The 80,863-nt window shown below is 42.6% G+C and carries 89 protein-coding genes, 2 pseudogenes and 1 riboswitch; of the genes and pseudogenes, 76 read left to right on the forward strand and 15 right to left on the reverse strand.

Annotated features, from left to right (window positions below; all coding sequences use genetic code 11):
* Positions 1-25: 25 nt before the first annotated feature.
* The 4 genes from ACKA06_RS09760 (at position 26) to ACKA06_RS09775 (ending at position 2,896) form a co-directional block, all read left to right on the forward strand.
* Positions 26-277, forward strand: coding sequence for a DUF2535 family protein (locus ACKA06_RS09760; protein WP_032088001.1), 252 nt, complete (start codon positions 26-28; stop codon positions 275-277).
* Between the two features lie 148 nt (positions 278-425).
* Positions 426-1,268: a DegV family protein gene (locus tag ACKA06_RS09765; protein WP_032088002.1), complete on the forward strand. Its 843-nt coding sequence runs from the start codon at positions 426-428 to the stop codon at positions 1,266-1,268.
* A gap of 215 nt (positions 1,269-1,483) precedes the next feature.
* On the forward strand, positions 1,484-2,278 hold the full coding sequence (locus tag ACKA06_RS09770; RefSeq protein ID WP_411159497.1) for an SGNH/GDSL hydrolase family protein: 795 nt from the start codon (positions 1,484-1,486) through the stop codon (positions 2,276-2,278).
* A 30-nt stretch (positions 2,279-2,308) separates the two neighbouring features.
* On the forward strand, positions 2,309-2,896 hold the full coding sequence (locus ACKA06_RS09775; RefSeq protein WP_032088004.1) for a YpmS family protein: 588 nt from the start codon (positions 2,309-2,311) through the stop codon (positions 2,894-2,896).
* 30 nt (positions 2,897-2,926) lie between these two features.
* Here the strand turns inward: ACKA06_RS09775 and ACKA06_RS09780 are convergent, their stop codons facing one another.
* Positions 2,927-3,670: a DUF4397 domain-containing protein gene (locus ACKA06_RS09780; RefSeq protein WP_032088005.1), complete on the reverse strand. Its 744-nt coding sequence runs from the start codon at positions 3,668-3,670 to the stop codon at positions 2,927-2,929.
* Between the two features lie 336 nt (positions 3,671-4,006).
* Here ACKA06_RS09780 and rsgA point away from each other — a divergent pair, with 336 nt between their 5' ends.
* The 6 genes and pseudogenes from rsgA to ACKA06_RS09810 all read left to right on the forward strand — a co-directional run bounded on the left by rsgA (position 4,007) and on the right by ACKA06_RS09810 (position 7,636).
* Positions 4,007-5,047, forward strand: coding sequence for a ribosome small subunit-dependent GTPase A (gene rsgA / locus ACKA06_RS09785; protein WP_058297589.1), 1,041 nt, complete (start codon positions 4,007-4,009; stop codon positions 5,045-5,047).
* A 171-nt stretch (positions 5,048-5,218) separates the two neighbouring features.
* Positions 5,219-5,704, forward strand: coding sequence for a peptide-methionine (S)-S-oxide reductase MsrA (msrA, locus tag ACKA06_RS09790; RefSeq protein WP_231938005.1), 486 nt, complete (start codon positions 5,219-5,221; stop codon positions 5,702-5,704).
* A complete protein-coding gene (gene msrB / locus ACKA06_RS09795) occupies positions 5,701-6,126 on the forward strand; it encodes a peptide-methionine (R)-S-oxide reductase MsrB (protein WP_197495112.1) in 426 nt (141 codons plus the stop codon). Before msrA ends, msrB begins: the two co-directional genes overlap by 4 nt.
* A 108-nt stretch (positions 6,127-6,234) precedes the next feature.
* Positions 6,235-6,735 carry a PTS sugar transporter subunit IIA gene (locus ACKA06_RS09800; RefSeq protein ID WP_032088008.1) on the forward strand — a complete coding sequence of 167 codons (501 nt, stop codon included), beginning with the start codon at positions 6,235-6,237 and terminating at the stop codon, positions 6,733-6,735.
* Between the two features lie 116 nt (positions 6,736-6,851).
* Positions 6,852-7,043, forward strand: a pseudogene (locus ACKA06_RS09805) (transposase); the annotation flags it as partial.
* A gap of 440 nt (positions 7,044-7,483) precedes the next feature.
* Positions 7,484-7,636 carry a YjcZ family sporulation protein gene (locus tag ACKA06_RS09810; protein ID WP_064563943.1) on the forward strand — a complete coding sequence of 51 codons (153 nt, stop codon included), beginning with the start codon at positions 7,484-7,486 and terminating at the stop codon, positions 7,634-7,636.
* Positions 7,637-7,697: 61 nt separating this feature from the next.
* On the opposite strand, the gene ACKA06_RS09815 is transcribed toward ACKA06_RS09810, so the two are convergent.
* The gene (locus ACKA06_RS09815; protein ID WP_318293545.1) at positions 7,698-9,497 is read right to left on the reverse strand and encodes a methyl-accepting chemotaxis protein; all 1,800 of its coding nucleotides are present in this window, start codon (positions 9,495-9,497) and stop codon (positions 7,698-7,700) included.
* 298 nt (positions 9,498-9,795) lie between these two features.
* Between ACKA06_RS09815 and ACKA06_RS09820 the strand changes: the two genes are divergently transcribed.
* The 13 genes from ACKA06_RS09820 (at position 9,796) to ACKA06_RS09880 (ending at position 20,412) form a co-directional block, all read left to right on the forward strand.
* Positions 9,796-11,118 (forward strand): aspartate aminotransferase family protein, encoded by a 1,323-nt coding sequence (locus ACKA06_RS09820; RefSeq protein WP_411159498.1) that lies wholly within the window; start codon positions 9,796-9,798, stop codon positions 11,116-11,118.
* A complete protein-coding gene (locus ACKA06_RS09825; RefSeq protein ID WP_032088010.1) occupies positions 11,118-11,810 on the forward strand; it encodes a 3-oxoacid CoA-transferase subunit A in 693 nt (230 codons plus the stop codon). Before ACKA06_RS09820 ends, ACKA06_RS09825 begins: the two co-directional genes overlap by 1 nt.
* Positions 11,789-12,451 (forward strand): 3-oxoacid CoA-transferase subunit B, encoded by a 663-nt coding sequence (locus ACKA06_RS09830; protein ID WP_058297587.1) that lies wholly within the window; start codon positions 11,789-11,791, stop codon positions 12,449-12,451. The genes ACKA06_RS09825 and ACKA06_RS09830 overlap by 22 nt, the downstream gene beginning before the upstream one ends.
* Positions 12,452-12,474: 23 nt before the next feature.
* The gene (locus tag ACKA06_RS09835) at positions 12,475-13,743 is read left to right on the forward strand and encodes a peptidase (protein ID WP_232353997.1); all 1,269 of its coding nucleotides are present in this window, start codon (positions 12,475-12,477) and stop codon (positions 13,741-13,743) included.
* Positions 13,744-13,881: 138 nt separating this feature from the next.
* Positions 13,882-14,718, forward strand: a complete 837-nt coding sequence (gene ablB, locus ACKA06_RS09840; protein ID WP_411159499.1) for a putative beta-lysine N-acetyltransferase — start codon at positions 13,882-13,884, stop codon at positions 14,716-14,718.
* 101 nt (positions 14,719-14,819) lie between these two features.
* Positions 14,820-16,241 (forward strand): lysine 2,3-aminomutase, encoded by a 1,422-nt coding sequence (gene kamA, locus ACKA06_RS09845; protein WP_411159500.1) that lies wholly within the window; start codon positions 14,820-14,822, stop codon positions 16,239-16,241.
* Position 16,242: 1 nt separating this feature from the next.
* Complete coding sequence (locus ACKA06_RS09850; RefSeq protein ID WP_052011589.1) at positions 16,243-16,515, forward strand: YokU family protein; 273 nt, start codon at positions 16,243-16,245, stop codon at positions 16,513-16,515.
* A gap of 73 nt (positions 16,516-16,588) precedes the next feature.
* Positions 16,589-16,813, forward strand: coding sequence for a YozE family protein (locus ACKA06_RS09855; RefSeq protein ID WP_032088016.1), 225 nt, complete (start codon positions 16,589-16,591; stop codon positions 16,811-16,813).
* 180 nt (positions 16,814-16,993) lie between these two features.
* A complete protein-coding gene (locus ACKA06_RS09860; protein WP_032088017.1) occupies positions 16,994-17,650 on the forward strand; it encodes a hypothetical protein in 657 nt (218 codons plus the stop codon).
* Between the two features lie 278 nt (positions 17,651-17,928).
* On the forward strand, positions 17,929-18,105 hold the full coding sequence (locus ACKA06_RS09865) for a YozD family protein (RefSeq protein ID WP_064563934.1): 177 nt from the start codon (positions 17,929-17,931) through the stop codon (positions 18,103-18,105).
* A gap of 307 nt (positions 18,106-18,412) precedes the next feature.
* Positions 18,413-19,216, forward strand: a complete 804-nt coding sequence (locus ACKA06_RS09870; protein ID WP_411159501.1) for a serine/threonine protein kinase — start codon at positions 18,413-18,415, stop codon at positions 19,214-19,216.
* 13 nt (positions 19,217-19,229) lie between these two features.
* Positions 19,230-20,000 (forward strand): sporulation protein, encoded by a 771-nt coding sequence (locus ACKA06_RS09875; protein WP_058297581.1) that lies wholly within the window; start codon positions 19,230-19,232, stop codon positions 19,998-20,000.
* A 91-nt stretch (positions 20,001-20,091) separates the two neighbouring features.
* Positions 20,092-20,412 (forward strand): YodL domain-containing protein, encoded by a 321-nt coding sequence (locus ACKA06_RS09880; RefSeq protein ID WP_198259398.1) that lies wholly within the window; start codon positions 20,092-20,094, stop codon positions 20,410-20,412.
* A gap of 52 nt (positions 20,413-20,464) precedes the next feature.
* On the opposite strand, the gene ACKA06_RS09885 is transcribed toward ACKA06_RS09880, so the two are convergent.
* Positions 20,465-20,608, reverse strand: coding sequence for a hypothetical protein (locus ACKA06_RS09885; RefSeq protein ID WP_169792800.1), 144 nt, complete (start codon positions 20,606-20,608; stop codon positions 20,465-20,467).
* Between the two features lie 18 nt (positions 20,609-20,626).
* Positions 20,627-20,749 carry a hypothetical protein gene (locus tag ACKA06_RS09890; protein ID WP_268876310.1) on the reverse strand — a complete coding sequence of 41 codons (123 nt, stop codon included), beginning with the start codon at positions 20,747-20,749 and terminating at the stop codon, positions 20,627-20,629.
* Positions 20,750-20,882: 133 nt separating this feature from the next.
* Here ACKA06_RS09890 and deoD point away from each other — a divergent pair, with 133 nt between their 5' ends.
* The 7 genes from deoD (at position 20,883) to ACKA06_RS09925 (ending at position 28,570) form a co-directional block, all read left to right on the forward strand.
* Entirely contained in the window at positions 20,883-21,587 is a 705-nt protein-coding gene (gene deoD / locus ACKA06_RS09895; protein ID WP_032088021.1) for a purine-nucleoside phosphorylase, read from the forward strand.
* A gap of 153 nt (positions 21,588-21,740) precedes the next feature.
* A complete protein-coding gene (locus ACKA06_RS09900) occupies positions 21,741-22,601 on the forward strand; it encodes a M15 family metallopeptidase (RefSeq protein ID WP_032088022.1) in 861 nt (286 codons plus the stop codon).
* Positions 22,602-22,777: 176 nt separating this feature from the next.
* Positions 22,778-23,365, forward strand: a complete 588-nt coding sequence (locus tag ACKA06_RS09905; protein ID WP_032088023.1) for a YitT family protein — start codon at positions 22,778-22,780, stop codon at positions 23,363-23,365.
* Positions 23,366-23,445: 80 nt separating this feature from the next.
* Entirely contained in the window at positions 23,446-24,930 is a 1,485-nt protein-coding gene (locus ACKA06_RS09910; RefSeq protein WP_411159502.1) for a lmo1851 family serine protease, read from the forward strand.
* Between the two features lie 300 nt (positions 24,931-25,230).
* Positions 25,231-26,190 carry a helix-turn-helix transcriptional regulator gene (locus ACKA06_RS09915; RefSeq protein WP_411159503.1) on the forward strand — a complete coding sequence of 320 codons (960 nt, stop codon included), beginning with the start codon at positions 25,231-25,233 and terminating at the stop codon, positions 26,188-26,190.
* Positions 26,191-26,264: 74 nt separating this feature from the next.
* Positions 26,265-26,897, forward strand: a complete 633-nt coding sequence (locus ACKA06_RS09920) for a type 1 glutamine amidotransferase family protein (RefSeq protein ID WP_411159504.1) — start codon at positions 26,265-26,267, stop codon at positions 26,895-26,897.
* A 731-nt stretch (positions 26,898-27,628) separates the two neighbouring features.
* Complete coding sequence (locus tag ACKA06_RS09925; RefSeq protein ID WP_411159505.1) at positions 27,629-28,570, forward strand: LCP family protein; 942 nt, start codon at positions 27,629-27,631, stop codon at positions 28,568-28,570.
* A gap of 12 nt (positions 28,571-28,582) precedes the next feature.
* Here ACKA06_RS09925 and ACKA06_RS09930 read toward each other — a convergent pair whose 3' ends face one another.
* On the reverse strand, positions 28,583-29,308 hold the full coding sequence (locus ACKA06_RS09930) for an AlbA family DNA-binding domain-containing protein (RefSeq protein ID WP_058297574.1): 726 nt from the start codon (positions 29,306-29,308) through the stop codon (positions 28,583-28,585).
* A gap of 170 nt (positions 29,309-29,478) precedes the next feature.
* Here ACKA06_RS09930 and ACKA06_RS09935 point away from each other — a divergent pair, with 170 nt between their 5' ends.
* On the forward strand, positions 29,479-30,399 hold the full coding sequence (locus ACKA06_RS09935) for a CobW family GTP-binding protein (RefSeq protein ID WP_411159506.1): 921 nt from the start codon (positions 29,479-29,481) through the stop codon (positions 30,397-30,399).
* A gap of 43 nt (positions 30,400-30,442) precedes the next feature.
* Here the strand turns inward: ACKA06_RS09935 and ACKA06_RS09940 are convergent, their stop codons facing one another.
* On the reverse strand, positions 30,443-30,688 hold the full coding sequence (locus ACKA06_RS09940) for a hypothetical protein (RefSeq protein WP_032088027.1): 246 nt from the start codon (positions 30,686-30,688) through the stop codon (positions 30,443-30,445).
* Between the two features lie 70 nt (positions 30,689-30,758).
* On the opposite strand from ACKA06_RS09940, the gene ACKA06_RS09945 reads away from it, so the two are divergent.
* From ACKA06_RS09945 to ACKA06_RS09960, 4 genes are all read left to right on the forward strand, one after another.
* On the forward strand, positions 30,759-31,034 hold the full coding sequence (locus ACKA06_RS09945) for a hypothetical protein (protein WP_032088028.1): 276 nt from the start codon (positions 30,759-30,761) through the stop codon (positions 31,032-31,034).
* Between the two features lie 113 nt (positions 31,035-31,147).
* Positions 31,148-31,510 carry a rhodanese-like domain-containing protein gene (locus tag ACKA06_RS09950; protein WP_082921344.1) on the forward strand — a complete coding sequence of 121 codons (363 nt, stop codon included), beginning with the start codon at positions 31,148-31,150 and terminating at the stop codon, positions 31,508-31,510.
* Between the two features lie 308 nt (positions 31,511-31,818).
* On the forward strand, positions 31,819-32,637 hold the full coding sequence (locus ACKA06_RS09955) for a CAP domain-containing protein (protein ID WP_058298083.1): 819 nt from the start codon (positions 31,819-31,821) through the stop codon (positions 32,635-32,637).
* A gap of 457 nt (positions 32,638-33,094) precedes the next feature.
* Positions 33,095-33,871: an SDR family oxidoreductase gene (locus ACKA06_RS09960; RefSeq protein ID WP_411159507.1), complete on the forward strand. Its 777-nt coding sequence runs from the start codon at positions 33,095-33,097 to the stop codon at positions 33,869-33,871.
* A 35-nt stretch (positions 33,872-33,906) separates the two neighbouring features.
* On the opposite strand, the gene ACKA06_RS09965 is transcribed toward ACKA06_RS09960, so the two are convergent.
* Complete coding sequence (locus ACKA06_RS09965; RefSeq protein ID WP_411159508.1) at positions 33,907-35,274, reverse strand: MATE family efflux transporter; 1,368 nt, start codon at positions 35,272-35,274, stop codon at positions 33,907-33,909.
* A 250-nt stretch (positions 35,275-35,524) separates the two neighbouring features.
* On the opposite strand from ACKA06_RS09965, the gene ACKA06_RS09970 reads away from it, so the two are divergent.
* The 3 genes from ACKA06_RS09970 (at position 35,525) to ACKA06_RS09980 (ending at position 37,627) form a co-directional block, all read left to right on the forward strand.
* Positions 35,525-36,595 carry an undecaprenyldiphospho-muramoylpentapeptide beta-N-acetylglucosaminyltransferase gene (locus ACKA06_RS09970; RefSeq protein ID WP_411159509.1) on the forward strand — a complete coding sequence of 357 codons (1,071 nt, stop codon included), beginning with the start codon at positions 35,525-35,527 and terminating at the stop codon, positions 36,593-36,595.
* 60 nt (positions 36,596-36,655) lie between these two features.
* Positions 36,656-36,805: a DUF2639 domain-containing protein gene (locus ACKA06_RS09975; RefSeq protein ID WP_071618739.1), complete on the forward strand. Its 150-nt coding sequence runs from the start codon at positions 36,656-36,658 to the stop codon at positions 36,803-36,805.
* 240 nt (positions 36,806-37,045) lie between these two features.
* Positions 37,046-37,627, forward strand: a complete 582-nt coding sequence (locus tag ACKA06_RS09980) for a hypothetical protein (protein WP_411159510.1) — start codon at positions 37,046-37,048, stop codon at positions 37,625-37,627.
* A 69-nt stretch (positions 37,628-37,696) separates the two neighbouring features.
* On the opposite strand, the gene ACKA06_RS09985 is transcribed toward ACKA06_RS09980, so the two are convergent.
* The 4 genes from ACKA06_RS09985 to ACKA06_RS10000 all read right to left on the reverse strand — a co-directional run bounded on the left by ACKA06_RS09985 (position 37,697) and on the right by ACKA06_RS10000 (position 41,125).
* Positions 37,697-38,254 carry a GNAT family N-acetyltransferase gene (locus ACKA06_RS09985; RefSeq protein WP_032088033.1) on the reverse strand — a complete coding sequence of 186 codons (558 nt, stop codon included), beginning with the start codon at positions 38,252-38,254 and terminating at the stop codon, positions 37,697-37,699.
* Between the two features lie 282 nt (positions 38,255-38,536).
* The gene (locus ACKA06_RS09990) at positions 38,537-39,667 is read right to left on the reverse strand and encodes an amidohydrolase (protein WP_411159511.1); all 1,131 of its coding nucleotides are present in this window, start codon (positions 39,665-39,667) and stop codon (positions 38,537-38,539) included.
* A gap of 68 nt (positions 39,668-39,735) precedes the next feature.
* Positions 39,736-40,335, reverse strand: coding sequence for a DedA family protein (locus tag ACKA06_RS09995; protein WP_032088034.1), 600 nt, complete (start codon positions 40,333-40,335; stop codon positions 39,736-39,738).
* Between the two features lie 10 nt (positions 40,336-40,345).
* Entirely contained in the window at positions 40,346-41,125 is a 780-nt protein-coding gene (locus ACKA06_RS10000) for an undecaprenyl-diphosphate phosphatase (protein WP_064563920.1), read from the reverse strand.
* A 167-nt stretch (positions 41,126-41,292) separates the two neighbouring features.
* Here ACKA06_RS10000 and ACKA06_RS10005 point away from each other — a divergent pair, with 167 nt between their 5' ends.
* The 14 genes from ACKA06_RS10005 to ACKA06_RS10070 all read left to right on the forward strand — a co-directional run bounded on the left by ACKA06_RS10005 (position 41,293) and on the right by ACKA06_RS10070 (position 53,124).
* Complete coding sequence (locus ACKA06_RS10005) at positions 41,293-41,616, forward strand: DUF4870 domain-containing protein (protein ID WP_032088036.1); 324 nt, start codon at positions 41,293-41,295, stop codon at positions 41,614-41,616.
* Between the two features lie 405 nt (positions 41,617-42,021).
* Positions 42,022-43,014 carry a helix-turn-helix transcriptional regulator gene (locus ACKA06_RS10010; protein ID WP_197671207.1) on the forward strand — a complete coding sequence of 331 codons (993 nt, stop codon included), beginning with the start codon at positions 42,022-42,024 and terminating at the stop codon, positions 43,012-43,014.
* A 392-nt stretch (positions 43,015-43,406) separates the two neighbouring features.
* Positions 43,407-43,622, forward strand: coding sequence for a PLD nuclease N-terminal domain-containing protein (locus ACKA06_RS10015; protein WP_411159512.1), 216 nt, complete (start codon positions 43,407-43,409; stop codon positions 43,620-43,622).
* Positions 43,619-44,518, forward strand: a complete 900-nt coding sequence (locus ACKA06_RS10020) for an ABC transporter ATP-binding protein (RefSeq protein WP_411159513.1) — start codon at positions 43,619-43,621, stop codon at positions 44,516-44,518. Before ACKA06_RS10015 ends, ACKA06_RS10020 begins: the two co-directional genes overlap by 4 nt.
* Complete coding sequence (locus ACKA06_RS10025; protein ID WP_411159514.1) at positions 44,519-45,295, forward strand: ABC transporter permease; 777 nt, start codon at positions 44,519-44,521, stop codon at positions 45,293-45,295.
* A gap of 23 nt (positions 45,296-45,318) precedes the next feature.
* On the forward strand, positions 45,319-45,702 hold the full coding sequence (locus ACKA06_RS10030; protein WP_032088041.1) for an NUDIX domain-containing protein: 384 nt from the start codon (positions 45,319-45,321) through the stop codon (positions 45,700-45,702).
* Positions 45,703-45,721: 19 nt separating this feature from the next.
* Positions 45,722-46,600, forward strand: coding sequence for a patatin-like phospholipase family protein (locus tag ACKA06_RS10035; RefSeq protein WP_411159538.1), 879 nt, complete (start codon positions 45,722-45,724; stop codon positions 46,598-46,600).
* A 737-nt stretch (positions 46,601-47,337) separates the two neighbouring features.
* Positions 47,338-48,036: a hypothetical protein gene (locus ACKA06_RS10040; protein ID WP_411159516.1), complete on the forward strand. Its 699-nt coding sequence runs from the start codon at positions 47,338-47,340 to the stop codon at positions 48,034-48,036.
* A 51-nt stretch (positions 48,037-48,087) separates the two neighbouring features.
* Entirely contained in the window at positions 48,088-48,405 is a 318-nt protein-coding gene (locus ACKA06_RS10045) for a four-helix bundle copper-binding protein (protein ID WP_032088043.1), read from the forward strand.
* Between the two features lie 136 nt (positions 48,406-48,541).
* A riboswitch (FMN riboswitch) is annotated at positions 48,542-48,686 on the forward strand.
* Positions 48,687-48,830: 144 nt separating this feature from the next.
* Complete coding sequence (ribD, locus tag ACKA06_RS10050; protein WP_411159518.1) at positions 48,831-49,937, forward strand: bifunctional diaminohydroxyphosphoribosylaminopyrimidine deaminase/5-amino-6-(5-phosphoribosylamino)uracil reductase RibD; 1,107 nt, start codon at positions 48,831-48,833, stop codon at positions 49,935-49,937.
* Positions 49,938-49,941: 4 nt separating this feature from the next.
* Positions 49,942-50,598, forward strand: a complete 657-nt coding sequence (gene ribE, locus ACKA06_RS10055; RefSeq protein ID WP_411159519.1) for a riboflavin synthase — start codon at positions 49,942-49,944, stop codon at positions 50,596-50,598.
* Between the two features lie 17 nt (positions 50,599-50,615).
* Entirely contained in the window at positions 50,616-51,809 is a 1,194-nt protein-coding gene (locus ACKA06_RS10060; protein ID WP_032088046.1) for a bifunctional 3,4-dihydroxy-2-butanone-4-phosphate synthase/GTP cyclohydrolase II, read from the forward strand.
* Between the two features lie 30 nt (positions 51,810-51,839).
* On the forward strand, positions 51,840-52,310 hold the full coding sequence (ribH, locus tag ACKA06_RS10065) for a 6,7-dimethyl-8-ribityllumazine synthase (RefSeq protein WP_058297565.1): 471 nt from the start codon (positions 51,840-51,842) through the stop codon (positions 52,308-52,310).
* Between the two features lie 190 nt (positions 52,311-52,500).
* The gene (locus ACKA06_RS10070) at positions 52,501-53,124 is read left to right on the forward strand and encodes a Crp/Fnr family transcriptional regulator (RefSeq protein ID WP_411159539.1); all 624 of its coding nucleotides are present in this window, start codon (positions 52,501-52,503) and stop codon (positions 53,122-53,124) included.
* Here ACKA06_RS10070 and ACKA06_RS10075 read toward each other — a convergent pair.
* Positions 53,121-53,747, reverse strand: coding sequence for a Crp/Fnr family transcriptional regulator (locus ACKA06_RS10075; protein WP_058297563.1), 627 nt, complete (start codon positions 53,745-53,747; stop codon positions 53,121-53,123). The genes ACKA06_RS10070 and ACKA06_RS10075 overlap by 4 nt on opposite strands.
* A 200-nt stretch (positions 53,748-53,947) precedes the next feature.
* On the opposite strand from ACKA06_RS10075, the gene ACKA06_RS10080 reads away from it, so the two are divergent.
* The 17 genes from ACKA06_RS10080 to ACKA06_RS10160 all read left to right on the forward strand — a co-directional run bounded on the left by ACKA06_RS10080 (position 53,948) and on the right by ACKA06_RS10160 (position 70,069).
* Positions 53,948-55,429: a 4-hydroxyphenylacetate 3-hydroxylase family protein gene (locus ACKA06_RS10080; protein WP_411159520.1), complete on the forward strand. Its 1,482-nt coding sequence runs from the start codon at positions 53,948-53,950 to the stop codon at positions 55,427-55,429.
* Positions 55,430-55,458: 29 nt separating this feature from the next.
* Complete coding sequence (locus tag ACKA06_RS10085; RefSeq protein WP_411159521.1) at positions 55,459-56,037, forward strand: FAD synthetase; 579 nt, start codon at positions 55,459-55,461, stop codon at positions 56,035-56,037.
* A 12-nt stretch (positions 56,038-56,049) separates the two neighbouring features.
* The gene (locus tag ACKA06_RS10090) at positions 56,050-56,607 is read left to right on the forward strand and encodes an NADPH-dependent FMN reductase (protein ID WP_411159522.1); all 558 of its coding nucleotides are present in this window, start codon (positions 56,050-56,052) and stop codon (positions 56,605-56,607) included.
* An 83-nt stretch (positions 56,608-56,690) separates the two neighbouring features.
* Complete coding sequence (locus tag ACKA06_RS10095) at positions 56,691-57,230, forward strand: 3-hydroxyanthranilate 3,4-dioxygenase (protein ID WP_058297559.1); 540 nt, start codon at positions 56,691-56,693, stop codon at positions 57,228-57,230.
* Positions 57,215-58,225, forward strand: coding sequence for an amidohydrolase family protein (locus ACKA06_RS10100; RefSeq protein WP_176716077.1), 1,011 nt, complete (start codon positions 57,215-57,217; stop codon positions 58,223-58,225). Before ACKA06_RS10095 ends, ACKA06_RS10100 begins: the two co-directional genes overlap by 16 nt.
* 4 nt (positions 58,226-58,229) lie before the next feature.
* Positions 58,230-58,709, forward strand: coding sequence for a RidA family protein (locus tag ACKA06_RS10105; RefSeq protein ID WP_411159523.1), 480 nt, complete (start codon positions 58,230-58,232; stop codon positions 58,707-58,709).
* Complete coding sequence (locus ACKA06_RS10110; protein ID WP_058297557.1) at positions 58,706-60,166, forward strand: aldehyde dehydrogenase; 1,461 nt, start codon at positions 58,706-58,708, stop codon at positions 60,164-60,166. Before ACKA06_RS10105 ends, ACKA06_RS10110 begins: the two co-directional genes overlap by 4 nt.
* Before the next feature lie 62 nt (positions 60,167-60,228).
* The gene (locus tag ACKA06_RS10115; RefSeq protein ID WP_411159524.1) at positions 60,229-61,017 is read left to right on the forward strand and encodes a 2-keto-4-pentenoate hydratase; all 789 of its coding nucleotides are present in this window, start codon (positions 60,229-60,231) and stop codon (positions 61,015-61,017) included.
* A gap of 3 nt (positions 61,018-61,020) precedes the next feature.
* Positions 61,021-61,911 (forward strand): acetaldehyde dehydrogenase (acetylating), encoded by an 891-nt coding sequence (locus ACKA06_RS10120; RefSeq protein WP_411159525.1) that lies wholly within the window; start codon positions 61,021-61,023, stop codon positions 61,909-61,911.
* A gap of 9 nt (positions 61,912-61,920) precedes the next feature.
* Positions 61,921-62,949, forward strand: a complete 1,029-nt coding sequence (dmpG, locus tag ACKA06_RS10125; protein WP_058297554.1) for a 4-hydroxy-2-oxovalerate aldolase — start codon at positions 61,921-61,923, stop codon at positions 62,947-62,949.
* Between the two features lie 3 nt (positions 62,950-62,952).
* Complete coding sequence (locus tag ACKA06_RS10130; protein ID WP_411159526.1) at positions 62,953-63,750, forward strand: 2-keto-4-pentenoate hydratase; 798 nt, start codon at positions 62,953-62,955, stop codon at positions 63,748-63,750.
* A gap of 183 nt (positions 63,751-63,933) precedes the next feature.
* Positions 63,934-64,947 carry a TRAP transporter substrate-binding protein gene (locus ACKA06_RS10135; protein WP_411159527.1) on the forward strand — a complete coding sequence of 338 codons (1,014 nt, stop codon included), beginning with the start codon at positions 63,934-63,936 and terminating at the stop codon, positions 64,945-64,947.
* An 18-nt stretch (positions 64,948-64,965) separates the two neighbouring features.
* The gene (locus ACKA06_RS10140) at positions 64,966-65,496 is read left to right on the forward strand and encodes a TRAP transporter small permease (protein ID WP_082641619.1); all 531 of its coding nucleotides are present in this window, start codon (positions 64,966-64,968) and stop codon (positions 65,494-65,496) included.
* Positions 65,493-66,773, forward strand: coding sequence for a TRAP transporter large permease (locus ACKA06_RS10145; protein ID WP_064563893.1), 1,281 nt, complete (start codon positions 65,493-65,495; stop codon positions 66,771-66,773). Before ACKA06_RS10140 ends, ACKA06_RS10145 begins: the two co-directional genes overlap by 4 nt.
* 59 nt (positions 66,774-66,832) lie before the next feature.
* Complete coding sequence (locus ACKA06_RS10150) at positions 66,833-67,015, forward strand: tautomerase family protein (protein ID WP_064563891.1); 183 nt, start codon at positions 66,833-66,835, stop codon at positions 67,013-67,015.
* 302 nt (positions 67,016-67,317) lie between these two features.
* Positions 67,318-68,607, forward strand: coding sequence for an NCS2 family permease (locus ACKA06_RS10155; RefSeq protein WP_197671194.1), 1,290 nt, complete (start codon positions 67,318-67,320; stop codon positions 68,605-68,607).
* A gap of 220 nt (positions 68,608-68,827) precedes the next feature.
* Positions 68,828-70,069 carry an EAL and HDOD domain-containing protein gene (locus ACKA06_RS10160; protein WP_411159528.1) on the forward strand — a complete coding sequence of 414 codons (1,242 nt, stop codon included), beginning with the start codon at positions 68,828-68,830 and terminating at the stop codon, positions 70,067-70,069.
* A 4-nt stretch (positions 70,070-70,073) separates the two neighbouring features.
* Here the strand turns inward: ACKA06_RS10160 and ACKA06_RS10165 are convergent, their stop codons facing one another.
* Positions 70,074-70,367, reverse strand: a complete 294-nt coding sequence (locus ACKA06_RS10165) for a hypothetical protein (RefSeq protein WP_411159529.1) — start codon at positions 70,365-70,367, stop codon at positions 70,074-70,076.
* Positions 70,368-70,601: 234 nt separating this feature from the next.
* Between ACKA06_RS10165 and dapF the strand changes: the two genes are divergently transcribed.
* On the forward strand, positions 70,602-71,597 hold the full coding sequence (dapF, locus tag ACKA06_RS10170) for a diaminopimelate epimerase (protein ID WP_411159530.1): 996 nt from the start codon (positions 70,602-70,604) through the stop codon (positions 71,595-71,597).
* A gap of 30 nt (positions 71,598-71,627) precedes the next feature.
* Here dapF and ACKA06_RS10175 read toward each other — a convergent pair whose 3' ends face one another.
* On the reverse strand, positions 71,628-73,466 hold the full coding sequence (locus ACKA06_RS10175) for a DNA ligase D (protein WP_411159531.1): 1,839 nt from the start codon (positions 73,464-73,466) through the stop codon (positions 71,628-71,630).
* A 140-nt stretch (positions 73,467-73,606) separates the two neighbouring features.
* Here ACKA06_RS10175 and ku point away from each other — a divergent pair.
* Positions 73,607-74,469, forward strand: a pseudogene (ku, locus tag ACKA06_RS10180) (non-homologous end joining protein Ku).
* Between the two features lie 28 nt (positions 74,470-74,497).
* Positions 74,498-75,181, forward strand: a complete 684-nt coding sequence (locus ACKA06_RS10185; protein WP_052011546.1) for a phosphatase PAP2 family protein — start codon at positions 74,498-74,500, stop codon at positions 75,179-75,181.
* A 48-nt stretch (positions 75,182-75,229) separates the two neighbouring features.
* On the opposite strand, the gene ACKA06_RS10190 is transcribed toward ACKA06_RS10185, so the two are convergent.
* On the reverse strand, positions 75,230-76,780 hold the full coding sequence (locus ACKA06_RS10190; protein ID WP_411159532.1) for a hypothetical protein: 1,551 nt from the start codon (positions 76,778-76,780) through the stop codon (positions 75,230-75,232).
* 149 nt (positions 76,781-76,929) lie between these two features.
* Between ACKA06_RS10190 and ACKA06_RS10195 the strand changes: the two genes are divergently transcribed.
* From ACKA06_RS10195 to ACKA06_RS10210, 4 genes are all read left to right on the forward strand, one after another.
* Positions 76,930-77,676, forward strand: a complete 747-nt coding sequence (locus ACKA06_RS10195) for a YwaF family protein (RefSeq protein ID WP_411159533.1) — start codon at positions 76,930-76,932, stop codon at positions 77,674-77,676.
* A gap of 258 nt (positions 77,677-77,934) precedes the next feature.
* Positions 77,935-78,213, forward strand: a complete 279-nt coding sequence (locus tag ACKA06_RS10200; RefSeq protein ID WP_058297541.1) for a YhdT family protein — start codon at positions 77,935-77,937, stop codon at positions 78,211-78,213.
* Positions 78,206-79,636 carry a sodium/pantothenate symporter gene (panF, locus tag ACKA06_RS10205; RefSeq protein WP_058297540.1) on the forward strand — a complete coding sequence of 477 codons (1,431 nt, stop codon included), beginning with the start codon at positions 78,206-78,208 and terminating at the stop codon, positions 79,634-79,636. The genes ACKA06_RS10200 and panF overlap by 8 nt, the downstream gene beginning before the upstream one ends.
* Positions 79,637-79,765: 129 nt before the next feature.
* On the forward strand, positions 79,766-80,626 hold the full coding sequence (locus tag ACKA06_RS10210; protein ID WP_411159534.1) for a GNAT family N-acetyltransferase: 861 nt from the start codon (positions 79,766-79,768) through the stop codon (positions 80,624-80,626).
* The last annotated feature ends 237 nt before the right edge of the window (positions 80,627-80,863 follow it).

Below are 80,863 nucleotides of genomic sequence, written 5' to 3' on the forward strand. Positions count from 1 at the left end.
ACGGGTATAAAAGAGGATTGATACTTTGCTGACAAAAACCATTGAGTTCAAATCAAAGTATGGAAGGAAAGTCAAAATCTTAGAAGTCCCTGTATTAAAGGAAGACAGCCCGCTCTCCTTCAGAGTAAATCTGAAATTAAATGCTTTCATAATGAAAATCTCCAAAGACGAAACGAACAGGTCGGCATTCAGTTTCAGGGAATATCTGAAGAAAACAATGAAATGGTCCGATTATGAACAAATTTACCACAATTCAGAACTGAAAAATAATGCATGACCACCTGCGCTGCATCCAGGAGAGTTTCCACTCTGGATCCAGCCTTTTTCTTTTCTGGAACGTTAACTTCATCAATTGATAAAATCTATTTAATTCCTGACTCGTAAACGTTATAATACAAGGGATATGGTAGAAGGATGTGGCTAAGTTGAACAAAATAAAAATCGTTACAGATTCAACAGGAGATTTAACAGAGAAAGAAATAAATGATTTGGACATTCATGTTGTTCCTCTATCCATCACCATCGATGGGGAAACATATTTAGATAGGGTTGAATTGACTCCTTCGAGCTTTTTGGAAAAGATGAGGAATTCAAAGGAACTCCCTAAAAGCTCGCAGCCCCCTGCCGGAGCTTTCCTTGAAAAATACGACGAATTAGGAAAAGATGGATCGATCATACTCTCGATTCATATGACCGGCAATATGAGTGGAACTGTAAGATCGGCAGAATCTGCTGCAGAAATGTCTTCTTCACAGGTGAAGGTAGTAGATTCACGATTCATTTCAAGGGGCCTTGCTTTTCAAGTAATCGAAGCTGCCAAGCTTGCAAAAGCGGGAAAATCGCTTGAAGAAATCCTGCGTTCGATCGAAGAAATCCGAAATAAAACCGATCTGTTTGTTGTCGTCGATACATTAGAAAACCTTGTAAAGGGCGGCAGGATCGGAAAGGGCCGGGCAATGATCGGCTCTTTGCTTAATATCAAACCGATCGCATCACTGGCAGGCGGGGAGTATACCCCGGTGGCAAAGGTCCGAAGTCATTCTCAGGTTGTAAAATACTTAACTTCCCAATTCGTTGATGACGTCAAGGGGAAAACAATCCGCGGTGTCGGCCTGGTCCATGCGGATGGAATGAAACTGGCTCAGAATATAAAAAATAAGATCAAAGAAAAGACCGGGTTTGATGAATTTGAGATAGGTGAAACGACTCCCGTCATCAGTACCCATACTGGAATCGGGGCTATTGGATTTATGTACTATACAGATTAAATCGCAAAACGGCGGAGGGTCCTTCGCCGTTTTTGACGTTACGGGAAAAATCCCGAATACCTTTGTGATTCAAATATACATTTAATAACATATACTAATTATATGAACATTCATCTTAGAAAGCAGTTTACAATTCGTTTATGTATTCTTAACAAAGGTTTTACTGATATACTGTCGTGATATAATAATATTAAAGTGTAGGCGAGGTGAAGCAGATGAAAAGGATAGCATTCTTCATGCTTGCTTTTGTTCTTCTATTATCGGGATGTTCCATGGAAGATGCAGCAGAACATGTAACAAGGGAAGTTTCGTTATGGGATAAAGAGACCCCAAACGAAGACTTCATACCGAAAAATTTAAAAATCGTCTCAATCGGGGATTCCCTCACTCAGGGAGTAGGCGACAGCACGAAAAGTGGAGGGTATGTACCTTATCTTGAGGATCACCTTGAGTCTATGGAAGGTATAAATAATGCACAGTTCCATAATTACGGGGTAAGGGGAAACCGCACGGATCAGCTGCTGAAACGGTTGAAAGAAGACAAAGTGAAAAAGTCGATCGAAGAATCTGATGTCGTCATGATCACCATTGGAGGAAACGATGTCATGAAGATTTTCAGGGAAAATCTTTCTCATTTGAGTCTGGAAGTTTTTCAAGAAGAAAAACGCTTGTATCAGGTAAGGCTTTCTGAAATCATGAAGACGATCAAAAGCTATAACCCGGATGCAGGGGTCGTGCTTGTCGGACTATATAATCCATTTAATACTTGGTTCTCTGAAATAGATGAAGTAAATCAAATCATTTCCAATTGGAACAGTGCAAGCGAACAGGTATTGAGCAGCTATGATAAAACGCTCTTTATAAAAATTGACGATTTGTTTATCGACAGCGGGGATACACTGCTCTATGAAGATTACTTCCATCCAAATGATGAAGGATATAAACTGATTGCGGACCGGATGTTTGAGACTCTTTCACAAGGGGAAACAATTGCAAGACTGACTGATTAACGATATATAGCCAGAAGAGGAGAAGCCGTTATGAAGAACAAATGGAAGGCAGGTTTTTTTGCCTTATTGGGAGCGTTGATTGCAGGAATCGTCATACTGTTAATCATGATTTTTGCTCCAGCCGAAAACGATGAATTACCCTTAAACAAAAATAATACTGACAAAGAAGTAGGGTTTGATGTCAGATCGAACAAGCACGACCTGAATCTCATCATCGAACACTATATTGAAGAAGAGGGCCTGAAAGGTCCGGTCGACTACGATGTGAAATTAAAAGATGATGTAGAATTGCACGGATCTGTGCCTGTTTTTACGTCAGACCTGGATTTCAAGCTTACCTTTGAACCCAAGGCACTGGAGAACGGGGATATCCTCCTTAAACAGAAATCAATTTCAGTTGGAGCCCTGAACTTGCCTGTATCGTATGTTTTGAAGGTCATCAGGGACTCATATAATTTTCCTGAATGGGTTAAGATCCAGCCGAGTGATGAGTTAATTTACGTGTCACTTCAGGATATGAAACTCAAAAGTGATATTAAAGTGCGTGCAAAGGAATTTGACCTGGAAAAAGACAACATCATGTTCAGATTGTTAGTGCCTGTAGATCAGGCTCAATAAAAAAAGGATGACCAAAACGGTCATCTTTTTTTATCCTTTTAATAATAGAGTTTCGAGTCCGGGTTCACCCTCTGCGAATCCTACGGCGACAATGGTATATGGCTGATTGGCTTTTAAACTTACGCCAGGTATATCCAGCACTGTATTTTTTGTACCAGCGATTCTTGCTTCAAGGTTAACCGTCATTGGAGTCAGATTTAAATATTCAGTTGCCTGTTTGAAAGAAATGTCCGGAAATACTGTGTCTCCCCCTTTTACACCTATATCGACCGCAGGGGCATCAGGTGAGAGATGAATGAATTTGATCTTGGTTTCCCCGTTCGGGACTGACGGATCGTCTATATACGGAAGAAGCTGCAGTTTTTTGGAAGTGCCGACAGCAGCAAGTGTATATACCTTGCCCGGCTCAATTTTAACTTTTTTGCTGATCAGCGTGTTGACGCCGGTGCCGGCTGGATAGATATCTATGTGGTATTTGCCTGCAGGCAGCGTAAGATAATCACTGATATCCTTGAATGCCACATCCCTTAAGACACGGTTGGCATTGATATATATATCTACACTTGGTGCATCGGGGACGGCGTGAAGTACTCTGACATAAGCTGGCTGGCTGGAAAGATTCATTTCTCTCTGCTGGGCTTGGAGGGCAAGATTCATATATTTTATATGCTTTTGATAATAATGGATATGCATGGAAGGATTACTGTATTTATAATATCCCGCCAGTAAATCGTATAAAGAAGCCTTATTTAGATAATCTTGTTGATTTCTCATCGCTTTCTCCCCTTTAATCTTTCTCAACACCTTAGAATATGCATATGAAGTAAAATGGTGAAAGTACCCATTTTTATATATTCTTCAGAAAAAATAAAAATTTCTCTTGAATCCTCAGAATCTTTAAGCGATAATATACTTAACTTACAGAAAGCGGGTGATGAGATATGAGCAGACAAATGATCAATCAAAAAGCATATCAGCATAAATATGTCTCTGCATGTCAGCATACCGCTTTAACCGGTGATTTAAATTAGTGGTCTTCTTATACCCTGATGAATGAATCCGTTGGCGTGCAGAGCGCTAATGGATTTTTTTATTTTGGGAGGACTATGGATGAAAACGATCAGAACACAATTATTCGAGAACAAACTGGAGTCGTTGGGGGAAGGACAGTTAAGCCTAACCAGGCTTGGAAGGGTAGTGACCGAACAAAAAGGCGCATACAGGGTCATGACTCAATCCGATGACTTGCTTTGTAAAATATCCGGGAAATTCCGTTTTGAAGCGGTCAGCAGGGAAGGCCTGCCTGCAGTCGGGGACTGGGTTTCACTTAATGAAGAAGGTAATATCATAGAAAGAGTATTTCCGAGAAACAGCAAATTCTCAAGGAAGAAAGCAGGGTTGGAAGCGGAGGAACAAATCATCGCTGCCAACATTGATACAATTTTCATCCTTTCTTCCCTAAATGATGATTTGAATATCGGAAGAATCGAACGTTATTTATTGCTCTGCTGGGAAAGCGGGGCGAATCCAGTGGTTGTATTGACGAAGGCTGATGCGTGTACAAATGCTGCCGAAAAGAGAAAAGCGGTGGAAGACAAATTATTTGGGGTGAAGGTCCTTACCATCAGCTCGATCACCAAAGAAGGAATCGAACAGTTGAACCCCTATTTAGAAATGGGTAAAACAGTGGCGTTAGTCGGTTCTTCAGGTGTAGGAAAGTCGACTTTGACAAATCTTCTCATTGAAGCAGATGTTCAGAAAACGAAAGAGGTCAGGGGCGGTGATGATAAGGGACGGCATACGACGACACATAGGGAATTATTCCTATTGGGAAATGGGGCCTCCCTTATCGATACACCAGGGATGAGAGAAATACAATTATGGCAGGGACAGGACGGATTGTCTGCTCAATTCGGTGACATCGAAGAGCTGGGGTTGTCATGCAGGTTCAATGACTGCTCCCATGACGGTGAACCGGGCTGCAGGATCAAGGAAGCAATCCTGGCAGGTGAACTTGATCATAACAGATTGAATCATTACCACAAGCTTCAGAGGGAGATTGCCTATACAGAAAGAAGAGGGAACAAGCGGCTGGAATCCCTGGAACGAAAAAAATGGAAAAACATCGGGAAACAGCGCAAGCTCAAATAACGTATATAAAAGATTGATTCTCTAGAGAGTCAATCTTTTTAATTTTTCACTTATATGAGTTAAAATTTCTTAAAAAGGGAAAAGTCTAATTATCACTATGAAAGGTTGATGAGGATGTCAAATGAGCAAAGGTTACAAAAGGCCGCGTTTGCCGGAGGATGTTTCTGGTGTATGGTGAAACCCTTCGATGAACAGCCGGGTATCGTGAGTGTCACCTCGGGGTATACCGGGGGCAGCACAAGGAACCCTACATATCAGGAGGTATGTTCCGAAACGACTGGACATTACGAAGCTGTACAAATCTTATTTGACCCTGAAGTGTTTCCTTATGAAAAATTACTTGATGTGTATTGGCAGCAGATCGATCCAACAGATCCAGGCGGCCAATTTTTCGACAGGGGCCATTCCTATAAGACAGCTATTTTTTATTATAATGATGAACAAAGGACGGCAGCTGAGAAATCAAAGCAGGAACTCGGGGTGTCAGGTAAATTTGACAAGCCCATCGCAACAGCCATCCTGCCCGCAAAGGAATTTTATCCTGCCGAGGAATATCATCAGGATTACTATAAGAAAAACCCAGGGCATTATGAACGGTACAGCCATGGTTCAGGAAGAAAGGCTTTTATAGAAGAACATTGGGGGGAGAAATCATGAAAGATAAAGAAGAACTCAAGAAAAAGCTATCACCAGTCCAGTACGAAGTGACACAGAATAATGGCACAGAACCGCCATTTAGAAATGAATACTGGAATGAGTTCAAAGAAGGAATCTATGTTGACGTCGTTTCAGGAGAAGCACTTTTCAGCTCAAAGGATAAATACGATGCAGGCTGCGGATGGCCAAGCTTCACAAAACCGATCGACCAATCGGAAATTGCAGAAAAAGAGGATCGGAGCCATTTCATGGTACGCACCGAAGTGAGGAGCAAATCAGCTGATTCCCATTTGGGGCATGTGTTTGATGATGGACCTGGTCCGACGAAACTGAGATATTGCATCAACTCGGCGGCTCTCCGCTTCATCCCATATGAAAAGCTGGAAGAAGAGGGATACGGTAAGTATAAGAAGTTATTTTAAGAAGCTGGTATTGTTGTGAGTACTTTCACATATGTGCTAAAATGAGATCTGCATGTTTATACAGTTATACATATGTGTAAATACTTAATATAGGAAGGTGAAAGTCTTATGCTAAAAAAACTATTTGGTAAAAAAGAGGAAGCACCTAAAACTGTCGTTGCATCAGCACCGCTGACAGGAACAGTCAAATCGCTTGATGAGGTTCCGGATCCGGTATTCTCCCAGAAGATGATGGGGGATGGAATCGCAATCGATCCATCAGAAGGCAAGGTCGTTTCCCCAGTGGACGGGGAAATCATGCAGCTCTTCCCTACTAAGCATGCTGTCGGAATCAAAGCAAAAAATGGAGCTGAACTGCTGATCCATATCGGACTAGAAACGGTTTCCATGAATGGTGAGGGCTTTGAGGCACATGTGTCGGAAGGATCAAAAGTGAATAAAGGGGATGCCCTTATTACATTTGATCTTGACTTGGTGAAAGAAAAAGCGAAGAGCACGATTACCCCTATCATCCTGACAAACGGAGACAACATGGGTGAGCTGGTTAAGAAAGAGGCTGTTTCTGTAACGGCAGGAAAAGAAGAAGTATTGGAAATAACTGCAGAGTAAGATACGTAAAAAGGTGTGTTCACACCGCTCCAGGGCGGAAGTGGACACACCTTTTTTTTATGGAAAAAAAACCTGGTCTAGGCATAGTCTCTAAAAAGCATCCATCATAATATTAAATAAATATTAGTTTAGTAAATACTACATGGAATTGTAAGTATCTCATCGTATATAGAAAAGGTGTAGAGATTATTTAGCGACCGCATGCAAGGACCATGTCCATACTGTTGGTTAGTATTCCACCTAAATTAAGTGTGTCTGCGTTTGTATGTTACTTAAAAGGAAAGAGTAGTTTAATGATATTTGATCGCCAAATAAAATTTGAAGTAACGAAATAGTAGGAGTTTTGAATAAACCCGGACCAACTTGACGCCGCTTTGGTGAATTCGGGATATTATTTGTTATTAGTAAATTTACTATTAAGCACTTTCCAGCGGTTGATTGGAGTGCAAGACGAAGACTCCTGCGGGAAGAGTAGCTAATTAGAAAAGCCCTGCAGCTGGACATGTGACACCCCGCAGGAACGAGGTGGCGAGGAGGCTCACGGGCTACCCGTGGAAAGCGAAGTCTTGCACGGAAATCATTAGCGGTATTTAAAGTCCACTCTAAAATGTTCGCTCTTTTAACCTTGACAAAAAAATTACCCCAGGCGGAGCGTTTTCTTTTTTGGGCAAAATGGGCAAATACACAAACAGTGGCCGGGCACTTGACATACATTGTCATTGTAAATAAAAAATGAGGAGAGATAGATATGTATAAAGGTGCTGTAGAACCTGCATATACACAATGCTACCCAGGTTATGGATATCCAGTTGGCGGAGTAGGCTGCGGAAATGGCTTTGCTTTGATTGTTGTATTGTTTATTTTGCTCATTATTATCGGAGCTGTATGTTACTGTAATTAAATTGGATGAAAAAAAGGTGCCGAAGCAGACTGCTCCGGCACCTTTTATTTATTCAGGAGAACTAAATTTTAAAGCTTGATACAAGTTCTTTTAGTTTTTCAGCCTGCTGTGATAATTCAGAGGCACTTGCAGTGACTTCCTGCATGGCAGCCGACCCCTGTTCGGATGCCGCTGCGGTTGACTCGGTGTTGGATGCGGTGGCAGCAGCAATTTCATTTACCTGTGCAAATGAATTCGCAACTTCCTGGCTCAGATTGAGTGTGGCTTGTATATGATCCACCATTTCATTCACAACGACAGTCGTTTTACTCGTCTGATTAAGGATATCCTCAAGGGAAGCATTTGTTTCATTTGTGATCTCCACCCCGGCGATGACTTCTTTCACTCCTTCTGAGTTTTGTTTAATGATTTCGTCTACTTCTTCTTGAATACTGTGTACGATTTCCGTCACGCCTTTTGCTGCCTTTTGTGATTGTTCGGCCAGCTTTCGTACTTCGTCGGCTACAACTGCAAATCCCCGTCCGTGTTCACCTGCACGGGCAGCCTCGATCGCTGCATTCAGGGCTAGGAGATTGGTTTGTTCTGCAATCTCAGTGATTGTGCCGATGATGGTGGTAATCTCAGAAGAACGCTTACCGAGAGCTTCAACTGTTTGACTTGTGTTGGCCATTGTTTCTTCGATATTCTGCATTTTAGTGGAAGAAGCCTGAACGGAGTTTCCTCCTTTTTCGGCTACATTCCTCATATCATTTGCAGTCTGTTTCACTAACTCGGCCTGATTGAACAGAAAACGCGCTGCTTCTTCGAGGCTGTTCATCTTTTCAGATGAGTTTGACATTTTCAAGGTTGTCTGATCGGTCCCTGCAGCAATCTCACTTGACGTTTCGGCAATGGACGCGATGGTCCTTGATGTTTCCTCGGCAGAAGCCAATAATTGCTGTGAACTTGCCGATACATTTTCAGCCATCTCTGATACTTGTCTGACCAGGACGGATATCCCTTCAATGAGCTGGTTTGTGTCTGAAGCGAGTCCGGCCAATTCATCCTTTGACTTGACCTTTATCCGTTTCGTCAAGTCTCCGCCGGCATTGGCGATTTCCAGAATGGAACGGCTGATCTTGTTAACATTGGTTTTAATATTCTTTGAAAGAACAAAACCAAAAAATGCAGCCAAAAGTACAGCGAACGCGGATAAACTGATGGTCGCAATCTTAGAAATCGTGACCTGCTGATTCAATGAATCTATCCTTTTCCCAAGATCTTTTTCCTGATCGACGACAATCATATCTACATAAGAACGGATTCCATCGAGGTATTTCTTTCCAGTCCCAGACTCCACCAGCGCTGCCGCTTTTTCAAGTCCGTCATCTTTCCTCGTGTCGATGACCCTGTCAACGAACTGAATCCAGTATTCATATTGTTTAGTGATTTTCTCCATCTTATCGAGTTGTTCCTCGTCGTCCTTCAGCAGGCTTGTCAGATCTTTGAAATGGTTTTCAACCTCTCTCTTCCCATTATCATATGGGGCCAAAAATCCGGTTGCTCCCGTGATGACAAATCCCTGTTCACCAATTTCAATGTCATTCAATACTTTCGATAAGTCCTTCACTTTCGTATCCACTTTCATGTCGTATTGTATCAGTGTGTTGATTTCACTCTCCAGCTTCATCATATTGTAATAAGAAGTTGAAGCAAGAATCAATAAGACGATGGTCAACAGACCAAATGAAAGCACCACTTTTCCGCGGATCGTGCGGAAATATGTAAGGAATCCCCGATCTTTCTTTTTCTTTTGCCCTGCCGCTTTCTTTTTCTTTGCTTTAGGCAATTTGGTTGGTTTTTTACCTTTTTTATTAAACACTGCATCCCCCTCCTGGACGTGTAAAAAGTAGCATCAAAGGATGAACTTACCATTATTCTACCCATAATATTCAGATTAATCTAGTCTATTTAGGTAACTTTATGTCGAATTTTAATTGTTAAACAGGGACTTTAGTATTATTTTTTGTTCTGGATAAAGATTGTCTATCAAGTTTCATATTTTTTGAAATGCAAAGAAAGATTCGGGATTCCATACATATGAATGAAGTATGGGAACTTTCATCTAATGAACAGCCGAATGATAAAGGAGCTTACACTCTAGTCTCAGGAGGGAGAATATGCCTCATTCACATTTAATCAAACCCTTGATTGGTGATCATTATCCGATGATCGATTTTGGGAAGGGTATTTACTTGTACGACAAGTCAGGGCGGGAATATGTAGATGCATGTTCAGGCGCAGTCACTACTAACCTGGGGCATGGGATGGAAGAAATCATCCAATCAATAGTAGATCAGGGAAACAAGGTGGCATTTGTCTATCGTTCGCAGTTCAGCAATCAGCCTGCAGAAGATCTTGCAGCATTCCTTCATGAAAAAACGGGCTATCCATGGAGTTTCTTTGTAAACAGCGGTTCCGAAGCAGTGGAAACGGCCATTAAGATTGCACTGCAGCATTGGCAGGAAAAAGGCATGCCTTCTAAACGCAGAGTCCTTTCAAGGTGGCTGAGCTATCATGGAATCACGTTTGGGGCCTTATCTGCTTCTGGTCATCCAGTCCGGAGGGAGCGCTTCGACTCGGTCATAGGGGATTGGCCGGCCATTGAGCCTCCATATTGTTCAAGATGTCCATTCGGCAAGACGTATCCTTCATGCGGACTTGCCTGCGCAGAGCAGCTTGAAATCATCATATCAAGAATTGGGGCGGATAATATCGCCGCTTTCATTGCAGAGCCGATCATCGGGGCTGCAGGGGGCGCCATAACACCCCCTAAGGATTATTACTTACGCATTAAAGAAATCTGTGAAAGGAATGACATTTTGTTCATTTCCGATGAAGTCATGACCGGATGCGGAAGGACCGGTACATTCATGGCCCTTGATCAATGGGGGGTAGAGGCAGATATTGCAGCAGTGGGAAAAGGATTGAGTGCAGGTTATTCCCCGATTGCGGCAACACTCATATCCGATCGTGTGATGGATCCGATTTTAAATGGGACAAGGGTTGTGATGAGCGGACACACGTTCAGCGGGAATCCGCTGTCTTCCGCGGCGGCTCTTGCTGTCCTGAAGCTGATAGATTCTGAGAAAATCATTGATAGTGTGGACAGTAAAAGTACGTACTTAATAAATTTACTGGCTAAATTGAAGAATGAATTTTCTTTCATAGAAGAAATAAGAGGAAAGGGTCTATTGCTGGGAATCGAATTTGAGCCGATAGGTGAAGCAAACGGGGGTTCTTTTACTTCTTCGGTTGTGTCTACGGGAGTGGAAAACGGAATCCTGCTGTACCCGGCTGCAGCTGGAATCGACGGCAGGAAGGGTTCGGCCATTATCCTGGCTCCGCCTTTGAACAGCTCAAAACGGGAACTCGAAGAAATATATAAACGGTTACGTTCAACCTTGCAAACGATAGAAAAAAACTCGGGAGGAAGTTCGTAATGGCTGAAAAGCTGAATAAAATCCGCAGCTACGAAGAGATCCGGCCTCTTTTTCTTCATCATATGTGTTTAATGTTCGGCGGGTTTGGAGGTGTGGGATCGCCCCCGACGCTCATAAAGTGCATCCTTGAGTGGGGGATAAGAGACCTTACAATCATCGGAAATGACACCGGTTTTCCCCATATAGGGATTGGACAGCTGATTGCTGATAACAGAGTTAAAAAAGTGATTGCCTCACATATCGGTTCGAATCCGATTGCAGGGAGGTTGATGAGTGAAGGGACGCTTGAAGTGGAGTTTTCCCCGCAGGGTATTTTGGCTGAAAGAATAAGGGCAGGCGGTGTGGGGCTGAAAGGGATCTTGACTGATATCGGTATCGACGATCCCTACTTGAACAAAGGAAAACCTGTGATTGAACTAGACGGCGCCTCTTATTTGTTCGAGTCCGCTTTAACCGCCAAGGTCGGCATCGTCTTTGCCAAAAAAGCGGATCCATTTGGGAACCTGATTTATGACAAAAGTGCAAGAAACACGAACCCTTTGGTTGCAATGGCTGCAGATATAACCATTGTGGAAGCAGAGGAAATCGTGGAAAACGGAGAGTTAGATCCTGAAGAGGTCGTGACCTCCGGAGTATTCGTCGATCATATTGTACCTTCTGAAGGAGTCGACTGGAAATGGATATGGGAATAAAGAATAAACTTGCGAAACGTGCTGCACGTGAAGTAAAGGAAGGAATGACCGTCAATCTGGGAATTGGCATCCCTTCGCTCGTACCCAATCATCTGCCTTCAGGGTATGGAGCCGTCTTTCAATCGGAAAATGGCATCGTCGGGATAGGTGCTGCCCCGCCAAAGGGCAAAGAAGATGAAAATTTATGCAACGCAGGCGGGTTTCCGGTCTCTTTAGTGAACGGGGGGAGCTATACAGACAGCGCTGTTTCATTTGCGATGATCAGGCGGGGCAAAATTGATCTGACGATATTGGGTTCTCTGCAGGTAAGTGAAAAAGGGGATTTGGCAAACTGGATCATTCCCGGTAAAAAAGTGCCCGGGATGGGAGGGGCTACGGAGCTTGCTTCCAAGGCAAAAAGGGTGATTGTATTAATGACACATCTCGACAAGCATAATACCAGCAAGCTTGTTAAAGAATGTACGCTCCCCTTAACGGCTAAGCAGTGTGTGTCCATGATCATTACAGACAGGGGAGTTTTCTCGATAAATCAAGGTCGGTTGATATTGGTCGAAATATTCCGTCCCTATACGTTAAAAGAAATCAAGGATTGCACGGACGCCGATTTTGTTACAAGCCCCGACTTACTCTATATCGATTAGAAACGGGAAGGAGAGGGACTGAATTGAGTGATATACACCGTCTGATAAAGAATAAATTGGATGAAAAAAAGAAAAGTACCGTGGAACTTCTTCAAAAGATGGTTCAGGAGGAAAGTACGAGGGGGAGCGAATACAGGGCTCAGGCTGTCATCATCGAAAAATGCAGGGAGTTGGGGTTGGACCTCGATATTTGGGAAGTACAGGAACAAGAACTGAAAGAGCATCCTTTTTACCGGTGTGACCGCACTGATTTTAAGGGGAATCCAAATCTGACAGCTGTTTTGAAAGGGACCGGCGGCGGCAGGAGCCTGATCTTGAATGGTCATATCGATGTTGTCCCTGAAGGAGACAGATCGGATTGGAAAGTCGATCCTTACAGCGGGACTGTCATCGAGGGGAAGTTATACGGCAGGGGTTCGACTGATATGAAGGGAGGGACGGCCTCCCTATTGTTGGCGATAGAAATTATACAAGAACTTGAAACTCCACTAAAAGGAGATATCATCTTTCAAAGCGTAATAGAAGAAGAAAGCGGTGGTACCGGTACCCTGTCAGCATTATTGCGGGGCTATACAGCGGATGGTGCGGTGATACCCGAGCCTACAAATATGAAGATTTTCCCGAAGCAGCAGGGTTCGATGTGGTTCAGGCTTGCCGTTAAAGGGAAGGCTGCCCACGGAGGCACCAGGTACGAAGGGGTCAATGCAATTGAAAAGGGATTCAGTGTCATCACAGCACTAAAAAATCTTGAGCGGGAAAGAAACGAGAGGGTACATGATCCATTGTATGAAAAGGTCCCCATTCCCTTACCAATTAACATAGGGAGAATTGAAAGCGGAAAGTGGCCATCTTCAGTGCCGGATTTAGCTGTGATCGAGGGGAGAGTCGGAGTTGGACCTTGGGAGACAATGGATGACGTTGAAAAGGAATTTGAAGAATGCCTTTCTGCAATGAGTGAAGTTGATCCCTGGTTTAAAGATCATCCAGTTGAAATTGAATGGTTTGGCGGGCGGTGGCAGCCAAGCGACTTATCACCCGAACATCCTATCATGACCTCGCTGAAAGCCAAGTTTAATGAAGTCATGAGTACAGAACCGGTAATAGAGGCTTCCCCCTGGGGCACTGATGGAGGGATTCTTTACCAGGGCGGAGGAATACCCGTTGTCGTTTTCGGTCCGGGGAAAACAGAACTTGCACATGATGCAAATGAATACATTGAATTGGAAAAAGTCTTTCAAGCGGCAGAAGTATTATCCCTGTTTATTATTGATTGGTGTAATGGGAAGGAATGACCGAAGCCCTGCCTTTAATGTAGAGACTCGAAGTAATATCCATTCTCTAGGGATGACAGGCAGTTCATTTTTGAGGGGATGTTTGTTTCATATCCTCTCAGACCGATTCATATGTTGATAAAAAAAGGGTGCTTGCTTATGCAGATGTATGAAGAAATCGAGCAGTCAAAACTTTCAGCTGCATTATATCTAGATGAGATGAACAAAAGGATCCGGGTCGATCTGGCAAGGGGGGATCTCACATCTCTTCTGACATACGTAGAAAACAAGGCTGCCACTTTTCCTTGTGAAAAAATTATTTTTAAGGCGAGGGAACATCAATTCAGGACTCTGTTGGAAAAGGGGTTTGTGTACGAAGGGATGATCTCTCATTATTTCAACGGGGACCGTGCTCATTTCCTCTCAAGATTTTTAAGGAAAGAACGACGGTCAAGTAACCATTGGAGTGAAGAAGATGCCATTCTTTCCTCCGTTCAAAACTTGGGGGTTAAACCCTTCGTAAAGAACGATGATCATCCCATTTTGCTGGCGGGAAGCGGGGATGCAGCTGAGTTAGCCACCCTGTATAAAGAAGTTTTCCAGGTTTATCCGGTACCCCTGCAAGATCCCGCATACATCAAGGATGCGATGGGAAAAGGAACTATTTTTGTATGCATACGTGAAAACAACCAAATCATCAGCGCTGCATCGGCAGAAATTGATGATCAGCATCATAATGCAGAAGTGACGGATTGTGCAACACTTCCTCAGTACAGAAAGGGAGGCTACATGAAGAGTCTGATTATGAAGCTTGAGGAAGAGCTGCTGCTGCGGGGGATATTCTGTGTTTATACCATTGCCAGGGCCCTTTCCTTTGGGATGAATGCTGCCTTTCATCAATTAGGCTATCAATATGGGGGAAGGCTCGCAAATAATTGTTATATTTACGATAAGCTGGAAGATATGAATATATGGGAAAAAGATCTAGGGCGTTGAATCATTCTGGAAAAGGATGAAAAGACCAGGCTGATAGAGCGGGCCGGCCATCATATGGTTCTTATGGTGAAACTTTATGAAAGATGGTGGATGAATTGAAGATGAACCTATATAGACCAAAGAGGGACTGGAAGGATATTGAGTTGTGGAAGGATGTAACAGAGGAACAATGGAATAACTGGCTGTGGCAGCTGACAAATACAATAAGAACCCTTGATGACTTAAAAAAAGTCGTGAATCTGACTCCCGAGGAAGAAGAGGGGGTAAGAATTTCAACAAAGACGATTCCCCTGAATATTACACCCTACTATGCCTGGCTGATGAATGAAAACGATCCCAGATGTCCTATAAGAATGCAATCAGTTCCAATAGGAAAAGAAATCAATAAGACAAAATATGATTTGGAGGATCCCCTCCATGAGGATGAGGATTCGCCGGTACCCGGTTTGACACATCGATATCCGGACAGGGTTCTTTTCCTCGTGACAAATCAGTGTTCCATGTACTGCCGTTATTGTACAAGAAGGCGCTTTTCGGGACAAATCGGCATGGGTGTGCCGAAAAAACAACTGGATGCCGCAATCGAATATATCCGTGAGACCCCGGCTGTGCGGGACGTATTACTGTCGGGAGGGGATGGGTTATTGATCAATGATCAAATCCTGGAATATATCCTGAAGAACCTCCGGGAAATCCCGCATGTTGAAATCATCAGGATCGGTACCAGGGCCCCGGTGGTATTCCCGCAGCGGATCACAGAGAATCTTTGCAGCATATTGAAAAAATATCATCCTGTTTGGTTGAACACACATTTCAATACGTCTATCGAAATCACGGAAGAATCGAAAAAAGCCTGCGAAATGCTTGCCGATGCAGGGGTGCCTGTAGGGAACCAGGCGGTCATCCTGGCGGGGATCAATGACAGTACCCCGATCATGAAGAAACTGATGCATGATTTGGTCAAGATACGCGTGCGGCCGTATTATATTTATCAATGTGATCTTTCAGAAGGCATCGGGCATTTCAGGGCACCTGTGGCCAAGGGACTGGAAATCATGGAAGGCTTGAGGGGACATACTTCTGGATATGCAGTGCCTACTTTCGTATTGGATGCTCCGGGAGGCGGAGGGAAAATATCCCTTCAGCCTAACTATCTCATCTCACAAAGTGCTTCTAAAGTCGTTGTCCGGAACTTTGAGGGAGTGATTTCAACGTATCCCGAACCGCAGGGATATATAGCCGGAAGAGCGGATGAATATTTTAAAGAAATCTATCATGATGAAGAAATTAAAGATACAACCATAGGAATTGCGGGCTTGATGAATGACACTCATGCCTCTTTGACCCCGAATGGATTAAAAAGGCTGGAGAGAAGGAAACAGTACGAGGATGACCCATCTCATCATTCCTTGAAGAACTTCAGGGATAAACGGGATCAGCTGAAAGAAAAGAAGCATAAAGCCATGCTTGCAAAAATGGAAAATACAGCCGTCAAAAAGGATGACAGTGCCGATGGAAAATAACATCAGGTGCGAGTGGTGCGGTGAAGCAGAAGTCGCCAAGGAAAAAGGAAATGTATACTGGGAACTTCCGGACGGCACCAGGGCAATCACAATAGAACAAGTCCCGGTGCTCAACTGCAAAAAATGCGGGATGGAATATCAGGAGGAGCATGTAATCAATGAAATTGAAGATCAATTAATGTTGATAGACACCAAAAAGCTCACGGACCGGCTTACGTACGAAGAACTTTTGAAAATTCCAAGATTCCTAAAGAAGAATTATTTCCGTTTTTAGCATCATGCTTTACGGATGCCCCATCATCCGCTATCCTTTTAAAAAAGACAGTTTTATAAGGACAGGTGGTTTGATGAGAAAGTCATTTTATCATTATTTAATGAAACACAGGCAGCCGACAGCGAAAGATGATATAACGAGGTTTGCCAACGAAGCATATGATGATCACAGCTTCCCGAAACAATCGTGGGATTACGATGAAATCAGTTCATACCTCGAAATGAATGGTTCATACCTTGAGAGCATGATCATCTTTGACCGGGCATGGGATCTATATCTAATAGAAGAAAAAGGATAAGAAATAGACTGACTGAAGTGAATCTTTGAACTGAAGTCAGTCTTTTTTTTCCTCAATTGACCAGAGAGATAGTGGGTATCCGTCCAGATTCGATGAGGGAAGCGGAAAACCGAATTCTTGTATCCCGTTACAGTGATAACTGCATATTATATAAAAAAGGCGATTAAGGGTGAGGGGAGAATGAAGAATCGAAAAGAGCCTAAATTCAGGGTAGGAGAAACGGTAGTCGTGACAATCTACGGTACAGTAGGGAAGATAACGAATATAAAAAAACTGGATGGGGAATTCCTTTATGAAGTAAACGATAGTGAAGGCCTATTCAAAGAAAAAGCACTGGAGCTCCTGGAATCTTATGACGGTTATATTTTCGAACAAGAACAAATCGATATCGAATATAAATTTTTATTTGGAGATCTGGTCATCGTTAAGGGGTATGAAGAGGATTTATTTAAAGTGGTCGGATTCCGGACTGAGATCTGGCGTTATAAAGACGATGCCTGGGAAGACGTCATATACGAATTAATGAGGATAACCGACGGGGAATGGCTGGAAGCAGACGAAGATGAAATCACTCTTGTAGCAGATGAAGAACAGGCAGAAGCGTTCATTAAAAAGTATGGTTTTGTGTTTCCTCATAAAAAGGATGCCAAGACCAAACTCCTTAAGTCCCCTTCACATAAAACAAGCTGGGTGGACCAGCTGCTCGATTATTATAATGACTATAAAGCTCTTCATCTTTTCTTTCGCGATCCCACGTATAAAAAGAAAATGGAGCATGTCCTTGAGCAGTTGAAAAATCACGCAAATTCTCACTCCGCAGTCAAAGAGAAGGAATAATCCACATAATATATAAAAATAGCGGAACACTTATCAATAAGAAAGATATCAGTATGGCACGAAGAACCCATTGCATACAGGCTGCACTTTTCCCTTCGCCGCTTTCAAAATCTTTTAGTGTGGATCGGCCTTTTTTGATCAATGTCAACATATATAATCGCTCCTCTAATCTTAATGGTAAAGTGTATGCTTGTCCTGAACCTCATATGAAAACTTTTTTTCTGCTGGCATAACTAAGCTGTCAGCATCATAAATTGAGAATCAAAGGGGGCGATCAAATGCGGGAGATAGAAGTCTTTATCGACACTGAAGAAATTGCCGACTTCTTCATGAAAGAACTTGTGCAAAGAGGCTATGTTCCTTCCGAAGAAGAACTTGAGGAACTGGCGGACATAACCTTCGAGTATCTGATTGCCAAGTGCATCATTGACGAGGAATGGGAAGAGGACGTATAAATTCGAATGAAAAGGCCCGTCCCTCTGGCGCATTCATATGTGCCGGGGGGCGGACCTTTTTTATTTTTGAAACCAAAGGAAACATATAACCGTATATATAGATACAATAAATTTGAATGGGGGAACCCCGGGTGCTAAAGAAAATACTGAAGAGTTTATTAGGATCACATTCTAAGCCGCACTACTACAGTTCAAGTGATAATTGGAAGAAGTATAAAAAGCATAAACATTATGGTCATCATCATTACAAGAAAAAATATAAGAGTAAAAGTTTCTTCTCAAGCTTTTTCAGCAGCTAGGACACATCATGATCGGATCACTGTTTCGAAGGATGGTTGACGGATTTGAAATAGAATGGAAAAGCGGGGAAAGAATCAATCAATTCCAGGTCATGACCTGTTTGGGAAAAGGGAGCTACGGCACCGCCTATGATGTAAGGCAGGTCCATACCGGGGATAGAGCTGTATTGAAAAGGGTACGCCCTTATAAAAAATGGTTTACCGATTCCATGAAATACATTGATAATGAAACGGCTGTCCTGGAAGAACTGAACCATCCCCGGTTTCCTGAAATATATGAAAAAGGTGTGTTTAAACAGACTCCTTATTTCATCATGGAAAAAATGGATGGCAGGACGTTTGAAGATTTGATTTTTAAGGAAGGAAAAACCTATTCTGAAGAAGAATCTTTAGACTTAGGCATTCAATTGGTGAAATTGATTATGGTTATCCATAAGAGCGGCTATTTACACAGGGATCTGAGGATCCCGAACATCTTGTGGGATAACGGAGTCATAAACATCATCGACTTCGGCCTGGCGTGCAGGATACAAAGAGATAATTCGGAAGTTCCTCTTCTACATAAGGAATATATGAGGGAAAAGACTGCAAAAAGTGATTTATATGCACTCGGACATTTCCTGTTGTTCCTTCTGTATTCATCTTACGAGCCGGTTGAACGTAAAGAAAGGAGTTGGGAGGAAGAACTGGACATCAGCCCGGCAACCAGGGGATTGATCCAAAAACTGCTCAGGTATGACGGTTCTTTTGAAAATGCGGAACAAGCTTATATGGAACTAATGAAAATAAGATATGATTTAAGCAGAAGATAAGGGAGGAATAGGCATGTCGTTTTTTAATAAAGTGTTTGCATCATTTGGAATCGGTGCAGCAACAGTAGATACGAAGTTGGAAAAATCAAGCTATCAAGCCGGTGAAACGGCAAAAGGTGTTGTTGAAATCAAAGGGGGGAGTACTTCCCAGACGATCGATTCGATCTATCTCACTCTTTATACAACGTATATCCGTGAGTCGGATGATAAAAAATATACTGACTATGCTCCGATTCAAAAGGTTCAAATATCAGAACCATTCACAATCGGGGAAAATGAAAAGAGAGAAATCCCGTTTTCGTTCACTCTTCCATTTGAAACGCCAATCACATACGGCAATACAAGGGTGTGGGTGGCAACGGGTCTTGATATAAAAAATTCGGTGGACCCAAAAGATAAAGATTATATTGAAATCGTTCCCCATAACTTAATAAATGGCATTCTCCAATCTGTACAGGATCTTGGTTTCAGAATAAGGAAGGTCGAATGCGAACAGGCTCCCCGCCGATTCAGGGGAAGATATCCGTTCATTCAGGAGTTTGAATTCGTTCCTGTAAGCGGAGCGTATCAGCGTTCATTGGATGAAATCGAGCTGATGTTTCTTAATCAGTCAGAGGAGCAGGCAGATGTGTTGATTGAAGTGGACCGCAGAGCAAGAGGGCTTGGGGGATTCCTGGCTGAAGCACTCGAAATGGACGAATCAATGGTAAAGATGACGATCCGTTCAAGCGATCTGCCCCACCTGTCTTCAAAGTTGAAAGAAACCATCGACAAATTCATTTAAGACGTTTCGACAAAGGTTCTCATTTTTTGATGAAGGATTCGACAGCCCCTTTGTTTAATACTAATAGTACTACTTAACCGGAGGGGTGCTCATGCTGTTACTTGAAAAAATCAAACGTCCCAGAATGCTGAGGTCAAATTATGACATCACTGTATTTCAAACTCCAAAATACGGGGAAGACAAGGGCTACCAGAAGGTGTACAGGATATCAATAGATGCGAATAATCATGAAGAGGCACTATATGAAACGTTCAGGATTTTTAATGTACCCGACCTCATGCCCGCAGATTACAAAGGCAGGTATATGGCAACCCGCGATATCATTTTTATAGATGAGGGAAGAAGGGGTCATTTCTATTATCGATTGCAGCCAAACGGCTGGAAAAGGATCAACCGGATCCTTCTGCATTGATTGAAAATAAAGGAAAGACACCCGTAATGGAGTCTTTCCTTTTTTCATTTCATCAAAGGTTGTGGCCGGGCCCGTTCTTTCTGTTTACCGTTGAATGCTCTTTCGCATGGGCATTGTGTTCGGCCTCGATTGCTTCTTTAGGAATGTGATTATTTTTCTTTGGCGAATTGATTCTGTTACGGTGCTTTTTACCCAAAAGGATCCCTCCGTGTTATTAAGATTTTAGCCTTTCGGTTCTTGAAGAGTTAGGCTGAGTCCCCGAGCGGGTGGAAGGGTTTGTTTCATTCGCATGCTGGACGGCCTGCTTAAGTTTCTTGCTCATTTTTTCCTTCGTCATGACCATACCTCCTTCCATCTATAGTCTTTCCAGTCCGACGCTTCCTATCCGTGAACTCTGAAGGCGTTGCATAAGCTTAAGAAAAGGATTACAATGGTACTTCAGTAAGTTCTATAATAGGAGGAATTGTAAGATGAGCATACATATTAATGCCAAAGAAAATGAAATTGCAGAAACGGTCTTACTGCCGGGAGATCCGTTAAGGGCTAAATATATAGCAGAGACATTCTTGGAGAATCCTGTTTGTTATAACGAAGTTCGCAATATGTTCGGGTACACCGGAACGTATAAAGGAAAAAGAATCAGTGTACAGGGCACAGGAATGGGTGTTCCGTCCATCTCCATTTATATCAACGAATTGATGCAAAGTTACAATGTGCAGAATTTGATCCGCGTAGGTACTTGCGGAGCAATCCAGAAGGATGTCAAAGTACGTGATGTAATCCTTGCCATGACTTCTTCAACAGATTCGCAAATGAACAAGTTGACTTTTAATGGGATCGACTATGCCCCGACTGCTGACTTCGATTTGCTGAAACGCGCTTACGACAGCGGAGTCGAAAAAGGACTTAGCCTGAAAGTGGGGAACGTATTCACGGCGGATATGTTCTATAACGATAATGCGGAACATGAAAAATGGGCTCAATATGGAATCCTTGCAATTGAAATGGAAACATCGGCTCTTTATACATTGGCTGCAAAATATGGCCGTAACGCCCTTTCCGTATTGACCGTCAGCGACCACATCCTGACAGGTGAAGAAACGTCAGCCGAAGAGCGCCAAACGACTTTCAATGAAATGATTGAAGTGGCTCTCGAAGCAGCAATCAAGGAATAACCCGGAAAGATAACGCTTTCTTAAACTGCTTACTTAAATGGTAAGCAGTTTTATTATGCAATAATCCTGAATACAGTAGGATTATCCTATTACATGTCAGTCAATCCATGTTAATATGTAGTTTGTAACAATATAGAGAAACTAGGTGAAAGTATGAAAAAGGTCATCCTGGTTATTGCCGGCTCCCTTGTCATTTTGTCCGGGTGTCAGCAAGCACAAGAATGGACCCAGAATTTATTCGGTGAAAAACAGTCCGAAGAAACAAAGGACACAGAAGAAAACAACAGCTCAGGGATGAAGGAATCCCCGGATGCAACTCCAGGTGACGAGGGTGGCGGTGAAGTTGCGGAAGAAGAGACGGTCCCGCCCGAGCTTCAATTGGAATCACAATTCTTCAATCAAGTGAAGCTAGTGGATGGAAAGCAGGTCATTCAGAACCCTGCCAATATACTTGCACTTGTAAATAAGGAATTCGCGCTGGGTGAGTATAAACCGGAAGATTTGGTGCGTCCAAAAGTTCCATTCGTTTTCGGAAACGAGGACCTCGAAAAGGCCCATCTCCGTGAGGAAGCTGCAAAGGCCCTGGAGCAAATGTTTGCGGCTGCGAAATCTGAACAAATCTATCTCACAGCTATTTCAGGTTATCGTTCTTATGATTACCAGGAAATGCTCTTGAATCGTGAAATCGAGCAGTTCGGCAAAGAAAAGGCCGTCATGGCCGTTGCACCGCCTGGACAAAGTGAACATCAGTCCGGACTGGCAATGGATATCTCAAGCCAGAGCAATGATTTCCAGGTGAATATTGAATTCGCCCAAACGAAAGAAGGGAAATGGCTGGCAGCCAATGCACATAAATACGGGTTTATCCTCCGCTACCCTGAAGATAAAGTCGATATTACACAATACCAGTATGAACCTTGGCATTTCAGATACGTAGGAAAAGACGCCGCCAAAGTCATATATGAAAATGACTGGTCACTTGAAGAATACTTTAAAAATGTAAAAGAAATATAAGTGAAAGGCAGGAAGCTATGCGCTTCCTGTTTTTTTATTTTCAAAAGGGGCTGCTAGCTTGTAAAGAAGCACTAAAATTTGAACCCTGCTGAAATAGAAAGACTTTTTCAACCTCTTCTCTCATAAACAATAAAAAAGGGGGTCTGTCCAAATGGACCTGATCGGAGGGAAGAGGGATGTTTAAAGGTTTTTATATTCTGGTGTTAGGCAGTGTGCTCGTTGGTATAGGGATTAACCTTTATTTTGTGCCGCATCACTTCCTGGACGGGGGCATGATCGGCATCGGGCTCATATTCCACTATTGGTTCGGCTTTAAGCCCGGACTAACCATCATTCTTTTGAGCATCCCGCTCTATTGTTTGGCATTCATTAAGGACCGGCCGCTATTTTATAACAGTATCCACGGGTTATGGCTGTCCTCGTTTATGATTGATTTTTTTCACAGATGGAAAGACTTTCACATTCTTCCCCCGTTGTTAAGCGCTTTTATCGGAGGGGCGTTTGTCGGCATTGGGATCGGTTTGATGCTCAGGGCTGATTCAGCAACGGGCGGTACGGACTTACTCGCCCAATTAATCGGAAAGAGTTCAGGGTTTAACGTGGGAAAGCTGATTTTTGCAATCGATAGTGTGGTCCTTCTTATCGGATGGTCGATCATCGGGCTGGAATCATTTTTGTATTCCCTGTTCGCAATAAGTACAGTAGGTTTTTTTACGACAATTTTGACACATCATAAGGATAGTGATGGATATTCCTTTCACTAAGTGATAAAAGCTGATAGAATAGAGAAGTTATCTGATTGTCCAAGCCTGGATGATCGCACTTACGGTTTGGATACATAGCAATGAAAGTGGTGAAAACCTTGGAACAGGATAAATCAACAGATCAATCAGTCACTCAAGAAGAAAATCAAACAAGTTATTTGAAAATAAAAAAGTTCAAATTTGTGATGCTTCTCTTTTTCCTAGTATTCGCAACAGCGGGAATCACAACCTTCGCATTGGCGTTCGGGGATGAAAAGGCGGTTAATGTAGGTGTCACAGAAAGATCCGAATTTAAAAAGCTTTATGAAGCTTATGATAAATTAAATGAAAATTACTATAAGGACCTAAAGGATGAAACGCTAGTCAACGGAGCAATCAACGGCATGCTCGAGAGTGTGGGAGATCCTTATTCTGATTATATGAACGAGGAAGAAGCCAAAAAGTTTCAGGAAAGCATATCTTCATCTTTTGAAGGGATCGGTGCAGAAATTCAAGAGAAGGAAGGGTATGTTTCAATCGTTTCACCAATCAAAGGGTCGCCTGCTGAAAAAGCGGGACTGCAGCCCAATGATAAGATTCTGAAAGTCGATGGGAAAAGTATACAGGGTATGTCTGTTACTGACGCGGTACTTTTAATCCGCGGCGAGAAAGGCACGAAGGTAACGTTGACAATCCAGCGTCCTGGTCAGGAAGAATCGATGGAAGTGACAATCACTAGAGACGAGATTCCGATTGAAACGGTATATGCAGAAATGAAGGATAACGGAGTCGCTGAAATTCAAATTACAAGCTTCTCTGAAAATACCTATAAAGAATTGGTGAATGCATTGAATGAAATGCAGGATAAAGGGATGAAAAAGCTCGTATTAGATCTGAGACAAAATCCTGGCGGCCTGCTGGATCAGGCAATCAAAATTTCAAATCTTTTCGTACCTGAAGGGGAAGTACTCTTCCAAGTCGAAGACAATAATGGGAAAGTCGAAAAATATGTGGCAGAAGGCGGCCAGAAGGTGACAGTCCCAACCGCGGTCCTTGTAGATGAAGGAAGTGCAAGTGCTTCGGAAATACTGTCTTCCGCTGTAAGTGAGTCAAATGATATTCCGCTGGTCGGTACAAAAACATTCGGTAAAGGGACCGTTCAGACCGCAGAAGAATTTGAGGACGGTTCGAACATGAAATTCACCACGGCTAAATGGCTCACGCCGAAAGGGAATTGGATCCATGAAAAAGGAATCAATCCCGATTACGAAGTGAAGATGCCGGATTACGCACAGCTTCCTTATATCAATCCGGATAAAGAACTGAAAGAAAGTGACATGTCCGAAACAGTGAAGACGGCAGAACAAATGTTGAATGCCCTCGAATTCAACCCGGGAAATGTTGACGGCTACTACGATGAAGATACAAAAGCCGCCGTACAGCAGTTCCAGGAAAAAAATAAACTGGAATCAACTGGCATACTAAAAGGCGAAACAACCGTCAAACTGATGGACCAGCTCCGCCAAAAACTAAAAGAAAACGACCCTCAATTCAAAAAAGCAGTTGAGGTATTAAATAAACAATAATTTGTTCAACCTCCTGAACCTTTATTGACGGGTTTACTTCAGGGGGACAACTAAAATAAAAACGCACTGTATTTCACATTGAAATCAACAGTGCGTTTTTTTTGATTTTGTTGAATAACAACAAAGGAAGTTAATCGAGAAACAAGTTAAATTTAGATGCGATAAATAATTTAAAACTGCTATTCAATTATCGGGCCATTTAATCGAATAAGGGGATTGCTCAATATTATAATATTTGAAATAATTGGTATTGAAAGATAGTTATTAATTATTAATAGAGGGATATTGAGGTGGATTTATATGCCTAAAATTGACAATATGTTAGCGATTCTATGGATGCTCCGTTCAGGTGAAAAAATTACTGCAAACGAAATTTCAGAAAAGCTAGAGATGAATATAAGGACTGTGTATCGTTATATTGATACCATTTCAACAAGTGGCGTACCTATCATTTCAGAACCAGGACATAATGGTGGATACACTTTATTGAATAATTTTATTGAGGCTCCTCTTTTTTTTGATTTTGAAGAGCAAACTTCACTATTTCACGCTGCTGTTTTTGCTGAAGAAGCCGGATATTATGGAGGTGAAGCACTAAATAGGGCCATTTCAAAAATAAGTAAATACTCAAATCAAGAGCAGGAAACAAAGATAAACCAACGTTTAACTTGCCTTGAAGTAATAAGTCGATTAAGTTCAACTATGGAACCTTTTCTGAAGGAGTTGGAGCAGGCCGTAGCTGACGTGTACTCAGTAAAAATTCTTTACCATAAAAGTGGGGAAAAGCAATTAAATTATAGGTTGGTCGATCCGTACAGAATGATCTATTGGAATAATAAGTGGTATGTGATTGGATTTTGTCATCTTAGAAATGATATCCGTAGTTTTAGAGTAGATCGAATTGAAAGCCTAATGCTAACAGAAAATAAGTTTAACCGGCCAGAAGATTTTTCAGCACGTGACTCTTTTATAAAAAGCCTTCTTCCAGCTATAGAAGATAAAGAAGGGATTATTTCTTTGGTTATTAATGGGGATAAAAATGTATTGGCTGATATTTGCCAGCATTGGTTTTTAGGACATTATTTACAAGAACGGACTTCAAATCAAGCAGTTTTTCTTCTTGAAAAAGATATGATGCATACATATGTACCTTATTTACTTTTACCATACAATAAATCTATTAAAGTTATTGAGCCAATAAGTCTTAAGAAAAGACTTATTGAAGTTCTGTCGGAATTAATAAAATTTTATCAAGAATGATAACTTCCCTGACGCTAACTGTCAGGGAAGTTTTATTATAATAGCAATATCAAATGTGATTGGAGTGTTATTGGATGCAAACAAAAAAAGTTTTTCTATATGTATTTAATACAATGTCAGACTGGGAATGTGGATATTTAATTGCTGAACTAAACTCTGGAAGGTATTTCAAAAAAGATTTAGCACCTTTAAAAGTAATTACAGTAGGAGCTAATAAAGAAATGATTACTACTATGGGAGGAGTGAGCATAAAACCAGATATTTCCCTTGATGAATGTACTATTGAGAGTAAAGATCTTTTAATCTTACCAGGAGGCACTACTTGGAGTGAAGAAATTCATCAACCTATCTTGGATAGAATTGGCCAAGCTTTAAAGCTTGGCACTATTGTTGCTGCAATTTGTGGTGCAACTGATGCCCTTGCGAATATGGGATACTTAGATACTAGAAAGCATACAAGTAATAACTTAGAATATACTAAAATGGTATGTCCGTACTATAAAGGAGAAAAGTTCAATGAGTTGGGATCTGCGGTATCCCATGCGAATTTGGTTACTGCATCAGGAATAGCTCCTCTGGAATTTGCAATGGAGGTACTGAAAAAAATAGATGTATTTACACCAGATGCATTACATTCATGGTATAGCCTAAATAAGACTCATAAACCCCAATACTTCTTCCAGTTAATGAATTCAATAAATAAATGAAGTAACAGAAAAGCCCCATTTCTCTATTTAGATTTGTAGAGAAGTTGTGCTTTTTAATTTGGAATATCCTTATTATAAGATTGGAATTTGATGAAGCCAATATGTTAGTTATTAACGATCAAAAATAGTTTTTATAAATGTGACATCTTAAACTTAAAGTTACAGGGGTGTTAATGAAAGAATTTAAAAAAGCGGCTTGGATAAAAAGTGTTCTATACTATGTAAAGCCCGAACTAATCTGAAATTTAAGACATATTTTTGTTCGGATCTTTAAATTTAACTCTCCCCAGCGGTTGATTGGAGTGCAAGACGAAGACTCCTAACCAAAAAGCGGAAGGGCTTTGCCCAGAGGCGTGTGGCATAAGACGAAACGGCCACGAAGGCGTTTTTTTGCCTTCTTGGTCGGTTTGGCTTATGACATGTGCCTCTAAGACCTGTAGTTGGACAGTAATTGCAATAAAGTAGCAGACGAGGCTCACGGTTCACCCGCGGAAAGCGAAGTCTTGCACGGAAATCATTAGCGGTATTAGAGCCTACACTAAAATAGTTCCTAATTATGTGCCGTTTTTTTTAGTTTTCGCCGCCCTCTTTGAACAAAAAATACGTTAGAACCCAGTTACACATTTTTAGGAGTTCTTTTCCTATTAAGAAAAGACATTTCCCTCAACTTACTTGTATAGAAGAATTCCCAATGACCAACAATGATGATAACAAAGTATGAGGTGATCGAAATGTTTAAAAAATGGACCGCCATACCAATCGTATTGCTGATAACCTTCATCATATATGCAGCGACGAATACGTCCACCCAATCCACTCTACCTTCCGAAATGACAGAAATCCAGCAGGATGCAGATGTAAAAAGCACAAATGAAACGGAGAAAACAAACACCATCTTTCCAATAAATAAAGAAGAGGCAGGGAAACCCATCAATGTGCTTGTAGTCGGGTCTGATCAAAGAAAAAATGAAGCAGAGAGGGCAGACGTGCTGATAGTCGCTCAATATGTCCCCAATCAACCTACACTAAAACTCATCTCGATTATGAGGGACACCTATGTGGATATCCCCGGGTACGGTAAAAGTAAAATAAATCATGCCTATGCGTGGGGAGGCAATGACCTTGTAAAGAAATCACTGAAACAAAATTTTGATCTTGAAATTAATCACACCGTGAATCTTAATTTTCAAGATTTTATAAATATGATGGGAATCATTTTCCCGGAAGGTGTTCAGGTCCCCATAACCGAGGGGATGATCAGTCATTGGAAGTGGGATAAACAACCGGGCACGCAGAAGCTGAAGGGTGGAGAAATACTTCAATATGTTCGTTACCGCGGGGATGTATCCAGTGATTTCGGGAGGGTGGAAAGACAGCAGGAAATCATTGCACTTGCTGAAAAAAATATCATGGACAAGTTGAAATCAGGAAAAGGTATACCTACTGCGATCGAGTTGGTGCGTGAGGGTTTTAAAAACGTCGAGACAACATTTTCGGTTGATCAGGTTATGAAGCACGGACTATCTTTTCTGTTTCATCCGATCGACTCCGTCGAAACCCTCAGGATCCCGGTGGAAGGCAGCTACCAAAGCATTACGAAACCTGGGGCGGGAGATGTATTGGAAATGGATGAAACCACCAATATCCAGGCACTGAGAGAGTTTAGCTACTGATGCCGGAGTGGATCAGGGAGGGAAGTTATCAGCGGAGTCGAGATCCAGGAAGTTCTCGATGCGTTTCATTTTTCGTCCGATCAATTGATTTAAATAACCCTTATATTTTTCATCTTCCGATTGATCATACTCATATTGAAGTATTTTTAAGTGTTCCAAATGTTCCTGGAGGGAGCGTTCCTCACTGTCCGAACCGCCCGATTGTACTTTCCTTAGTATGACATCTACCAATTTATCATTTGTGGCTTCAATTGTTTTGGTACCCTGCCGCACATAAATAGCTCCGTAGCGCAGCTCTCCTCTTGTTACAATTGAAGTATAAGGGACGTATCTGGGGTCGTAATCAATGATCAGCACTTGAAACCGTTTCATATTTAAAAAAGGATGGATATTTCCGGTGAAAATAAAATCTTCCGTTCTATATCGAAGATACTTTGGAAGAAGGTGCTGAAGTTTATTATCAACATCCGCCTTGTCAAGGAACTCTTCTTCAGATAATCCCTTTAATTCTAATGAACCATCATCATATTGCATGACTCCGATGATAATGCAGCCGCCTCCTGAATTGGAAATGGCCAGGACATGTTTTGCAAGCTTGGAGACTTCGATCCAGTCGGATTTGAAATCAACATAATCAGTTTCCCCAGTGTTGAGGAGCAGCAGGTCTTTCAGTGTTTCATGGGAAGGGTTCTTCAGAAAATCCCGCAGCTTTATGGGTACAATTTTTTCATAGAACAATGAAATCCCCACCCTTCGATTAGAAATTAATGCAGACCGGACTTTTCACTTTCTACTATTATATAGCTTTCCAGTGTGCCGTTAGAACAATCAGTTCAATGACATTGTATTTAGGTCATGTTTTATATAAAATGAAGGGATGTAGATTGTAGTAAAAGTGGGGAGGAACAATGGTGAAGAAAGAAGTATATATCTTATCCGGGTTTCTTGGAAGTGGAAAAACAACATTATTGAAACATGTACTTCAAGCGTTAAAAGAAGAAAATAAAAAACCCGCTGTTTTGATGAATGAACTGGGCAGTGTGTCGATTGACAGTGATGCCGTGGAGGCAGATACATCCATGAGAGAACTTCTGGACGGATGTATCTGCTGTACTATTTCAGATAAACTGGAAGCACAGTTACAGGATCTTCTGGTCAACGAACAATTTGATGTGCTGATCATTGAAACAACAGGAGCCGCACACCCCGTCGAAGTTGTGGATTCCATCCTGTCCCCATTATTTGCTGACAGGTTTGAGTTCAAAGGGATCATAACGGTAGTGGACGGCAGGCAGTGGAAGGAACGTTCTCAATTCAGTCCGTCAGTTTTACACCTTATGAGGGAACAGATCCGGCATGCACAGTATATCATTGCGAATAAAGTGGATCTCCTGACTGAGATGGAGCAGGGAACATTCATTTACGAATTACAACAAATTAATAATCGGGCTAAAGTATATTTGACTAACTATGCGAAAGTTTCAATGAAAGATATTTTTTCAGAGGCAGCTGAAATAAAAATAGAGGGTTATGAAAAGGCATCAATAGGCAGGCACCTTTCCCTGCAGGCGGTGGTTTACACATTTAAAGGGGAGGTAGATGGAGAGGAGTTTGAGGAATGGGTTAGAAAGCAGCCCGAGACCATCTACAGAATGAAAGGATATATCCCGCTCAAAGGAAAAAAATATCCGGCAATGTTCCAATATTCATATGGGATGCCCCTCTTTATGCAGGCTGATATGAAATACAAAACCAATTTTGTCATAATCGGTGAAGAATTATCTAAATCAGATATTTTACAGTCACTGCAAGCAATAGATCATTATTAAATAAATAAAAGGGGCCGGCCGTTATGTGGCTGCCCCTTTCATCTTAATGATTGCTTTCCCCGAACTTCTTGAAAGTCATTTCATCTTCCACAAGTCCGCATGCGGCACATTGTACCTTTAATTCAGGTCCATTATAGGCGAGATGAAAAGGATCAAGCTGACCTTCCTCATATTGCTGGACAACTTGTCCTGACTGCGGATCCAGTTTCACGCTTTGCGGTACCTGCTGGATGATATTGAACCTTGTGCGGTTCGTCCGGCAATTCGGACAACGATACGGTGTAGTCATAACCAATCACCTTTCTTTGTTTTTTTCTAGTATGTTCAGTTGGATAATATTTATGTAAAGGAGTACGAACGTGAATACTGCTGCCTATGAAGTTTTACTTAAAGAGTACAGTTCTGTTTGGAAAAATAGAAATTTATATGATGAAAATCAGTCACCGGAACAAATCCTGAAAGAAGCCATCAAACGAGAGCTCCTTGACCAAAACAGCCACCCGCGTGTCAGGAAGCCGATATCAGAAAAATATATATCTGCATCCAAACGCATTCTCGAATCCGGCTTATCATCGGAGTCTAAGGTGAAACTGCTTGATTTACACATACAAATGATCGATCAACTTAAAGGGTAATCATCTTCAGATCCTTTAAATTCAGATTATTTCGTTTCGAGACTTTTTTCTTTTCATTATACCCTTGAAGGTATATAATACAACATAGATTATTGAAAAAAGGATGATGCAGAATGCTTCTGTTTATTACTCTTGCTATATTCGGCGTTCTTATATATATGGTGTACTATCGTTATGCACCCGTACGTGTTAAAGAAATGAGCGATAAGGAACTGCGTGACTGCCATATTATACTCGACGTCCGGGATTATCAGGATTCATATAAATCGAACTGCGACCAGGCGCTGGCTATCCCTTGCGGCTACTTAAAACGTTATTATCATGAGATTCCAAAAGGACCGATTGTCGTGATCGGCAGTTCTTCAGTCGAGTACAATGTGAGTGTGAGACAATTAAAACGTTTAGGATTCAATGTAGTGGGATATATAAGTGCAGTAAGGAAACAACCATGCAAGGGAAGCTTGTCTATGGGATAAAATACCTTGTTTTTTTGAAACGGTATTGTAATATCCGTTACAAAAGGACCTGCTTTTTTAGGGTGTCAACATTGATTTTTCGGTAAATTTTAGAGGTGTGAGTCAAAATATTCAAATGCCGGAAATGTAAGTTAATCTAGTGATTCCTTTATTTATAATAGATTTCGAGTTTGAAGGATAAATTGTTTTTCAAAACTGAACAATTCAAACGCAATTACCATTTCCTCCCGTAAATGTAACACAAAAAGGGTGTTATGATGAATGTGCAGCAAGAAAACAACACATTCACTAAGGAGGAATTCATCTCTATGAATAAGAAGAAAATGTTATCAGCAGCAACAGCATTAACATTATTAGCATCACCGCTTGCAGCAGGAAGTGCAGATGCAGCAAGTCCTGAGCAAGTGAAAACGAAGGTACAGACTCTTCAATTAAACGGTAATCAACAAGATTTAAATAAATATATCCAAGACATCCTATCAAAATATGGAGTCGATGGTCAAAATATCAATCTGCAAGGTCAGAATATCAATCTGCAAGATTGTGTGAATGGTCAGGTTCCACAGCAAGGTCAAAAAGCTCAAGCTCCTGCCCCGCAAGAGGCACCAAAAGCTGAAGCACCTGCACCAGAGCAGCAAGCACCTAAAGCTGAAGCACCAGAAGCAGCTGCCCCTGCACCTCAAGAACAACAGGCACAGCCGCAAGCTGAACAAAAGCAGCAAGCTGAACCAACGGCAGAAACTGGCCAGTTGAGTGAATATGAACAAAAAGTGGTCGAATTGACTAACCAGGAACGTGCAAAACAAGGTCTTCCTGCGCTTAAAGTAGATGCTGAACTAAGTAAAGTAGCAAAAGAAAAGTCTCGCGATATGCAGGCAAACAACTACTTTGATCATAACAGCCCGACTTATGGTTCTCCATTTGATATGATGAAGCAATTCGGCATCGAATATTCATCTGCAGGAGAGAACATTGCAATGGGTCAGCCAACTCCTGAAGAAGTAGTACAAGCTTGGATGAACAGTGAAGGCCACCGTAAAAACATCATGAACTCAAACTACACTCACATTGGTGTAGGATACGTTGAAAACGGTCATTACTGGACACAACAATTCATTTCTAAATAAGGATCAACATCCTGAGCAGCCTCTTACAAAGGGGCTGCTTTTTCTTATGTAGAGGAAAATATTTAAAATCAGCCACAAAATAAGAGACCAGGTCAGAAATGTTCGAGTCTAAGAAAAATGTCTGGATTGCATGATGGTCTTGTGAAGCGCTTTTCCAGTTTTTTAATTATTCTAGCTATTGTTTAGAGTGCAAGACGTAGACTCCTGCGAGATGAGTAGCTACTGTGAGACTTGTCCAGCTACAGGGCCACCAATGCCCTTCTGCTTTTCTAACCCGCAGGAGCGGACGCGACGAGGAGGCTCCCGGGCTACCCGCGGAAAGCGAAGTCTTGCACGGAAATCAATAGCGGTATATGAACCGTTTCTACTCAGCTTAAATATGAAGACAGCTAATAGTTGCATTTCATCTTAATGATTCTTAGTATGGTAATATAAAGACTTTGTGGAGTGGATTTTGGTGTACAATGATAAATCAGTTCTTATAACGGGAGGCGCCAAAGGATTAGGCAGCCGGACCGCAATAGAATTTTCGAAGAACGGTTATAAAGTATTCATAAATTATCGACAGGATGAAGGTCATGCAAATGATTTTGCAAGGCAATTAATGAACACTTACGGGAATGAAGTTTTTCCCGTCAAGGGTGACGTCTCAGATCCTGAAGAGTGCAAGAACATGACTGAGTTTATCAATCAGGAATCAGGCGGTATAGATGTCTTGATCCACAATGCCGGCCCTTATGTAAAGGAGCGAAAGACATTTGATGAATATTCCCCTGATGAATGGAATTACATAGTTAATGGGAATCTGAACAGCGTATTTTACCTGACCCGGTTGTTGATCCCTCAAATGAGGGAAAATAAATGGGGCAGAATCATCACATTCGGTTATGATCGTGTGGAAACTTCCCCTGGATGGATATACAGGTCAGCTTTTGCGGCAGCCAAGGCGGGACTGGCTTCTTTCACAAAAACAATTTCAATCGAGGAAGCCCATAATGGGATCACTGCCAATATGGTCTGTCCAGGTGATATTGTCGGTGATTGGAAAGAGGATGAAATCGAACATGCCCAAAAAGAAAGGGATCCCTCTACTCCCGTCGGCCGTCCCGGGACAGGGGAAGACCTTGCGAGGGTCGTTGAATTCCTTTGCAGGGAAGAATCTGATTTCATTACAGGTGCAATTATCCCGGTCACCGGGGGAAAAGATGTACTCGGGAAGATATTCCATAAATAAAAGAGATCCGCTCCATTACGGGCGAATCTCTTTTTTTAAGCTTTTCCGTCCATATATTCCCTTTTGAATCTTTTTTGAATAAGAAGCAATCTGCCTGAAAGGGTCAATGCACCTGCAGTCAAGCCAGATGTAAGGCCAAGCCAGTATCCATAAGGGCCGAATTCCGTATAATTTGCCAACAGGTAACCGAGTGGCAATCCGATCACCCAATAAGAAACCAATGCCATGATAAACGTGATATTGACATCCTTATATCCCCTGAGAGCCCCCTGTACCGGTGCCTGGACCGCGTCGGAAAGTTGAAAGAATACAGCGTATAAAAGGAAATGACCTATGAGTTCAAGTACATGGGAGTCATCTGTATACAGATACGATATTTCAGTACGGAAAGCATAGAGAATCAATCCGTACATCACCGCCAGTATAAGAGCGATCAAAACGCCCATCCAGCTGTAGATTTTTGCGTCTTTAAGTCTTTTCGCCCCAACTTCAAAGCCCACGACAATGGTCAGGGCCATGGAGATGCTTAAAGGGATCATGTAAAGGAAGGATGCAAAATTCAAGGCTGCCTGATGAGCCGCTATGACCGAGGTTGTATACTCACTCATCAACAACGTGACAGCCGAAAAGATACTTACTTCAAAAAAGATCGAAAGTCCGATCGGGACACCGATCTTGAAGATTTCTTTCCATTTTGTGAAGCTGGGTTTTTGAATCGCTTTAAAGATGAAGAACTCCCGGAAAGGACTTTTCGTATGAATCACCCAGAATGCAACAATTGTGATGACCCAGTAGGTGATGGCTGAAGCATAGCCTGCCCCGACTCCGCCAAGTTCCGGGAACCCGAGTTTTCCGAATATCAAAACATAATTCAATACAACATTTATCGGGAGTGATAATAATGTGATGAACATCGTCACCCTTGTCAGACCGAGTGCATCGATGAAGGATCTTAAAACATTGTAGACAAATAAGGGAATCATCCCGAATGATAACGCGATCAAGTATTCTCTTGCAACCCTGTGCACATTCTCTTCAAGATCCATGCCTGTAAGAATCGGATCCATGACGGCCGAACCGATTATGAGGACAATCAAGGACAGGAATATGGCAGCGTACACACCTTGAAAGACGGTGTATGGGACTTCCTTCTTCCTGCCTCCGCCAATCAGTTGGGCAACAATCGGGGTCACGGCCAGGAGAATCCCGTTTAAGCCAGTGAATACCGGTACCCACAGGGATGAACCGATGGCAACCCCGGCGAGATCAGTGGGGGAATATTGTCCTGACATGATCGTATCAAAAAAATTCATCGCGAACATGCCGAGTTGAGTGACAAGGATAGGGACGAGGATGAAGGAAAGCTGTCCCAGCTTTCCTTTTATATTGTATGTCTGTTTCATGGACTGTCTCCTTGGTCAATATAATCTTTCCGAATGCTGAAGTGCTTTTCTGATAATCCGTAAATACACTATCATACTGTACCATAATTCCTGCAGCCAAAGTAACTCCAAGGTGCCCGGTGTAATAAACTTCTTAGAGGGTATTAGAGGAAATGAAGGATTCATTGTTCTATCCGCTGCTTATTTTTGATAAAGTGTATAATGATAGTTTAAAATGCTACCGATAATAATGAGATTGGAGTACATATACATGAACAAGCATATTTTATTTACCGGCGGAGGTTCTGCCGGCCACGTTACAGTGAACACAGCATTGATTCCTCATTTTGAAAAAGAAGGCTGGAGAATTACCTACATAGGCTCGGAAGAAGGGATTGAAAAGGAGATCATCACGGATCAGTTCCCCCACGTCCCGTACAAAAGTATATCGAGCGGTAAACTTCGCCGTTATTTCTCATGGAAGAATTTCACCGACCCCTTCAGGGTAATGAAGGGGGTAATAGAAGCTTTGTCCGTCATCCAGAAAACAAAACCGGATATCATCTTTTCTAAAGGCGGCTTTGTCTCGGTCCCTGTGGTAATGGCAGCAAAAATGGCGAAAGTGCCGGTCGCGATCCACGAATCAGATGTCACGCCGGGTCTGGCAAATAAATTGGCCGTTCCTTTCGCTACAAAGATTTTCACTACCTTTCCTGAAACAGTGAAGACACTCCCTGCAGAAAAGTCTTTATGTGCGGGTGCCATCATTCGCGAGGAACTGTTCAAAGGGGACGCATCGGAAGGAAAGAGACTTTCAGGATTTTATGATGAAAAGCCTGTGCTGATGATCATGGGGGGAAGTCTAGGGGCAAGAAAAATAAACGAAGCGGTAAGAGCGAATCTCGAAGAACTTTCTTCAAACTTCCAGATCATCCATATCTGCGGGAAAGGGAATATCGAAGAGCAATACAAGCAAAAAGGCTACAGGCAGTATGAATTCATAAAAGCGGACCTGCCGCATTATCTGGCGATGACTGACTATGTCATCTCACGTGCAGGGTCCAACTCCATTTTTGAATTTCTGGCACTGAAAAAACCAATGCTCCTGATCCCGCTCTCAAGGGAAGCGAGCAGGGGGGATCAAATCCTGAATGCAAACAGCTTTGTAAAACATGGCTATGCCCTTTCATTGGAAGAAGAAGAGTTAAACGAAGAAAGCTTTTTAACTAAGGTCAAAGAATTACAAACAAACAGGGATACAATCATCAGCAGCATGGAAAAAGGTGAAAAAGCTTATACCATCCAAGACATGTATGAGGAACTTTCATCAATGGCCCGTTAAAAAGTCATCTGCAAGCCCTTCAAGCATATAGTATACAAATGGTTGAAGGGGAGTAGTCAAATGGCTTATCAATTTTCAAAAGGATGGTACCTGCAAGAGCTTAAAAAGATGGGAATCAATCATCATCCAATCGAAAAGAGAAAATTGGAAAACTATAAAACGTTTGTCGTCCGGAATTTGTATTTTGAGAAAATCGCCAAAAAGAAGTAAGAGAAGTAAATATTAGAACAGAACAGAACTGAACGCAAGGTGCTTGTCTGGAATTTTCAGATAGGCCGTGTTCAGTTCTTTTTTTATGAATAACCCTTATCTCGAAGCGTATGGAACTTTGTCAGTTGGTTATAATAATGTTTCCTGTTTTGATTAGGAAAAACTTTTTTCACCTTTTTTCATTTAATTTTCATGTTAATTGATTATAGTAACTGTATTAACGAAACCAGAGGTAAGCATATGACAACGAAATCAAGACAAAACACTCACACTTCTTTTTTAGCGAATACGATTCCAAACCCAAGGGAACGTAAGTCAATACTCCTTTATCTGACCGGGAGCATTCTTTTGGCGGGTGCAGGTATCCTCCTCATTTCAGCTTATAGGGATCTCCTTATGGGGATGGATGAAGACTCCTACGAAGAATTGCTCGAACAATTCGGTTCCGTTGCAAGAATTGTATATTTTGCAGTCCTCAGCATCTTTCCTGTTTTCTTATTGATGAAGTGGAAAGGCTTGAAAGAGATCAGGTTGAGAAATATTGAATTTAAGCGCATTATCCAATTTACTGGGAAACTGCTGAGGAAATGGCATGTCCCACTTGCACTGCTCGCTTCAGCAGTAGTTGTGCTGCATGGGGGATTGGCATTAGCCAGAGATTTTCACTGGGATTTCACGAACACGACAGGAATCCTTTCAAGCATCATACTCTTCTTCCTTATGATAATGGGCTTTAAGCGCTTTAAAAGGAAGGATAAAAGCTGGCATCTTATACTTGCCATTACGTTTACCGTACTGTTTATGATCCACGCTTCATTTTGACAGACAGTACAGACATGAAAAAAAGGTTATCACATCAGGCAATACCTTCTGTGATAACCTTTCGTCATCTTACGCTTCAAGCGCCTGCTCTTCCTCGGCAGATTGCTGAAGCTGATATAAATAAAGTGTGTAAAGATCTTTAGGGATTTCATATAAATCATAAACCTCTTCCTGAGCATTTAATTGATCATAAAGAGATTTCCTCGAATCATTAGCCTTTACGACGTAAGGGAGTTTTTCCGCGGCCTTTTGAGAGCGGGTATTCACCTTTCGGATCCTCATGAAAATCGTTTCCATGCCCAGTTCAAAGAAAAGTTCGGAAAAGAATGCATCTTTTGCAGGCTGATTATACCCCTTGCCGTGATACGGCTTGCCAATCCATGTACCAAGGAATCCTGCGTTTTCCTGGATATCGAATAAATTAATCGTGCCGATTGCATTGCCCCATTCATCCAAAATGGTCCTCGAAATCAATTCGCCGCGTTCTTCAGCTTCTATCGTTTGTTTTGACAAGAATAGAAATTCTTCATAGGAATTCGCTTTTTGACGCACAAAAGGGAAGACATCCGGGTGCACCATCAGGTCATAAAGAGTATGACACTCATGTAATTCACGTTTCTTGATCATAGTAGACCCTCCTTGAGGGCAGTCTTCATACGTACGAATCCACCCTCGAAATTTTTAAAAGTTAACTAAAAAATTTCGGGGTGGGAATCGAACCCACTAAGACCAGTCAAGAAACTGGTGGCGCACCTTTTGCCTTCCCTCCATTACAATCGCTCTATTATAAATAGATCGCGCTAAAGAACAATGTAATCGGAAATATATATCCTTCTGTATCATATATGAATTTTTTCAAAAAGGGAATAGGGAAAATGATGAATTTCGTTAAAAATTTTTAACAAATTTCTACAAATTCTGATAAACAATTTCACCATTGACCAAGGTCATGACAGGCTTTGCCATGAAGTGGAAAGGATGTTGGCTCCAAATGACCAAATCTGCATCTTTACCGGTCTCAAGAGAGCCGATTCTATCGTCGACCCCGAGGTTTCTGGCTGGCGAAATCGTTATCCCTTCCAATGCTTTCTGCTCATCCAGACCTTCACGAACAGCGATTGCTGCACACATATTCAGATACTGGATAGGGGTATAAGGGTGGTCGGTGGTAATGGAGACCCCAACACCAGCTTCGGTCAATTTTTGATACGTGATCCAGCTCTTGTTTTTCAATTCGACTTTAGACCGGCGGGTAAAAGTCGGACCGACCGAGACCATCAGCTTTTTCCCTTTTAATTCATCAGCGATAAGATGCCCCTCAGTACAATGTTCAATCCGCAAGTCGAGATTGAATTCTTCTGCAAAGCGGATGGCCGACAGGATGTCGTCCGCCCGGTGGGCATGAATCCTTACAGGAATTTCTCTTTTCAATGCGGAAACGAGGGGGGCCACTCTCAGCTCTTCAGGCTGGTCACAATATTTAGCTGAAAAGAAAGCTTCTCTCAACATACCCATGATCCCCATTCTGGTGATCGAATCATTATTCCCGTTACTGTGAATTCGTTTTGGATTTTCGCCCAAAGCCAATTTCAATCCTGACGTTTCCTTCAGCATCATCTTACGGATGGAGGAACCGTGTGTCTTGATGACGGAGGTCGTGCCGCCGATTACATTGGCACTCCCCGGCATTACGTTCACGGCAGTGACCCCGTACTTCAGTGCATCCGTAAATCCTGGGTCGAGCGGGTAGACGCCATCGAAAGCACGGATATGGGGGGTCATAGGTTCGATTGTTTCATTTGCATCGTTACCTGCCCATCCAGTTCCTTCATCGTATAGCCCCAGATGGGTGTGAGCATCGATGAAGCCTGGAAATACATACTTCCCCCTGCAGTCAATCACTTTAATATTAGGAGGGACATCGATTTTTTGATTGTAGATTTGCTTGATTTTCCCGTCTGAAATGTATATGGAACCATTGGCTATCGGCTGGGAAGTGACCGGATAGATGACCGCGTTTATTAATAGTATGGAATTCATGGCTAATCCTTTCATTTTCCGAGTGGTATATTACTCCTATTTTAATCAATTTTCCCTAAAAAAAGAAGTCAGGCATTCTTTTTATTTCGAATAAATGAGTAGAACAGATACCCACATGTGGCTGCGATGGCAATGAAGCTGAGAGGCTTTATGTATCTGACCCCGATCACTTCTATATGTTCCCAGTGGGTTCCAAGTTCCATTCCAATGACCATGAATAACAGTGTCCATGGAAGCATTGCTGCAAATGTATACAGAGTGAAAGCAGGCAGGGACATACGGCTTATTCCTGCCGGGATGCTGATTGCATGGCGCACTACCGGAATGAACCTCGCAGTGAAAATAACGATGGTGCCATAACGCCTGAACCATGACTCTGCTGATTCGATATGTTTTTCAGATATGAACAAGTATTTCCCGTATTTCTTGAAAAATGGCCTGCCGCCGTAATACCCAAGCCAGTAAAGAAAGAGCTGGGCGACAGTCCCTCCGATCACCCCTGCCAGAAATGCCCCTATAAAAGAAAATTTCCCCGAACTGACCATAAAGCCCGCATAACTTAAAACAAGCTCACTTGGAATGACTTCGATCATGAGGGCAAGTGCGACTCCTATATATCCCCAATCCGTTAACATTGTCAGAATATCAGTCAACCACTCGTGATTCATCCTATACCTCCTACATGACTCCTGAGAATTGCAGAATGAGAATCAAGATCCCCAATGCCCACACATAATAAGAAAAGATTTTTAAAGAATGCTTTTTTAAGAAATTAACCATCGAAACAATGGCGAGGTACCCGAAGACAGCCGCTGTAACCGTGCCAACTGCAAGGCTTGAAAACGAAATCGCCTCCACATGGCCGCTCATCATTTCCTTGCCCTGAAAGACAATTCCACCCAGGATCGCCGGTGTTGAGAGAAGGAATGAAAAATAAGCAGCCGTTTCCCTGTCGAGCTTCCGGAAAAGTCCCGCTGCTATGGTAAGCCCGGACCGTGATAAGGCAGGAAAAATGGCCGCGGCCTGAAAGCTTCCGATCACAAGGGCATCCGTATAGCTGATATCATCCAGCTTCTTATGTCCGTTCTTCACCCCATCCGCCATGAACATGATCAATCCCGTCGCAAGGAATTCCCATCCGATCGTAGAGCCGCTTTTCGATATTGAGTCGAAAAAATCCTCAAAAGACAAGCCGATGATCACTGCTGGGACTGTTCCGAGTACCAGGATCCATGTCAGTTTACTGAAAGGGTGCCTGATCATGTGGAGAAGTTCTTTCTGATAAAAGACCAGCACCGCCACAAGAGTCCCGATATGCAGCATCGTATCAAGGAATAACCCTGCTTCCTCAAGACCAAAGGCGAACCTTCCCAGAAAAAGATGTCCGGTGCTTGAAATCGGAAGGAACTCGGTCAATCCCTGTATGATTCCGAGCACAAAAGCTTCAAATTTATCCATTTGGCATCGAACCTTTCATTTGAATTACGTTGGACAAACCACCTCACTTAACGTATATTCATAAGCGCCGGATTTCATGAAAAAGTTCGCCATATGATGAAACTTTTATAAAGGGAAAACGTAAATATAGAAGAGGCATTTATTATCATTTTAAAGGAGGGAATAAGATGCCCTCGAAAGACGAAAGATTACTGGCAGCACTTATCTATGTAATAAGCTTTTTCACAGTCTTCATTGGACCAATCATCCTATGGCTCTGGAAAAGAGATGACTCCGAATTCATTGATTACCACGGGAAAGAATACCTTAACTTCCTCATTTCCTATACAATCTACGGAATCGTCAGCTCCATACTCGTGATCGTACTGATCGGACTCGTCATTGCCCCGATCGTAGGAATCCTGGCCCTTGTCTTCACAATCCTGGCAGCCATCAAAGCCTACGAAGGAGAAACCTACCGAATCCCGACAGTCATACATTTTATTAAGTAGGTAAATTCAGTTTTGACTTTGGCTTTTCTTGATGTAATGTTTGAAAATGGTGATATTGAGTTAAGTAGCTTTCACTTGGTTGAAAATTCAGAGTGGATTGGAGCGTAAGGCACTTGACTCCGACGGGAAATAGAGGAAAAGTCGAGACCCCGCAGGCGGAACGCCGAGGAGGCTCGACTTCCTCCCCTCGGAAAGCAAGTGCCTGAAGCGAAAAGGAACGGTCTGAGTTCAGCAATATAATTTTTATACGTTAAGAGCTCATGGTCAAACAAACCGTGAGCTCTTACCCATTTATCTGGAATTCTATTGACATTTACAGCCCAAACTTGATAGTTTATATAAAAATAACTTCTCAAATACATAATTTGATAGACGCCAAGGCATAAGGAAGAAGGGAAGAAAAACATGACACGGATCGATAACAAAGAAAGGCTGCTCAGACTCATGACCATCTTCAGCCAGGAAACAGATGAAGACCATGAACTCAGCCTCGATGAAATCATTCACCGTTTCCAACAAATTTACGGCCCTGACGTAAAGCTGAATAAAAACTCCTTGAAAGATGATATCAATCACCTTATCAATCACTCGTTCGATGTGACCATCAACCAGGAAAAAGACGGACTTCCGAAATACTACAGTCATCAATATCGTCTGTTTGAATTATATGAACTCCGCATGCTGGTCGATGCCGTAGTATCCGCAAAATTCATTACAAAACAAGAAACAAGGCAGCTGATTGGTAAAATTAGAAAATTGACAAGCAACCACCAGGGAAAGAAGCTTCAAAATGAAATTCAAGTCGATTCTTCCATAAAGAGTGAAAGCCCCTACATTAGATTGGCGATTCACGACCTTCACCAGGCCATCTCAGAACGCCGCGTCATCACCTTTCAATACGGCCGGTATGACATTGACAAGAATTTCAACCTGAGTCACGAAGGCAGCCTTTACAAAGTAAAGCCATACGCACTTACGTGGGCAAATGATTTTTATTATTTAATCGCCTACTATTATGAGGCGGGCGAAATCCGTCATTACCGGGTAGACCGTCTGCGGAATGTCTCCATCCTGGAGGAATCCTTTCCATATGAATCATTTGATGTTTCCAAATACGTTCAATCCACCTTTCATATGTTTGCCGGCGATGAAGAATGGATCAAGGTTAAATTCCATAACGGATTGATCAATGTCATCATCGATAAGTTCGGCAAGGAAGCAGACATCCGTAAATATGATGATGAGCACTTCATACTATCAACCAAAGCAAGGATCAGCGGCGGACTCGTAAACTGGATCCTGAACTTCGGCTCCCAGGCAAAAGTGATTTCCCCCAATTCACTGTTCCAAACCGTAAAAGAAGAAGTAACCAAGATGAACAACCTATATGAAAACTGAAAATCCTGCATTCTGCAGGATTTTTTTTGAATCTTAGATTCTTCATATTGAATATTACATGGTTTTTACTCGTTCTAGCATTTTATTGGAGTGCAAGACGGAAACTCCTATAGGAAAAGCGGAAGGGCTTTGCTCATAGGCGTGTGGCATAAGACGAATTGGCTTAGAAGGCGTTCTTTGCCTTCTTGGCCGGATTGACTTATGACATGTGCCTCTAAGCCCTGTAGGTGGAAAGCGTGCCCCCCATGAATAAGAAAAAAGGAGGCTCATCTACCGCCCGTGGAAAGCGAAATTTTGCACGGGAATTAAATGCGGTAAAGAAAGTGAAAAAAAATGAACGTTTTTTCCTCCTGTGCGTCTTATCTATAGAAAAACAAAAGGAGGAAACAAACATGCAGGAACTAGAACAAGCATTACAAACGATAAACTGGGGGCTGATTGCCCCGCTCATCATATTACAACTTATCCTTATGGTCACAGCAGTCATCGACCTGATCAGGATAAAGCACACAAACGGACCCAAATGGGTGTGGCTTCTGGTCGTATTGTTCATAAACCTGATCGGTCCGATCATCTATTTCATTTTCGGAAGGAGACAAAATGGATGAATGTACTTGAAGTGACAGCTCTTGAAAAGAAGTATAAAGAAAAGCATGCAGTCAAAGGGATTTCATTTCAACTTGAGAAAGGGAATTGTACAGCTCTCATCGGTCCGAATGGCGCAGGCAAAACGACCACTTTAAATATACTGACAGGACTGACGCCGCCTACAAGCGGAAGCTTCACGACGCCAGAGCATTCTGGTGATATCCGGTCAATCATTGGGTATCTCCCTCAATATCCTTCATTCTTCGAGTGGATGACAGGAATGGAATATTTAACTTTTTCAGGTGAAATCACCGGGCTGTCAAGGGTCGATTCACGTCAAAGAAGTGAAGAATTACTCACGCTCGTCAACTTGAATGAAGGAAAAAACAGAAAGATCAGCCAATATTCAGGGGGAATGAAGCAAAGGCTGGGGATTGCCCAGGCTCTTATTCATCAACCTAAACTCGTGATCCTCGATGAACCGGTTTCCGCACTTGATCCGTTTGGACGCAGGGAGGTACTTGATCTTCTGAACGAATTAAAAAAACACACGACCATCCTGTTTTCAACCCACATACTGAATGATGCAGAGCAAGTATGTGACAATGTTCTTTTTCTTTACGACGGCAAATTGATCGAGCAGGGGCCATTGTCCGATATTAAGGCGAAGCATCAGACCTCAACCATGAAGATAGAATTCAAAGGAAGTGCAGTACATTACAAGAATATTCTTCAGGACTTACCGTGGGTCAACCAGATAAAAGTAGAAAAAGAGTCTCTGATTTTTGAAGTGGAAGATATAGAAGAAGGAAGAAGCCGGTTATTCCGCATCATTGCCGAGGGGAACTGGCCGGTGGTACGGCTTGGAAGCAGCGATCAAAGTTTAGAGGAATTATTTATGAAGGTGATGAGATAAATGAAGATCACATGGGTTTTATTTAAAAAAGAGATGATGGAATCTGCCCGTAATTTCAAGTGGCTCTGGATGCCGATCGTATTCATCCTGTTCGGGGTCACCGAACCTTTGACAGCTTATTATCTGCCCGATATTCTACAGTCCTTGGGGGATCTGCCCGAGGGGGCAGTAATAGAGATTCCGCCTCCTTCTTCCGCAGAAATTCTTATGTCCACATTCGGCCAGATGAATACACTTGGAGTGCTTGTAATCATCCTTGCTTTCATGGGGATTGTCTCAGGCGAGAGGAAAAGCGGTAATGCAGCGATGATTCTTGTTAAGCCGGTGTCCTTTCATGCTTATATATACTCGAAATGGGCAGCGGCACTCCTTCTTATATGGACTTCTTATATCCTTGGTCTCGCTTCAACCTGGTATTATATTAATTTATTGTTTGAGAATATATCCCCGGCTGCCTTCTTTCAGTCACTGGCCGTATACGGCATGTGGCTGACGTTCTTATTGACGATGCTCTTATTCTTCAGTGCAATGGTTAAAGCATCCGGGGCAGCAGCTTTTTCTGCGGTAGCGGTTTCCATTATCCTCAGCTTTTTATCCGGGTCGCTGCCAGAAAAGATGAAATGGTCTCCTTCACGGCTTTCTTCCTACATTCCGGAAATAGTGAGCGGTCAGGGGTGGGCCGGCGATCTTACCATTGCCATGCTGGGTACAGGGGGATTATGTCTGTTATTATTGATATTGACTCCAAATCTATTTAGACGGAAAGAACTTACGTAATTCAATGAATAAGGGGACATTATATGACGAGGAACCGGGCAGGGATACTGATAATCGAGCAGAATAAAATTGCTGTGATTAAAAGGACCATTGGAAAAGATGAATATTTTGTCATTCCCGGCGGCGGGGTGGATGAGGGTGAATCATTCGAAGAGGCAGCCGTGCGTGAAGCAGAAGAAGAGCTTGGAATTGAAGTGAAAGAACTTTACCTTGCGCTGGAATTTGAGCAAAATGGTTCCCAAAAGTATTTTTTTGGAGGAAAATATATAGGTGAATTGGGCCGTGGGACAGGGGAAGAATACCGGTCCGGTAGAGGAACTTATCTTCCGTGCTGGATTGATCTGCATCGACTGAAAGATGTGGTGCTTTATCCGGAGGAAGTGAAGTTATACCTGTTACAACAGTGACCAGGAGGCATTATTCATGATGATTGACCAAACAGGACTTGTGCTTGAAGGCGGAGGAATGAGAGGCATTTACACTGCAGGGGTCCTTGAGTACTTTCTGGAAAACGATTTGCATTTTCCTTATGTTACGGGCGTTTCTGCAGGAGCCTGCAATGCGGCGTCTTATATTTCCAGGCAGGCAGGGAGAAATAAAAAGGTGAATATAGGTTTCATACGGGATCCGAGATACCTGAGCTGGAAAAATTATTGGAAGACCGGTGAATTATTCGGTATGGATTATGTTTTTGATGAAATCCCGAATAAACTGGTTCCTTATGATTATAAAGCTTTTCAATCCAGTGAAACCGAGTTTGTCATTGGCACCACGGATTGTCACAGCGGGGAACCGCGTTACTTTTCACGAAATGATTACGGGGAAGACATATTAACGATCATAAGGGCATCAAGCTCTCTTCCTTTTTTTGCGCCAGTTGTGGAATACGGCGGGCATCATCTCCTTGACGGGGGAATCAGCGATCCGATCCCAATTCACAAAGCGGAAGAAGATGGTTTCAAGAAGAATATCGTGGTTCTCACCCGGAATAAAGGCTATTACAAGAAGCCGTCCCGGTTCTCTTTCTTCATCAAAAGAAAATACCCGCACTACCCGGAACTTCATAAAACCCTCATGAATCGCTATCTGGTTTACAACCAGACGGTAAAAGAGCTCGAGGAAAAAGAGAAAGAAGGAAAGGCCCTCATCATCCAGCCGCGGCTGCCATTAAAGGTAAGCAGGATTGAAAAGGACCCCAATAAGCTGGATGAATTGTATGAGCAGGGATATGAGGATGCAAAGAACAAGCATAGCGAAATCCTGAAATGGGCCGAAATCGCTCCCGCTGAAGCAACCCCCTCATAAAGAGTGATTTCATGCTTGAGGCTGACGAGTGTAGAATCAAATATAGCAATGTAAAAAAGAGTGCCAAATCAAGTTGATTTTGTCGCTCTTTTTTATTTGATAATCTTTCTTGCCGTAGAAACTGAATAATCTTGAACTGAAATACCTTGTTCTCTGGCTAATTTAGTAAAGTAATATTCTTGGGGTTTTAAATGAGAAAGTTACTTGGTTATGTGTCCTTAGAATTATAGGGTTAACTTTTATATTATTTTCTCTTATGGGATGTGGAGGTTGATGGAAATGTAGGACATACGTTTTTATGTTGGGAACGATATTAGCTTTGGTAACTGCACTATTTAGTGATAAGGGGAAAACCAAGACAGTCCCGATCTCAATAATAGAAACTCTAGTGGTTGGATTTATTAAACTAACTTTAGGATTTTTGACGAATTGTGGTCTATATGCGTTCTTATCATGTGTTTGCAATAGGTATCAGCCCACTCCAGCGGTTGATTGGAGTGGAAGACGAAGACTCCTGCGGGAAAAGTAGCTAATGTGAGACCCCGGAGGCGAAGCCGAGGAGGCTCACAAGCTACCCGCGGAAAGCGAAGTCTTCCACGGAAATCAATAGCGGCGATTAGAACCCATTTTATTAAATAGAGGTTTTCGCTTCAATACAGAACCAATTACTTTAAAGGGTCTTTTTTTTATCCTTCAAACATACATATGGTAATGATTCGTGGAAAGGACGAGCATTCATGAACCTTTATCATATATACAGGAACGAACAGCACACATTGCTTTATCATGGTATTATGTATTTGCTGATTGGCGTCGGTATGCTCCTGGTGGTAGAAGAACTTTTTTACTTTCCGCTGCTGCTGTTTATACCTGCCATGACGAACCTCTATTTAAGCCGCAGCATCAAGAAGGAAATCAGGAAGTCAACCCGGCTGTTTTATGAAGAAATCCCGGTTTCGAGCCACTCTCTCATAGGAGTCAAGAGCAAAGAAGCCTTCTATTACTTAAAATCAAATGGCTGGTCCAGTTATTCACTTCAGAGGACCTCCCTCATCAATAGTCCCAAGCATTATGTTTTTCAGCGAAAAGATAAATTACCTCTAACACTTTATAAGTGGAGCAGACGGGTCATCATTGCCAATGAGAAAAAAAACATAGAATATAGACTCAAATATCACAGCTTGACTGCGATTGAATGGGTTAATGAAGAAGATGGAGAGACGATCCTTTTGTATAAAGGGAATAAGAGGTGGGTTTTGAATTATAAAGGAAAAAACCGTCTATCCCTGCAAAAAGGCTTCCTCCCACAAAGCTTTCAGAGACTGTTCGACAGTCATCACAGCCATGTAACGTTTTTTGAAGCCTATTCAGAAGCGGATGATTGGCTGCTGATTTTCCTATGGCTTGTTGATTCAGATTATTTTCTTACTTCTTAGTCATTGTTTGAAAGAGATGGGGAATCCTATTCAGGTACTGGAGGTGAGAAGATGAATGCAAGTTATAAACAATGCCTGACTGCCTTGAGGAACTGCATGGAGGCATGCAATGTCTGCTATCATGCGTCATTAAAGGAAGAACAACGTATGATGCAATGCATCGAACTTGATCGTGAATGCGCCGACATTTGTTCATATGCTATAAATGCGATTCAAAGAAGCAGCAAATTTGTGTCCGGCATTCTAACACTTTGTGCTGAAATCTGCGAGGCATGCGGAAAAGAGTGTGATACACACGACCACAGGCATTGCAAGGACTGTGCCGCAGCATGCTTCGACTGTGCCGAGGAATGCAGGAAACTTGTTTGAATGAAAGGAATGATTCCTTAAAGAAGGGACATTCCTTTTTTGATTTTTTGGTCCAAATGATTTAAATTTTTAATGAGATGAGTATCAGAAGTGAACTCTGGTAGAAAACTATGATAGAATAATGTTAATCGAATATGGTTTCCTTCGGGGCAGGGTGAAATTCCCTACCGGCGGTGATGAGCAAAGAGCTCTCAGTCCGTGACCCGGCTGACTAAGGTCAGACGGTGGATTTGGTGAAATTCCAAAGCCGACAGTGATAGTCTGGATGGGAGAAGGAAAGGCAGTATTTATTGATGGGAAAGCAGAGAACCATATTGATTGGATTTTTCTGAATAGTATCATTAAATATGTTTATTTGTCATGCCAATCTCCCCAAGTTATTTTTCTTGGGGTTTTATTTTTATATAGAGAGAGGAGGTATACTTATGGAGCACAAGGATTATATGCAGCTTGCACTTACGATGGCCGCGGCCACCAATGGACAGACATCACCGAACCCGGCAGTGGGAGCCGTCGTTGTTAAAAACGGTGAAATTGCAGGGATGGGTGCCCATTTAAAGGCTGGAGAAGGACATGCTGAAGTCCTTGCCATTACTGCAGCAGGTGAAAAGGCAGATGGTGCAGACATATACGTCACACTGGAACCTTGTTCTCATTATGGCAGAACTCCGCCGTGTTCACAGCTTATCATTAAGAGCGGAATCAAAAGGGTGTTCATTGCCACGACAGATCCGAACCCGCTGGTAGCCGGCAAGGGAATAGAGCAGCTCCGGCAGGCCGGTGTGGAGGTTCATATAGGGGAAGGCAGGGAAGAAGCACTGGAACTCAATAAACATTTCTTTCATTATATGAAGTATCAAACCCCCTATGTGACGCTGAAAACCGCCGTTACCCTTGACGGCAAGACTGCTGTTGCTTCAGGAGACAGCAAATGGATCACATCTGAAGAATCAAGGCTCGATGTCCACTATGATCGTCACCGGCATGACGCGATATTAGTTGGAGTCAATACAATCATCCGCGATAACCCGCACCTTACCACCCGTTTGCCCCAAGGTGGAAAAAACCCCATTCGAATTATTTTAGATAATACCCTTAGAACTCCACTTGAGTCCAATGTTGTAAGAGATAAAGAAAGTAAGACGATCATCATGACGAGTGATTCAATTACGGAAGAGGACAAGGTCCCTTACCTGCAAGAAGGTTGTGAAGTCATAACTCTCCCGGATAAACGGATCGATTTGCAATCAGTGTTAAAAGAATTAGGCAAGAATTCAATCCAGTCCGTTTATGTAGAAGGCGGATCATCGGTCCATGGATCTTTTCTTGAACAGAAAGCTTTTCAGGAACTCATCATCTATATGGCGCCGAAGCTCATCGGCGGCCGGGATGCTCATACCAGTTTTGGCGGGAGTGGAGTATCTGCCATTAAAGAAGGTCTTGAGATGAATATCGTTTCGATGAAAACAATCGGGCCTGATATAAAAATAACGGCTCACCCAAAAAAACACTCCAATATGAAAGAAGGCTGATGAATTGTTTACCGGAATCATAGAGGAAATCGGGAAAATCGATCAAATTAATAAAGCTGCGGCATCGATGGTGCTTTCCATATCTGCCCGCAAAATTCTGAAAGATGTCCATATCGGGGACAGCATAAGCATAAACGGAGTTTGTTTGACGGTTACGTCTTTTACTGACAGCAGGTTTCAAGTCGACGTGATGCCGGAAACATTCGAGGCGACGACACTCAGGGATTTGACGGCCGGGTCTCGTGTGAATCTCGAGAGAGCAATGGCAGCAGGCGGACGTTTCGGCGGCCATTTTGTCAATGGACACGTTGACGGTATAGGAACGATCACGAGGCTCGAACAAGTTGAAAATGCCGTCTATGTAGATATTTCTGTACCAAAAGAACTTTCACCTTATTTCATTATGAAGGGGTCCGTTGCGATCGACGGCACATCCCTGACTGTATTTGGACTGAGCGATGATTCCATCACGGTATCACTCATCCCGCAAACGAGGGGAGATACGGTCCTGGGTCAAAAGAAGACAGGAGATAAGGTCAACGTGGAATGCGATGTCATGGCCAAGTATTTTCACCGATTTTATGAACAGGCACAGCGAAAAGAAAGAAGTACAAGTAAAATCAGCTATGAATTCTTGAACAATCACGGATATGCTGATTAACCGAGGAGGAACTCCAGATGTTTCATACAATCGAAGAAGCAGTAGAAGATTTGAGAAACGGGAAGGTCGTCATCGTAGTTGACGATGAAAATCGTGAAAATGAAGGAGACTTCATTGCCCTTGCTGAAAAAGCGGCGCCTGAAGTCATAAATTTCATGGCGAAAGAAGGAAGGGGCCTTATCTGCGCTCCCATTTCAGAAGAACTCTCAACCCGTCTGAAACTTTCTCCGATGACGGATGAAAATACAGATCCACACGGAACGGCGTTTACAATCAGTATTGATCACCGGTCTTCGACGACAGGGATCAGTGCTTTCGAAAGGTCGGAAACCATTCAACAGCTTCTGAACCCGTTGTCACAGCCGGATGATTTCAAGCGCCCGGGACATGTTTTCCCGCTGGTTGCAAAAAAAGGCGGGGTGTTGAAACGGGCAGGTCACACGGAAGCAGCCATTGATCTCGCAACGATTGCCGGATCCAAACCGGCCGGTGTCATTTGTGAAATCATGAATGAAGACGGCACAATGGCAAGAGTCCCTGAATTAATGAAGATTGCTGAAAAATGGGATTTAAAAATCATTACAATCGAAGAATTGATCCGTTACCGGCGCAGCAAAGAAAAACTTGTCACAAGAGAGGTCGAAATCGAACTGCCGACTGAGTTCGGTCAATTTAAAGCGGTTGCCTATACGGAGAACCTGACTGGAAAAGAACATATCGCACTTGTCAAAGGTGAGTGGAAAGAAAATGAAGACGTCCTAGTCAGGGTTCATTCTGAATGCCTTACAGGTGATGTCTTCGGTTCGAACCGATGCGACTGCGGTCCGCAGCTCGCCACGGCACTTGCCCAGATCGAAGAAGCAGGGCAGGGGGTCCTGCTGTATATGCGGCAGGAAGGACGGGGCATCGGCCTGATCAACAAACTGAAAGCGTATAAGCTGCAGGAAGAGGGTTTTGACACGGTTGAAGCCAACCATAAACTCGGCTTCGGGGCAGACCTGAGGGAATATGGCATTGGTGCCCAGATTCTCAGGGATTTGAACATAAAGCGCATCAAGCTGTTAACGAATAACCCCCGGAAAATCGCAGGCATAAAAGGGTATGGATTGGATATCGTCGATCGTGTGCCGATCCAGATCCCGGCCAAACTGGAAAATGAAAAGTATCTAAAAACAAAACATGTAAAACTGGGTCATTTATTAAAATTCTAATATTATATTATCTAATTGGAGGAATGAAAAATGAAAACAATTTACGAAGGTAATTTAGTCGGAACAGGCCTGAAAGTGGCAATCGTGGTATCCAGATTCAATGAATTCATCACATCCAAGCTGCTTGGCGGGGCTGAAGATGCACTGAAGCGCCATGGCATCGAAGAAAATGATATCTCGGTAACATGGGTTCCGGGTGCATTTGAAATCCCGATGATTGCCAAGAAACTGGCTCGTTCCGGTAAATATGATGCCGTCATCACCCTTGGTACGGTCATCCGCGGAGCAACTGCCCACTTTGAATATGTAAGCGGAGAAGTAGCCAAAGGAGTGGCTGGTCTTGCATTGCAGGAAGATATCCCGGTCATCTTCGGTGTCCTTACCACTGACACGATCGAGCAGGCAATCGAGCGAGCTGGTACAAAGGCAGGAAACAAAGGATGGGAAGCGGCAGTGTCGGCGATTGAAATGGCGAATCTGGTTCGTGCGATTGATCAATAAAATCATCCCAAACAACAAAAAAACCGGTTCCTTAGGGAATCGGTTTTTTTGTTGTAATTATCGTTTCTTATCATTGAGGGCAGTAATAGACCAAGTGAAGTATATGTACTTCTCGTTTTCACTATTAGTATGAATATCTAAATAAATGTTATAATTATCTAAATAATCAAAATTGCAAGTGGGTGAATGGGTGGACAATCTTCGTTATAAATGGGAGCCATATTTATCATATGGGCAGTTATTCAAGTTTGCTAAAAACAAAGTGGTGTATCATCAGGGACAAGCCGGGAGAGGAATCTATTATTTGAAAAAGGGGGAAATAAAAGTTACTCTTTTATCCGACAAAGGGGATGAGCGGATTATTAACATGGTTCCCCCTGGGATGCTGTTTGGCGAGCATGGAATTTATGGTGAGCCATATTTGACAAGCGGGACAACGACCTGCCCCTCAATAATTTATTTTTTTTCAAATGATACAATTGCTTCAATCTGTAAGGACCAACCAGCTGCAGGTGAAATTTATACGGATTCATTAATATACAAATTCAGAACTCTTGCTGAAATCATTGCTCATTTAGACAGCCCGGTTGAACAGCAGATGGCTTTTTATTTGCTAAAGCTCGTACAAGAAAACGGGAATACTTCTCTGAACCAGACTGCTTTTTCAAAATACATTGGTACTTCTCGAATTACAGTGAACAAAATCGTACAGAAATGGAAACAGAAAGGATATATAGAGCTGCACAAGCGTAAAATCATTATTAATGACCATGCTAAAATCAGTATGATTGCTAATAATGCGAATAATGATTAACAACGAACCAGGTTTCTAAGGGAATCTGGTTTTTTTATATAGTATTTTCGTTTATCTACTCCTATGATGCCCGCTTCCCTCCATTGTTTTAATACTTTATAAACAGTGACTCTTGTGAGACCTGTGCAGCAGGCGAGGTCTTGCTGGGAAATAGGAATCTCGAAATTTTTAAATTCATCACAAATATTGTGAAGCAATACGGCAAGTTTTTGCTCTGATGTAAGCGCATTCAAATTAATCCGATCCAAAAGGATTTTCATCTTATGAATGACACTTTTTGAAAAGAGTTTGAAGAGCTCCGGGTGTAGAATCATAAGTTTTCGGAATTCATCTGAGGAGAAATGATAGACCACAGAATTTTTTACTGCAATTGCTGTGGTGAAATGAGTTTGATGGTCGAGTGATTGAACACCCAATAGTTGATTTGGTATGACAATGTTAAGCATATTTTCTTTACCGGATGCTGTTTCGGTAACAATTCTAATCAGCCCTTTCTGTAAATAATAAAACCCTTCGCCCTGATTACCCTGCCTGTAGATACATTCTTTTTTTCTGAAAAATTGACGTGTACCATACTTTAAATAATCCTCCCAATGAAAAATTTCTTCATAAACTGTGGCCATTATATTACCTCCCAAAAAAGTGAAGTCAATATTTAACATAATCATAGGAGAGTTTAAGCAAAAATTCTATATAAAAGTTAGATAATTTAGACTTTTCTAAAACTAATCTGAAAAAAACGTTAAATAGGCTACAGTTATGTTGAAAAATTAATATTACAATTCATTATGAAATTTCCTATAAAATTTTCAGGAGGGTGTATATGGGAATCAGGACTGGAGCTCAATATATTGAAGCAGTTAAAGCACGAAAACCTGAGGTTTGGCTTTCAGGTAAAAAGGTTGAAAATTTGTTTGAAATGCCGGTTTTTAAGCAGCCGATCCTTGAAATCGCTAAGCTGTATGACATGCAGCATGATCCAGAATTCCAAGATAAGATCACACATGTTTGTGAGGAAACTGGCGAGAGGGTGAATAATGCGTTTCTTACTCCGAAAAGTTATGAAGATTTAGTCAAACGCCGAAATGTTTTCGAAGCATATGCGAAGGCAACTTTTGGATTGATGGGGAGAACTCCAGATTTCTTGAATGTTGTTGTTACGTCCATGTACTACAATTCTTGGTTCTTCGAAAAATACAACAAAAACTGGGCAGAAAATGTCCGCAATTATTATAAATACATTCGGGACAACGACATTTTTCTGACGCATGCAATCATTAATCCTCAAAATGACCGGAGTAAAACTTCGCATGAGCAAAAAGATACTTACACGCATCTAGGTGCAGTCAAGGAGACTCCGGATGGGCTGGTTGTAAGGGGAGCAAAAATGCTTGCGACGCTTGCACCGGTGACAGATGAAGTGATCATTTACTCATTCCCGGGATTTGCGCCTGGTGATGAAAAATATGCACTGGCTTTTGCGATTCCGATTGATACACCGGGGCTGCGTATTATCTGCAGGGAGCCGATGCAGGATGGTACACGTTCGTTCTTTGATCATCCCCTTGCTTCCAGATTCGAAGAAATGGATGCTTTGCTTGTTTTTGATGATGTTGTCGTACCATGGGACAGAGTTTTCTTATATAACAATGTAGAAGCAGCCAATAAACTTTATCCAATGACAGGTGCAGGCCAGCAGCCGGCTCATCAATCAGGTGTCAGAGGCCTCGTTAAGCTGGAATTCGCAACTCAGGTTGCAATGAAGGTTGCAGATACGATTGGGGTTGATGGATATTTAAATGTTCAGGAGCAGCTAGGCGAGCTTGCCCAGTCTCTTGAATCGATCAGAGCGTTATTAAAAGTAGCTGAATATGAGCATACATTAACCGAGCATGGAGAGGCAATGCCGGATTATGTAGCATTAGAAACAATCCGTGGTTTACTTCCTAAACTGTATCCTAGAGCGATCGAGGTCATTCAGATAGTTGGAGCCGGAGGTTTGCTGATGTCCCCTACGGGAGCTGATTTTGAAAATGCTGCATTAAGAAAATCAATTGACAATTACTATGTCGGCCGTGAAGGTGTCTCTTCACTGGAAAGAGTCAGCATATTTAAACTTGCATGGGATTTATGCGGTGAAGCTTTCGGCCAGCGATTGCTCCAGTATGAGCGCTATTATACTGGTGACCCTATCCGCAAGAGAGGTATTTTCTATAACAACTATAAACGCCTGACACCACTTACGATGGTTGATGAAGCACTTCGTGGCGCATTGCCGGACAATAAGGAAGCGCTTACAAAATAGACTTCAAATAAACAGGAGGAGAAAGTCAAATGGAAGCACATGTTTATTCATCGTTGGAATTGCCTGGATCTGTGGTTGCCATTGGCGCTTTTGACGGAGTCCACAGAGGGCATCAAGCCGTGATCCGGCAGTCAATGCAGAGAAGCAGGAAATTGAAGGTCCCAAGTGTGGTGTATACATTTGACCCTCCCCCGCGTGTGTTTTTTCAAGGCGCAAAAATGTTGACCACGGTGGACGAAAAGTTATGGAAGCTCAAGAAATTAGGTGTCCAACATACAGTGGTTACGCAATTTGATGAAGTTTATGCAAAGAAAAGCGCGTCTGAATTTATCCATAGTTTAGAAAAACTTAATCCGGTAGAGATTATGGTTGGCGGAGATTTTCGCTTTGGTAAAGACAGAATTGGAGATATTTCACTTCTCGAAAAATATTTCAAAGTAAGCGTAACAAAGCCGGTGTTATGCTCACAAGGAAGCATCATATCTTCTACCCGGATACGTCAGCTTATATCAGAGGGGGAGGTCAACCTCTCTAATGCACTTCTAGGCTGGGATTTCAGTCCTGCATTTAATGCAGACTTTACCAATAATCATATTTTACAAGAATAGGAGGGGTATTGTATGAAATTACTGGGGATTTCAGGCACGATCATAGGTGCGAAGACAGGAATCGTTATTCGTAAGGTGCTGGAAGAGGTAAGAAAAAAGCACCCGGATATCGAAGTGGAAATGCTGGATATGATGGATTATAACGTTGAGTTCTGTGATGGCCGCCCGCTTGAGAAATATTCTGATGATACAAGGGCTGTAATTGAGAAAGTTTCTTCAGCAGATTTTTATGTGATCGGGACACCTATTTTTCAAGGGTCGATTCCAGGGGTGCTGAAAAACCTCTTTGATTTAATCCATCCTGATGCTTTCCGCAATAAAGTGATGGGGTTTGTCGCTAATGGCGGAACTTATCAGCATTTTCTTGTAATCGAAAATCAGTTGAAACCAATTGCCAGCTACTTCCGGGCATTTGTAGCCCCTGCCTATGTATACGCAAACTACGATCATTTTAATAAGGAAAATGAAATAGTGGATGAGGGTTTATTGAACCGGATTTCATATCTCGCAGACGAAGTAGTCCATATGCATAAGTCGTTAAAAGTTAACCCTGTAAAGATTGTGGAATGATTTTAAAAGTAAACGTGATAGCACGGTTGCCCTACTAAAGTTTATTTAATGATTTTCTAGAATTGAAGGGAGAAGAGAATATAATGAAAAGCCAATTTACTCCAATTAATCTTATGAAATTTATTGAGGAAAATAGAGATCAGCTTAAGCCCCCGGTTAATAATAAGGTCATCTGGAAAGATGCTGAACTGATGGTGATGCTATTAGGCGGACCTAACAAAAGACGGGATTTTCACGTTGATCCCTCTGAAGAGGTTTTCTATCAAATACAGGGAAGCTGTTATGTAGAGGTGATCAATTATGAAGGAAAGCGCGAAGTAGTGGAAGTAAAAGAAGGGGAAATGTTCCATCTGCCTGCTAATGTGCCTCACTCTCCACACCGTATTGAAAACACAATCGGACTTGTAATAGAGCGTAATCGTGCTGAAGGTGAATTGGAAGACTTTGTTTGGTTCTGTGATGAATGCGACCACGAAATGCACCGGGCAACAATTCAGTTGACAAATATTGAACAGCAGGTGAAGGAAGCGATCGCGAGCTTTAATGGCAATGAGGAACTTCGTAAGTGCAAAAATTGCGGTTATATGATGCCTCCGGAAGCGAGTGAATGGAAATGCGAATAGACTTTCATACACATATCATCCCAGAAAATTTCAGCGAACTGACAAAGCGTTTTAGCGGGGAAAAATGGCCAACCCTTGAACGGACATGTGCGTGCGGTGCAAATATCATGATTGCAGGTAATGTGTTTCGTGAAGTAACCGACCAGGTGTGGAGTGCAGAAAAGCGGATTAAGGATATGGAGAGGGAAGGCGTGGATATGCAAGTTCTTTCTCCAATCCCTGTGACCTTCTCATATTGGGCTCCAGCTGAAGAGGCAGAAACTTTGGCTCGCGTACAGAATGATTTCATTGCTGATATAGTAAATCAGTACCCCTCTAGATTCATTGGAATGGGTGCTGTACCAATGCAGAATGTAGAAGTCGCAATCAGAGAAATGGACCGCTGTAAGCATGAGTTAGGCTTGAGCGGAATTGAGATCGGTACAAATATTAATGGGGTTAATCTTGATGACCCTTGTTTTATAGAGTTCTTTGAAATGGCAGAAAAATGGGAGGTGCCTTTGTTTATCCACCCGTGGGAAACACTTGGCAAGGAGCGGATGCCGCGTCATAACCTGATGTACACCGTTGGAATGCCAAGTGAAACAGCTCTGGCCGGAGCAAGCTTGATTCTTGGGGGAATTATGGATAAGTTCCCCAGGCTGAAAATATGCCTGGCACATGGCGGGGGCGCACTGCCTTATTTACTCCCCCGTCTGGATCAAGGCTGGAAAGTCTGGCCGCACCTCCGTCTTCTCGATAAACCGCCTAGTCATTACGCGAAACAATTTTACTTTGATTCGCTGGTGAATGAGCCTGTAAACCTGAACTACTTAATACAGAATTTCGGCCATGAACGAATCATAATGGGCTCTGATTATCCATTTCTGCTAAGAGAGGTGCCTCCAGGTAAGATAATTGATGAAACGGTCGGGTTGTCCAAGGAACAGACGGAAGCGATGCTCGGTAAAAATGCGCTGCGTTTCTTGAATATTCCTGTTAAAGTGGGGAGTTGATCTTATGAAACAAGTACAGGTGTCACCAGAAGCACGTTTGAAGGAATTGGGTCTGAACTTGCCTGATCCACGTCATGCTGCAGGGAATTATGTGAGCTGTGTGAGGACGGGTAATCTGATTTTTACATCCGGACAGGGTACGAATGAATTCCGAGGACGGCTGGGAGAGGATGTTTCGATTGAGATTGGGTACAATGCAGCCAAGCAGTGCATGTTGAACTTATTGAGCGTTTTGAAGCAGGAGCTTGGTGAGTTGAGCAAAGTGAAGAGAGTTGTAAAAGTACTTGGGTTCGTGAATAGCGCCCCTGACTTTACCGATCAGCCGAAGGTGATGAATGGTGCATCGGACCTGCTCGTCCAGGTATTTGGCGAGCGCGGGAAGCATGGCCGTTCCGCTGTAGGTATGGCACAGCTGCCGCTTAACAATGCAGTAGAGGTTGAAATGGTAGTTGAAGTAGAGGAAGAGGAGGCTGATTTAGGATGAATCTGACTCAATCACTGAAAATAAAAGATGCCAGACTGTTTATTAATGGTGAATATCGTGATGCGTTGACAAGTGAAACATTTGATACATTCGATCCGTCGACAAATAAAAAACTGGCCACTGTTGCAATGGCTGGTGTTGAGGATGCAAAACACGCAATCGATGCAGCGCAAAAAACGTTTGAAAGCGGTGTTTGGAGCGAGCTGCCGGTTGCCGAAAGATCTAAAATTTTGTGCAGAATGTCTGATCTGATCATGGAAAAAGTGGATGAATTAGCGCTCGTCGAAACCCTTGATGTCGGTAAGCCGATCAAGGAAAGCCGAGGGTTTGATATTCCGCGGGCGGCTGCGAATTTGCGCTTCTTCGCAGAGATGGCTAACTATGTAAATCATGAGCATTATGATCAGGCAAGATACATGTCTTATTCAAAATATGCTCCTGCCGGGGTGACAAGCTTGATCATACCATGGAACCTGCCATTCATGCAGATGACATGGAAGGCATCGGCGGCAATGGCTGCAGGCAATACAGTGGTGGTTAAGCCGGCATCATATACTCCATTGAGCGCTGTGATGCTTGGCGATATTGCCAATGAGGCGGGATTGCCGCCGGGGGTGTTGAACATTATCACTGGACCTGGAAGTACAGTCGGAACGGAGATGACCAGAAATCCTTCCGTCAGGCGAATTTCGTTTGTAGGCGACAGTACGACTGGCCGAACGGTGATGCAGAATGCTGCATCACAGCTGATTCCGGTTTCTTTGGAGCTTGGAGGGAAGTCTGCGAATATTGTGTTTGAGGATGCTGATCTGGATGAAGCGGTTACTGGCTCGGTTGAAGCGATATTCAGAAATCAAGGTGAGATTTGTTTGGCTGGTTCGCGCTTGCTTGTGCAGGAAAGCATTTACGATAAATTTTTAGAAAAGTTCGTTAAATCTGCACGTTCTATTAAGGTCGGTAATCCTCTGGATGAAAATACAGATATGGGGGCTCTCGTTTCGAAAGCCCATCTCGATAGTGTTGATGAATATGTTCAAATCGGGGTGAAAGAAGGAGCGAAACTTGCGACTGGTGGAAAGCGTGTCAGAGGCCTGGGAGAAGGTAATTTTTATGAACCTACTGTTCTATATGATGTAGACAATAAGATGCGCGTGGCCCAGGAAGAGATTTTTGGTCCTGTGCTGACTGTGATTCCTTTTAAAACGGAGGATGATGCGGTTCGAATCGCAAATGATTCAATGTATGGACTGGCGGGTGTTGTCTGGACAAATGATCTTCGCAGGGCACATCGAGTAGCAGCTAATGTGAATACAGGTCTATTATGGATAAACTGCTGGTATTATAGAGACCTCCGTACACCGTTCGGCGGATCGAAAGCGAGCGGTATTGGACGTGAAGGAGGCAGACACAGTTTCGAGTTTTATACTGAAGCGAAGACAATTACGATGAAGCTATAACGATTAAACGTTTCAATCCTATAAATACATCTATTTAAATTGTAAAAAAGGCTGGTGATTACATGGATGCAACAGTTGGAAATATTGCTGCAACCCTTTTAAATGCGGAAAAAAGCAAAATAGCCGTCCCTCCCATAACCTCACAATTCACAGATATCAGTGTAACAGATGCCTACAACGTCCAGCTCGAAATTGTAAAGACAAAGCTTAAAGAAGGGCGTGCAATCATAGGCAAGAAGGTCGGGTTAACGAGTGTGGCGATGCAAAAGATGCTTGGAGTTGAAGAGCCTGATTATGGTCATTTACTTGATGACATGAAGGTGGAAAATGGCGGAGCTGTCATGATGTCAAATTTCTTAAGCCCAAAAATCGAGGCGGAAATCGGCTTCGTATTAGCCGATGACTTAAATGGACCGAATGTCACTTTCCTGGATGTACTTATGGCTACGAAATATGTGGTACCAACCCTCGAAATTATTGACAGCCGGATAGCAGATTGGAAGATTGGTCTGGTAGATACTGTGGCTGATAATGGGTCTTCCGCAAAGGTTGTAGTTGGAGAACAGGTGACAGACATTAATGGATTAGACCTCCGCAGTGTTGGAATGATTTTATCCAAAAATGGTGAGATGATCGCAACAGGTTCCGGAGCTGCTGCTCTTGGCCATCCGGCCCATGCGATTGCCTGGCTGGCAAATAAGCTTCATGAGTTCGGGATTCCACTTAGGGCTGGGGAACTGATTTTGCCTGGAGCATTATCTGCTGCCGTAAGTGTATCTAAAGGAGATACAATAACAGCACAGTTCGGACCGTTGGGATCTGTATCAGTTACGTTTGAGCAGGGGGTATAAAAGTTGGAGAAAATCAAAGCAGCCATCATTGGGTCCGGAAATATCGGAACAGATTTGATGTATAAGCTTGAGCGAAGTAAGTTCATTGAGTTAAAGGCGATGATTGGGATTGACTCAGAGTCAGATGGATTGAAACGCGCGAAGGAACGAGGATATCTTGCCTTCGATAATGGCATCCAGGCGTTGAAGGAACATCCTGAAGTCGCAGACATTGTATTTGATGCGACCTCCGCAAAAACACATGTAAGGCATGCCAAGATTCTCGCTGAGTTGGGAAAGTTGGCCATTGACCTGACGCCGGCAGCCCGGGGGCCATTCGTTTCACCAGCAGTAAAAACAGGGGATTACCTTAGCGAGAAAAATGTCAACATGATAACCTGCGGAGGGCAGGCGACAATTCCAATCGTCCATGCAATCAACTCCGTAGCTGATGTTAGTTATGCGGAAATTGTAGCAACCATTTCGTCCAAAAGTGCAGGACCTGGGACACGTGCAAACATTGATGAATTCACAATTACAACTCGCCGGGGCATTGAAGAGGTGGGAGGTGCTGACAATGGGAAGGCACTGATTATTCTGAATCCCGCAGACCCTCCGATTTTGATGAGGGACACGATTTATTGTGAAGTGAAAAATATGGACGAAGGTGCGATAACGAAATCGATAGAGCAGATGGTAGATAAGGTGAAGCAATACGTTCCGGGATATCGTCTTAAGCAGGACCCTTTGTTTGATGGAAAGAAAGTGACTGTATTCATTGAGGTGGAGGGAGCGGGAGACTATTTCCCGGTTTATGCAGGAAATCTTGATATCATGACTGCTGCTGCGACCCGGGTTGCAGAGGATTTTGCAATTCAAATGCTTGAAAAGCAGAGTGTCAAATCGAAAGGCTAGGTGAATTTTTTGAATCGCAAAAGTGATAAGCCTATTAAAGTTACCGAAGTTTGTCTGCGTGACGGCAGTCATGTCATGCAGCATCAATTTACTGAAGAGCAGGTTCGGCGCGTCACACGTGAGCTTGATGAAGCAGGGATGCATTATATCGAAGTCAGCCATGGCGATGGTTTAGGCGGATCCACCCTGCAGTATGGAAAGTCTCTCGTTGATGAAATGAAACTGATTGAAGCAGCTGTTGATGAATGTAAAGACTCAAAGGTGGCTGTGCTTCTTATACCTGGAATCGGTACGGTACACGAGCTCAAGAAGGCTCATCAGGCAGGAGCGAGTCTGGTAAGGATAGCAACGCATGTTACTGAAGCAGATGTTTCTGCTCAACATATCACCATGGCGCGGGACCTTGGTATGGAAGCACTTGGATTTCTGATGATGGCACATATGGCCCCGACAGAAAAATTGGTTGAGCAGGCGAAACTGATGGAAAGCTATGGCGCCCAAGCAGTATATGTGACTGATTCCGCAGGTGCTCTCTTGCCCCATGAAGTAAAAGAAAGAATTGCCGCTCTGAGAGACTCCTTGTCTATTGAAGTGGGTTTCCATGCTCATAATAATCTTTCATTGGCAGTTTCCAATACACTGGCTGCTATTGAAGAGGGGGCGACGAGGATTGATGGAAGCATTCGCTGTCTGGGTGCCGGTGCAGGGAACGCACAAACCGAAGTTCTATTATCCGTGTTGGATCGTATGGGATTAGACCTGGGTATCGATATTTATAAGATGATGGACTTGGCTGAAAATACAGTAGGCCCACTAATTCCAAAACCACAGGAAATAAATAGAGGGAGCCTGGTCCTTGGATATGCGGGTGTGTATTCCAGTTTCCTGCTGCATGCTGAACGTGCCGGTCAGAGATTCGGTATTGATTCTAGAGATATATTAATAGAGTTGGGCAAACGGAAAGTGGTGGGCGGCCAGGAGGATATGATCCTTGATGTTGCTGCTGAATTGGCAAAAACCAAGAAATTGGAGGTGTAATAAATGGCAATTACAAAAGGTGTCGACCTTGAAATCGTAGAATACTTATATTCCGCAGAAAGAGAACGCCGTGAAGTTGTAAAAGTAACCGACCGTTACCCGGAACTGAGTTTTGATGAAGCATATTCGATCCAGGAAAAATTGATTGAAAGACGTCAGAGGGACGGAGCTCGGAAAATTGGTCTAAAGCTTGGTTTAACGAGTAAAGCGAAGCAGCAAATGATGGGGGTTCATGAAGCAATATATGGACATCTGACGGATGATATGCTCGGGTTAGAGTGGGAACCCCTTGATTTTTCAGCTTTTATCCATCCAAAAGCAGAGCCTGAAGTTGCTTTTTTTATCGAAAAAGATCTAGAAGGAACAAATGTAACGGCCGAGGATGTACTGCGAGTGACAAAATTTGTAGCTCCAGCAATCGAAATTATCGACAGCCGCTATTTAAACTTCAAGTTCACTCTGGCTGATGTTATTGCAGATAACTGCTCTTCCTCAAAATTCCTCATCGGAAGCAAGTGGATGTCGCCAAAGGATTTAGACTTGGGACAGCTTGGAATGGTCATGTCGAAAAACGGCCAGGTTGTTCAAACGGGGTCGAGTGCAGCTGTACTCGGGCATCCGGCAACTTCTGTTGCGTGGGCGGTCAATAAGCTTGGGGAAGCTGGAAAAGGCATTAAAAAGGGAGAAGTAATATTGAGTGGAGCAGTGTCAGAAGCAATCAGTTTCGAACCAAATGACACAGTTATTGTACAATTCGCGGAGCTTGGCAGTGTATCTTTCACATGCGATTCAAGCACATAGTAATGTGACTAATAAGTGCCTTCTTGTAAAACTGAATATTCTAAATTTATAGATAAATAATCACATTCAACGTTAACTACTTTACACTTTTGCTAGGTAAAAGTAATTATAATCACAGATAGAGGCGGTTTAGGCATTAATATGATAACGCTTTCAAAAAATGGGATAAAAGGGGTGCGGGAAATGATTCATTTAAGGAAATCAGGGCTGACAATTTTAATTTTATTACTCGTGTTGACAACTGTAGCATGCAGTAACAACACGGAAGCAGAGCCCGCTTCAGGATCTGAAAAGAAATATACATTCAAGCTGGCGCACATTACCCCAACAGATCATATGTGGCACAAGGCCGCAGAAAAATTCAAAGAAGAACTGGACAAGCGTTCTGAAGGAAGAATGAAAGTTGAAATTTATCCTGCAAGCCAACTGGGAACAGAAGCTGATATGGTTCAGCAAATTTCTGCAGGCTCTGTAGACTTTGGCTTTATAACTGCGGCATATATGAGTTCACGGGCTCCCGCTTTTACAGCCTGGTTTGCCCCATATGCTTTCAAAGATTTGGAAGCTGCGAATGCTTCACGTGATACGGAAATTGCAAAGAAAATCCTTGCCACATTGGATGACCAGGGCATTAAAGGGTTGGATTATTTGTTTGCAGGTAACCGCGTTATGCTTTTCAAGGATAAGGAAGTAAAGAAGCCGGAAGACATGAAGGGACTTTCCTTCCGCGTAACTCCAAGCCCTCCGCTCCAGGATTTTTACAAATCACTTGGCGCTTCACCTGAATCGCTGCCGCTTCCTGAGGTATATGCAGCAATCCAAACCGGTGTAATTGATGGTATGGATATGGATCTAGACGCGACCATCACCAATAAATATCATGAAGTTGCCAAATATGGTGCTGTGACGAATCACATGGTGTGGCCGGCAGTGGCTATGATGAATAAAGAAAAATATGAAAAAATGTCTGATAATGACAAAAAGATTATAGATGAGTCCATTAAAGCAGCTGCAGAATATGCAGTAAAAACACGTTCCTCACAAGAGGAAGAATTTAAGAAGACGCTCAGTGATGAAGGAATGAAAATCTATGAAATCGACCAAAAGCTATTCGAGCCTTATATCAAGGAGTTTGATGAAAAGTATGGGCCAACTGACCCGTTGATCCAGGAGTTCATAGATACTTTCCGAAAATAACCTAGTGGAGGGAAATAAGTGAAATACGTTAGTAATATAGTAGCCAGTTTCGAAAAGAAACTGGCTATTATCCTAATGTTCGCCATGGCTGTCATTGTTGCCGCTGCAGTACTTTTTAGATACGTATTTAAAGAGCCCCTGTTCTGGGCAGGGGAAGTATCTGTATTTCTATTGATTTACATAACATTCATAGGCGGAAGCCTCGGACTTAAATATAAGACACAGGCATCCATGACGCTTATTACGGATTATCTTCCAGAAAAGGTGAATAAATGGGTGGCGATTTTGGCACATATATTTATGCTCCTATTCATGTCCATTCTATTATTCTATTGTTTCTCATGGATTACTTCACCTTCAGTTGCAATTCAAAAATCGAGCGCAATCTTGATGCCCATGTGGATTCCTTATGCGATTCTGCCAGTTGGACTGCTATGTGCATCAATCCATCTAATCAGTAATATGATAGACATTACAAATAATCAACGGTTTGATAGTGAAATGATGAATAACCTCCACGCTGCAGCAAAGGAGAGTGAAGAAAAATGATAGCACTTGTCATATTGGCATTTGTCGTCTTTTTATTGATGGGGATTCCAATATCATTGGTACTGGGTATGACGACAATTGTATATTTTCTGGTTACCGGCAACACAATGCTGCTCGAGTCAACACCACAAAGGTTGTACTCAGGTATGGAGAATTTTGGGCTGCTTGCAATTCCATTGTTCATGTTGACAGGAGAGCTGATGAATAGCGGTGGTATCACTAACAGGCTTGTTGTCTTCGCAAGAAAGCTTGTCGGGCATGTTAGAGGAGGACTTGCTTATGTTACGGTAATCTCCAATATGTTCCTGGCTTCAATTCTGGGATCGGCAAATGCCCAGGCGGCGATGATGAGCAAGGTCATGGTCCCCGAGATGGAAAAAGAAGGTTACAATCGTGAGTTCTCATCTGCTTTAACGCTGGCTTCCTCAATTGTAGCGCCGATCATTCCGCCTAGTATGATTTTTATCATTTATGGAACCTTGTCTGGTACGTCAATTGGCGGTCTTTTTATGGCTGGTATTATCCCTGGAACAATTTTTGGGATAGGATTTGTGGCATTGATTGCGTATTTAGGTTATAAAAATAACTTCCCTAGGAGTGAAAGAGCAAGTTTTGCAGTCATCTGGTCTTCATTTGTAAAAGTGCTGCCCGCCCTTCTGGTTCCTTTTGTCATTACTGTCGGTATCCTTAGCGGAGCGTTTACCGCTACAGAGTCTGCGGCAGTAGCAAGTGTGATTGCGTTTGGGGTAGGGAAGTTTTTTTATAGAGAGTTGAAGTGGAGAAGTTTCCCCGAAATTTTAGTGAATACGGTTATCGGTACTGCTACGGTTACATTCTTGATTGCAATGGCAAACTTGTTTGGCTGGCTGATTGCCTTTGAACAGATTCCACAGATGATTGCAAATTCAATGCTTTCTATATCTGATAACCCGTTTGTATTTCTCTTGTTGGTCAATATCTTTCTTTTAGTAATTGGAACTCTTCTGGATGGGATTGCTGCGCTCATTATCCTGGTACCCGTTTTTATGCCGTTAGTTACGGCGTTTCAAATTGACCCTATCCATTTCGGGGTGATCATTTGTATTAACCTGACAATTGGCCTGCTGACACCTCCAGTTGGCACGGGGTTATTCATCGTATCTTCCATTGCTGAAGTGAAATTTGAACGATTAATAAGAGCAGTAATGCCAATGCTTTTATTGGGAATTGCCATGCTCTTAATAGTTACTTATTGGGAACAAACTACATTATTTATTCCAAGATTATTAGGATTTTAAAAGCAGTGGATGGCACCTGCCCGGTGACATCCACTGCATTTATCGAAAGGTGATGTCCTATGCCTATTATCCACATAGAGATACTTGAGGGGCGGAGTGATGAGAAAGTTAGGGAGTTAATTAATGGGATTACAGAAATCACTGTTCAAACACTTAATGTAAAACCTGATCAGGTCAGGGTTATCATACACCCTATTCCTCGAAGATATTGGGGTGTTGGGGGGATTACAAAGGAGGAATAAATTTTATCAACAAAGTAAGGTGTCCACTGCGATCTTTCGTGAGAAAAATATTAAGGCAGTTTAACCAGGGAAATCCGAACAATTATTTGGTTCTTTAAGTAGAACTTAAATTTGTTCGGGTTTTAATTTGAAGGGAGGTAAAAATAACTTTTATAGCAGCTATATATATCAATTCTCTTGATATCATCAAAGAATAAAGTATTTATTGGCAAACCCCCGACTTTTTGCTACAATAATATCTTGTGGCTCACCCTTTTGGGGATTGAGCGGGTAGGGAGAGGGCAGTTTTATAGGAAGATTATATGAAGGAACGTAAAGGTATTTTTCAGTTAAAGGATCATGGTACCTCGTTCAAGCAGGAGATAATGGCCGGTGCAATTGGTTATTTTACGATTGTGTACATTATCGCAGTAAATGCACTCATTCTTTCTGAAGCTGGAATTCCATTCGAAGGGGCAGTCATGGCGACCATACTGGCTTCCTTTGTCGGGTGTTTGGTCATGGCCTTCTGGGCGAATGCGCCAATTCTTCTGGTTCCGGGAATGGGCATCAATGCGATGTTTACATTTACGCTGGTGAAATCTTCTGGTTTGATGTGGCAGGAAGCTTTAGCTGTCGTTGTTGTTTCCGGGATACTCTTCATGATTATTGCGTTTACAAAGCTTTCAAAAGTATTATCGGAAGCCATCCCAAAAACATTGAAAGAGGCCATCACGGTCGGTCTCGGAATGTTTTTAATGTTTATCGGCCTTGAAAAAGGTGGTCTGATCCAAAGAGGGGACTCAGCCCTCATCACGATCGGTGACTTTGGGGAACTTAAGGTGTTAGCTACCGTGCTCACCTTTCTGGTTACGATTTTCCTTTTCATCCGCAACGTAAAAGGACAATTTTTATGGAGTATCGCTTTTGGTACATTGCTTGGTTTCCTGTTTGGTATCGAGCCGTCCATATCCGGCAGCACATTTCACTGGAGTGAATACGGACAGGTATTTGGACAGATTTCATTTGATTCGATCATGAAAATCCCGTTTTGGATTGCAGTGTTCTCAGTGACAATGGTTTTGGTATTTGAGAATATTGGTCTGATCCACGGTCATGTAGACATGATCGGCCAGCCTCAAAAGTATCCAAAAGCCTTCCAGGCAAATGCTTTTTCAGCATTCACATCGGGCTTCTTCGGAACGAGTCCGACCGTTTCCACTGTTGAAAGTGCAGCAGCTATGACAGCCGGGGGAAGGACAGGATTGACGTCTCTGACGACAGGGGTATTATTCCTTGGATCCGTTTTGTTCATTCCTTATTTAAAATGGATTCCGGACCATGCAATCGCTCCGATCCTCATTATCATCGGCGGATTGATGATCCAGAATATCCGTCATATGGATCTCAGGGATCTGACGGAAGCATTTCCGGCCATCTTCATCATTGCGATGATTCCTTTCACTTATAGCATTGCAGACGGAATAGCCATCGGATTCATTATGTATCCGATCTTAAAAATGGCTACCGGTAAAGCAAGGGAAGTATCCATCCCACTTTACATCATTGCCGGGTTATTCCTGATGAACTTCTTTGTTCATTCTATACATTGATAGATTACCAAAAAAAGAGACGGCATCTTGCCGTCTCTTTTTTTTTCCGATAATACCGAAAGATACTCAATATGACAAAGGAACTGCAATAAACCCATAAATATACAAATGATGTAGACTTTCCACGATTTTCTTGATACTATGAAGAAAAAATATATCAAAATGACCATTTTTATTACATATATTGGTCCCGTATGGTTAAAGGGCAGGGGTGGAAAGAATGGAAGTGTTTGTGGCGAGGCAGCCTATTTTTGATGTGAATGAGGAAAAGGCAGCCTACGAGCTTCTATATAGACAAAGTCAAATGAATTTGTTTCCTGATATAGATGGGGATACAGCAACAGCCGATGTCATCATTAACAGTTTCCTGAACATAGGGATAGATTCATTGTCCTCAGGTAAACCATGTTTTATCAATTTCACTGAAAATCTATTGAATTTAAAAGTACCTACATATTTTAATCCAAGTCAGATTGTGGTGGAGATTCTGGAATCGGTAGAACCGAGCAGGAATGTAGTGGACATCTGTCTGGAACTTAAAAGACTGGGATACAAGATTGCATTGGATGATTTTATCTTTAATGAATCGAATCCTTATTGCAAGGCGCTTATGAAGGCAGCTGACTATGTAAAGGTCGATTTTCTTGCAACAACCGGGGAGATGAGAAGAAGGATTGAAGTGTTGTCTCCGCTTCTTGGTTATAAGCTGATCGCGGAAAAATTGGAAACCGAGCAGCAGTACCGGGAGGCAAGGGAAAGGGGATATCATTACTTCCAAGGGTACTTTTTCAGCAAACCGAAGGTCATCGCATCACATGATGTTCCGGTATATTTTCATTCCTACTATTCCATCATTCAGAGCCTGGAGATGGCAGAACCAAGCATTGATGTCATCAGCGGCCTGATCGAACAGGATCTCTCGCTTTCTTATAAACTGTTGAAATTGATCAATTCACCTGCTTACAGACCGAAGCATAAAATTCATTCTATACGGCAGGCGATTGTACTGCTTGGTTTGATGGAAATAAAACGGTGGATATATGTCCTGGCAGTCAGGGAACAGGCAACGCATAAGGAAAAGATGAAGAATGAAGTGATATCCTTATGCCTGATAAGGGCAAAGATGTGTGAGCTCACAGCAAAGAAGTTAACTGGAAAAGTCAATGCGTCAAGCTATTTTCTGACCGGGATGTTCTCCCTAATGGATGCCATCCTGTCTGTTCCGATGAAGAAGATCCTGGAGGATTTGCCATTGAACGATGAAATATGCGATGCATTGATAGGAAACTCCAATGAGTTGAAGGATATGCTTGAATTGGTCATTTCTGTCGAGAAGGCTGAATGGAAGGACCTTGATGGAAAAATGGCTGAGTTAAATCTGACACTGCAGGAAATTTCAGAAAGCTATCAGCAGGCATGCCATTGGGCAGAAGAGCTGCTTACACATGAACTTACCCATTAAGTACTCACCATACAGATTTATAAGTGCCCGGCTTCAGGAATTTCCTCTGCGGTTTGATATAACGCTTTAACTCCATAAGCAGGAGACGCTGGATTTTTCTTGAGCTGACTTGCTTCGCGATGTCAGCTGGAAACGGGTATATGCCCATTGAATTAAATCTGACCCTGAAAAGGCCTTCATGAAGAAGGTCTTTTTTTTCGTTGAAGATCCTGCAGAAGGTAAGAACGTCGAGGGAGTCATACTCATCCCTGGCATCACTTACCTGCTTCACTTGAAATCTGAATTGTAATTCCTCCATGTCACTTACACCCCGCTCATAATCTTTCCGTTTCACATTTGAGCATTCAACTTAGTAAACTGATAAAGAATTGAACAGTGCGTTGCCAAATGTATTCGTTTGTGGCAAGCTTAGTATAAATTATTTTAAAAATCGCTGCCGGCTGTTGATTACAAAGGATTTCCCTTCGGATTCTGGACTTATCCAAATGATAATGAATAGTTTGGCAGATTGCAAGTAACGGGGGGCTTCGAGATGAAACTAAATGTACTTAAATGCCATGGTTCCGGGAATGACTTTTTATTGATTGATGAACTATCCAATCCCTGCACTTTTACAGAAGAGGAAAGACAGAACTTGGCATTGTCGTTATGTGACCGACAAAAAGGGATTGGTGCTGATGGGATCCTGTTCGTACTTGAGAGCAAGCGGTGCGATGCTGTCATGAGGGTCTTTAATGCAGACGGTTCCGAAGCTTCCATGTGCGGTAATGGACTGAGGTGCGTGGGAAGGTATGTGTGTGAATTAACAGGCAGGGATTCAATCGTCATTGAAACGATGAAGGCTGATTTGAAAGTTGCATCAGCACCCAGCATCTATGACGACATCCCCACTTATAATGTGGAAATTTCACCGGTTTATTTCGATCTGGATAAAGTACCGATGAATATGGAACATTCGCAAGTGATCGATCAAAAGATCCCTGAAATATCCGATCGCCTCCAATTTACGGTACTGGCTGTTCCGAACCCGCATCTAATCAGTATGGTGGAGGCAGGCAGTATCATATCAAATGAACAGAAACAGATTTCAGAAACGGTCAACGGTCCAAACAATCTGTTTCCGGACGGGGTGAATGTAAGTTTTGTTCACGAGATTGGAAAAGGGTCCATCTATGTCCGTACATTTGAAAGAGGGGTAGGTTTCACAAATGCGTGCGGTACAGCAATGTCCGCCTCAAGTCTGGTCACATGCCTGCTCGGCCTTAATGAACCTGGCGAAGAAATCGATGTTTTTAATAACGGCGGAAAGGTACGGGTGGTGGTGAATCGTAAAGATACCGGTGAGTACTTCATGGAATTAATCGGTAATGCCACCTATCTATTCGAAGCTGAACTCCAATTAACCTTATCGGAGCCGGAAAACTTCGAGATATTATCACAAACCGACCTTAATGAAGAAGCGGCCTATGGACTTCTCCAAGATCACGCCAAAAAAGTCGTCGATCGTAAGATATTTACAAATGCATAAAGAAGTGAGCCTGGACACATTTGTCCAGGCTTACTTTTTAGCGTTTCCATTCAGGAATGTGATCACATCATTAAAGGGCTGCTGAGCCTTGGCACGGTCGAACTCGCGGAAGGGACAGCCGAGCTTTGTTAACCGCTTTAACACTTCCTTCATGGTAAACTTCTCAGGAGTCAGCTCTTCATTTACTTCATGCCACCAGAGTGGTGCAGCCACCAGGGCTTTGTCGTTCCCTCTCAATGAGTAAGGAGCGATGATCGTTTTTCCTTCAGCATGCTGAATGTAATCCACGTACAGCCGGCCTTTCCTGTTCTTTTTTAACCTCTCGATTGTGAAATCATCAGGATAATTGGATACAAGGTAATGAGCAATGAATTCCGTGAAAACCCCAGTGTCTTTCCATGAATAACCCCGGGGCAGCGGAATATAGACCTGAAGGCCTTTGTTTCCTGAAGTTTTAACAAAGCTCCTTAAGTTCAGTCCCTCAAACAAATCTTTCATGACAAGGGCTGCCTTCACCGCGAGAGAAAACTCCGCGCTGCTTGGGGGATCTAAGTCAAAGACAATCTCATTGACATCTCCTTGCCCCGCTTTCTGAAAAGGGACGTGAAATTCCAGTGCCAGCTGGTTTCCAAGCCAAATAAGAGTCTCCAAGCCATTGCAGATGATATATTCAATCCCATCCTGTCCATAAGTCTCTACATATTCAGGAGCATATTCAGGGACATTCTTTTGATAAAAAGAGTCTCCATACATCCCATGGGGGTAGCGGATACACGTCAATGGCCGGTTATCCAGGAAAGGAAGCATGACAGCTGAAACCCGGCGAAGGTACCGGATAAAATCTAACTTGGTAACAGGAGGTTCTTCCCAAAGAGGCTTGTCCGGGTGCGTGATGTCTACGTTTTGGGGAAGGCTTGCTTCATCCAGTAAAAATCTTTCCATCGTACACTCTTCTGGCCGGGTTGAGAACATGAACTGATTGAAATGCGGCTCCCTTAATTGATTTTCATGCCAATTCAGATAGAGAACCTCAACGCATATAGACGGGTCGATATAATAATGACTGTCCTCTTTGCGGGAATGATTTGCTTTGATGATTTCTTTCAGCGTCCTTTTCTCATCGGGTGAAATACCAAAATGAAACAATCCGATTTTCTTAATTTCTTTTCCTTCAAATACGCCTATGTGAAAATAATCATTGGATACATCGACCGAAGTGATAAAACATAAGCATTTTTTCCAGTTTTTTATTTTCAGCCATGCCGGACTCCGTTTTCCTTCTTCCCAATTGCTGTCCACTAGTTTTGCAACTACCCCTTCACCTTCTTCTTTTACGACTCCCCCCCATACTTTATTCCACTCTTTATAAGAGGGAATCATCTGCAAGGCAGCCGGGTTTGCGGGATCTGGAATAATGGGGATGCCTTCAACTGTAAAAAGTTTCTTTAGCGCCTCTTTCCGTTCCTTATAGGGATAATCCTGCCATCGTTCATTCCCGCTTCGCAATAGGTCGAACGCTAAGAATTTGACCGGTCTTGCGGCTGCTGCCTCTTTGACTTTTTGATTGTTCTTCATCCTTCCCCTGATCTGCAATTCAAAGAACTCACTGCAATACGCAGAACGCAGAATGGCCACCTCACCATCCAGAACGAGTGGGAGGGAAAGGGAAGCTGTTTGAAGCAAATCCGTTATGTATGCTTTTATTTCGGGGAAATGAGGCAGTAAATCTTTGTTGTTCCTGCTGGTGAGTGAAATGACGCCTGAAGCATCAATTTTTAAAATCCCTCTGAATCCATCATATTTTACTTCATAGTTCCATTTACCTTTGTTCGGAGCTTCAGTGGTGAGAGTCGGCAGCATCGGTCTCATTAGGCATCTCCTTGAATGTTTTTGTTTAGTGTTGCCGGTAAACCCGCAGATTATTTCCAGATGTTTTAGTGAATGAAGCACTGAAAGTAATTAAAAGATAAAGCTAACGGGATTTACTATATATAAAGGAGGGTATTGTAATGCATACAGTTTGGAAAGGTTCCATCAGTTTCGGGTTGGTGAACATCCCGATCAAATTGCATTCCGCAACCGAGGACCGGGATATTAAGCTCCGATCTCTTCATAAAGAATGCCACACACCCATCAAATATGAAAAAGTCTGCCCGGTCTGTGATAAGGAAATCGATAATAAAGACATTGTAAAAGGGTATGAGGTGCAAAAGGAAAATTTGTAGTATTGGAAGAGGACGAGCTGAATGCAATAAAAGAAGCAAATGACGAAAAGGCTGTTGAGATATTGGATTTTATTAAAATTGACGAAATCGATCCGATCTTCTATGACAGAAGTTATTTCGTTTCCCCTAATGACGGCGGGAAAAAGGCTTATTCACTTCTCAGGAAAGCATTGGTGGCTTCAGGGAAAGTCGGGATTGCCAAAATTACGATGAGATCGAAAGAGCAGTTGTCCGTAGTAAGGGTTTATAATAATACACTTGTGATGGAAACGATTCATTATCCTGATGAAGTAAGACCCTCGAAAGACGTTCCGAATGTACCCGAGAACGATGACATTTCAGAAAAGGAATTGGAGACCGCAACCATGCTGATCGAACAACTGACTGCCGAGTTTCAGCCTGAAAACTATCACGATGAATACCGTGAAAGGCTTAGTCAGCTGATCGAATCGAAGCAGACAGGGGAAAAGGTTGTAACCACCAAGGAGAAAGCTCCAAGAGAAAATGTGACGGATTTGATGGCAGCACTGCAGGCATCAATCGATTCAACGAAGCCGGATAAACCGGAAAAGAAAGAAAAGAAGAAGACAGAAAAAAAGAAACCCGCAAAAAAGAAAGCAACAACTACAAAGAAAAAAGCACAATAATTATCAGTAAAAGGGCAGGAGATATTAGGTGGAGGAAAGGCAGAAGAAAAAAGCAGTATTTTTTATCATTTCGTTGATCTGTTTAAGTATATTTACCTGGGGATTCGTTTCGATCCTGGAAGAGTGGAAGGAGAACGAAATTGCCGGTTTCGACAACGGTGTCTTCGATATCGTCCATTCTTTCATTTCACCAAAGCTGACGACATTGATGACATCCATCACGTTTTTAGGCGGGGTGAAATGGCTGAGCATATGTACAGTCGGTATTGTCATTGTCTTGTTATTCATGAAAAAATATCCTCTGGCTTTATTTGTAGCTTTGACAGTCGGCCTTGGAGCGGCTTTCAATTGGCTGCTGAAGTGGATATTCAAACGGGACCGGCCTGATATAGAAGCACTGATTGAGCAGGGAGGATACAGCTTTCCGAGCGGACATTCAATGGGATCGTTCATTTTTTACGGTGCCGCGGCATTTATGCTGTTCCGCGCCTTGGATAAACGCTTGTATAAATGGATCTGTGTAGTCTTCCTATCACTATTGATTATATCGATCGGACTGAGCAGGGTTTATCTCGGCGTGCACTATCCCAGTGACATCATCGCAGGATTTACAGCCGGGGGAGCCTGGCTCACACTTTGCATGTCCGTCTATATCTATTTCTACAAACGCAGTGATTGGAAGTATAAAAACAAACAAATGACAAAGACCTGAAATGGGCGATCCCCGCTTCAGGTCTTTCTGTTTTATTGCAGCGATTAATCAAAATAAATTGAAGACATATGGACCGAACGAAGAGACATAGAGAAGGATATATACCCCCATGAAATAAAAGACTCCACCGAACGTACCCCAGTCAGGATTTCGTCCAAACTTCCAAATAAGAGCGGTCAACAGACTGATGACCGTGACACCTACATATCCGCTCCCGGTAAAGGTGAGGTATTCCGGGGCTGCAAAATAAAAATATCCATTCAATGCCTTGCCCATGAATGTAAGGGGCATGATCAAAAAGATCAGGATAGAAGCATATTCGACCCAGTTAATGCCGTCTTTTTCAAAGATGTTGGGCTTGATCATATATAAAACGATCAACAGGAACAAAGATGGCAGCACCCAATAGAAGGAAATCAGGATCGTTATGACACTGCTGAAAATCATCATTACAGTGTTATTCACAGCCTCCTTAACACTCCTTTTATTCAGTTCGACGCTTGCCGAAATCATTGTCGGGTCTTTAGATGCACCGAATAATTCATACGTATCTCCGCCGTAATCCAGCCAGGCAATGCTGTTCGAGTTTAACTGGAAAGGCAGGTAAGAATAATGTTTGGTGGTGCCGATTGTTTTTGCATCAAGTTGTGATTCATCTTCTAGGGGAGCCAGGTATACACGTACCGAGTTTTGATCGCTGGCTTTGTGGCCTTCTGAAGTGAATAACACAGAGGGCTTGCCTTCAATGGTCACCAATTTAGAAGATCGGGGTCCTTGAAGCTTCTCTCCGGAATCAACGTTTAAAAATGAAAGGGTTTCAGGTTTGAGTGTCTTTGTTCCAATTTCCTGAAGTGGGGATTGCAGCTTTAATATCTTGTAACTTAAAGCACCCTGAGCCCTCATCTGTTCATTGTAAAGGATGGTCATCTTGTCATCCTTCACCCCATAGGTCAAACCGTCAATGTGTTGATTAGTCGAGATTTTGACCGATGCAAAAGGATCCCCTACTATTTGTTCGTTTTCATCCATATACTGTAGAACAGCATTCGCATCATTTTGATGAACCTGTACAATCGCGCTGCCATTATCCCCTTGATAAATCTCCATTATATCTTTTGGGAACGTGTGTATCTTGTTGTAGGATAAATCAGCTGTATTCAATGAAAAAAGCTCATTCTTACTCCAATAATATACCCGTTCCTTTCCAGTGCTAATGCCGTCCACTTCTTGCGTGATGACGGTATCTTTATTATTTTCAGTTGCAACCAGACGGTCTGATTTCTTTTGGATGAAGACGGATCCGTCAGTCCAGAAAGGATTTCCCCTTGTAATTTTTGTATTCACTGCAGAATCTTCCTGGAGATTCAGTTGTTCATCGAATTTCAGCCCATGCACTTTTCCGTTGTCAGTCAGGAAAAGGGTATCATCGTTGAAGAATGCCTGCGGGCGTTCTTCAGAAGTGAAACCAAGCGGTACCGAACGGCTCCAATCAGGCTGAGGCTGTTTCTTGACCTCCAGTAACTGGTGGATAAATAGCGCACCAATCAGCAGAAGCATGATTAATAAAGGTACACCGAATGACTTTAGTTTTTCTTTCACCAAAATCCCCTCAATCTTTCTCTATCTATATTTTTATTTCAATTTAGAATTTTACCACAATTCCTTTCTGTTGACACCAAATATTTCCTTCCAGTGATCCGACGTGATTTAAAAATTCATGACTTTATGGAAAGCAGGGAGTGGTTCTTATGTTTTCATCGGATAAGATGATGGACTTTCAACTATTTTCACTCACACATGTATTGACGCTGCTGCTGTTTTTCCTGTCAGCCGCGGGCTTGGTAAGATGGTACGGAAAGAGCAGGAATAGTAAATGGATCGGAACTGTCTTGTTATGTATATTATGCGCTTCAGAAATCAGTTATCAAATATGGTCGCTCGTCACCGGGAACTGGACAATTCAGTCCACACTGCCTCTTCATCTCTGCAGTATCAGCACGTTTGTCGGCATCTACCTTTACTTCAAACGGGACAGCAAAATCTTCTATCTATTTCTTTATATTGGTTTTATCCCTCCCATTCTTGCACTCATCACTCCCGATAATCCATATTCTTTCCCGCACTATCGATATATCAAATACTTCCTTCATCATATGGCCATTCCTTTAATGGTGCTGTTTTTGTTTTATCACGATCATTATCAGGTGAGGAAATCATCAATCTTTTTTGGGCTGGGACTGCTCAACTGTCTGGCCGTCCCTATATTCATCATGAACAAAGTCAGCGGATCGAACTATTTCTTCCTGGCAGGCCCGCCTGAAGGAACAACTCCGCTGTTATGGTTCGGGGATGACGCCGTATATATTATCAATCTGGAAATCGCCGCTGTAATCGTCTTTACGGTCAATTATCTATTATTCAAGAGACTGGGGGGGATAAGGGGGAATGAAAAAGATTCATCACTTATGGTTAATGAACGGAATCAAGAAAAATAAATGAATATTTTGTGTTGACAAAGAAGTTGATAAGAATTACAATGATATTGAAAATCATTCTCAATGAAAAACACAAGAGTTTCCCCCTCTTTCTTTTATATTGGAGAATGGTTCATGATTACCCCCCTTTAATAAATTGCAAAAAGACAATCCCGGAGTGCAGAATCCGGGATTGTCTTTTTTTATTGCAATTCACTTTGCCCTGTCGTAAATTGTAAATGGATGCGTATGCCTTAATCATAAAGGAGTGAAAAGAGAGTGAGTGAAAAAGAAGACAAAAGATTTCATATCGCTCATCGTGAAGCAATAATCGGTATTGTCCTGGCAGTGATAAATTTTCTATGGTGGTTTGGCTTTGCGTTTGGACTCGGGGGCGGCCCCGTTTCTGAATATGATTGGATTTTGGGAATGCCCGCATGGTTTTTTTACAGCTGTGTAGCTGGTTTTCTGCTTATGGTGCTGCTGGTGATTTTCGTTGTCAGATATATGCTCACAGATATTCCTTTTGATGATGAAGAGGAGGAATATCATGAATAGCATGGCCATATTGCCAATGATCTTATTTTTAGTCATTATTTTTATTGTGGGAGTTTATTCCTCAAGAAACATACGAAAGGCAGATTCCTTCGTTCAGGATTATTTCCTGGGCAGCAGGCAGCTTGGCGGTTTCATCCTCGCCATGACCATGATTGCAACGTATGGAAGCGCAAGCAGTTTCATAGGCGGCCCCGGGGCTGCTTACTCATACGGTTTATCCTGGGTACTTCTTGCGATGTCCCAAGTGGTCACCGGATATTTCGTCCTGCTTGTCCTCGGAAAAAAGTTTGCCATCATGTCACGCAAATATAACGCTGTGACCCTGGTGGATTATTTGCAAGGACGTTATCAAAGCCATTACATAACGATTCTTTCCGCTCTCGCCATCATCATTTTCCTGTTCTCTGCGATGATTGCCCAATGGGTCGGGGGAGCGAGATTGATCGAATCGTTGACGGGTCTGTCTTATAAGAGTGCCTTGTTCCTCTTTGCCGCTTCCGTATTGATTTATGTCATCGTCGGCGGCTTCAGGGCTGTGGCTGTGACAGATGCAATTCAGGGAGTCGTCATGCTAGTGGGAACGATCATCCTGTTGATTGCGACGATCATTGCAGGCGGGGGAATGGAAAACATCATGATGGATCTGAAGGCGGAAAATCCTAACCTGCTGACTCCAAATGGAGCGAATGGCGAGCTGAGTGCAAGATATATATCATCATTTTGGATCCTGGTCGGAGTCGGGGTTGTCGGTCTTCCGCAAGTGGCTGTCAGGGCGATGAGTTATAAGAATTCCCGCTCTATGCACCGTGCCCTCGTAATCGGGACAATCGTAGTCGGGACGATCATGCTCGGTATGCACCTGATCGGGGTGCTGGCACGTGCGGTGATGCCCGGGGTGGAAGTGGCCGACAAAGTCATGCCGCTGCTTGCCCTGGAAGTACTTCCTCCGTGGCTTGCCGGCATCGTCCTCGCGGCTCCGATGGCTGCGATCATGTCCACCGTAGACTCGCTTCTTCTGATTGTCTCTTCAGCCATCGTAAAAGATGTATACATGAATTTCATCAATAAGGATGCGGATGAAAAAAAGGTAAAAAGGATGAGCTTGACGGTTACGTCGCTAATCGGGATTGCCGTGTTCCTAATGGCATTGAGCCCGCCAGAATTGATCATCTGGCTGAATTTATTCTCATTCGGGGGGCTGGAAGCCGTATTCATCTGGCCGATCGTCCTCGGGCTGTACTGGAAGACAGGAAATGCCTATGGAGCACTTGCTTCCATGCTTTCAGGGATGATTTCCTATATCCTGTTCCACAGCTTCCTGCCCAACTACCTGGACATGAACACAGTCGTCATCCCGATCCTGATATCGTTCATCGTCTACGTATCAGTATCATTGATGACGAAACAAAAACGTATTCAATGAGTACTTCCGGACAGTCTTTCAAAGGCTGTCCATTTTTTTAGGTCTTGAACGGAACTAAAAAAGCGATGTTCCTGAGAATAAAAGGAATTTCAGATAGTAAAAGAGAATTTTAAAAGAGGGGTGAGGAAATTGACATTGAAACTGACAAAATATAAGGATATCAATGAGTTTTACAAAAGAGTCTATCCGTTTCTGATAAAAAAGGAGGCTGAAAATAATCTGCCGCTTGGACTGTTGAACAGTATAAAATCGGGGAGCAGATACAATAACCCGCTTCTTGTGAGCGCAGAGAATGAAGACGGCAGTATAAAAGGAGCCTTCATTATGACACCGCCGCACAACCTGGTGTCTGTACTCCAAATAAATGACGGGGAATACAGCACCATTGCACAAGAGCTGAATACACTGCTCAGTGAAGAAGGAATCGAGGTACCCGGGTTCGTCTCTGAAAAAGTTTCTGCAGAAAAACTTACGCAGGCCTGGTGCAATTTGAAAGGCTGCGAGCATGAGATCGGCATGGATCAGCGCATTTATAAACTGGATCATGTCAATGAAATCGAGATCCCTGAAGGAAAATTAATACAGCCTGATGAAAGGCATCTTACACTCCTTTCTGATTGGATCAAATGCTTCACTGTAGAAACCGGAGTGCGTCCCCTCACCGAAAGTGAGGCACTCGAACGTGCTGAAGATATGATTGCAAATGAAAACTATCTCTACTTTTGGGAAGCTGACGGAGAACCTGTTTCCATGGCAAGGGGCGGAAGATGGACGGACAACGGTATAACCGTAAATTTTGTCTACACACCAAAGCCCTTCAGGAAAAAAGGATATGCCTCCGCAGTCGTAGCAGGCTTAAGCAGCAAACTGCTGGAGGAGTATAAATTCTGTACCCTCTACACAGACCTGGAGAATCCAACTTCCAACAAAATTTACATGGATATTGGATACGTTCCAGTCTGTGATTCATTAATGGTGAATATTAAATAAAGTTTGCACTCTATTTGTCTTGTTTTTATAATTAATTCTGGAAATATCCAGCGGTTGATTGGAGTGCAAGACGCAGACTCCTGCGGGAAGAGTAGCTAATGTGAGACCCCGCTGGAACGCAGTGACGAGGAGCATTCCTGTTATAAAGTAAATTGCGTTAATATCGAAGTTTTTGCGATGTGCATAAAAAAAGCCCCCTTGGTACGATAGAGAGTGTCATGCATGACCTCGAATTAA

The sequence above is a fragment of the Rossellomorea oryzaecorticis genome (assembly GCF_045897515.1).
Taxonomy (GTDB): domain Bacteria; phylum Bacillota; class Bacilli; order Bacillales; family Bacillaceae_B; genus Rossellomorea; species Rossellomorea enclensis.

Excerpts from the sequence above, each read along its gene's own strand:
- ACKA06_RS09770 (WP_411159497.1), top strand. The coding sequence starts at position 1,484 with ATGAAAAGGATAGCATTCTTCATGCTTGCTTTTGTTCTTCTATTATCG.
- ACKA06_RS09775 (WP_032088004.1), top strand. The coding sequence starts at position 2,309 with ATGAAGAACAAATGGAAGGCAGGTTTTTTTGCCTTATTGGGAGCGTTG.
- ACKA06_RS09780 (WP_032088005.1), bottom strand. The coding sequence starts at position 3,670 with ATGAGAAATCAACAAGATTATCTAAATAAGGCTTCTTTATACGATTTA.
- rsgA (WP_058297589.1), top strand. The coding sequence starts at position 4,007 with ATGAAAACGATCAGAACACAATTATTCGAGAACAAACTGGAGTCGTTG.
- msrA (WP_231938005.1), top strand. The coding sequence starts at position 5,219 with ATGGTGAAACCCTTCGATGAACAGCCGGGTATCGTGAGTGTCACCTCG.
- msrB (WP_197495112.1), top strand. The coding sequence starts at position 5,701 with ATGAAAGATAAAGAAGAACTCAAGAAAAAGCTATCACCAGTCCAGTAC.
- ACKA06_RS09800 (WP_032088008.1), top strand. The coding sequence starts at position 6,235 with ATGCTAAAAAAACTATTTGGTAAAAAAGAGGAAGCACCTAAAACTGTC.
- ACKA06_RS09810 (WP_064563943.1), top strand. The coding sequence starts at position 7,484 with ATGTATAAAGGTGCTGTAGAACCTGCATATACACAATGCTACCCAGGT.
- ACKA06_RS09820 (WP_411159498.1), top strand. The coding sequence starts at position 9,796 with ATGCCTCATTCACATTTAATCAAACCCTTGATTGGTGATCATTATCCG.
- ACKA06_RS09825 (WP_032088010.1), top strand. The coding sequence starts at position 11,118 with ATGGCTGAAAAGCTGAATAAAATCCGCAGCTACGAAGAGATCCGGCCT.
- ablB (WP_411159499.1), top strand. The coding sequence starts at position 13,882 with ATGCAGATGTATGAAGAAATCGAGCAGTCAAAACTTTCAGCTGCATTA.
- kamA (WP_411159500.1), top strand. The coding sequence starts at position 14,820 with ATGAACCTATATAGACCAAAGAGGGACTGGAAGGATATTGAGTTGTGG.
- ACKA06_RS09855 (WP_032088016.1), top strand. The coding sequence starts at position 16,589 with ATGAGAAAGTCATTTTATCATTATTTAATGAAACACAGGCAGCCGACA.
- ACKA06_RS09860 (WP_032088017.1), top strand. The coding sequence starts at position 16,994 with ATGAAGAATCGAAAAGAGCCTAAATTCAGGGTAGGAGAAACGGTAGTC.
- ACKA06_RS09865 (WP_064563934.1), top strand. The coding sequence starts at position 17,929 with ATGCGGGAGATAGAAGTCTTTATCGACACTGAAGAAATTGCCGACTTC.
- ACKA06_RS09870 (WP_411159501.1), top strand. The coding sequence starts at position 18,413 with ATGATCGGATCACTGTTTCGAAGGATGGTTGACGGATTTGAAATAGAA.
- ACKA06_RS09875 (WP_058297581.1), top strand. The coding sequence starts at position 19,230 with ATGTCGTTTTTTAATAAAGTGTTTGCATCATTTGGAATCGGTGCAGCA.
- ACKA06_RS09880 (WP_198259398.1), top strand. The coding sequence starts at position 20,092 with ATGCTGTTACTTGAAAAAATCAAACGTCCCAGAATGCTGAGGTCAAAT.
- ACKA06_RS09890 (WP_268876310.1), bottom strand. The coding sequence starts at position 20,749 with ATGACGAAGGAAAAAATGAGCAAGAAACTTAAGCAGGCCGTCCAGCAT.
- deoD (WP_032088021.1), top strand. The coding sequence starts at position 20,883 with ATGAGCATACATATTAATGCCAAAGAAAATGAAATTGCAGAAACGGTC.
- ACKA06_RS09900 (WP_032088022.1), top strand. The coding sequence starts at position 21,741 with ATGAAAAAGGTCATCCTGGTTATTGCCGGCTCCCTTGTCATTTTGTCC.
- ACKA06_RS09905 (WP_032088023.1), top strand. The coding sequence starts at position 22,778 with ATGTTTAAAGGTTTTTATATTCTGGTGTTAGGCAGTGTGCTCGTTGGT.
- ACKA06_RS09910 (WP_411159502.1), top strand. The coding sequence starts at position 23,446 with ATGAAAGTGGTGAAAACCTTGGAACAGGATAAATCAACAGATCAATCA.
- ACKA06_RS09915 (WP_411159503.1), top strand. The coding sequence starts at position 25,231 with ATGCCTAAAATTGACAATATGTTAGCGATTCTATGGATGCTCCGTTCA.
- ACKA06_RS09920 (WP_411159504.1), top strand. The coding sequence starts at position 26,265 with ATGCAAACAAAAAAAGTTTTTCTATATGTATTTAATACAATGTCAGAC.
- ACKA06_RS09925 (WP_411159505.1), top strand. The coding sequence starts at position 27,629 with ATGTTTAAAAAATGGACCGCCATACCAATCGTATTGCTGATAACCTTC.
- ACKA06_RS09935 (WP_411159506.1), top strand. The coding sequence starts at position 29,479 with ATGGTGAAGAAAGAAGTATATATCTTATCCGGGTTTCTTGGAAGTGGA.
- ACKA06_RS09940 (WP_032088027.1), bottom strand. The coding sequence starts at position 30,688 with ATGACTACACCGTATCGTTGTCCGAATTGCCGGACGAACCGCACAAGG.
- ACKA06_RS09950 (WP_082921344.1), top strand. The coding sequence starts at position 31,148 with ATGCTTCTGTTTATTACTCTTGCTATATTCGGCGTTCTTATATATATG.
- ACKA06_RS09955 (WP_058298083.1), top strand. The coding sequence starts at position 31,819 with ATGAATAAGAAGAAAATGTTATCAGCAGCAACAGCATTAACATTATTA.
- ACKA06_RS09965 (WP_411159508.1), bottom strand. The coding sequence starts at position 35,274 with ATGAAACAGACATACAATATAAAAGGAAAGCTGGGACAGCTTTCCTTC.
- ACKA06_RS09970 (WP_411159509.1), top strand. The coding sequence starts at position 35,525 with ATGAACAAGCATATTTTATTTACCGGCGGAGGTTCTGCCGGCCACGTT.
- ACKA06_RS09975 (WP_071618739.1), top strand. The coding sequence starts at position 36,656 with ATGGCTTATCAATTTTCAAAAGGATGGTACCTGCAAGAGCTTAAAAAG.
- ACKA06_RS09980 (WP_411159510.1), top strand. The coding sequence starts at position 37,046 with ATGACAACGAAATCAAGACAAAACACTCACACTTCTTTTTTAGCGAAT.
- ACKA06_RS09985 (WP_032088033.1), bottom strand. The coding sequence starts at position 38,254 with ATGATCAAGAAACGTGAATTACATGAGTGTCATACTCTTTATGACCTG.
- ACKA06_RS09990 (WP_411159511.1), bottom strand. The coding sequence starts at position 39,667 with ATGAATTCCATACTATTAATAAACGCGGTCATCTATCCGGTCACTTCC.
- ACKA06_RS09995 (WP_032088034.1), bottom strand. The coding sequence starts at position 40,335 with ATGAATCACGAGTGGTTGACTGATATTCTGACAATGTTAACGGATTGG.
- ACKA06_RS10000 (WP_064563920.1), bottom strand. The coding sequence starts at position 41,125 with ATGGATAAATTTGAAGCTTTTGTGCTCGGAATCATACAGGGATTGACC.
- ACKA06_RS10005 (WP_032088036.1), top strand. The coding sequence starts at position 41,293 with ATGCCCTCGAAAGACGAAAGATTACTGGCAGCACTTATCTATGTAATA.
- ACKA06_RS10010 (WP_197671207.1), top strand. The coding sequence starts at position 42,022 with ATGACACGGATCGATAACAAAGAAAGGCTGCTCAGACTCATGACCATC.
- ACKA06_RS10015 (WP_411159512.1), top strand. The coding sequence starts at position 43,407 with ATGCAGGAACTAGAACAAGCATTACAAACGATAAACTGGGGGCTGATT.
- ACKA06_RS10020 (WP_411159513.1), top strand. The coding sequence starts at position 43,619 with ATGAATGTACTTGAAGTGACAGCTCTTGAAAAGAAGTATAAAGAAAAG.
- ACKA06_RS10025 (WP_411159514.1), top strand. The coding sequence starts at position 44,519 with ATGAAGATCACATGGGTTTTATTTAAAAAAGAGATGATGGAATCTGCC.
- ACKA06_RS10030 (WP_032088041.1), top strand. The coding sequence starts at position 45,319 with ATGACGAGGAACCGGGCAGGGATACTGATAATCGAGCAGAATAAAATT.
- ACKA06_RS10035 (WP_411159538.1), top strand. The coding sequence starts at position 45,722 with ATGATTGACCAAACAGGACTTGTGCTTGAAGGCGGAGGAATGAGAGGC.
- ACKA06_RS10040 (WP_411159516.1), top strand. The coding sequence starts at position 47,338 with ATGAACCTTTATCATATATACAGGAACGAACAGCACACATTGCTTTAT.
- ACKA06_RS10045 (WP_032088043.1), top strand. The coding sequence starts at position 48,088 with ATGAATGCAAGTTATAAACAATGCCTGACTGCCTTGAGGAACTGCATG.
- ribD (WP_411159518.1), top strand. The coding sequence starts at position 48,831 with ATGGAGCACAAGGATTATATGCAGCTTGCACTTACGATGGCCGCGGCC.
- ACKA06_RS10060 (WP_032088046.1), top strand. The coding sequence starts at position 50,616 with ATGTTTCATACAATCGAAGAAGCAGTAGAAGATTTGAGAAACGGGAAG.
- ribH (WP_058297565.1), top strand. The coding sequence starts at position 51,840 with ATGAAAACAATTTACGAAGGTAATTTAGTCGGAACAGGCCTGAAAGTG.
- ACKA06_RS10075 (WP_058297563.1), bottom strand. The coding sequence starts at position 53,747 with ATGGCCACAGTTTATGAAGAAATTTTTCATTGGGAGGATTATTTAAAG.
- ACKA06_RS10080 (WP_411159520.1), top strand. The coding sequence starts at position 53,948 with ATGGGAATCAGGACTGGAGCTCAATATATTGAAGCAGTTAAAGCACGA.
- ACKA06_RS10085 (WP_411159521.1), top strand. The coding sequence starts at position 55,459 with ATGGAAGCACATGTTTATTCATCGTTGGAATTGCCTGGATCTGTGGTT.
- ACKA06_RS10090 (WP_411159522.1), top strand. The coding sequence starts at position 56,050 with ATGAAATTACTGGGGATTTCAGGCACGATCATAGGTGCGAAGACAGGA.
- ACKA06_RS10095 (WP_058297559.1), top strand. The coding sequence starts at position 56,691 with ATGAAAAGCCAATTTACTCCAATTAATCTTATGAAATTTATTGAGGAA.
- ACKA06_RS10100 (WP_176716077.1), top strand. The coding sequence starts at position 57,215 with ATGGAAATGCGAATAGACTTTCATACACATATCATCCCAGAAAATTTC.
- ACKA06_RS10105 (WP_411159523.1), top strand. The coding sequence starts at position 58,230 with ATGAAACAAGTACAGGTGTCACCAGAAGCACGTTTGAAGGAATTGGGT.
- ACKA06_RS10110 (WP_058297557.1), top strand. The coding sequence starts at position 58,706 with ATGAATCTGACTCAATCACTGAAAATAAAAGATGCCAGACTGTTTATT.
- ACKA06_RS10115 (WP_411159524.1), top strand. The coding sequence starts at position 60,229 with ATGGATGCAACAGTTGGAAATATTGCTGCAACCCTTTTAAATGCGGAA.
- ACKA06_RS10130 (WP_411159526.1), top strand. The coding sequence starts at position 62,953 with ATGGCAATTACAAAAGGTGTCGACCTTGAAATCGTAGAATACTTATAT.
- ACKA06_RS10135 (WP_411159527.1), top strand. The coding sequence starts at position 63,934 with ATGATTCATTTAAGGAAATCAGGGCTGACAATTTTAATTTTATTACTC.
- ACKA06_RS10145 (WP_064563893.1), top strand. The coding sequence starts at position 65,493 with ATGATAGCACTTGTCATATTGGCATTTGTCGTCTTTTTATTGATGGGG.
- ACKA06_RS10150 (WP_064563891.1), top strand. The coding sequence starts at position 66,833 with ATGCCTATTATCCACATAGAGATACTTGAGGGGCGGAGTGATGAGAAA.
- ACKA06_RS10155 (WP_197671194.1), top strand. The coding sequence starts at position 67,318 with ATGAAGGAACGTAAAGGTATTTTTCAGTTAAAGGATCATGGTACCTCG.
- ACKA06_RS10160 (WP_411159528.1), top strand. The coding sequence starts at position 68,828 with ATGGAAGTGTTTGTGGCGAGGCAGCCTATTTTTGATGTGAATGAGGAA.
- ACKA06_RS10165 (WP_411159529.1), bottom strand. The coding sequence starts at position 70,367 with ATGGAGGAATTACAATTCAGATTTCAAGTGAAGCAGGTAAGTGATGCC.
- dapF (WP_411159530.1), top strand. The coding sequence starts at position 70,602 with ATGAAACTAAATGTACTTAAATGCCATGGTTCCGGGAATGACTTTTTA.
- ACKA06_RS10175 (WP_411159531.1), bottom strand. The coding sequence starts at position 73,466 with ATGAGACCGATGCTGCCGACTCTCACCACTGAAGCTCCGAACAAAGGT.
- ACKA06_RS10195 (WP_411159533.1), top strand. The coding sequence starts at position 76,930 with ATGTTTTCATCGGATAAGATGATGGACTTTCAACTATTTTCACTCACA.
- panF (WP_058297540.1), top strand. The coding sequence starts at position 78,206 with ATGAATAGCATGGCCATATTGCCAATGATCTTATTTTTAGTCATTATT.